We start from the raw sequence: 113,391 nt of genomic DNA, 5'->3' as shown, positions 1-113,391 counted from the left end.
GAATAGCCGCTTGCCGGCCAGCCTCACGCTTAGTTTTACCGGTTTTTCTCAGCGTGGCGGATGCACCGACCACCACTCCGACGGCTGGGGTATCGCTTTTTTCGAAAGCGAAGGTCAAGCACCTGGCCGCGCCGCACGCTTCTTTGTCGACAAGGAAAGCGCCGCCACCTCCCCCATTGCGCAAATGCTGCGCACTTACCCCATTAAAAGTCACAACGTGGTGGCCCATGTACGCAAAGCCACCGTGGGTGCCGTCACATTGGAAAACTGCCACCCGTTCATGCGGGAGCTGTGGGGGCGCTACTGGGTGTTTGCCCACAACGGCGATTTGAAAGAATTTGCCCCCCATTTGCACGGAAGCTTTAAACCCGTCGGCAGCACAGACAGCGAACTCGCATTTTGCTGGCTACTCCAAGAGCTCAACAAATCGCACGCAGCAGCGCCCTCTGAAGAAGAACTCACCAAAACATTGGCCGAGTTGGTGCCCCAAATTGCCAAGCACGGAACCTTCAATTTTTTACTCTCCAACGGGCAAGCGCTATGGGCGCATGCCAGTACCAAGCTGCACTATGTGCAAAGACAGCATCCGTTTGCCGAAGTCCATATGAAGGATGAAGACATCAAGGTCGACTTGTCTGAACTCAATTGCCCCGAAGACCGCTTGATCATTGTGGTCACAGAACCTTTGACCACCAACGAAAACTGGGTGGCCATGGCACCCGGTGAATTGCGGGTGTTCAAAGACGGCTGCCCGTTAGTGCGCGCGGGAGTCGAAGAATTGGCACTGGCCTAGGCAAACGCAGGCCCGTTTTCCGCCTGCACAAAAAGGCTTGCCGACGAGGTTCGGCAAGCCGCAATGACGGGTGCAACTTGTGGCGTTTTTTTGCATTTAGTCCCCGGGCTTATGAAGCACCATCCGTTAGAGTAAAGCAGATAATCGGCCCACAACTTCAGCCTTCAGGGAAACACGCATGACGATCCTCGTTACCGGCGGCGCCGGATTCATTGGCAGCAACTTCGTGCTGGACTGGTTCGAGGGCTCGACGGAGCCCGTGGTCAACCTCGACAAACTCACCTACGCAGGTAACTTACAAAACCTAGCCGCGCTAGAAGGCAACCCAAACCACCATTTTGTGCAAGGTGACTTTGGCGATGCCGCCTTGGTGGCGCAGCTGCTGGCCCAGTACCAGCCGCGTGCCATCGTCAACTTTGCAGCAGAGAGCCATGTAGATCGCTCCATCCACGGCCCAGCGGACTTCATTCACACCAACATCGTTGGCACCTTCAACCTGCTGGAGTGTGTGCGCAGCTACTGGGGTGCGATGGATGCCACAGGCAAGGAAGCCTTCAGGTTCTTGCACGTCTCCACCGACGAGGTCTACGGCTCCTTGGCCAAAGACGACCCCGCCTTTACCGAGCACCACCGCTACGAGCCCAATAGCCCGTATTCCGCCAGCAAAGCGGCCAGCGACCACTTGGTGCGTGCCTACCACCACACCTACGGCCTGCCGGTACTCACCACCAACTGCTCCAACAACTACGGCCCCTTCCATTTCCCAGAAAAACTCATCCCGCTGATGATCGTCAACGCCCAAGCGGGCAAGCCCCTACCAGTGTACGGAGACGGCCAGCAAATCCGCGACTGGCTCTATGTCAAAGACCACTGCAGCGCCATTCGCCGGGTCTTGCAAGCGGGCACCGTAGGCGAGGTCTACAACGTAGGCGGTTGGAATGAAAAACCCAACCTCGAGATCGTGCACACCGTGTGCGCGCTGCTGGACGAACTCAAACCCCGTGCCGACGGCAAGCCCTACCAAGAGCAAATCACCTACGTGACCGACCGCCCAGGCCATGACCGCCGCTATGCGATTGATGCCCGCAAGTTAGAACAAGAGCTGGGCTGGAAGCCCGCAGAGACTTTTGAGACTGGCATCCGTAAAACCGTGCAGTGGTATTTGGACAACCCCGAGTGGGTGCGCAACGTGCAAAGTGGCGGTTACCGTGACTGGATTGGCAAGCAATATGGCGAGCACAGCGGCGAACACAAGGCCCTCGACAAGGTCGCCGTATGAAGATCCTGTTATTCGGCCGTGGCGGCCAAGTGGGCTGGGAGTTGCAGCGCTCGCTAAGCGTGCTGGGCGAGGTGGTGGCCCTGGATTTTGATGCTAGCCACAACCCACAGGGGCTGTGCGGGGACTTCACCGATCTGGAAGGCTTAGCCCGTACAGTCGCCAGCGTGCGCCCCGATGTGATCGTCAACGCCGCCGCACACACGGCAGTGGACAAGGCTCAGAGCGAGCCCGAGCTGGCACGCACGATTAATGCCCTTGCGCCCGCTGCGCTTGCACAAGCAGCTACTGAAATAGGAGCATGGCTGGTGCACTACAGCACCGACTATGTGTTCGACGGCAGCGGCGCCGCCCCGTGGAAAGAAGCCGACCCTACCGACCCCTTGAGCGTGTATGGCCAGACCAAGCTTGAAGGTGAGCAGGCGGTCGCCCTGACCCCTAAGCATTTGATCTTGCGCACCAGCTGGGTGTACGCCACGCGGGGTGGCAACTTTGCCAAAACCATGCTGCGCTTAGCCGGCGAACGGGATGCACTGACCGTGATCAACGACCAGTTTGGCGCGCCCACCTCTGCAGAACTGTTGGCAGACGTCACCGCCCATGCGATCCGCCGTGTGCAAACCCAAGCCGAACTGGCTGGGCTGTACCACTGCATTGCGGCAGGTGAGACCACATGGCATGGCTACGCCCAGTTTGTGCTGGAGCAAGCGGCAGCACTGGGCCTGCCGCTGAAAGCTACAGCAGACAAAGTGGCCCCAACCCCCACCAGCAGCTACCCCACGCCGGCCCAGCGGCCTTTGAACTCACGCCTGGACACCAGCAAGCTGCAAGCCGCCTTTGGACTGCGCTTGCCGCACTGGCAAGACGGGGTCAAGCGCATGTTGATTGAAATATCAGGGAAGTAACTATGAGCAACACCTCCAACAGCCCCAGCGGCAAGCCACGCAAAGGCATCATCTTGGCCGGGGGCTCGGGCACCCGGCTGTACCCCGCCACCCAAGCGGTGAGCAAGCAGCTCTTGCCCGTGTACGACAAGCCCATGATTTACTACCCCTTGAGCGTGCTGCTCTTGGCGGGTATCCGTGAGGTCTTGGTCATCTCCACCCCCCAAGACACGCCGCGCTTTGAGTTGCTGCTGGGCGATGGCAGCCAATGGGGCATGCGCATTGAATACGCGGTGCAGCCGTCCCCTGACGGGCTGGCACAGGCCTTTTTGATTGGCGAGCAGTTCTTGGACGGAGCCCCCAGCGCCTTGGTGCTGGGTGACAACATCTTCTACGGCCATGACTTTGCAGGCTTGCTAGAGAGCGCCACCACGCAAACCCAAGGTGCCACCGTGTTTGCCTACGCCGTCAACGACCCTGAGCGTTACGGCGTGGTGGAGTTCAATGACAAAGGCCATGCCATCAGCTTGGAAGAAAAACCCACGCAGCCCAAGTCACGCTATGCGGTCACCGGCCTGTACTTTTACGACGACAAAGTGGTGGAGTTGGCCAAGCAGGTCAAGCCTTCTGCACGTGGTGAGCTAGAGATTACCGACCTCAACCGCATGTACTTGGACCTCGACCAGTTGGATGTGCAAACCATGGGCCGCGGCTATGCCTGGCTAGATACCGGCACCCATGAATCCATGATGGAGGCCAGCCAATTCATCTACACCATTGAAAACCGCCAGGGCCTCAAAGTGGCCGCACCCGAAGAAATCGTGTGGCGCAATGGCTGGATTGATGACGCGCAGTTGCAGACACTCGCCAAACCATTGGCCAAATCGCAGTACGGCAAGTACCTGCTCAACCTCCTAGAACACAAGGTGTATTGATGAAAGTGACAGCATTGGCCATACCCGATGTGCTCGTGATCGAGCCGCGCGTGTTTGGCGATGAGCGTGGTTTTTTCTACGAGAGCTTTAACCAGCGCGACTTTGCCAAAGCCACGGGCGTGAACTTGCCCTTTGTGCAAGACAACCATTCCAAATCGGCCCACGGGGTGCTGCGCGGCTTGCACTACCAGGTGCAAAACCCCCAAGGCAAGTTGGTGCGCGTGACGGCAGGCGAGGTGTTTGACGTGGCGGTCGACATTCGCCCGCAATCCCCCACGTTTGGCAAATGGGTGGGGCAAATTCTGTCGGCCAGCAACAAGTGCCAGATGTGGGTGCCACCAGGCTTGGCCCATGGCTTTGTGGTGCTGTCTGAGCACGCAGAGTTTTTGTACAAAACCACCGACTACTACGCCCCAGAGCATGAGCGCTGCCTTGCTTGGAACGACCCGACCGTAGGCATCGTGTGGCCGCAGATGACGGGGTCGCCCAAGCTGTCTGCCAAGGATGCGCAAGGGGCGGCGTTTGCGCAGGTGTTTGGGTAGGTGACCGCACGGCAGTCACTATCAATTGAATAGCTGCCCACCCAATATCCATGGGCGGCAAGGCCCTATTGGGCCTTAGAACTGATGCAACGGGTTCGCCCGCCCCACGCTAAAGCGACAAGCGCTCCCTACGCGGCAGTTGCCGCTTCCAAAGCATCCAAGAACATCGCGGCCACGTCAAAGCCGGTTTGGTCGGTGATTTCTTGAAAACAGGTAGGGCTGGTCACATTGATCTCGGTCAGGTGGGTCCCAATGACATCCAGGCCCACCAAGAGCAAGCCGCGTGCAGCCAATATGGGGCCTAGGGCCTCTGCAATCGCGCGGTCGGCAGCAGTGATGGCTTGTGCCACGCCTTTGCCGCCGGCCGCTAGGTTGCCGCGCACCTCACCACCTTGCGGGATGCGGGCCAGGCAATACGGCACAGGCTTGCCGCCGATCACCAGCACCCGCTTGTCCCCTTCGCTGATGGCGGGCAAGAACTTTTGCACCATGAGGGTCTGCGTGCCGTCTTGGTTCAGCGTCTCAATGATCGCGCCCAAATTCAAGCCATCGTCTTTCACGCGGAATATGCCGGTGCCGCCCATGCCGTCCAGCGGTTTGAGAATGATGTCGCGGTGTTCCGCATGGAAAGCCCGCACCGCCTGCGGGTCGCGCGTGACCAAGGTCGGGCCTATGAACTGCGGAAACTCCATGATGGCCAGTTTTTCTGGGTGGTCCCGCAAGGCCCTGGGCTTGTTGAACACCTTGGCACCTTCACGCTCGGCCTGCTCCAGCAGATGGGTGGCGTAGAAAAACTCGCTGTCAAACGGCGGGTCTTTGCGCATGATGACTGCGTCAAAGGTGTGCAGTTCCAGCGTGGGAGTGTCAACTACGTCAAACCAGGCATCCGCCTCGCCGGTCAAACGCAGGCTGCGCACCGTGGCCTGGACCTTGCCACCCCGCGCCCACACGATGTGCGCGGGCTCACACGCCGCCACCGTGTGCCCACGCCGCTGTGCCTCACGCATCATGGCAAAGGTGGTGTCTTTGTAGATCTTGAAGGACTCAAGCGGGTCGGCAACAAACAAGATGTTCATAGGGCGTTTTATTTGGATGGGGGGGTTGAGCGAAACCCGTAGTGTTGCACCAATAGCGCAAGGCTGCCTGCCACCACACCCCAAAAGGCTGCGCCCACCCCAGCAATGACCACACCACTCAAGGTCACCAGAAACGTGATAAGCGCAGCTTCGCGGTGGTCCGGGTTGTGCAGCGCAGAGTGCAAGGCGGAGCCTATGGTGCCCAACAGGGCCAAGCCGGCAATAGCGGCCACCAACTCTTTAGGGAAGGCCGTGAGCACCCCGGTAATGGCAGCACCAAAAATGCCAATCACCACGTAAATCAGCCCGCAGGACACAGCGGCCGTATAACGCCTGCGCGGATCAGCATGGGCTTCAGGCCCCATGCAAATGGCGGCAGTGATGGCACTCAGGTTCAGCGCAAAAGCCCCAAAGGGAGCTAACACCAAGCCCGCCACGCCTGTGATCGTGATCACTTTGGACACAGGAATACCCGCTTCACCGCCTTGGGCGCGCCGGTCTCCAAAACCAGCCGCTTGGATGGCGGCCACGCCGGGCAGATTTTGCGAGGCCATGGTCACAATGAACAAAGGCAGGCTCAGGCTCACAAAGCCAGCCAATGAAAAGCTAGGCGCTACAAACACGGGCATCGCCAAGCCAAATTCAATGCTTGCGCCCGTAAAACCTGCGCGCGCCGCTACGAAAGCAATAGCAACCACCAGCGTGGCAGGCACTGCATAGCGCGGTGCGAAACGTTTGCCCACGAGGTAAGTCACCAGCATCACCACCACCAAGGGCAAGGCCGTCTGGGCGGCAGAAAAGCCAGACAAACCAAAGCGGGCCAACACCCCTGCCAACAGCGCAGACGCCAGAGCCACCGGAATACGGCCCATGGCTCGCTCAAACCAGCCTGTTACGCCTACCAAGGTAATGAGTGCGGAACACAAGATGAAAGCGCCGACCGCATCGTTCAGGGTGTAAGCGCCAGTGGCACCCGCCGTGGCCAGCACCGCAGCCCCGGGGGTACTCCACGCCACCATCACCGGCTTGCGCCACCACAGCGATGGCAGCAAGCTACACAAGCCCATGCCCAGCCCCAAAGCCCACATCCATGAGGCAATGATGGCGGGCGTAGCGCCAAAGGCCTGCGCCGCCTGAAACACAATAGCCACCGAGCTGGTAAACCCCACCAGCACCGCCACGAAACCCGCCGTGGCGCTGGACACGCTCACATCTTTGAAGAACTGCACGGGCGGCTAAATCTCAATTTTGGAGCCCAGTTCCACCACCGAGTTGTTTGGCAAGTTCAAGAAGTCAGCCGCACCGCTGGCGTTGTGGTGCATTTGGGCAAACAGCTTTTCACGCCAAGGTGCCATGCCTGCGCCCAAGGTAGGCACCACGGTGTCGCGCGACAAGAAGTAGCTGGTCGTCATGGCCTCCATCTCACAGCCCCGACCCTTGATTTGCTGCAAGGCCTTGGGCACATCAGGATCGTTTTTGAAACCATAGTTGATGATGACTTGCCAACAGTCATGGCCTAAGGAATCAATCTCAAGTCGTTTGTCTAAGCCAATCCATGGAACTTCATGGTTGCGCACGGTCACGAACAAATTATTCATGTGCAGAACTTTGTTGTGTTTGAGGTTGTGCAACAAGGCATTGGGAACGGTGCCCACCTCAGCAGTCAGGAAAACCGCCGTGCCATCTACCCGCGCAGGTGGGCTGACAAATACGGCGTCTAAGAAACTGGGGAGGTCAATCGCGTCAGAGCGCAACTTGGCATTGAGCAAGCGCCGGCCGTCTTTCCAGGTCAGCATCAAGATGAAAATGGCGATACCCATCGTCAGCGGGAACCACCCACCATCAGCCAGTTTCATCAGGTTGGACGCCCAGAACGCCAAATCCACCACCAAGAAAAACCCGGTTGCGGCAAAGCACAGCCACAGGGGGTACTTCCAGCCATAGCGAATGACGTAAAACGTGAGCACCGTGGTAATCAGCATGTCGGTACAAACCGCAATGCCGTACGCACCTGCCAAAGCACTGGAGGACTTGAACATCACCACCGCAAGCACAATGGCAACAAACAGCCCCCAATTGACAAACGGCATGTAGATTTGGCCGGTGTCTTTCACACTGGTGTGCAGGACCTGCAAGCGCGGCAAGTAACCCAGTTGAATGACTTGCTTGGTGACAGAAAAGGCGCCGGTGATCAACGCTTGGGAGGCAATCACTGTGGCAGCGGTGGCCAACACCACCAGCGGAATTAGGGCCCAGTCTGGCGCCATCATGAAAAACGGGTTCTTCACGGCCTCTGGGTTTTGCAATAACAAAGCCCCTTGGCCGAAGTAGTTCAGGGTCAGACAGGGCATCACCACCGAAAACCACGCCAGCCGAATGGGTCGCTTGCCAAAGTGCCCCATATCGGCATAAAGCGCCTCTGCGCCCGTGACACACAGAACCACAGCACCCAAGATCACAAACGTGGTACCTGGGTTATTCCACATGAAGGTCACGGCATAGTGGGGGCTCATGGCCCACAAAATTTCGGGGTGGTCCACAATTTTTAGAACGCCCAAGACCGCAATCGCCAAGAACCAGATCACGGTGATGGGGCCAAAAAACTTGCCAATACCGGCGGTGCCGCGCTTTTGCACCGCAAACAGGCAAAACAAAATCATCAGCGTAATGGGGATCACGTACTTCTTAAACGCGGGTGAAATCACCACCAAGCCCTCAACCGCTGAAAGCACCGAAATGGCGGGAGTGATGACGCCATCGCCATAGAACAAACAGGTGCCAAAAATACCCACCAGCAAGAGTGCGCGTCGGAGTTCGGGCTTGTCCTTTACGGACTGCGAGGCCAGGGCCAGCATGGCCACCAAACCGCCCTCGCCGTGGTTGTCGGCTCTCAGAACCAGCACCACGTACTTGATGGACACAATGACCGTAAGGGTCCAGAAGAAGATGGAAAGAATGCCGTAGATGTTTTCGACGGTGAATGGCACATGGCCTGAGCCAAATACTTCTTTGACGGCGTACAGAACACTGGTTCCGATATCACCGTACACGACACCGATGGCGCCAAGCGTTAGCGCGGCTAGAGACGATTTTGATGCTGACACAAATACCCCGGTCACCAAGTGGGGGCCGGTTCCGTTCCGTTTGGGAGCGCTATTGTGCCCCCAGCCACGGGGCTTGCAAGGCTTCGCACTGAAATATGGGAAGCGCCAACAAGCATGTTGCAGCGCAGCAACTGCTATTTACAGCACGCCCCGAATGTGCTTAGCCACGCAGAAGCCCGTGTTGGCTGTCAAACACCTCAGCACGAGGCCTCAACCTGCTCTCAGGCGCGTGTTTACGGTTTTTTTACACGGGCAGCACCAATCTGAACCCCGTTTTTACGCCGCCAAAACCACACTTGCGCCATCCGTTTAACAGGGGAACACACATGGAATGGCTATGGATTGCAGCAGGCTTGGGCCTGTGGGGCGCGATGGCGCTGATGGTCTGGGGATTTGAATCACTGCAACCCGCACAAGGAAAAAAATCATGATCAGCATGGAGATGTTGTACGGCTTGGGCGGCATCAGCGCAGTGCTGTTGCTGGCGTATTTGGTGTATGCGCTGATCTGCGCAGAGGAGTTTTGATGAGCGGTTCAGCGTGGGGCCTTTTGGGCCTATTTTTATGGGTATTGCTCGCCGCCAGTTGGCCCTTGGGCATCTGGTTGGCCAAACTGTGCCGTGGCGCGCTGCCTGCCTGGATGGGCAAGGTCGAAGCGCCGCTGTACAAGTTAGCGGGCACCTCGCCCGAGCGCTCTATGGGCTGGGCGCACTACGCCCTGTGCTTGTTGGCGTTCAATGCATTGGGTGTCGTAGCGGTCTACCTGCTGCAGCGCTTTCAGTTCGCCCTGCCTTTGAACCCCATGGGCCTGCCCGCCGTCAGCCCTGACTCGTCGTTCAACACCGCCATCAGCTTTGTTGCCAATACCAACTGGCAAGGCTATAACGGTGAGGCCACCATGAGTTACCTCACCCAAATGCTGGCGCTGGCGGTGCAAAACTTCTTGTCCGCCGCCACCGGCATCGTGGTGGTGTTTGCGCTGATTCGTGGCTTTGCCGCGCGCTCCACCGCCGTGCTGGGCAACTTCTGGGTTGACATCACCCGCGTCACCGCATGGCTGCTGGTGCCCTTGTCCCTGGTATTGGCCATCGTGCTGGTGGGCCAAGGCGTCATCCAAAACTTTGAGGCTTACAAAGAAGTCACCACTCTGGAAATCAACAAGTTCCAAGTAGCCAAGGTCGGCGCTGACGGAGCCCCCGTGCTGGACGACAAAGGTGCCCCTGTGATGGAGGACACCCAGTCCACCACCCAAACACTGGCCATGGGCCCTGTGGCCTCGCAAGAAGCCATCAAGATGTTGGGCACCAACGGCGGTGGTTTCTTCAATGCCAACTCGGCCCATCCGTATGAAAACCCGACCGCGCTGAGCAATTTTTTGCAAATGCTGGCGATTTTCTTGATCCCTGCGGCCCTGTGCTTTGCCTTTGGCCGTGAAGTGGGTGACCTGCGCCAAGGCTGGGCCATCTTGGCCGCTATGACGGTCATGTTTGTGATTGCGGTGGTGGTCATCACACCTGCCGAACAAACTGGCAACCCCTTGTTCACACCTTTGGGCGTAGACCAAGCGGCCAGCAGCTTGCAAAGCGGCGGCAATATGGAAGGCAAGGAAACCCGCTTTGGCATCAACGCCAGCAGCTTGTTTACGGTCATCACGACTGCCGCCTCATGCGGCGCTGTGAACACCATGCACGACTCCTTGACGCCTATTGGTGGCATGGTGCCCATGGTCATGATGCAGCTGGGTGAAGTGGTGTTCGGTGGCACCGGCACCGGGCTGTACGGCATGTTGGTGTTTGCGATTCTGGCGGTGTTCATTGCGGGCCTGATGATTGGCCGCACCCCTGAGTACCTGGGCAAGAAGATCGAAGCGCATGAGATGAAACTCACCTCGATTGCGATTTTGGTCACGCCCATCTTGGTATTAGCAGGTACGGCTTTGGCCGTGGTGACCGATGCGGGCAAGGCCGGCATTTTGAACCCCGGGCCCCACGGCTTCTCTGAAATTTTGTACGCCTTGACCTCAGCCGCCAACAACAACGGCAGCGCGTTTGCAGGCTTGTCCGCCAACACCCCGTTTTACAACCTGCTCTTGGGTGTGGCTATGTGGCTGGGCCGCTTTGGCGTGATTGTTCCCGTGCTGGCCATTGCCGGTGCTTTGGCCTCCAAGCAACGTTTGCCTGCCACGGTCGGCACCATGCCCACCCACGGCCCTTTGTTTGTGACGCTGCTGATTGGCACCGTGCTCTTGGTGGGCTTGCTCAATTACGTGCCTGCCTTGGCACTGGGCCCCATCGTGGAGCACCTGATGCTGTGGCCCGCCCACTAAGCCGCACAACACGTGAGAAATAACATGACGACGAAAAAGAACTTTTTACTGTTTGACCCCGCTTTGCTCAAGCCCGCAGTGGCTGCGGCTTTCACCAAGCTCAGCCCCGCGGTGCAATGGCGCAACCCGGTGATGTTTGTGGTGTACATCGGCAGCATCATCACCACGCTCTTGGGGCTGCAAGCCTTGCAAGGCGTGGGCGATGCGTCGGCCGGCTTTGTCTTGTCTGTGGCGGCATGGTTGTGGTTTACCGTGCTGTTTGCCAACTTTGCCGAAGCCCTGGCCGAAGGCCGCGCCAAGGCGCAAGCCGCTTCTCTGCGCGGCCTGAAGAAAAGCACTTGGGCCAAAAAGCTCAAAGAACCCCGCTACGGCAGCGCCTTTTTGCCTGAGCAAGCCGAGAACCTGCGCAAAGGCGATGTGGTCTTGGTCGAAGCCACCGAGATGATTCCTTTGGATGGCGAAGTCATCCAAGGCGTAGCCACCGTGGACGAAAGCGCCATCACCGGCGAGTCGGCCCCCGTGGTGCGTGAATCGGGCGGCGACTTTGCCTCGGTCACAGGCGGTACCCGCGTGCTGTCGGACTGGTTGGTGGTGCGCATTGGCGTGAACCCTGGCGAGTCCTTCCTGGACCGCATGATCAGCATGGTGGAAGGCGCCAAGCGCCAAAAAACACCGAACGAAATTGCGCTTTCCATCCTGTTGGTGGCGTTAACCATCGTGTTTTTGGTGGTGACCGTAACGCTGCTGCCCTTCTCGCTCTTTAGCGTGGGCGCAGCAGGCGCAGGTACAGCCGTGAGCTTGACCGCCTTGATTGCTTTGCTGGTCTGCCTGATACCCACCACCATTGGCGGCCTGCTGTCTGCCGTGGGCGTGGCCGGTATGAGCCGCATGATGCAAGCCAATGTGATTGCCACCTCAGGCCGCGCGGTTGAAGCGGCTGGCGATGTAGATGTGTTGCTGCTGGACAAAACCGGCACCATCACCCATGGCAACCGCCAGGCCAGCAAGTTCTTGCCCGCACCGGGCGTGGCAGAGAACCAATTGGCCTTGTGCGCATCACAAGCCTCTGTGGCCGACGAAACCCCTGAAGGCCGCAGCATTGTGGTCTTGGCCCAGCGCTTGGGTGCCGTTCAGGCCCTCGTAGGCAAGACGCAAGAAGTCGCCTTTACCGCCCAAACCCGCATGAGCGGGGTGGATGTGTCGCAGGCCGATGGCACCGTGCGCAGCCTGCGCAAAGGCGCGGTGGATGCGGTGCGCAAGTACGTGGAATCCATGGGCGGCAAGGTGCCTGCCGAAGTGATTCGCGCCGCCGATGAAGTGTCCCGCCGCGGCAGCACGCCCTTGGCCGTGGCCGATGGCGCAACCGTGCTGGGCGTTGTGGAACTCAAAGACATTGTCAAAGCGGGCATCAAAGAGCGCTTTGGTGAACTGCGCCGCATGGGCATCAAAACCGTGATGATCACGGGCGACAACAAGCTCACCGCCGCCGCCATTGCCGCCGAAGCAGGCGTGGACGACTTCTTGGCCGAAGCCACACCCGAAGACAAGCTCAAGCTCATCCGCAGCTACCAGGCCGACGGTCGGCTGGTCGCCATGACCGGCGACGGCACCAACGACGCCCCCGCCCTGGCCCAAGCCGACGTAGCCGTGGCCATGAACAGCGGCACGCAAGCCGCCAAAGAGGCCGGCAATATGGTGGACTTGGACTCCAACCCCACCAAACTCTTGGAAATTGTGGAAACCGGCAAAGCCCTGCTCATGACGCGCGGCTCGCTCACCACCTTCTCCATTGCCAATGACGTGGCCAAGTACTTCGCCATCATCCCGGCCATCTTTGTGTCCACCTACCCCCAGCTGGCGGCACTGAACGTGATGCAACTAGGCAGCCCCAACTCGGCCATTTTGTCGGCGGTGATCTTCAATGCGCTCATCATCATTGCGCTGATTCCCTTGGCCCTCAAAGGCGTGAAGTACCGGGCCATGGGCGCTGCTGTTTTGTTGCGCCGCAACCTGCTGATCTACGGCTTGGGCGGCCTGCTCGTGCCCTTTATAGGCATCAAGCTCATTGACATGGTGCTGGTTGCCTTGCACATGGCTTAAGCCCAGCACACCTTAAGGAATCATCATGAACAACATTCTTCGCCCCGTTCTGGTCATCTTCACCGGACTCACCTTGCTCACCGGCGTGGCCTACCCCTTGGTCACCACGGGTGTGGCACACAGCCTATTCCCCAAGCAAGCGCAGGGCAGCCTGGTGCGCCAAGGCAACACAGTGGTGGGCTCTAGCCTCATTGGCCAAGCCTTTAGCGAGCCCAGCAACTTCTGGGGCCGCCCCTCAGCCACCGGCCCTATGGCCAACAATGCGGCAGCGTCCGGTGGTTCGAACCTTGGCCCACTGAACCCCGCACTGACCGACGCCATCAAGGCGCGCGTCACGGCCTTGCGTGAGGCAGACCCCAGCAACACCAGCGCCGTGCCGGTGGACTTGGTCACGGCCTCCGCCAGCGGTTTGGACCCCCACATCAGCCCGGCGGCGGCCTACTACCAAGTCAACCGCGTGGCCACTGCCCGCAAACTGCCTGCAGCGCAGGTGCAGGCCCTGGTGGCCAAGCATGTAGAAACACCGCTTTTGGGCATCTTGGGGGAAGCACGCGTCAACGTCTTGGCCCTTAACAGGGACTTGGCGACCCTGAAGTAAAACCTGCATACTCCCCAGCACCAACACCCCACCGTATGAGCGAAGCGCGCCCCGACCCCGACCAACTGCTAGAGCAATTTCGTGAAGAAGATGCGCGCTCGCGCAAAGGCAAGCTGCGCATTTACTTTGGGGCCAGTGCCGGGGTAGGCAAAACCTACGCCATGCTCAGCGCCGCCCAGCGGGCATGCGCCGCCGGGCAGAACGTGCTGGTGGGCGTGGTGGAAACCCATGGCCGCAAAGAGACTGCGGAGCTGCTCTCCGGCCTGACCGTTCTGCCCTTGCGCCAGTTGCCCTACCGGGGGCAAACACTGGCCGAATTTGACTTAGACGCGGCGCTTGCCGCCCACCCCGATGTGCTGCTGGTGGACGAGCTGGCCCACAGCAATGCCCAAGGCTCACGCCACCCCAAGCGCTGGCAAGATGTGCAAGAGCTGCTGGACGCCGGCATTGATGTCTGGACTGCAGTGAATGTGCAGCACCTAGAAAGCCTCAACGGCACCGTGGGCGCCATCACCGGCATTCGCGTGAATGAAACCGTGCCCGACACCGTGCTGGACCGCGCCGATGAATTGGTGCTGGTGGACGTGACTGCTGACGAATTGCTCACCCGCCTGAAGGCCGGCAAGGTCTATGTGCCGCAACAGGCCGAGCGGGCGACCCAACACTTCTTTCGCAAGGGCAACCTCATTGCCCTGCGCGAAATTGCGCTACGCCGCACCGCCGAGCATGTGGGCGACGATGTGCGCAGCTACCGCAGCAAACACGCCCAAGCCACACTGGCGGCCACCGCCCCCACGTGGAACACCTCGGGCGCACTCTTGGTCTGCGTGGGCCCCTATGCGGGTGCCGAGCACGCGGTGCGCAGCGCCGCCCGTTTGGCCAGCCAGCTTAACGCCGCCTGGCATGCGGTGTATGTGGAAACACCCGCCCTACAGCACCGTAGCGCGCAAGAGCGTGACCGCACCTTGGCCGTACTAAAACTTGCGGACGAGCTAGGTGCCAGCACGGCGGTACTGGCGGGCAACGACATCGCCATTGAACTGCTGCAACATGCGCAGTCACTGAACTGCGCCACCTTGGTGGTGGGGCGCCCGCAAGAGCGGCCCTGGAGCACGCTGTGGCGCGCCGTGCGGCCCACCATTACGCGGCAACTCGCTACCTTGGCCCCTACGTTGGACATTGTGGAAGTGGGCAATACCGAGAGCGTGCGCAAACTCGCCCCCGCCCTGCGGCCAGAGGCGCAAGACGAAGAGCACACCGGCTCGTGGCTAGAAAAATGGGGGCGCTACCTGTGGGCCACGGGGGGCTGCTTGCTCACCACGCTGGTGGCTATGCCCATGCTGCGCTGGTTAGACCTGGCCAACATCGTGATGGTGTTTTTGCTGTGCGTGGTGCTGGTGGCGGTCAAGCTAGGGCGAGGACCGGCCATGCTGGCCGCCGTGCTGTCGGTTGCGTCTTTTGACTACTTCTTTGTGGTTCCGCGCTTCTCGTTTGCAGTGAGCGATGTGCAGTACCTGATCACCTTCGCCGTGATGCTCTTGGTGGGCCTCACGATTGGACAGCTCACGGCGCACCTGCGCTTCTCGGCCAAGGTGTCGGCCAGCCGCGAACGGCGTGCCCAAGCCTTGTTTGAGCTAGCCCGTGACCTGTCGGCCGCGTTGCAAACCGTGCAGGTGGTGGAGCTGGGAGAGGCCGCTGTACAGCGCACCTTTGGCGGCCACGCCCGCGTGCTGCTGACCGACGCGAGCGACCGCTTGGCCATTCCAGACAAGCTGCCCGAAGGCCTGGACCCCAGCATTGCGGACTGGGCCTTTCACAACGGCCAGCGCGCGGGCCTGGCCACCAGCACCCTGCCCTCCAACACCTGGCAGTACGTGCCCTTGCAAGCACCCATGCGCATACGCGGTGTGCTGGCCCTGCAGCCCAGCCATGCGCGCTGGTTGCTCATCCCCGAGCAGGTGCAGCAACTCGAAACCTTGGCGCGCCAAATTGCCATTGCGCTGGAGCGTGTGCACTATGTGGATGTAGCGCAAACCGCCGTGGTGCAAATGGAGTCAGAGCGCTTGCGCAACACCTTGCTGGCCGCCATGTCGCACGATGTGCGCACGCCGCTCACCGCCTTGGTGGGCTTGTCGGAAAGCCTGACCAAAGCCGAGCCACCGCTGCCCCGTGTGCAAGCCGCTACCGCGCGTGCGCTGTTTGCCGAAGCACGCCAACTCAGCGCCTTGGTCACCAACCTGTTGGACATGGCACGCCTGCAAAGCGGGCAGATTCAGCTGCACAAAGACTGGCAATCCACCGAAGAAGTGGTGGGCAGCGCCATTCGCGCCGCACGCCACTCGCTGGGCACGCTCACGGTCACCACCGCCATTCCTGCGGACCTGCCCTTGGCCGAGTTTGACGCCGTGCTCATGGAGCGCGTGCTGGTCAACCTGCTGGAAAACGCCGCCAAATACGGCAGCGACCCCAAGGACACCGTGCCCATAGAGATCAGCGCCAGCACCACGACCGATGCCTTGCGCATCACGGTGCGCGACCACGGCCCGGGTTTGCCCGCTGGCAGCGCGGGCCAAGAGCATGTGCTGTTTGAAAAATTTACCCGGGGCCAAAGCGAGTCCACCACGCGAGGCGTGGGCTTAGGCCTGGCCATTTGCAAAGCCATTGTGCTGGCCCACAAGGGCAGCATCACCGCAAGCCAAGCCCCCGGTGGCGGGGCGCAGTTCACGGTAAGCTTGCCGCTGACCCCCATGCCCGAACTACCGCCCCCCGAATCAAGTCAAAACACGCGCTAGCGCCCATGTCACCTGCACCTGTTGCTATCCTTATTGAAGATGAACCACAGATCCGCCGCTTTGTGCGTGCGGGCTTGGAGGCGGAAGGCTGGCAGGTGTTTGAAGCAGCAACGGCGCACCGCGGCCTCTTGGATGCCGGCACGCGCAAGCCAGACTTGCTCATTGTGGATTTGGGCCTGCCCGACGCTGACGGCCTGGACCTGATTCGTGATGTGCGAGGCTGGTCCAACGTGCCCATTGTGGTGCTGTCTGCCCGGGTGGACGAGTCCGACAAAGTGGCCGCCCTGGATGCAGGGGCCGACGACTACCTGACCAAACCCTTTGGCATGGGCGAGTTGCTGGCCCGGGTGCGTGCCAATTTGCGCCGCCCCCGCAGTGCCACGGGCGAGGCTACGGTGACCACCAGCTCCGAGCTGGAGCGCTTGTTTTGCTTTGGTGAGGTGGAGGTGGACCGCACCGCGCGCTTGGTGCGCCGCCAAGGCGCTGAGGTGCACCTCACGCCGATTGAATACCGCTTGCTCTCGGTGCTTATGGCCAATGTGGGGCGTGTGCTCACGCACCGGCAGTTGCTGCGCGAGGTGTGGGGCCCCTCACACATTGAGCACAACCACTACCTGCGCATTTACATGGGCCACTTGCGCCAAAAGCTAGAGGCTGACCCCACCCAGCCCCGCCATCTGCTCACCGAGACGGCGGTGGGCTACCGCCTGCTTCAGGCGTAAACCTCGGCCTGCGGGTCGGTGGCTTCTAGCTCGTAGCTGGCGGCCAGCATGGCCAAGCGGGCGATCACGCCGTACATATAAAAACGGTTGGGCGCGCTCGCCCCTGGGCGCACACCGGGCTGGGGCAGGTGCATGCTCTCGGCAAAGGCCAAGGGCACATAGCTAGAGCCGGGGGCGCTCAGGCTCTCGTCCACACCGCGCTCGGCATGCATGCGGTAAAACCCGCCCACCACATAGCGGTCCATCAGGTACACCACCGGCTCGGCCACGGCTTCGTTGATGCGCTCATGCGTTTGCACGCCTTCTTGCACCAGCACGTCCAACACCGTGGACTCTGATGCCGCAGCGCCCGCCTTGGATTTGGGACGGCGCAAGGCCTGCAGCTCCTTGGAATCGCGCACGGAAAACACAGCCATGTCGGCGCTGCTGTTGTCCGCTTTGATCACCACAAATGGCTTTTCCTTGATGCCAAACTCTTTGTAGCGTTTTTTGACCTTGGCCAAAGTCGCGTCCACCGTAGCCCGCAGTCCCTCCAAGCCCTCGTCAGAACTGAAATCGACGTTGGTGCAGGTGTCAAAAATAGGATTAATCAGCCACGGGTCCACGCCTATGAGCTTGCCAAAGCGCTTGCAGACTTCCTCGTAGCATTTGAAATGCATGCTTTTGCGCCGCACGGCCCAACTGGCGTGCAAAGGTGGCAACAGATACTGCTCATGCACGTCTTCCAGAATGCCGGGCACGCCAGCGGTCAATTCGTTGTTGAGCAAGATAGTGCAAGGGTCAAAGTCTTTGAGCCCCAAGCGGCCTTTGGTACGTACCACGGGCTCCAACGTAATGCTCTCGCCGCTGGGCAGCTCCAGTGTGGTGGCCTTTTTGAGGTCTGGGCTGATGGAGCCGATACGAACATTGAGCCCCGCCATCTCAAAAATACGGCGCAATTGCACCAAATTACTCAGATAAAAGCTGCTGCGTGTGTTGTTGTCCGGCACGATGAGCAGGTTACGCGCTTCGGGGCAAATCTTCTCAATCGACGCCATGGCCGCCTGCACGGCCAAGGGCAGCATGGCGGGGGTGAGGTTGTTCCACCCCGAGGGGAATACATTGGTGTCTACAGGGGCCAACTTAAAGCCCGCGTTGCGCACATCGACCGAGGTGTAAAACGGCGGCGTATGCTCCATCCACTCTAGGCGGAACCAGCGTTCAATCGCAGGCATGGAGTCCAGCAGGCGTTGCTCTAACTCGTTGATGGGGCCTGTCAGGGCGGTAACCAAATGCGGAACCATACCGGGTGCTTTCTAATGAGGGGACGAACGACATTTTAGAAGTGGGCTGAATCTGGGGGCGAAACTTCAAAAAAACAAGCCACAAAAATGTCCACACGCGCAAAAAACATTCTCCACCGCTCCACACAGGTCAGCTGCTGGGCATAGGCAGGTTGTTGATTGCCGCGCTGACCGCGCAAACCTTGCATTCAAGCGCCTGTGGCCCACGTGCATATGGGGGGTTGTGCGGCGGTGTGTGCGGTGCAAGCGCTAATGGGGCAAGAAAGTGACAGCGCGCGTAACGCGTTTACGCATCTAGTTCTGGGCCTGCCCTTTGCAGCCCCACGGCCTCACGCTGCGCGTGGGTGCGGGCATTTGTGCTTGGTCGCCGAAGGACGCCACGCTGGACAACGCCATGGGATTGGCCGATGCCGCGCGCTATACCGCCGCGTAGGAGTCAAAAACCCCTACCAAGGCGAGATGACATGGTCGGCTAAAACAACTCCGTAGAGCCATAGCGCATGTCCTTGATAAGACCCCGCTCAATCAAATCCGAATAGGACTGCACCTGATTGCGCCCCATATCCTTCGCGACATACAAAGCACGGTCGGCACGCCCAATGTTCTCTGATGGTGACAGTGCAGGGTCAATAATGGTGTAACCCAAGCTCACCGTCACGTTCTCCACTTGGGGAAAGTAATGCGCTGCCACCTTGGCACGGACCCGCTCAAACAGTGTGTGCATGGCCTGCGCCGAGTCTGCCCCGGTCACCACCAAAAACTCTTCGCCTCCATACCGGTACACAGGATCGCTCTTGCGGAAACAACTGGAAATCAAGCGCGAGACCAAGAGCAGGATTTCATCCCCCAAGATGTGTCCAAACTCGTCGTTCACTTTTTTGAAGTGGTCAATGTCGATCACCGCGAGTGCGTACATCTGCACCACACTGCTGCGCCGCGCATCCGCATGCTTGGATTCACGCCCCAAGACAGACCACATCCGGTCAATGTTCAGGTCCATCGCATGCCGGTTGTACAAGCCAGTCAAACGGTCACGTTGGCTTTCATCGAGGAGCGCGTGGTAGTTGGAGTACACCCGCAAAATGCCGTTGATCAGCTCTTGATCTTGCTCGACCATGGGCTGGCTCAGGCGCATGCTGATCAGGCCGCTCAAGCCCTGCGACCCCATCAGGGGAAACATCTGAAGACTACCGTTCTGCGTGCGACGGGCAGCAGGCTTGAGGCTAAGCACCACGGTTTGTGCAAGGCTGCGCACATCCGGCGGGACTTCAATATTCGCGTACACCGTGTCCACCTCCTCGGTGTCCCGCCCCATACTTCCGCCACGGACCTCGATCTGGCGGGAGTAATGCAGTACTTTGGAGACCTCTTGGTGGACGTCGAGCGTCCATAAAGACAGGTCTTCGACATGGACGGTAGCGCCGATAGCCCGCAAGAGACTGTGCTCGATCGCAACAAAGTCACGGGTGGCGGTGATCTTTTCCAGTTTAGAGAGAAGCGAGATGCTCACGTTTTTGACTTTCCGGTTCCAACGGTGCTTGTTCCGCGCATTTTTAATACATGCGTCTTGCTAGTTGCCTAAATTACACCCGAAAAACCACAATTACACCCGAAAAACCACTAAACCAAGGAAATACTTCCCGACTCGGGTTTGTCAGTAGCGGCCCATAGGGCCGCCGCCCAGCGTTTAGCTACGTACCTCGCCCTCGCCCAGAACCACATACTTCAAAGAGGTCAGGCCCTCAATCCCCACTGGGCCGCGTGCGTGGAACTTGTCGGTGCTGATGCCAATTTCTGCACCCAGCCCGTACTCAAAGCCATCGGCAAACCGCGTGCTGGCGTTGACCATGACGCTGGCCGAGTCCACCTCACGCAAGAAGCGCTGGGCGTGCACATGGTGGGTGGTGAGGATGGCGTCGGTGTGGTGGCTGCTGTACTGGTTGATGTGGGCAATGGCCTCGTCCACGCCGTCCACCAGTTTGATGCTGATGATGGGTGCCAGGTACTCTTCAAACCAGTCTTGCTCAGTGGCAGAGACCAGGTTTGCTACACATTGTGTAGCTGCTTTCGCAGACTCCACGGGCGCAGTAGGCAGTTTTTGCTTCAAAATTGCCAGCGCTTCAGGGTCACAACGCATCTCCACGCCTTTGTCGGCGTAGACCTTGCCAATCAAGGGCAGAAACTGCGCTGCCACGCCACGGGCCACCAGCAAACTCTCGGTCGCATTGCACGGGCTGTACTTGTTGGTTTTGGCGTTGTCGGCCACTTTCACGGCCATGGCCAAGTCACAGGGGTCGTCCACATACACATGGCAGTTGCCGTCCAAGTGCTTGATCACGGGCACCTTGGCATCGCGGCTGATGCGCTCGATCAAGCCTTTGCCGCCGCGCGGGATGATCACATCCACAAACTGCGGCATGGCAATGAGCTGACCCACCACCTCGCGGTCGGTGGTTTGCACCAGCTGCACCGCATCCGCAGGCAAGCCGCTTTCTAGCAAGGCCTGCTGCACCAGCTTGGCCAGTGCCTTGTTGGACTCAATCGCTTCCGAGCCGCCACGTAAGATGCAGGCGTTGCCGCTCTTGATCGACAGGCTCGCAGCCTCAATGGTCACATTGGGACGGCTTTCAAAAATCATGCCGAACACTCCAATAGGCACGCGCATCTGGCCCACGCGGATGCCGCTGGGCTGCTGCTTCATGCCAATGACCTCGCCAATCACATCGGCCATGGCCGCCAGCTGCTCGCAGCCTTGGGCGCAGGTCTCTAGCACCTTGGGTGTGAGCTTGAGGCGGTCCACCATGGGGGCGGACAACCCATTGGCAATGGCACGCTCAATGTCTTTGGCGTTGTCGATTTGCAGCGCCTCCGTGTTGTCACGCAGCAGTCGGGCCAGGGTGCGCAATGCTACGTTTTTAGTAGCCGCTTGCGCCCGCGCCATCAGCGCAGAGGCCACTTTTGCCTGCAATCCCAGGGTGTGGGTGTATTCAGAGATGTTGGTCGCGTTCATGGCGGTATTTTGTCAGATTGACAAATACCGACTGGGCCCAAACCCCAAACCCAGGTCAGCCGGCAACCCGCCGCTCTAGAGGGCCATCGGTGGCCCGTCCCACAGACGTGTAACAGCGCACTCCTAGAATTGGCACATTGACAACCGGAGCAAACGCATGCGCACCCTCTTTTTCGCCCTTACGCTGGCTATGACTTTGACCCTGTCAGGGTGCGGTTACAACACCTTTCAAAGCGGCGACGAGCAGGTCAAGGCCAGCTGGTCTGAGGTGCTCAACCAGTACCAGCGCCGAGCCGACTTGGTGCCCAATTTGGTCAGCGTGGTCAAGGCAGAGGCCAAGTTCGAGCAAGACACGCTCACCCAAGTGATTGAGGCGCGCTCCAAGGCCACCTCCATCCAGGCCACACCCGAGCTGATCAACAACCCCGCCGCATTCCAACAGTTTCAGCAAGCCCAGGGGCAGTTGACAGGCGCACTGTCGCGCTTGATGGTCGTCAGCGAAAGCTACCCCACGCTCAAAGCCAACCAAGCATTTCGGGACTTGCAAGCGCAGCTGGAGGGCACTGAAAACCGCATCACCGTGGCGCGCAACCGCTACATCAAGTCGGTCCAAGAGTACAACGTGACGGTTCGCTCATTCCCATCCAACCTCACCGCCATGGTCATGGGCTACACGGCCAAGCCCAACTTCACGGTGGACAACGAGAAAGAAATCTCCAAGCCTCCGGCCGTGAATTTTGACGCGGCACCCGCCAAGCCCGCCGCCAACCCACCGGGTGACGGCAAGTGAGCACGCTGCGGAGTCTGCTCCAAGGGGCCAAAGCGCTCTTAGGGGTGGCCGTCTGTGTGTACGCGAACCTAGCGGCAGCCCAGGTCGCGGTACCGCCCTTGACCGGTCCTGTCGTGGACCAAACGGCAACGCTCAGCGCGGAGCAACTAGCCACCTTAAGCCACACCTTGACCGCGCTAGAGGCCAGAAAAGGCAGCCAGCTCGCGGTGCTCATCGTCCCCAGCACCGCCCCGCAAGCCATTGAGCCCTACGCCCTGAGGGTGGCCGAGGCCTGGAAACTGGGGCGCAAAAAGATAGATGACGGGGCCATCTTGGTCATCGCCAAAGAGGACCGTGCGGTGCGCATTGAAGTCGGCTATGGGCTAGAGGGCGCACTCAACGACGCCACCGCCAAGCGCATCATCAGCGAGACCCTCGTGCCGCGCTTCAAGCAGCAAGACTATTTTGGTGGCATTGAGGCCGGTGTCGACCAGATCATTCGTGTGATGGATGGCGAACCCTTGCCAGCGCCCAGTGCACCCAAGACCCGTGCTGGTGGTGACCTTACAGAACACGCCACAGTGGCCTTCATTTTCGCGCTAGCCATTGGCAGTGTATTTCGCTCCCTGTTTGGCAGACTGCTGGGCGCAGTGGCCACGGGCGGGGTGGTGGCTTTCATCGGTTGGTGGATGCTAGGCACGCTTTTACTCGCGCTGGTGGCGGGGTTCATAGCCATGCTGCTCACCCTGTTCGGAGGCGGCCTACTGCGAGGCGGTGGAGGCGGCTACTACGGCGGCGGGGGGCGCGGAGGTTCAGGCGGCTTCGGTGGCGGGCGAGGTGGCTTTAGCGGTGGCGGCGGTGGTTTCGGCGGCGGTGGCGCGTCAGGAAGGTGGTAAGCATGGATATCCAACGTTTCGTCAAACACCTGATGACCCCTCCGGCTAAGGTGAAGCGGCATTTCCCGCAGTCCGTCTTGCATGCCATCGAGCACGCCATTGCAGCCAGTGAGGCCCAGCACAGTGGGGAGATACGGTTCGTGGTCGAAGGCGCACTGGATGGCGCGCCGCTGTTCAAGGGACAGTCCCCGCGTGACCGTGCGCTGGACCTGTTCTCAGAACTCCGCGTCTGGGACACAGAGTTCAACAATGGCTTGCTGATCTACGTGTTGCTGGCCGACCGTGCGGTAGAAATTGTGGCCGACCGTGGCATCAACGCACAGGTGGCAGCCTCAACCTGGACCCATATCTGCCAGCAAATGGAACAGGCCTTCCAACAGTCAAGCTTCGAGTCAGGCGTGGTCAGCGGCGTACAGGCCATCACGCAGCAGCTGGCACAGCACTTCCCCGCTAACAGCCAGTTGGGCAACGAACTGCCCAACCAAGCGGTGGTGCTGTAGTCAGCTGCAGTGCAAGACACTGCTGAACGGACAGGGGAGACCTTAGCAATTTGCCACGCTGTCACACCTGTGCCACGTAATCGGCATAGAACTCGGGTATGCCTACCTCCAAGTCCTCATCTCTCAAAGCTGCCCAAGCGCCGAGCACACGCGTTGCTGCGCTTCCCGGTCCCGACACCGGCTCACTGCCGCCTAGCCCCTGGGACCGCACGGTATGCGAAGCCCTGATGGCCCAGCTTTGGACCCTGCGCACCACCATGCTGGACAGCGAACAGCGCTTTGCCCCAGCGCTGGCGCTGGTTGCGCCCAGCCACCGCGACAGCGCGCGCAACCTGGTGCACTACCTGGCCCTGCGCGCCACGGATCTGCGCCCCCTGCAAGACAAGTTGGCATGGCTGGGCCTCTCGTCCCTGGGCCGCGCGGAGTCCCATGTGTTGGCCAGTGTGGACAAAGTGCTGGGGCTATTGCATGTGCTGTCGGGGCAAACGTGGCAAGACCGCTCGGCAGAAGAGCCCGCTGGTAGCGTCAGCAGCCGCCAGCGGCTGGAGCACAACACCACCCAGCTCATGGGTGAGGCCACGCACCAACGCCCTGTGCGCATCATGGTGACGCTAGGTACCGAAGCTGCGACCGAGCATGGCCATGTGCGCGCCTTGGTAGACGCGGGGATGGACATTGCCCGCATCAACTGCGCACACGATGGCCCTGAGGTCTGGCGCACCATGGCCCAGCAGGTGCAGCGCGCCGCCAAAGGGGCCAAGCGCAGCGTCAAAATTTTGATGGACCTGGGGGGCCCCAAGATCCGTACCGGCGAGGTGGCGCTACAGCCCCCGGTGCTCAAGCTCAAACCCCAGCGCGACGCGCAAGGCTTCACCCTAGAGCCCGCACGCCAGCGCTTGGTAGCGGTAGGCACCCCATCCGCCACCCACAGCGCCTTGCAGGTCGACGCCACGTGGCTGGCCAAACTGCGCCTGGGTATGCGCATTGAAGTGACCGACGCGCGGGGTGCCAAGCGCAGCCTCTTGGTCGTGGAGCGCGACGACCAAAGCGCCACGGTGGAGGCGCACAAAACGGTGTACCTCACCCCCGACACCATGCTCTGCGCCAAGAGCATGGGTGGCAAAAAAGTGTTTTCCACCTTCCCGCAAAACATGCAAGGCGCACCGGGCGTGTTGAGCTTGGAAGTGGGCGACACGCTGCACCTGCTGCGCAGTGGTGTGGGCTACCCGGCAGAGACCATAGACCACTTGGGCAATGCCTGCGACACGCCTGCGGCCATTGCCTGCACCTTGCCCCAAGTGTTTGAGCAAGTGCAGGTGGGCGAGCGGGTGTGGCTGGACGATGGCCGCATAGGCGGCGTGATCCGCGCCATCTGCGACACCCACCTGGACATTGAAATCACCCAAGCCCGCGCTGGCGGAGAGAAGCTACACGCTGACAAAGGCATCAACCTGCCCGACAGCCAGCTCGACCTCCCTGCCCTGACGGACGTCGATCTGCAAGACCTGCACGCCGTGGCGGAGCTGGCCGACATGGTGGGCATGAGCTTTGTGCAAGAGCCCAGCGACGTGCAAGCGCTGCTATCCGCCTTGCAGCAACACCAGCGCCCTGACATGGGCGTGGTGCTGAAAATCGAAACCGCGCGAGGCTTTGAAAACCTGCCCGAGCTCATGCTGGCAGCCATGGCAGCGCCCGCAGCCGGTGTGATGATTGCGCGCGGCGACTTGGCAGTGGAATGCGGCTTTGAACGCATGGCCGAGGTGCAAGAAGAAATTCTGTGGTGTGCACAGGCCGCGCACATGCCCGTGATTTGGGCCACGCAAGTGCTGGAAGGCTTGGCCAAGACCGGCATGCCCTCGCGCGCTGAGATTTCAGACGCTGGCTTGGGCGTGCGCGCCGAGTGTGTGATGCTCAACAAAGGCCCCTTCATCACCGACGCCATCACGGCCCTAGACGACATTTTGCGCCGCATGGCCGGGCACCAAGACAAGAAACGCCCCCTGCTGCGTGCGCTGCAGGCCTGGCGCGGTTACGCGCCCAGCCCAACCGCTTGACCTGCATCAAGGTTTGCGCGCATAGCCTGCGCAAAGCCACCTAGCATGGTGGAACTGTCATCGCCATGCCATATGGTGTCCACAGACTGCTGCACATCTGACACCTTCTTTCCACGACCCTCACGCTATGTACAACCTCGACGCCCCTGGCCCAAGCCACCACCTGCCCGACGGTAGCCCCGCGCTCAACGGCATCCATGTCAATGGCTCCGCACACCACGCACACGCAACCCATGGCCCCTTGGCGGGCAAAAAAGGACTGGTCGTGGGCCTCGCCAACGCCCACAGCATTGCGTATGGATGTGCTCAACAGGCGCGCGCCCAAGGGGCCGACCTGGTGTTGTCTTGCTTGAACGACAAAGCCCGCAGCTTTGTGCAACCACATGCAGACGCCTTGCAGGCCCCACTACTGAACTGCAATGTGGAGCAGCCCGGTGACTTGCAAACGCTGGTCGAGCAAGCCGTGGCGCACCACGGCCACTTGGACTTTGTGGTGCACTCCATTGCATGGGCACCGCTAGAGGAACTGCACGGCAGTGTGACGGACAGCACGGGCGCAGGCTTTGCGCGGGCCATGCAGGTGTCATGCCATTCGCTGGCAGAACTGGCCCGCTTGTGCGCGCCCCACATGCGTGCGGGTGGCAGCATCATCACCATGAGCTACCAAGGGGCCAGCCAGGCCATTGGCCATTACGGACTTATGGGACCCGTCAAAGCGGCGCTGGAGTCGTTGGTGCGCTACTTGGCGGTGGAGCTGGGGCCCAAGGGCATCCGCGTGCACGCGGTATCGCCAGGCCCCATCCCCACGCGGGCTGCGTCAGGCATTGCAGAGTTTGACAGCTTGATGGAGCAAGCCCAAGCCAAGTCCCCCTTGCAGCGCTTGGTCACGCTGGAAGAGATTGGCGCGCTCACCGCTTTCTTGTGCAGTGCAGGCGCATCCGGCATGACCGGGCAAACCATTTTTGTCGATGCAGGCTGCCATGCGGTCGCCTAAACCCAGGCCCACCCAATGCACCTCGTACAGCCCTCCGACATGGTAGAGAACGCCACCTACGACGAGATCCGGCTAGGCCAAAGCGCCCAGCTGGTGCGCACGCTCACCTTGGACGATATCCGCGCCTTTGCCGCGGTGTCAGGGGACACCAACCCCGCGCACTTGGACCCCGAATACGCAGACGCCAGCCTCTTCCATGGCGTGATTGCGCACGGCATGTGGGGGGGCGCCTTGATCTCGGCGCTGCTCGGCACCGTGTTTCCGGGCCCCGGCACCATTTACTTGGAGCAAGTGCTGCACTTCAGCAAGCCCGTGCGCATTGGCGACACGCTCACCGTGCGGGTGAGTGTGAGCAGCAAAGACGACGAGAAAAAGCGCTTGGAGTTGGACTGCCAAGTGCAAAACCAGCGTGGGGATCGGGTGCTGCATGGCCTGGCCCGCGTGATGGCGCCCACCATCAAGGTGCGACGCCCTGCCGTGCATGCGCCCACCATTCAGCTGTTTGACCCCGAGGCGCGCCTGGCCGCGCTCTTGGCACACGGGCGCGACCTCACCGCCGTGCGCTGCGCCGTGGTGCACCCCTGCGACGCGGCCTCATTGGGCGGCGCACTGGCAGCGGCACAGCACGGTCTGATAGAACCCGTGCTCATAGGGCCTGAACGCCGCATGCGCGAGCTGGCCGAAGAGCTGGGCTTGGACTTCAGCGGTGTGGCAATAGAACCGGTGGCCCACAGCCACGCAGCCGCCGCGCGGGCCGCAGACATGGCTGCTGCCAAACAGGTAGAAAGCATCATGAAGGGCAGCCTGCACACCGACGAATTGATGGCGGCGGTAGTGACCAACGCCGCCTTGCGCACAGGGCGGCGCATGTCGCATGTGTTTCGCTTTGATGTGCCCAGCTACTACAAGCCGCTGTACCTCACCGACGCTGCGCTCAACATCCGGCCCAAGCTGCATGAAAAGGCCGACATCGTGCACAACGCGATTGCGCTGGCTCGCATCATGGGCGTGGCCCAGCCCAAGGTGGCCGTGCTGTCAGCGGTGGAAATGGTCAACCCCAACATCCCGTCCACCATCGATGCTGCGGCCCTGTGCATGATGGCGCAGCGCGGGCAAATTGAAGGCGGCATCTTGGATGGCCCCTTGGCATTTGACAGTGCGATCTCGGCCGAGTCAGCGCGCATCAAGCACATCAGCTCGCCCGTGGCGGGGGATGCCGACATCTTGGTAGTGCCCGACCTGGAGTCCGGCAACATGCTGGGCAAGCAGCTGGAATACCTTGGCGGCGCCATGATGTCGGGCTTGGTCATGGGCGCGCGCGTACCTATCGCATTAACCAGCCGCGCCGATGGCGAATCTGCACGCATTGCGTCGGCGTTGCTGGCCAAAGTGACCGCCCACCACAACCGCTTGGTGCCACCATGACCGTATTGGCGGTCAACACCGGCTCGTCCACGCTCAAGTTTGCGCTCTACCCCGTGCATCTGGGCCAGGTACAAGCCGCTACCTTGACCGGCAGCTTTTCTGGGCTAGAGCCGCAAGGGCAAGCCAGCGTGCAATGGCGCATGCAAGACGGTTTAACGGGTGCAACACGTGAGGGCTCGGAGCCCTTGCAAGGCGGGGCAGACCGGTTTGAAGCTGCGCTGCAACGCTTGCAAGCCTTGCTACGCGAGCTCGGCTTGGCCCCCCAGCTGCACGCTATTGCACACCGCGTGGTGCATGGCGGCACGGCCTACCACCAAGCCATTGTGGTGAACGACGAAGCCCTGCACGGCCTGCACGCCCTGTCGCCCTTGGCACCGCTGCACCAGCCCCACAACCTCATGGGCATTGCGCTGTGCCAGCGCAGCTACCCCGGTGTGCCCCAAGTGGCCTGTTTTGACACCGCCTTTCACACCACACTGCCTGAGGTGGAGACGCGGTTTGCGCTGCCCGAGGCCTTGTATGCCCAAGGCATACGCCGCTATGGATTCCATGGCCTGTCCTACCAATACGTGCACGGGGTTTTGCAAACCGTGTCCGACCGCGCCCACGGCCCGGTGGTCATGGCCCACCTAGGCAACGGCGCCAGCCTGTGTGCCACGCGCGAGGGCCGCAGCCAAGCCACCACCATGGGGTTTTCTGCGGTAGAAGGCCTGATGATGGGCACGCGCAGCGGTGCCCTAGACCCCGGCGTCTTGCTGCATTTGCTGGGTGCGGGCTGGACCGCGCAACGGCTGGAAGACTTGCTGTACCGCCAGTCTGGCTTGCTCGGCGTGTCGGGCGTGTCCGCCGACATGCGCCGCTTGCGTGCGGACCCCAGCCCGCAAGCGCAGAGGGCCATCGCGCTGTTTGAGCACCGCGTGGTGCGCGAGATTGGCGCTATGGCCGCTTGTGTGCAAGGCATGGGCGTGCTGGCCTTTACCGGTGGCATTGGCGAGCACGACGCCCTGCTGCGCACCCATGTGTGTCAGCAATTGGGCTATCTGGGTGTTGCCATGGACGATGCCGCCAACGCACAGGCCGCAGGCGACGCCGTGCGCAGCATCCATGCCCCCCGCAGTGCCGTGGAGGTGTGGGTGGTGCCCACCGATGAAGGCAAGGTTGCGGCGCAGGCCGCTGCAGACGTGCTGCTTGCGACGCAGCCCTAGGCTTGCGCAACGGCCAGACTGGCCTGCCCGGATTGCGCCTCGTACGCCTTGTAGCCGTCTTCCACGGTAGGGATGATCTGCACCACCTCAAAGTAAGGCGCATGGATCAGTGGTGAGTCGCGCAATTGCTCCATGAAAAAGTAGTGGTGCTTGGGGTCTTGGGTTTGCGTCATCATCACGTCGCTGCATTGGGCTGTGAATGCCTCGGCGTCAAAGTAGCGCATAGTGAGTTGCCCTGCGTGCGCTTGCAAGATAGGGCCCAAGTGCTGGTCTGCCAGCGCCCTGCGCTGCTCCCGTGACAGTGCCAACCAAGCGGGTGTAGCGCGCAGCAAAATAAAAAATACGTAGTTCATGGTGAGTGTCCTTGGGCTTACTTTAAGGTTTGGTTGAAAAACTGTACGGTTTGCGTAATCGAGTCTTCACGCGCCTCCACGTTCGGTGCGGAGCCACCCAAACCGCCGCGACCTTGGTAGTGGAACGGGTCCATATAGCTACGGGCTTGGTCCAGATTATTGAAGCCGTGCTCTGCATGGGAATACACCTTCACGCGCACTTGCGCGCGCATAGCAGTAGGCAAGGCCGCTACTTGCTTGTCGCACATGGTGGCATCGTTGTCGTACTTGTCATCCGCACCCGTCAAAATATAAATGGGGGCTCCGGTGAGGTCTTTGAAGGGGTACCCCGGTACACGGTTGTAGCCAAAGCATATAGGGTAGTAAGGCATGTGGGCGGCAAAACGCAGATTGGGCGGCGCCATTTGCCCGGCATAAGTGGTGTCCGCGGTGAGCATGCTCACAACCCCACCCCACGAAAACCCCATGATGCCAATATGCTGCGCATCAATGCGTGGCAAACTGGCCAAATACGCCAGCGCCCCAAACGCATCCGGCAGTGTTTCTTTCACATGCTTAGGCCGACCATCCCAGCCACCCGCCAAGCCGCGCGGTGACCACAGGTCTATTTCCAAGGTGGCAATACCAGCAGCGTTCAGGGCCTGCGCATACATGGGGCCTTTGGCGTCCATGCCGCCCGTTCCATGCACGATGACCACCGCAGGCACCTTGCTACGCATCGCCTTCTCGGTGGCCTCTGGAGTGGACAAATCGGTAGGGATTTGCAGACGCCCAATGCCTTGCAGCGCTTGCGCAGGCGCTGGCAGCGCAAAGGTCACTAGGTTGGTTTTCACATCAGGCACCAGCTCATGGGACCTAGTGGAGGCCGACTGGGCCATTTGTCCAGGCTGTGTGGTAGTTTGCGCTATGACAGGGCCAACGCATAGTTGCGCAACGGCCAAAGCCAATGCAGATAGATAGACAGACTTCACCTTCGTTTTCTCCTTTAAAAAAATGGGTTCAGCCACGCTGCATGATGCGAGCGAGCACACGGGGCGCGAAGCGCTGCAGCAGTGGCACGGCGCGGGCTTTGCCAACCCACACGGTCGCGTGGCCTTTGTGCAGGCCGGCAATCACTTCGCTGGCGGCTTGGGCGGGGGATATTTTTCCGGTGCCACGGCCTTGGGTCATGGCGGTGTCCACCAAAGGCATCACCGCCTCGACCACACGCACCGAGCTCCCCTGCAACTGCACGCGCAGGCCTTCGCTGAACAAATGCAGGCCTGCTTTGGTGGCGCTGTACACCGCCGAAGTGCGCTTGGGCACAAAGCCCAAGCCCGACGTGATGTTGACCACCCACGCCTGCTGTTTGCTTTGCAAATGCGGCAGCAAAGCCTGAGTAAGCACCATGGGTGCGACGAGGTTGATGTCCACCTCGGTGCGCAACTGGTCAGCGTCGTAGCCTGCGTCGTCCATGCGCACGTTGTCTTGCACGCCTGCGTTGTGGATCACGCACGCAAGGTCGGGGTAGCGAGTCACCCACTGCGCTGCCTGCGCAGGCAGCGAGGCCACGTCCGCCAGATCACACACCACGGTGGCGATCAAGGCATGGCTGTCTTGCAGGGCCTGCAGGCGCTGCGCGTTGCGGCCTAGCGCGAGTACGGGCACACCCGCCTGCGCCAACTGCAAAGCCAAGGCCTGCCCAATGCCGGCAGTGGCACCGGTGACCAATGTGCGCGGCAAAGCCGACTGGGGTTTAGCGTCTTGTAGCGCGCTGTGCTGTAATGGTTTGGTGTTCATGAAGCGCACTGTAGAGCCGCCCCACCATGCCGTCATTAACCCAAGTTAATCGCCCACCCACGGCAGACCAAGTCCTCAAAACCCTGCTAGAAACCGCCGCTGGCGGCCCGCTGCCACAGTGGGAGCGCGTACAAAGCGCCATGCAAATACGTCACTTTGAAACCGGCGGCACCGTGTTTTTGCAAGATGTCGCGCACCCCTATGTGTATGGCGTGCGCAGTGGTTTACTCAAGCTCAGCTACCTTGGTGAAGAGGGTGACGAATGGATCAAGTCTTTCGCCCAAGAGGGTCGCTTTTTTGCCAGCATTGCAGCGCTAGAACCACGTGGGCGCACCAGCTTTATGGTGATCGCGCTGGAGCCTTGCACGGTGGAGCAAGTGGACTACCGCTTGCTCTACGAACTGGCCTCTACCCACTTGCCTTGGTCACGCGCTCTGCACGCCCTGACCATGGTGTTTGCCGCACGCAAAGAGCAGCGCGAGCGTGAACTCCTCACTCTGAGCCCCGAGCCGCGCTACATCGCATTCAGAGACGCCCACCCGGAGCTAGAGCAGCGCATTCCACAAAAAGACCTGGCGCGCCACCTGGGCCTTACGCCCGTGGGACTCAACCGCATCGTGGTGCGGGTGCGCCGTGGGCTGGGCGCGTAAGCAACAACCGGCTTAGCCCAAAACGCGCTTGAACAAACCAATGGCCAGTTGGTAGCCCAAGAGCTGCAGCTCAGGGTCGTAGCGCTCGCCCTCGTCACGCATAAAGGCGTGCACACCATTGAACTCGTGCCATGTAAAGTTCACCTTGTGGGCGCTCAAACGCTGGTACACCAGCGCACGGCCTTCTGGCGGAATATGGGGGTCTTGCTTGCCCCACACCATTTGCAATTCACCCCGTATCTCACCGGTGCGCTCCAAGCTCGAGTTGCCTGCCTGTGAGGGCACCATGCCGGAATGGATGTCCGTGGCGTAAAAGCAAGACGTGGCCAGCACCGCCGGGTGCAGCGCCGCGCGATAAGCCAAACCGCCCCCTAAGCAAAAGCCCATGGCCCCGAGCTTGCCAGCGTAGTCTGGCAAGCTGCGCACATAGTCCACCATGGCTTGGGTGTCGCTGTCATGGGCCTCCAAGGTCTTTGCCACTTTGTCGGCATTGCCCTTGTCGCGCCCCGCATCGTCATACGCCAACACCGTGCCTGCTGGGTTGAGCTCATGAAACACCTCTGGCACCAGCACAATAAAGCCATGCCCCGCCATGATTTGCGCACTGCGACGGATAGGCCCCGTTTGCTGAAAAATCTCAGAGTACAAGATCAACGCCGGGTACTGCTTGGGTGCCGTGCCAACGTCTGACTTAGGGCGATAGACATAGCACCGCATAGGCCCGGTGGGGGTGGACAGGTCAACTTCGGTGGCTTGGATTTGCATGGGGGGGTGACGCTAGTTGTAAGGAGAAACTGCGAGCGCAATGGCTGACGCGCACGGCGCGTTGAGTGTATCCATCAAGGGTTTATCGGCGCAGCGGGCCATAGAACTTCGGCTGGAAACCAATCGTATGGATACACGCATGTCCAAAGCAATTGAAACTAATCCACCACACTTGGCGAAACCGACGTTGATAGCAAGCTAACTTTCGAGAAGGGCGCCATCTATGCATCTTGGGCGTCACTTCAGCGCGTGGAATCTGCCCGCTTTCAGCCAATGACAGAAGTCAGGTTTGCCGCGGTAACAGCCATTAACTTTGGATCCGTGTCGTGCAAAGTTGCACAAATTGCGACCGCCAGGCAACGACCGCTTAGGAGTTGATCGATTGGGTGCTCAGCCTAACTGCTGTAAAGAACAGGCTTATGCAAACCGGCCCCGCCGGAAATTGGTTACCCAATTTTCAAAAAAATCACCCGTTTGGGTGATGGTGCGAGTAGTCCCTCCCCCCCTAGAATTTCTCGCGCTGAAAAGGCCCGTCTGTACAGACCATACCGGGGAAGTTCACGTGCGCTCGCCCCAAAGTTCTGGTGCCGGGTGATATGCGTCAACAGATTCAAATCCACCCGCGAACCCTGGCGTTTGGCGGCTCGATTCAGCGAATCGCTCCCACTTTAGTATTGATTTCGGTCCATTCCACATCACCCAAACTGAACCCACTGCAGCAAGGATACGCATGTTAAAGAAGGTTAAATTTCAAGAATCAGCAAAGAATGCCGCTCCCGCTGAGTTGTCTTTAGAAACGTTGGACCAAGTGGTTGGCGGCCTGGGAGGCAAAAAAAATGAATCGGACAACCCTGCCGAAGTGGCTGCAGCCAATGCAATGGCAGAGGAAATAGCGAAGGATTTGACGGCCTCGGGAATGGATAAGTTCAGTGGCGATAAGTTGAAAGGCTTGGGCGATGCAGTGTCCTTACTGCGCGATGAAGCTATTCACAGCATTAGTGCCACCCAGTTAGACAAACTCATTGACAGACAAATCACTGCCTTAGGCGACGGCATTGCGGCACTGGCCCCAGAGGCTTTGGGAAGCATAGATGCCTACCAGGCTAATGGACTCACTGCCCATCAGATAACGCTCTTGGGCGGCAATATTGTGCACCTCGCACCCGAAGCGCTGCGCAGCCTAGATGCAAGGCAGGTGGATGGGCTCACTGCCACCCAGATATCCCTGTTGGGCAATAACATTGCCAACTTGGTTCCGCAAGCGTTAGGCAGTCTAGACGCAGTGCAAATCGATGGTTTGAGCGCCAAGCAAATCACCGCATTGGATGTCCATGTTGCTGCGCTGACACCGGCCGCACTGGGTAGTTTCAACGAAGCGCAGGCAAGCGCTCTAACGCTGGCGCAAGTGGAAGCCCTTGGTAGCAACATTACAGCCCTGCAAGATCCGGCATCACTCCGGGTGCGCGGCATGTCGGGCAGTGACGCGGCCAATAGTGCGGCGAATTGGTCGCCTGCCATGGTGGCCAATATCAGCGCAAGCCAAATTGACAGCTTTACACCGGCGCAGTTAGCCGCACTAGGCGACCGTGTGGGTGCGCTCAGCGCTTCTGCTGTGGGCAGCCTAGATGCTCGGCAAATCGACGGTCTGACGGCCGCCCAGGTCACAGCATTGGGCAGCGACATTGGGGCGCTAACGCGCAGTGCTGTCCGAAGCTTGGACGCGTCTCAAGTAGACGGTCTAACGGCAGCCCAAATCACTGCTTTGGGCGCGAATATCGCGGCTTTGGCCCCAGCTGCTATTGCAAGCCTTGACGCACCCCAGATCGACGGTCTTACTGCAGCCCAAGTCAGTGCTCTTGGCCCTTTAGTCCAAGAACTGGCACCTGCGGCTCTTGCAAGTTTCGACGCTACTCAGGTTGATGGATTAGCCCGTTCTCAGATTGGTTCCTTACGAGAAAACATCAAGTATTTGGCACCAGAAGCCATAGCCAGTTTGGACGCTAAGCAAGTCGATGGCTTGAGTGCCAAGCAAGTTACAGCGCTGGGTACCAATGTTTCAGTCCTGACACCGGAGGCGCTAGGCAGCTTCAACGATGAGCAGGTCCGGGCGCTCACGCTGCCTCAGGTGGTAAGCCTAGGCACCAATATTGGTGCACTCCAAGACTGGGGAACCCTCGAGGTCAGCAAAATGAAGGGCGACGATGTTGCGAGACGTGCCGCCAATTGGCCGCCAGCTTGGGTTGCCAGTATCAGCGCCGCTCAGATCGATGCCTTCAAGCCTGAGCAGTTGGCAGCTTTGGGCGACAAAGTGGGGGCGCTCAGCGCTGCCACTGTGGGCAGCTTGGATGCCAAACAGGTTGACGCCCTTGGTGCTACCCAAATCACTGCGCTCGGCGAAAAGGTGAAATTCTTGGTACCGGATGCCGTTGCGAGTCTGGATGCCGCCCAAGTCGATGGGTTGACGGGTGTGCAAGTAGCCAGCCTGGGTGCGAACATCAGATTCTTAGCCCCCTCTGCCATTGCTAGCCTAGATCATCTGCAAGTTGATGGCTTGACGGCCAAGCAAATCACAGCATTGGGCGACAAAGTGGGGATGCTCAGCGCAGCCGCGGTGGGCAGTCTGGATGCCAAACAAGTGGACGGCCTAAGCGCCAGTCAGGTCTTGGCACTTGGTGAAAGAGTTAAAGCGCTGACACCCGAAGCAATTTTCAGTCTGGACGCCAAGCAAGTCAGTGCACTGAGCGCCCAACAAATCGATAACCTCAGTGAGGCGCAGGTAGCGGCGCTTGGCCAAAATATTCAGTATCTGAGACCCGCAGCGGTTGCAAGCCTTGACGCAGCCCAAGTCAATGGACTGACGGTTGCGCAGATCTCTTTGCTAGGTCATGCCATCAGGGAGCTGACCCCAGATGCACTTGCTAGTCTGGACGCAAGCCAAGTGGACGGCCTGAGGGCCTATCAAGTTTATGATCTAGGCGCAAAAATCCAAGCCCTGACCCCAGAAGCGCTTGCCAGTCTGGATGCAACCCAACTCGATAAATTGAGTGCAACCCAAGTAACCTTTCTGGGTGAAAAAATCAATGCGTTGGCACCGGCGGCACTTGTCAGCCTAGACGCCAGACAAGTTGCCGGTTTAACTGCCGCCCAGGTGACTGCGTTGGGCGCCAAGTTTGCAGAACTCAATCCAAACGTACTTGGCAGCTTGGTTGGAACACAAATTGATGGCCTGACAGCAGCCCAAGTGACTGCCTTGGGCAACAACATCGCCAGCCTCACCCCGGCGGCATTGGCCAGCCTGGACGCAAACCGGGTTGATGCATTGAGCCCAGCCCAAGTGACTGCGTTGGGCAATAACATCGCCAGCCTCAACCCGGCGGCACTGGCCAGCCTGGACGCAAACCAGGTTGATGGATTGAGCCCAGCCCAAGTCATTGCGTTAGGAACCAATGTCGCTGCGCTGCAGCCTGGCGCACTGGGCAGCTTTAATGAAGCGCAGACTCGGGCCCTGACCCTGGCGCAAGTGGAGAGCCTTGGCACCAAAATCGGAGCACTTCAGGATCCGGCGACATTAATGGTGCGTGGCATGTCGGGCAGTGCCGTTGCCCAAAATGCAGTGGATTGGCCACCAGCCTTGCTGGCCAGCATTGGCGCCCATCAGATGTATCTCAAACCGGCGCAATTAACGGCCTTGGGCGATCGAATTGGCGTGCTGAGCGCTTCAGCCTTGAGTGGTATCGATGGCGGTCAGGTCGCCGGTCTGACCGCTGCCCAGATCTCGGTGCTAGGCGGAGACATAAAGGAATTGCCTGATCTGGCAGTTCGATTTCTAACTCCTAATCAACTTGATGAATTGAGCGCACAACAAGTTACGGCTCTGGGGTCAAAAATTGCCCTGCTTTCGCCGAAAGCAATTGCCAGCTTAGATGCCGCACAGGTCGACGGATTGACTGCCGATCAGATTAAGCTTTTTAGTACTGGGCTCTTCCTCGAATTCACGCGAGAAGCTTTGGGAAGTCTGGACTCCACCCAGGCCGCGGGACTCACATTGGGGCAGATCAAGGCGTTGGGCGACAATATTGTCAACCTCTCGCCTAGTGCACTTAGCGGTCTGAATGCAACACAATTCAGCGCATTGGCGCCTACACAGATCTATGTTCTGAGCCCTGAGCAAGTCGACAAACTGAGCCCTGCGCAGGTTTCGTTGCTAGGGAATGCGATCGGTGGAATGGCCGCGGAAGCCCTCGCTACGTTAGATGCCAAACAAGTCAATGCCCTTAGCGTTGCACAGATTAAAGCGCTGGACATAAAACTATTCGACCTAGCACCAGCAGTATTTGCTGGCCTCAGCGCTACCCAAATTGGGTCGCTGGGGCATCGGCAAGTGAATATGTTGGGCAACAACGTGGCTTCGCTGGACCCGGTTGCACTCGCCGGGCTTGATGCATCATGGTTTGACATGCTCAATGGGCAGCAGGTGGCGGCACTGACTGTCCATCAGGTCGATGCCTTGAGTGCTAAGCAAATCGCGGGGATGGGAAATAACTTTAGATTGCTCTCTCCGGCGGCGCTAGCTACCTTGGATGGTGAACAGGTGAATGAGCTGAGCCCCATTCAGTTGACATATATGAACGAAAAGATTGTCAACCTGGCGCCAGTGGCACTTGCCAGTCTGGACGCAAAGCAAGTTGGCGAATTGATTATTCCGCAACTACGGGCGCTGGGCAGTCGAATTGTTGACCTGGATCCGACAGTACTTGCCGGTTTGGTTGCACGAAATGCAGTGAGCGATGCGCAAAAAAGATCAATTCAATCTGCAGGCATCGGGATTTACGATGGCGTCCCTGATGCCAATCAGGTCGTTCTTTTGGGCGCTGCGCAGGTCACAGCTCTGGGAACCAACATTGCCAACCTCACACCAGGGGCACTTGCCAAATTGGATGGCACTCAGGTCGATGGGCTGAACGCTGCGCAAATTGTGGCCCTCGACAATAAAATTGCCGCTCTGAGCGGTACTGCACTTACCAGCCTGGATGCAGGGCAAGTGGCCTGTCTGAGTGCCGCGCAGATCACAGCACTTGGCAATAAAGTTGGAATGCTGGCACCGGATGCCATTGCCAGCTTGGACGTTACACAGGTAAAGTCGCTGAGCGCGGAGCAGATAACAGCATTCGGCAGCAGCATTGTCAACCTTGCGCCTGCGGTGCTTGCAAGTCTCGATGCTAGCCGGTTCATTGGTCTGACGGTGCCTCAGGTCCAGTCAATGAGTCCGTCACAGGTTGATGCTTTGAGCGCTGGACAGATTTCATCGCTGGGAACTAAGATTCAATGGATGGCGCCGGCAGCACTTGCCACTTTGGACGCCGAGCAGGTCAAGGGGTTGAGTGCCACACAGGTTGGCGCACTGGGCGCAAACATCGCGAGCATTGTGCCGGCCGCGCTGGCGAGTCTTGATGCCACGCAAGTCGACGGGCTCACGGGCTCGCAGCTTGCTGCGCTCGGTAACAAAATTGTTAACTTAGTGCCTAGTGCACTGACCAGTTTAAACGGTTCACAGGTGAGCTGGATGAGTGCCGCGCAAGTCTTGGCACTCAGCGACAACATTGCCCATCTGGACTCAGCGGTTCTTGCCGAGTTAGTTGCGACTAGGCCGAACGTACTGGGCGCTGGCCAAGTTGGCGTGATTGGGGTACCTGAAATCGCTGGGTTGAGTGCCCTGCAGGTCACCACACAAGGTAACAACATCGTCGGCCTTGCACCATCAGCCTTGGCCAGCCTGGACGCTAACCAAGTCGATTTCTTGAGCGCCGCTCAAGTTGCGGCTTTAGGCGGCAAAATCGCCAACCTCGCACCGGCTGCGCTCGCCAGCCTAGACGCCAAGCAAGTGGATGGGCTGACACCCTCGCAAGTAACTGCTCTGGGGAGCAAAATTGCTGATCTGACAGGCGCAGCGCTTTCCAGCTTGGATGCCATACAGGTGGACGCCATGAGCGCAGTGCAAATCACCGCGCTGGGTGTCAAGATTGCCAGCCTCTCACCTGGAGCACTTGCTAACCTGAGTGCAACGGATATAGACGCCCTGAGCGCCGCACAGGTGAAAGCCCTGGGCGCCAATATTGGGTTTCTGGCACCGACAGCATTGGCAAGCTTGGATGGCTTGCAGGCCGTTGGCCTCAGTGCCGCCCAGCTCGCCGCGCTGGGTCCCGTTCTCATCAAGAATCTGAGTGATGCTGCCCTTGCAAGTCTGGATGGACAGCAGGTGGATGGGTTGGCTGCAAATCAGTTGAATCAATTGGGGGCACGCATCGTCTCACTGGCGCCAGAAGCCTTGGGCAGCTTGGACGGCGAACAGATAAAAGGGCTAACGCGTCAGCAATGTCGGGAACTTGGTGTGCGCATTGCAAACCTTTCTGCCCAAGGTTTGGGTGGTTTGGGCGATGCGCAGGTTGATTTTCTAACGGTCAACCAGATTGCGGCCTTGGACAGCAAGGTGGCGCATCTCTCGGCTAGCGCTATTGCGAGTCTGGATTTCGCCCAGTTTTCAGCCATCACGCCGCAAGCCGTTGGACTGTTGAATGCGACACAAATGCAGGCCATCACTGCCGAGGTTGTGTCGCACCTGAGCCCCGGCCAGGTGGACCTCTTCAAACCAGCGCAAATCACGGCGATGGGCAAGCACATTCAGGACCTCAATGCGGCTGCGGTGACCAGCCTTAGCGGCGAGCAGATCGCGGCAATGACAGCGCAGCAAGTACAGGCACTGGGCAGCAAGGCTGCTTTCCTAAGCTCTGTCGCAATCATGGGGAGCTACTCGGCAGCGGACGTTAGGACCATGAGCATGGGTGACATTGCCAAACTGGGTAACTTCATCGGCGGTTTGACACCATCAGCGTTGGGGGCACTCAATGCAAATCAAGTCGATGCACTCTCCCCAGAGCAAGTAACTGCCTTAGGTACCAAAATCAGTTGCTTGCGCTACGATGCCATCGGTAGCCTGGACGCAAAGCAGGTAACTGCGCTGAGTCCAGCCCAAGTTGGCAGCTTGTCGGGTGCGCAGCTCAGGACCCTTGGGGATGAAATAACTGCTTTGAGCCCGGCCGCAGTGAAGGCACTGAGCCTATCGCAAATCGATGCTCTAGGGTCGGCCCAAGCGGTCTTGCTCAAAACCTCTCACCTTGCTGCCGCACTGACTCCTGCCCAACTCACGGCGGTCGATGAGTCGACTGAAACCGATATTACGTGGGGCGTTGGCACCGACACGTCAGCCGGTGCGACTCTGGGAGGCATCACCTTTAAAAGCAGCGCGGGCGCAACAGTTGACGCCAATGCATTTGCAGAGGGTTCAATTCAAATCAACGGCAATTCCATCAAAATTACCGGCGCACGAGGTGTCAACTTTCAGGCTGAAGTTCAGGCTGACGGCACTGTCAAGCTGGGCGATTTGAGTCTATACAGTGTGGCAGAGGCCAGAACAATTGCAGAGGTATTCGTCAGCGGTGAGTTTTCATTTGGGCCAAACGGCGCAGCCTTTACCCAAGCGATGCGGATCAAGGCTGCATTGGAGGTGGAAGCTGCTGCCCTCGTTAGCTATGGTTCCTTTGTTACGGGTGCCGGCGGTGGAGTGTGGGTAGGCGCTGAAGCGGGTGGCACGGCAAGCCTTTCAGCCACCAATGAAGGTGCGTCGGCATCGGGTGAGGTCATTCTGCGCGCCGGCGCTGGGGCCGATGCCAACGGCTCTGCTTCAGGGGACCTGACTGTCATCGCGGGCGGCGTTGCTGGCGGTGTTTCCGTAGGAACCCAAGTCGGAGTTGGGGGTGAAGGCCACGCAACATTCAAAGATGGTGTCGTTGGATTTGGACTCTCTGGTGATGCTGCCTTGCTGTTGGGCCTAAAGTTTGACGTAGACGTCGAAATCGATACGGTCAAGGTGAACGCCGCATACCTTTCTGCCAAGGGATTTTTGGGCAGCGATGTTCCTGGATTCTTTAAGAACGATGTCGAAATGGCGCTCGGTACCGCTGCCCAAGGTGCTAAAAATGCAGCGAATACTGTTGGTAATGCTGTCTTGGGAGGTTTAAATACTGGGGTGAAGGCTGTCGGAGGATTGCTCGGAATATAAGCGCATCTATCCAAAACGGAATTTGGTCAATGTAGAACTGGAAGTGGCAAGATTTGAAGCTTTAGCTTCATAGTTTCCTACTTGGCACAGCAAATGGCCCCCCTGCTGTGCCCTACTCAGGTGCTCTTTGTGTGTCGATAAGCAGCATCGAGTCACCTCAGCGCTCGCCGTATCACGAGGACAATTGGCCAAGTGCTAACGCGCTCATGCCATGCTTGGAAACACGCCGACCATTGACTTACACCCCAAATTGACCTCAACACGATGATTGAATCTTCAAAGTCCAGCAACAAGGAGTCGACGCGTCCGCTCAACATCGTCAGCCCCGCGTACCTTGCAACGGCTTGGCTTTTTGTTGGCAGTGTTCTAGCGCTGCTGATTGGCTGCTTCTTGGTGCGGGTGCCGGTGGTGGTCAATGGCCAGGGTGTGCTGATGGCCGATGGTGAGGTGATCAATTACGCGATTTCGCCAGAAACCGACGGACGTTTGGAGGCGTTTCTCGTCAAAGTGGGAAGCCCGGTCAAGAAGGGCCAGACGATCGCGCTCGTGAGTATCCCGCGCCTGGACAACGACTTGCAAACAGCGCGCAGTTCGTTACAAGACCTCATGGCCAAGGCCAAGCGCTTGGACAGCTTTCATGCCGAAAGTATGGAGGTAGCAACGGGTACTTTCAAGCAAGTGCAGATTGAATCCCGTAGCCGGGATGGCGCACTGCGTGAGCGCCTCAGCCGCTTGGAGAAAACCCGGCAAGGCAACGCAGAATTGATAGTTGGCGGTTTTCTTTCCTCACGTGCCTCCGATCCAGTGGTGACAGAGCGTGAGCAGGTGGAAGACCAACTGGCGGTCAACAAGCGCCAATTGCTGGACGCACAGACCAACTACTCTGAACTGGCACAGCGCCAAAAGCGCGAGTCTCTCGAACTCAATCTGCAAATCAGTGCCCAGCAGCGCCAGATTGACGCACTCACTGAACGCGCCAAGGTGGAAAACCGAATTGTTTCGCCGTACGACGGTGTGATCTCGGAACTGCTGGTCGATGTGCACCAACCTGTATCCCGTGAAAGACGGGTGGCGATGGTCACTCCTGCCAACAGCGTCAAAACGAGTAGCAACGTGGTTCGCTCAGCCGTGGTCTTTGTGCCAGCGCAAGAAGGCAAGAAAATCGCTCCTGGCATGCCGGTCAAAATTCTCCCGCTCATCTACGAAGAGCAAGAGTTCGGGCGTATTGAAGGAGTGGTGACACAGGTCAGCGCCGTTGCTGCCGATGAAGACGTTCTGCTGCGAGTATTTAAAAACCAGAAGTTGGTGCGCAAGCTTTTTGAGGCGGATGCGCCTTATAAAGTCACAGTTCAGGTCACCCAAGATGCGCAAACTCCCAGTGGGATGGCGTGGACATCGTCTCGCGGGCCTGCCAGATTGATGGAGCCTGGCACCATTGTCTCGGGTCGTGTCGTTTACAACCAGCCGCGCCTGCTCTACCTCCTTTTGCCGGCTGTGAAGCGCGTGGGCGAAAGTGCCTGGTTCCATGCAAACGCCTTGGCATCGGGGCCAACACCCTTGCCTGAGGGTGCGAAGCCATGATGCTGGGGATGCCTGCGCCACTTGTGCGCTGGTCGAAAAACATGCTCCGGCGAAGGGTGCCGGAGATATTGCAGTTTGAGGCGACCGAATGCGGCACCTGTTGTCTGGGCATGGTTTTGGCCTACTTTGGCCGCTATGAGTCGCTAGACAAGCTGCGCGGTATGTGCGGCGCTACCCGCGACGGCATTTCTGCCGGTTCCCTTGCGCGTGCCGCTAAACAGGCAGGCCTGAACGTCAAAGGCTTCGGCGTGAGCGCTGCCGAGCTGGCCAAGTTGCCCATGCCACAGATCATTTTCTGGAACTTCAATCATTTTGTGGTTCTGGAAAGCCTGCAAGACGGCGTGGCAGCGGTGCTAGACCCTGCAGTGGGGCGCAGACGCTTGTTGCAATCGGATTTGGAGGCGGGCTATTGCGGTGTGACTTTGTGCATGGAGCCCGGCGAAGGGTTTGTGCGCACCGGCAAGCCCGCTTCGGCGCTCTCAGAAGTGTTGATCGCGTCGCGTGGAGCCGGGCGTGCCATTTCAGCGATTGCCTTGGTGGGATTCGGTCTTGCGGTGCTGATGGCCTTGGTGCCCGCTTTGACGTCCATTTTTATCGACTATGTGCTGATCAAAAAGGGCGTGGACAGTTGGAAGTTCTGGTTCATGTTCGGGATTGGTGTTTTTGGCCTGCTGCTGGGCCCAGTGCTCTGGATGCAGCGGGTGGGCGTGCTCAAGTTGCAGACATGGCTGGCCCTGAGCATGGCAACGCGCATTGTTGCCAAGATGTTCAGTGTGCCCATGGAGTATTTTTCAAGGCGCTTCGGGGGAGAGATTGGCGGGCGGGTTATGTTGGCCGATGCCGTTGCAGGCACCGTTTCGGGGGCACTTGTCAGCATGATCGCAGCCTCCATGCAGGTGCTGGTTGTGGGCTTGATGATGGCAAGCTACAGCCCCTATCTCACGGCCGTTTCGTTCCTGCTGCTATCGGCGCATGCAGCCCTCGTGGGTTGGATATCAAGGCAGACCAATGATCTGGACCGCCGACTCGCTTTGGAGAGAGGACGTTACGAGTCACAGGTGCTCACCGCGTTCAATTTGATGGAGCATTCACGGGCGTCCGGGTCATCGGCAGCCATGGGACAAAGGGTGCTGGAGCGACACATTGCTGTGGTCAATGCAGAGCAAAAGCATGCGCCATTTACCGCACTGATGGCCAGCTTGCCAGGTTCTATCACGGGCATTCTGATGGCGGTGATCACAGGCCTGTCGGCGCTAGAGGTTTTGCACGGCGTGTTCACCATCGGGGTGTTTGTGGCCTACACCGCCATGGCCTATTTGCTGATCACTCCGTTCAACCAGATCGTCTCGGGATTCGCCCAGATCAGCGCGTCGAGCGGCAGTTTTGACCGGGTGAATGATTTGCTGCAAGTGGCTTCAGAAGAAGAGTTCGCGGCCACACAGGGGTTGCCTGAATCGTCAGAGTTGCTGGTTAGCAATGTGCATTTTGACTACGGCGCAAGCCCCGTGCTCAAGGGCATTTCGCTCCAAGTGTCGCCGGGTAGCTTTGTGGGCGTTGTCGGCTCTGTGGGAAGCGGCAAGTCCACCTTGTTGGGCGTGATGGCGCGTGTCCTGAAGCCCGTCAGCGGGGAAGTGACCGTGGGCGGCAAGGACATCCGCACCATCGATTCCGCGCACCTGAGTTCGGTGGTCGCGTTTGTGCCGCAGAAGGACCAGATTTTTGAAGGCACGGTGTTGGAAAACCTGAGCATGTGGGATCCGGCCATCACCGAGGAGCAAGCCATGGATGCTTGCAAAGCCTGCATGATCCACGAGGACATCATGCGCCGGGCCGGTGGCTACAAGGCGCGCTTACGCGAAGGTGGCTCCGACTTGAGCGGTGGCCAACGCCAGCGCCTTGCGTTGGCCCGAGCGGTGGTGCGCAAACCCGCCATTCTGATTTTGGACGAGGCCACCTCTGCATTGGATGGTGCCAATGAAGCCGCCGTTCTTGAAAACCTGCGCGCCAAGATCAGCACCATTGTTTTTGCTACCCACCGTATTGGCACGATGCGCCTGGCTGAAAAGATCGTTGTTGTCGACAGGGGTGCTGTCAAGGAGTCTGGTTCCCACGAAGAATTGATGCAGTCAGCCGGCATGTATTCACAGCTGGTGGCTGCCAGCCAGGGGGCGGTATTGTGAAAGCTGTGAACACTGCACTTCCGTCAGTGGAAGAGACGCTGCGCCAGTTTGAAGAGTTGCTGTCCAGTGACGTGCGTCAACCCGTTCGCAAGCACCCCATGGGCGACGTTTTTGCTGCCTGCCAGAGCGCTGCAAAAGCCATGGGACTCACGGGCAACCCAATACGCGGCGGGTTTGGGCCTGATAGCGAAGCGGCGGAAGTGGCCTATGCCTTGGGCCTGAATGCACGCGAGGTCACTCTGGTCGGTTCTTGGTGGGAGTCAGACCACGGTACCCTGATATGCCGTGACACGGCAAGCGGTAATCCGGTGTTGGTGCGTTCGTGTCGTGGTCGCACGGCGATGGAATTTGCCAGCGAAGGCTACACGACGGGTTTCAAGCCCCTGACGCAGGACGCTGCCGCTGGCCTCGAAACCCAGGCCACTGCGCTGTATGCAGGCTTACCTGACTCAAGCCTGGAATTCAAGGACATTCTGAGCCTGGTGCTCAAGCCCTACCATTTTGAGTTGTGGATTTATCTCGCCTTAACGCTGGTGATTGCCTCACTGACCTACGTTGTTCCCGTCGCCAGCGGTCTGGTGATTGACCATGCGGTGCCGCACCGCAATGAGACCTTGCTGTTTGCCGTGGTGGCCGTGGTGGTCGTCTGCAATGTATTGATGCTGTCTTTGCGCTGGACATCCGAGATGATTGTGCAGCGCATTGAAGGAGCCGCGGGGACCGATCTGCAGGCAGCGTTTTTGGACCGGCTTTTTCGCTTGCCGATGAAGTTTTTATCCGGCTACAACAAAGCGGACCTGATGCGACGCTTCACGGCCATGGAAGGTGCAAGGCGATCCACCTTGCGCATGCTGGTGAAAACCTGCATGGACCTGATCACTTTCTTGGTGGGCTTAGGAGCTCTCACGTATTACTACCCGGTGGGTGCATTGGCGGTGTTGGGCGTAGCGGTGCTCAATTTGAGCGTGGCCTTTTTTCTGGGGAGTTTGAGCCGGGCTGCTTACGCTGAAGGCGAGGCGATGACTGCCAATGTGCTGACCATTGTCTATGAGCTGATCGCCAATATGTTGCCCATCCGCATGTTTGCCGCGCAGCGGCGTGCGTTTATGCGCTGGCGTGACAACTTTATTGAAATGCGGCGCAGGCAAGTACGCAGCACGCGTTATGGCGATATGTATGCAGCGTTTCAGCAGTCGCTGAGCCTACTCACTCTGTGCGCGGTGTTTTCCATCGTGACTTACTCCACCACCACAGCGGCACCAGAATCCATAGGCGAATATGTGTCCTTCGTGGCGTCGGTTTCCATTGTTACGGGCAGTGTGGCTGGCATGGCCGCCACCGTATTGGCGTATTTCAATCTGGTCACTTCCGTGGCGATGTCTCTGCCTTTGCGCACAGAGGTTCCAGAATCGGTTTCCGGTCGCAAAAAGCTGCCCGAAATTCGTGGTGAGATTGAATTGCAAGGTGTTGACTTCAAGTACGGCGACGAGCAGCCACTGATCTTGACGAACTTTTCAATGCGGATAGCGCCAGGTGAGTACATTGGAATTGTGGGGCCGTCAGGTTGCGGAAAGTCCACCTTGGTGCGGCTCTTCTTGGGCCTGCTGTCCCCCAACAATGGCAAGGTGTTCATAGACCGCAATGACCTCTCAAACGTCAATGTGGAGGCGGTGCGAAAGACCTTTGGTGTGGTGTTGCAAGATCACCGCATGTTCGCTGGTTCTATTTTGGAGAACATCACAGCGGGTCGGGACCTGGATGTGGACCAGGTGCTCAAAACACTTGAGACCATTGGCATGGCAGGTTTTGTGAAATCCCTGCCCATGGGAATTCATACCGTGATTGGAGAAAACACCAGCCTTTTCTCTGGTGGTCAAAATCAGTTGATGGCGCTGGCGCGCGCACTGGTCGGTGGCCCGCGGCTGCTGATATTTGATGAGGCTACCAGCGCGCTGGACAACGTGAGTGTGGGTAAAGTGGGTGCAGTGCTAGACCAACTGGCGATCACTCGCATTGTTTTCACCCACCGTCTGGGAACCCTCAAAAATTGTGACCGCATCATTGTGATGGATCGCGGCACCATTACCCAAGAGGGCAGCTATGACCAGCTGGCTACTTCGGCAGGGTCATTTAAAAACATGTTGCACGGAAAGGCTTGATCAACGATGCGCTCTTCTCTGATTATTTTTGAGAATCTGGACGAGGACGATGTGGCCTGGATTCACCAAGCCTGTCGCAAAGCCAGCTTCGCGGCGGGTACAACCCTTGTCGAATGCGGCAGAGCCAACCGGAAAATCAGCCTGTTATTGCAAGGACGTTGCCAGGTGTTCGCGGCCGATGGCCGACTGCTGGACACCTTGAGCCCCGGCGACATGATGGGCGAGATCAGCTTTGTGGACCGGCGCAAGACCACTGCGCGCATTTGCGCCGAAACCGATGTGGTGGTGGCCGTGCTGGAAGAAGATGTTTTGCAGGAAAAGCTGCAGTCTGACACCGCATTCGCCGCTCGCTTTTACATGGCTGTGGCCAGCGTGCTGGCGTTTCGTTTGCGGCGCAATCTGCAAGTTGCCATTTCCGCCGACGCGGACGTACTGAACAGCAGCCAGGAATTTGCCGGTGAAATTGACGTGGTCGACCTCGACTCCACGGCCAAAGCAGGGGCTCGGTTGTCTTACCTTCTAGCGCATTTGCTGTAATCGACTGCCTCTGTCACGATGGTGTGCCGGTTTGGACGTCAGTCATCTGCGCGCTTAAGAGTAGCCTCCTTAGCGGCCGACAGTTGCATTCGGACGGCAGCTTTACCGCCGCGAATTTTGGAACTTTGGATGCCGTCACAGGGCAATTTCTAACCTGTAACGCGGACGCTCAGCCAAAGCGCTTAGGTCTCAGCGCAAGCGCAGTCGCACCAACTCCAAGCGCTCGGGGCCTACGCAGTGGCGGTGGATTTCTTTAAAACCGCACCGCGCATAGAGCGCTAACGCTGGCGCATTGGCGGCACCGGTTTGCACTTCAAACACGTAGTTGGGCGCATAGGCCAATGCCGCGCCTAATAAGCCATGCCCAATGCCACTGCGTTGCGCTTGGGGGTGGACGACCAAAGACGCGATGCACACCGTTTGCGCTTGTGCGTCCACTTCTAAACGCATGGCGCCTACGGTTTGGGAGGCTATGCGCGCTACCCAAAACAGCTGGCCCGACTGCGCTAGGTCTTCCACCGTGCTGCGCAGCGGTGGAAAGTCTTGGGCGCCCAGTAGCTGCGCCTCTTGCTGGTAGGCCAGCATTTGCACCGCATGGATGGTCTGCAGGTCGGACGCCTGGGGGCTGCTCAGGCGGTGAATGGTGTGGGGCTCTAGGACACTTAATCCATCCATTGGCCTAGCCCCACATTCCAGACGCCGTCAGCGCCCTTTCCCCACGCTGCTCTGCCCACACATCGGCTACCTGGCCATGCGCATACACAGCGCTGCAGGCGGCGGCGTGGGCGCTTTGGCCCCGGGCGATGGCTGCGCCCACCATGCCAGCCAGCACATCACCCGTGCCTGCGGTGGCCAAGAGGGCATTGCCTGTGGGGTTGATGCGTGGCACAAGGCCTGGTGCGGCAATGATGCTGCCAGACCCTTTGAGCACGACTACGCAGGCAAAGCGCTCAGCCAAGGTTTGCGCGCTGCCCAGGCGCTGCGCTTGCACTGAGGCGGCGCTGGTTCCTAAGAGGCGTGCTGCTTCTAAGGGGTGGGGCGTGAGCACGGTGGCCCAGCCCCGCACGTGGCGCTCGGTCAGCAAAGTTTGTACGGCTGCGTCTTGCGCAATGGCGTTGAGTGCGTCGGCGTCTAGCAACAGGCGCGGGGCTTCTTGCAAGACCTTGGGCAACACACCGGCCACCAGCGTGCCGCCGCCACAGCCGCAGACCACCACGCTGTGGGCCAAGTCCACCGCGGCAATGTTGCGAAACATGAGTTCGGGTTGCAGCAGGTCCACCGACACGGCGGGGCTGCCCAGCAGCGCCACGTACACCCGCCCTGCCCCGGCGTGCAAGGCTGCACGCGCCGCCAAGAGGGCTGCACCTGCCATGTGGCTAGTTGCTGTGGACTCGCCGCCCAGCACGGCAACGTCGCCAAAACTGCCTTTGTGGCTGGCGTGGGCCTGGGTCAACTTGGACACTGTGCCGCCTTGGTCTGCACCCAAAAGCCAAGCGTTGGCACTGCTGCCCACCGCCTCGCCCAAGAGGGCACCTGCGCCCAGGTCGTCAAACCACACCTGGCCTGCATGGTCACGGCCCTGCGCGGTGAACAGGCCGGGCTTGAGCGACAGCAAACTCAAGGTAAAGTGGGCTGTAGCACCCGTGGATACTGCGCAAGCAGCTATTAAATCCGAAGCAACACCCGTATCCGCATCCAGCCCCGTGGGCAGGTCTACCGACAGGCGGGGTGCGCCGCTGGCCTGCATGCGGGCCAGCCAGTCCAACATCAGCGCATTGCCCGCTCGGCTGGCGTCTAGCCGGCCCCCTAGGCCCAAGAGGGCGTCGATGCACAGGTCAAACTGCGCTGGCGGCTCGTTCACCATGGGCACGCCCGCAGCCAAGGCTTTGTCGCGAGCGGCCCGGGCGTCGGGTGGCAGTGCGGCTTGCGTGGGCCCCAAGCCCGTCCAGGTGAGGTGCACCGTTTTGCCCCATTGGTGCAGATGCACGGCAGCCTCAAAACCATCGCCCCCGTTGTTGCCCGGCCCGCAGGCAATCCAGATGGTGCGCGCATGCGGCGCCATAGCCAAGGCCAGGCGTGCCACCGACAGGCCTGCGCGCTGCATGAGGGTGTGCGCGGGCAGCAGCGCTGCGGCTTGTTGCTCCAAATTGCGGCTCGCGGCCACGCCATGCAGGGGCAATGTGTGGGGATTCAAACGCGTGATGTGTTGCATGGTTGGATTGTGCGGCGTGCAGGCGCCTGCGCACAACGCCCGGTGGACAATAGCGCCCCACACTTTGCGCATGCCTTGATGGCGCTCAAACCCACCCTGACTCTGCACCATGGCCTCGTTTCACCTGTCTGCACCCTTGAAAAAAGGATTGCTGTTTACCTTTGCTGGCCCTTTGGTGGGGGCAAGCCCATTTGCCTTGGCCCTAGGCATCATGGGCGTGATGGAGAAGGACAACCCTGCAGTGGCCTTGGTGGCTTGGGTGGCGAACTGACAGCAGCTTGCGTTCATCGGTGAGGGTTTGGCGGGGCGGCGGGGTCTTTAACACCCACTCCCCCAGCCCCTCGCCCCGTCGGCGAGGGGAGCCTTGAACTGCCAATTTGGGCATTGGTCGCCGGATGCGCGTCTACAGGGGTGGCGTTGCCGACGGGTTGCTTGGCCACGGCGCGTGCGAGGCGGTTGTAGTTCCTTCTTGCACTTTGGCTTGCCAACGCTGGCGGCGAAGCGCGCCAGTGGGGGCGTACACACCCATCCGAGGCCCTACAACCGCATGCACTGGCCGTGGTGGATCACCCCTGTTGGCTACGGTGCTTGGGTAGCCCTGTTGCCGGGGAAAAACCATCCAATCGGCAGTTCAAAGACTCCCCTCGCCGACGGGGCGAGGGGTTGGGGGAGTGGGTGTTCAAAAAACGCGCCGTGGCGTCTCAAAAACCCCAGTGGCTAGCGGTTGAACTACTGAGGAGGCGCACTGCCCAGGCGTTTCACCTGGCCCACACCCGAAATGGACTTGGTGACCACCGCATCCCCCCAATAGGCAACGTCACCCGAGCCCACCACACTCACGTTGAGCGCTTGCCGCACCCAGAGCTGGGCCGTGCCTGCACCGGCAATGGCCAGCGCGAACGTCTGGCTGGCCAAGCTCGCCGCTCCAATTTCGCCAGAACCCGAGATATCCGCACGCACCGCGTCGGCACGACCGGCCAGGTTCACAGTGCCATTGCCCGCAATGCGCAGGGTCAGCGTGTCGGCGTCCAAGGCAGGCAGGTTCACACGCGCTGAACCGGCAATACTGAGGGTCAGTGCGGGCGTTTGCAGCCGCTGGATGTCCACCGTGCCAGCACCTGCGATGTTGAGTTGCTCCAAACTGCGCACGTACACCGTGATGTTGAGGCGACTGGGGTTGAGCGTGGTGCTGCGTTTGGCGGGGCGTATGCGCAGCCGTTTGCTCTCCACCACGGTGTCTATGTGCGATGCGATGTTGTCATCCGTCTCCAGGTGCACGCCCTCGCGCGGGCCTTGGACCACCTCCACGTTAGCAGGTAGCTCAAGATCGATGCCACTAAAGCCGCTCACCGCGCGCTGTTGTTTGACCACACGGCCTGAGCCGTCGACGCGGCTGACATCCGCAGCATGCAGCGCCGTGGCGAAGGCACAGGCCAGCACGGCCACGCATAGGGCACGGCGGTTGTGGGTAGGGAGTGTTGGCATCGACATACGCACCTCAGGGCTTAGCGCCGCCCATAGGCGGGGGCCATGGCGGGGCGCGGTGTGGCAGGGCCTGCGCTGGTGGGCGCCGTGTTGGCACACAAGGCCGTCAGCTGCAAGGCCAAGCGGTGCAGGGCTTGCCAGCCGTTGTGGGGCCAGTCGGGTTGCTTCAGACCTTTGACGATACCGTCCACCACATGGGCGCTTTGCAGCAGCTCAGCAATGGCGGCATCACTCAGGCGGGGCAGCACGCGTTCAAACAAGCGCTCTTTGTTGCCCCACACCCGTTGCTCACGCAAGGCCATGGGCAGGGGGCGGCCTTGGGCCATGGCATCTTTCACACGCTTGAGGGCGCGTATGTCTTCGGCCACGGTGTAGTGCACCAGCACCTCGGCCTCGCCTTCGGCCTGCAGGCCGTCGAGCATGCGCTGCACGCGCAGCGACTGCCCTGCCAGTATGGCCTCTGAGAGTTTGAATACGTCGTAACGGGCCACATTGGCCACGGCGCTCTCCACCTGCTCTAGCGTGAGTACGCCGCCCTCAGGGCCCGTGGCGGGGAAGAGCAAGGCCAGCTTTTGCACCTCTTGGTGCGCTGCCAGCAAGTTGCCCTCTACCCGGTCGGCAAAAAACTGCAGCGTGCGCTGGCCATCTTCACCCGCTTGCACGCGCTGGCCTTGGGCGCTTAAGCGCTGGGCAATCCACTGCGGCAGCGCCGCGCGCTCCACCGGGTCTACCTGCAGGGTCACCCCATAGCTCTCTAGCGCGGCAAACCACGCGCCGGTCTTGGTCATTTTGTCCAAGCGGGGCAGCATGACCAGGGTGAGCGTGGAGTCGTTGCCCTGCGCGCTTTGGGCCAGCTGCTGCAAGGCCGCGCTGCCGTCTTTGCCGGGCTTGCCCGAGGGGATGCGGATTTCCAGAATTTGCTTGTCTGCAAACAGGCTCAGCGAGCCACCGGCGGCCAAGACTTCGCTCCAGTCAAAATGCGCGCCCGACACGGTGTGCGAGGTGCGCTCGGTGTAGCCCTGGGTGCGGGCCACTGCGCGTATGGCGTCTAGGGCCTCTTGGGCCAGCAAAGGCTCGTCCCCGTGCACGGTGTACAGGCTCTTGAGCCCCCGCTGCAGGTGGTTGGCGAGTTGGTTGGCGCTGATTTGCATGGGCAGAGTTTAGCCTGCACCATGCGCGCCCACCGCTCGGCAGGCGCTACTTCAGGCTGTTGGACAAAAAGGCCTGCAAGCGCTCGCTCTTGGGGTTTTGCAGCACCTCTTGGGGGTCGCCCTGCTCTTCGATTTGGCCTTTGTGCAGGAAGACCAGCTTGTTGCTGACCTCACGGGCAAAGCCCATTTCGTGGGTCACCACAATCATGGTGCGCCCCTCTTCGGCCACCGAGCGCATCACGCGCAACACCTCGCCTACCAACTCGGGGTCTAGGGCCGAGGTGGGCTCGTCGAACAGCATGACCTTAGGCTCCATGGCCAGGGCCCGGGCAATGGCCACGCGCTGCTGCTCGCCGCCCGACAGGTGGGCCGGAAACGCATCTTTGCGGTGGTACACGCCCACGCGCTGCAGGTAGTTGTGGGCACGCTCCAAGGCCTCGGCTTTGCTGAGCTTGAGGGCGTGGATGGGGGCTTCTGTCACGTTCTCCACCGCCGTCATATGCGCCCACAGGTTGAAGTGCTGAAACACCATAGACACTTGGGCGCGCAGGCGCTGCAGTTGCTTGGCGTCTTGTACCGCCAAAGCACCGGCTTTATCAGGCGCCAATGCGAGCTCGTCGCCGTCCAAGATGATGCGCCCAGCGTTGGGCTGCTCCAGCATATTGAGGCAGCGCAAAAAAGTGCTTTTGCCAGAACCGCTGGAGCCGATCATGGAGATGACGTCACCTTTTTCAGCGGTGACGCTTACGCCTTTGAGCACTTCATTTGCGCCAAAGCGCTTGTGGATGTCTAGGCCTTGCAAAATGGGGGTGTTGGACATGTCTTACATTCTCTCGTTCAATTCAAAATCTACGTAGCGCACGGCGGCTTCTTTGTGCTCGCCACTCCCAATGGAGGCGGAGATTGCTTTGTCAAATGCCTTCTTCAGGCGGGCATCGCCCTTGCGCACAGCAACACCGACACCACCGCCGCTGTTGGCGTTGTTCAGCCACGTGGGCTTGCCAACCACCGCAAAGTTAGCGCCTTCGGGCGTGCCCAAGAATTTGGTTTTGGCCACCAGCATGGAGGTGAATGCCAAGTCCGTGGCACCGGTTTGCAGTGCTTTGTAGGCGTCAGCCTCACTGCTCACCAACACGCGTTGCAGGTCTTTGTAGTTGTCACCTAGCCACTGGTCGCGGGGGGAGCCTTTGAGTACGGCAACCTTCTTGCCACTGAGCCACTCTCCGGGCAGCACCGACTGAAACTGCCCCTTCTTGGCAAGCCACGCGCTGGGCACGTTGTAGTAGCTTTGCGAAAAGTCGACCAGCTTGAGCCGCTTTTCGGTGATGCTCAGCGAGGCCATGACCGCGTCCAGTTTGCCCGCTTGCAGGTCCGGAATCAGCTGATCAAACTCCGTAGGGACCAACTCGCAGCGCGCACGCATCTTGGCGCAGAACATATGGGCCCAGTCGATTTCCAGCCCCGAGATCGTGCCATCCGCCTCTTTCTTGCTGAACGGGGGATAGCCGCCTTCAATGCCGATACGAATGGGATGGATCCAGTAGCGCCACTGCCATGCGGCCAGCGCAATCGCGCCCAGCATCGCTGTCACCATCGCGATGGCGAGCAGGCTCTTCAAGGACCGTGTTTTTGTGGCCATGTTGATCTTCTTTTTGCAGTTAGGTTAAGGGCTCAAGAGCTTGCCGGTGCGTGCCAAGGAAGTGCCCGCAATCTTGGCCAGGCGTTTGCCTGCACTGGCCCAGCGCTGGCCGCAACGGGCGTACAACAGCCCGTCAGACTGGCAGTGCAAGGGCGTGAGCTCGCCCGTGTCTGCGTTGAGCAGGTCGGCAATGAGGTCACCGGCTTTGACACGCTGCCCGGGCTGCCGATGAAAGATGACCACGCCTGCGTGGGGTGCCGTAATGGGCTCGGACCCGGCCAGTGGCGTGGGTTCGCACAGGGCGACGGGCCATGGCGCGGGGGCACTGCCCGTGGGCTGCGGCAGGGCTAGCACCCCGCGCATGGCCAAGTAGGCGCACAGGCCCTGCACATCTTGCGCCGCGAGCGCGTGGCTGGTGTCGGTCTCGCCCCGCAGTTCCACGGTCGCACCAAAGCAGGCCATGGGGATGGGGAACTGCGGCAGCCATTGCTGCAACTGGTACCAGGGGCGGGCGCAGGCTTCGTCAAACGGTGAGTCGCCTGCTTCTATGGCCAGCAGCAAGGCCTGTACGCCCAAGGCCGCGCCCAGTGCCTCTGCGTCTGCGCTTTGCGGTGTCATGGCGTAGAGGTGCAACACCGCGTCGGTGTCGCAATGCAGGTCGAGCACGATGTCCGCATCGATGGCCAAGCGCAGCAAGGTGTTCTTGAGCTCTTGGGTGGTGTTAGCCGCGGTCAGTTGGTCTACGGCATGGACCAAGGCTTGGCGCACCAGCACCGTGTTGCGGGCCACGTCTTGGGTGAGCTGCGGGCGCAGTGGCTCTACCACCTTGGCGGCCAGCTCGGCATAGCCCCGGTTGAAGTTGCCCCCATCGCGCAGGTCAAACCGACCTTGATGGTGGCCCAAGGTGTGCTGGGCCAGGCCAATGGGGTTGGCATAAGGCACCAAGACCACTTCACCCAGTATCGCGCCCTGCGCTTCCAAGGTTTTGAGGTGGCGCGACAAGGCCTGGGTGACCACAATCGCGGGCACTTCATCGGCATGCAATGCCCCTTGGATATAGACCTTGGGTCGCGCGCCCGGCGTGCCAAAGCGCTGGACTTGCAGGCTGTGGCGCGTGCCCGGCGCAAAGGCGGTGAGTTCAATGGTTTCGGTAAGCATACGCAATAGGGACTTAAGTGGCAGTCGCGCTGGACTGGGGACGTAGGTGACGCAAGAAGCGGCGCTCCAGCAACTTAAAGATGCCCACGAGGGTGAAGGTCAGCACAAAGTAAATGAGGGCCGCCACGCCAAAGGACTCGGTGACCAAGAGGTAGTTGGCGTTGACGTCGCGGGCCACACGGGTGATGTCTACCAAGGTCACGGTGCTGGCAATGGCGGTGGCGTGCATCAAGCCCACCACCTCGTTGCTGTACTGCGGCAACGCGCGGCGCAAGGCACCGGGCAAGAGGATGCGGCTGTACAGCTTGAAGCCGCTGAGCCCATAGCTGCGGGCGGCCTCGATCTCCCCAATGGCCGTGGCCTTGAGGGCCCCCGCAAAGATCTCGGTGGTGTAGGCGGTGGAATTCAAGGTGAAGGCCAGCCAGGCGCAAAACCAGGCGTTCTTGAACGCGACCCACAGCACGCTTTCGCGCACCGCTTCAAACTGTGCCAATCCGTGGTACAGAATGAACAACTGCACCAAAAGCGGCGTGCCTCGCAGCACATAGGTGTAAAACCACACCGGCTTGGACAGCCAGCGATTGGGCGACACGCGTGCCACCGCTAAGGGAACCGAAAGCACGAAGGAACTGGCCAAGCTGATGAACAGCAAGACCAAAGTGGTACGGATGCCGTCCACGTAGAGCGGCAGGCTCTCCATAATGATGTGCCATTGCATCTTAGAACTCCACCCGACGGACACCGACGCTGTAGCGCGCTTCGACACGCGACAGGACAAAAATAGAAATGCTGGTCAGCGTGAGGTAGATCAGCGCAACCGCCATGTAGAACGTGAACGGGGCGCGCGTGGTCGCAGCCGCGAGGCCAGCGCGGTGCACCATGTCGTCTAAACCGATGATGGAGACCAGCGCGGACGCCTTGATCATGATGAGCCAGTTGTTCGCAAAGCCAGGAATTGCGTGGCGCACCATTTGCGGCAACACGATGCGCCACATCACCACGCGGGGCGACAGCGCAAAGGCCAAGCCAGCCTCCGCTTGCCCGCGGGGCACCGCCAAAATGGCACCGCGAAAGGTTTCTGTGAGGTAGGCACCAAAGATAAAACCAATGGTCATGACACCGGCGAAGAAGGGAGGGATGTCGATGTACTCCCACCCTTGGGACTCAGCCAGCTTGTTGATTCCGATTTGGCCGCCATAGAAGATCAACAGCATGAGCACCAGCTCAGGCATTCCGCGAATCAGAGTGGTGTACACCTCTGCCGACCAGCGCGCGGCCCGTGAGTGAGACAGCTTGGCGGTGGCCCCCACCAGCCCAAACACGCAGGCAATGGCCAAGGACGAAGCCGAGACCTTGAGCGTGAGCCCTAGCCCCTCTAGGATCGCGGGCAAGTAACCGTACAGCATAGGATCACCTTATTGCTATTTTTTTGATAGCTGCTGGCGCACTATTCAAGTGCGCCAGCAGCCTAATTGCGCCAAATTACTCGCCGCGGATGTTGACGTCGAAGTACTTGTCGTTGATGGTCTTGTAGACGCCGTTAGCCGTAATGGTTTTGAGCGCTGCATTGACTTTGGTGCGCAATGTGTCTTCACCCTTGCGCATGGCTATACCAACGCCGCCGCCCTCTTTGGCGCCACCCAGGGTGATGGGCGTGCCCACTTTGCTATAGCCCTTGCCTTCTGGAGACTTCAAGAAGGCAGCGGTTGCTGCCAAGGAAGAGCCAAAACCGATGTCACCGCGTCCAGCCGCCAGTTCCATGGTGACTTCTGCTTCCTTGGCCACCAACAAGATTTCACTGTCTTTGAAGTTCTCTTGCACGAACTTGGCGCGCGGGGTGTTGCGCGTGACGATGATTTTTTTGCCCTTCAACGCTGCAGCGTTGACGTCTTTGAAGGTACCCGCTTTGGCGACCCATGCGGACGGAATGTCGTAGTACGAGTCACTGAAATCGGCAGACTTCTTGCGTTCTTCGGTGATGGACATGGACGCCACGATCATGTCGAACTTCTTGGCGTTGAGCGCAGGCATCATGCCGTCCCATTCTTGGGAGACCAAGGTGCACTCTGCCTTCATTTCGGCGCAGATGGCATTGGCGATGTCGATGTCAAAGCCCGAGAACTTGCCGTCAGTGGACATCAACGAAAACGGGGGGTAGTTGGCTTCCACACCAATACGGACCTTCGCCCAGTTCGGGGCTTGGGCGTGAACCTGGCTCACGCCAAACAGTGCCAGCAATGCGGCTACGGCAGCAACTTTACGAATCATATGAACTCCTGATGAAAAAGATGGACAGAGACAGCACTTTCATGAGTTGCTGATCTGGAAGTAAATTTTCATCTTATTGAAATATGAAATCATTAGTAGAAACCCTGTGTTATTGACCATCAATTGCCAAATTACGACACCGAGGGTATTTACTGTGCATTTAAATGAAATAATAATTTCTACTTTTGCTGTGATGAAATTTTCACAACCCATTTAACCGAGAACCCTCACTCACCATGCAAAAGACCTTTCTCTTCGCAGCCGTAGCCCTGGCGGTCACCGCTTGTGGCGGCGGCGGTGGCGGCAACACCACCACCACCAGCACCAGTGCCCTTACCGGCCAGTTCATTGATGCGGCCGTCGGCAATGTCGACTACGAGACCAGCTCTGGTCTGCGCGGAACCACCGACGCCAATGGCAACTTCCGCTACAACCCCGGAGACACGGTGACGTTTCGCATTGGGGGGCTGACCTTGGGTAGCGGCCCGGCTAGCGGTACCGTAACGCCGCTGGACATGGTGGCCGGAGCTACCTCGGTCAACGACCCAGAAGTCATCAAACTGTTGCAGGTTTTGCAGACCTTGGATGACGACAACGACCCGTCCAACGGCATCACCATTTCTGCTGCGGTGCGAACTGCCATTGGCACAACGGGACGCAAGCTCCAAGACATCAGCGACCTCAATACTGCCGTAGTGAGCCTGGTACAAACTGCACTGTCGCCGCCCGGGCGTGCCCTGAAGAGCGCAGACGCGGCCAAGGCCCACTTTGCCGACACCCTGGGCAAGCTGGAGGTCAACAACAAGTTGGCGGCCATGGGCACCATCACGAACTTTGTAGTGGGCGGTGGCGGCAAAAACTGCTCCAGCTTCAATGGCGACACCCAAAGCAGCAACTGCTCCGCAGACTGGACCACCATCTTGGCGCAAGACCCTGTGTTCGCAGGATTGACCAAAGCCAACATCAGCTTTGACTCGAACTACGCCACACCCACGTTTACCTACAGCATCACCCAAGCGAACCGTGACAAGCTCAATGCGCTGCCAGCCAGCTTGTTCGACGCGGGCCGCAAGTCCACGGTGGTGGCGGCTATTGATACGCGCTTGGCAGGCGGCGGAGCGAAGAACCAGTTGTCGTTCTCTGACTTCGACGGCAGCAAGCCGCTCTATGCCGACGGTACGGCTTTGTGGGTCAGCGAGTTGTCTGGGGCCGACTTTGACGCCCTGCTCATTGCGATGTGCGGCACAGCAACCCCTAGCAATGGCACCGATTGCACGCTAGCAAACAGCAATATCGCTGCAGTGCAAACGGCTACGTTTGAAAGCAGCACCAACCGGGACAAGGCCGTACTCATCGCGCAGGCTTTGCAAACCAGCTTTGGCACCGGCACGATCAAGTACCGGTACAACAGCGACGGCAGCACTGCCAGCCCCAACTTCCGCGCGGAGTTTCGAGCACGCAAACTGGCCGCAGACGGAAGCGCTGTGGCAGCTGGCTTAACCGCCAGCCTTAACAGCGCAGAGAAGGCTGTTTTGCGCAGCGCGTTTGTGGATCCCAATCCACAAACCAACCGCAAGATCGAGGCGCGCACGGTCAAGTTCTTGTCCAACCCAGCGTCCTTGGACATTTACACCCAGTTTGTGCAGGCCGCCAAGGCCATGGCGGGTGGGAGCAAACCGAAAATTGGGGTCGTGACTGCATCGGCTGACAATGCGTTTTTGGATGCCGACATCAATGTGTGGGCACTGAAGTCTGCAGGGGCTGAGGTGGTGTACCTGCCGTTCAATGGGGGCTTGCGCCGCGCCATGGACGCCAGCCAGTGCGCCCAAGTCGCTTTCCACTATGACGCCTTTGCCAACACCAATGCGGTGGCCGATGCCTTTCACATGGACCAGGTCTACCCTGACCTCGCAGCCGCGCAGTCCAGCGCGTGCAACAACCCAGCGGGCCTGACGGCCACCTTAGAAGGCCTGCATGGCCTGTACTTCAGTGGTGGCGATCAAGCGCGGCATTTGGAGAGCCTGTTCACCAAGAGCGGCTCCACCTTCACCGCCAGCGCAGAACTCACCACCTTGCGTAACCGCTTTGACCAAGGCCGCTTGGTGGTAGCAGGCACCAGCGCGGGCAACCATATCCAAGGGGGCGGCACCTGGAAGGGTCTGGACGTTCCCATGATTGGCGGGGGCGACTCGTATGCGGCCTTGAGCGGTGGGTTTAGCCAAGGCAGTGGTGCCGCCATCGAAAGCGCCGCTGCGGCCAGCCGCTATGCCAAAGGTGGTCACGGCTTCTTCCCATACGGCGTGCTGGACTCCCATTTCTCACAACGCACCCGCGAAGGCCGCCTGGTGCGCGCCACCAAAGAAGGTGGCATGGACTACGGCTTTGGCGTGGATGAAAACACTGCACTGGTGGTAGGCAAACGCCCTGCCAATGGCGGAACCACCATGTCCGTGCTGGGTGCCGGTGGCGTGTTTGTGGTGGATGTGCGCAACGCCACCGCAACCGGTACGGCCACGGGGAACTACACCATCAGTGGAGTCAAAGCCCACTACTTGGTGCAGGGTGACACGCTCACCATTACCAGCAGCGGCGAGCTCAATGTGAACCTGTCTTCGCACGGCGGTCGCCCCCTTTTGCCCTTGGTGCAAAGTGCTGCAGCCGTGACACAGACCAAGATCATGGACTACGGAAGCAGCAACATGCTGAAAATGGCACGCTCCATGGGTCTGACCGGCGCCAGCACAGCCACGGGCACCAACGCGACCAGTTCGGATGGGCGCACCACCCAGTCGCAAGCGTTTACGCTGACGCTGACCCGGGGGGCAGGCACAGCGTTCCGCGGGGTGGGCGACAGTATTTCTTACACCAATGTGAACTTAGCGATCGCGCCTAACTAAACTGCAAGTTCGCAAAAGCCCAAGCCGCCGTGCCTGTGCACGGCGGCTTGGGCCGTATGTGAAAACCTCTTCTATGAATCAGCCATTGACGCCCATTACCAGCATGCTGATTGGCGGCGGCATGCGCAATTGCACCAGCTCCAAGGGTGCTGTGCAGCCGCCCCATGGCCTGGCCGACTGGCATGACATCTTGGCCAAGGACCCCGCGTTTCAAGGCATCCCCTTTGACGGGGCGATGTTTTGCCCTCCTGATCCCGAGCCCGGTCGCGCCTACCGCTACACCATCACTGCGCACACCCTGACTAGGCTTGCGTCGGTGCCCGATGACTTGCTGGCCCGGCCGTTGCGGCAGCTGCTAGGGCAAGCCCTGCGCCCCCATGTGTCGCCCACTGCGAGCCTGCACGCTGACGCACTGCGCGCCCTTGTACATACACACCTTAGGCAAGCGGGCCAACACGCGGATGTGCTCAACGCCGCGCAGTGGGCCGTCGTCCTGCACTGTTTGGTGCAACCCGTGGAAGCACCGCTGCGCAAACGGGAGTTGCGTACGGTGCAATACTTGTCAGACCCGCACTCCAAGGGCATCTACACAAGGCTGGTTCAAGCAGCTCGCGTACTAGGCAATACCCAGGAGCCTCGCATAGGCGTGGTGACTGCGGCCAGTGACAACCCGTTTGAGGAGGCAGATATCAACGTATTTGCCCTGCGTTCGGCCGGTGCCAACGCGATCTACCTCCCACTCAATGGCGGCTTGCTGCGTGCGATGGCGCATGCCACCGCAGACCATGCCGAGCTGTACTACGAGGCTTACGCCAACACAGGCACCGACCAGCCCCATTGGCACAGCTGTCTGCGTTTTCCCGACTATGCCCAACAGCTCTGCGCGATGGCGGCTAACCAAGGCGAGGAACTCCACCGCGTACTAGCCTCACTGGACGGCATCTACTTCAGCGGCGGCGACCAAGCCCGCATTCTGGAGGCGTGGGTGCAGCCCGATTCCGAGGGCGAACTACGTCAGGCCAGCCCTTGGCTCACGCTTTTGCGCGAGCGCTTTGCGCAGGGCCGACTGCTCGTTGCGGGCACCAGCGCTGGCAACCACATTCAGGGCGGCGGTCTATGGCACGGTCGTCCTGTGCCCATGCTCGGCGGTGGTGACTCCTATGCCGCACTGCAGCGCGGCTTTGAGCCAGGCCTTGGTGCAGCGCTAGAAACACCGGCCCGTGCCCGCGTATATGGCCATGGTGGCCTGGCTACGTTTGCCTTTGGCGTGTTGGACTCCCATTTCTCCCAGCGCTGCCGCGAGGGCCGCTTGGCGCGCGCCACGCTGGAATATGGCATGGACTATGGTTTTGGGATCGATGAAAACACAGCCCTCGTGGTGCACCAGGCAGATGCCAACGGCACCACCCACATGGCGGTGCAAGGCGAGTACGGGGTGTGGGTCTTAGACGCACGGCAGGCCCAGAGCGCCACCGATAAGGGCACCTGCTTTCGCGCCCACGGCTTCATTGCGCACCACTTACATGAAGGCGACACACTCACGATGGACGCAAGAGGCGATTTGCAGGTGCAGCTAAGCCCACAGCGCCCCGAACTTCAGCGACATCCAGACGCGCAGACCGTTGCCATGCACCAAGTGCAAGACTACGACAGCCACCAGTTCGCCAAGCTGGCAGCGCACATGGGCCGCACTGGCGCACAAAGCGCACACGGTGACACACGCCACAGTGCGGACGGCCGCACACAGCAAGACAAGCCCATCTTTGCGATCACACTCACTCGGGACACCCAAACCTGCTTCCGTGGCGACGACACGCAGCTTGCTTACAGCGGCTTGCGCATTGCGTTTTTCCCCTTGGAAGTCTGATACGCTTTACGAATGACACAGAACGACACGCACGTATCAACGGCTTTTTCAGCGCCTTCTGTGGATGCCGCTTTTGCCAAGTCCGCTTTGGGCACCAAGCTGCGCGAGGTGCTCGCGGGTGGCAAAGGCAATAACGCCCTGATTGCCGACTATTTGCTGCGTAACCCGGTGCGCGCCACGGCCTGCAGCATCGATGAGCTGGCACAGCATACGCAGACGTCGGCACCAACCTTGAGTCGATTTGCGCGCACCATGGGCTACAGTGGCTTTGCGGCACTGCGCTCGGGCATGGCGGAGTCCTTGCAGACTGCGTTGCAACCGGTGGACAAGCTGCGCGATGTCTTGCAACGCAACGGCGCAGTATCGGCCCCCTACGGCAACCCCATCATTGCCGAAAGTTTGGACAGCAGCTTGCACCACTTGCAAGCCACAGTAGCCGGCTTGAACCCTGCGCTGCTGACAGCCACGGCCCATAAGATTTTGGCGGCCGAAACGGTGTACACCCTGGGCTTTGGCATCAGCGCGCACTTGGCCGCGATTTTGGCGCTGAACTTGCAACCGTTTTGCCGCCAAACCATCAACGTGGTCGAATATGGGGGCACGGAGGTGGCCGCTGGCCGATTGATGAACATCGGCCCCAAAGACCTGCTGGTGTCCATTTCGTTTCCACGCTATGCCAGCGACGCGGTGATGCTGACCCGATTTGCCCGCGGCCAGTGCGCGCACGTGATTGCCCTCACCGACTCCATGGCGTCTCCGCTCACCCAGTGGGCGCACGATGTGTTGATTGCGCCTGCCGCCCACCCGGTGCTGTCTGGCAGCTATGCTCCGGCTTTGCTCCTGATCGAGGCATTGACCACCAGCCTGATGGTCAACGGCAAAGACCAAGTCAAACAAGCCCAAAAACTGACCGAGGCGATCTCTGCCTATTTGTACAGCGACAAGCCCAACGCTACCTAGGGGCTTGGGGATAGAGATTTGACGGACGCTATTCGGCGCAACAACTGCTGCACCACATCGGACTGCATGTCACGCCAGAGCAGCGTTTCTTCAGCCTCTTTGGCAAGGACTGCAGACTCGTTAAAGCTAATGTCGCGCGTCTGGGTAATCACGGTAGGCGCAATCAGTTCCGCGCCTTGGGGCGTGCGCATGCGAAACCGCACGTTCATGCGCAGCTGAAACTCGCGCACCTGGCCCGAGGCACTGGTGCTGACCACGTTTTTGAGCCGCTGCTCTTCCAAAATGTCGATGATCACCTGCGGGGCTTGCTCACCGGCTTTGGGTGCCAAGGGGCGGATCGCGCTGCCCAAGTAGCGCGTCATCTCGGTGGCCACCGCCCCCGAGTTCTCGGGGGTAACCGCTACGGTTTCAAACGCAAAGTTTTGGCTGCTGCGCAGGTGAAAGCCACAGCCCGCGAGCAGCGTTGCTGCCAACAGGCCCCCTAGCATCGTGCGCGCGGTGCGGGCCATGGTTTAGAGCACCACGTTGACCAAGCGGCCCGGCACCACAATGACTTTCTTCGGAGCCGCGCCGGCTGCAAAGTTGACAAAGGTGTCGCAAGCCAAGGCCAAAGCTTCGATCTGCTCTTTGCTTGCGCCCGAGGGCACGGCCACAGAGCCACGCAGCTTGCCGTTGATCTGCAACACCATCTCGATCTCGTCTTGCTCCAAGGCAGACGCGTCCACAGTGGGCCAGGCGGTATCGAGCAGGTCGCCCAATTGCGCGGCATAGCCCAGCTCCGACCACAAGGTATGCGCCAAGTGCGGGGTTGCAGGGTAGAGGCAACGCAGCAAGATGCTGAAGCCTTCGATCAGGGCCACCTGCGCGCCGGGCGTGTCCAAGGCCTTGAAGCCTTCCAGCGCATTGAGCAACTTCATGGCACCAGAGACCACGGTGTTGTATTGCATGCGCTGGTAGTCGTAATCCACCTGCTTGAGCACGGTGTGCACTTCCAAACGCAAGGCTTTGGCAGGCTTGCCAAAGTCAACGTCTTTGAGGCTTCCCGCGCCCGCCACGCTTGCGCCAGCCGCTACCAAATCCATAGTAGACAGCTTGTGGCCAAATGCCCAGACGCGCTTAAGGAAACGGTAGCTGCCTTCTACGGCCGCATCGTTCCACTCCAGCGTCACCTCGGGTGGCGCGGTGAACATGGTGTACAGGCGCGCGGTGTCGGCTCCATAGCGTTCGATCAGGTCTTGCGGATCCACGCCATTGTTTTTGGACTTGGACATGGTGCCCACGCCCTCGTAGTCAATCGCCGTGCCTACGGGCAAGTCGCCCACCGCGTGGATGAGCTTGGCGCCAATGACCTTGCCGCTCTCATCCATCACGTTTTCCACATCATGCGGCCAGAAATACTCTTTGCCGCCCTTCTCTGTGCGACGGCTGTAGATGTGGTTGAGCACCATGCCTTGGGTCAGCAACTTGGTGAAAGGCTCATCTACCTTGACCAGCCCCATGTCGCGCATGACCTTGGTCCAGAAGCGCGCGTACAGCAAGTGCAGAATCGCGTGCTCAATACCACCGATGTACTGGTCCATAGGCATCCAGTAGTCCGCACCACCGGCCACCATGGCCTCGGTGTTGGTGGGGTCGCAATAGCGCATGAAGTACCAGCTGGAGTCCACAAAGGTGTCCATGGTGTCCGTTTCACGGCGGGCCGCTTTGCCGCACACGGGACACACCACCCCTGCGTGGAAGCCCTCGTGCTTGTTCAGCGGATTGCCTGAGCCATCCGGCACGCAGTCCAAGGGCAAGACCACAGGCAGGTCTTTCTCTGGCACGGGTACTGCGCCATGTTCTTCGCAGTGGATGATAGGGATGGGGGTGCCCCAGTAGCGCTGGCGGCTCACGCCCCAGTCGCGCAGGCGCCAAGTGGTCTTTTTCTCGCCCAAGCCTTTGGCGGCTAGGTCCGTGACGACAGCATCCACGGCTGCTTTGAAGGCAAGGCCGTCGTACTTGCCGGAGTTCACGGCGATGCCCGGGCCTTTGGTGCCATACCAGTCGGCCCATGCTTGGTCACTGAAAGCGCTGGGCGCATCTGCCAAGGCAACGACTTGCTTGATCGGCAATGCGTACTTCAGGGCAAACGCAAAGTCACGCTCGTCATGCGCAGGCACGCCCATCACAGCACCATCGCCATAGCTCATGAGCACGTAGTTGCCAACCCACACAGCGACTTGTTCGCCGGTCAGGGGGTGCGTGACAAACAAGCCGGTGGCCATGCCCTTTTTCTCTTGGGTGGCGAGTTCGGCTTCTGTGGTGCCGCCGCTCTTGCATTCGTCCATAAAGGCGCGCAATGCAGGGTTGTTGGTGGCTGCATGCAACGCCAAGGGGTGCTCAGGCGCCACCGCGCAAAAGGTCACTCCCATGATGGTGTCAGCACGGGTGGTGAACACGTACATGCGGCCATCGCCAATCAGTGCGCCAGTGTTGTCCGCAATCGTGTGGGTGAAGGCAAAGCGCACGCCCTCACTCTTGCCGATCCAGTTCTCTTGCATCAAGCGCACTTTGTCGGGCCAGCCGTTGAGCGTGGCCTTGTCATTGCCCAGCTGCACATGGTCCAAGAGCTCAGAAGCGTATTGCGTGATGTTGAGGTAGTAACCCGGGATCTCGCGCTTTTCGACCACCGCGCCGGTGCGCCAGCCTTTGCCGTCCACCACCTGTTCGTTGGCCAACACTGTCATGTCCACCGGGTCCCAGTTAACCACTTGGGTCTTGCGGTAGGCGATGCCTTTTTCCAGCATCTTCAAGAACAGCCACTGGTTCCACTTGTAGTACTCAGGGGTACACGTAGCAATCTCACGGCTCCAGTCGATGGCCAAGCCCATGGACTGCATTTGCTTGCGCATGTAGGCAATGTTGTCAAAGGTCCATTGCGCGGGGGGCACGCCATTTTTCAAGGCCGCGTTCTCGGCAGGCAAGCCAAATGCATCCCAGCCCATGGGCATGAGCACATTGAAGCCCTTCATGCGCAGCTGACGGGCCAACATGTCGTTGATGGTGTAGTTGCGCACATGACCCATGTGCAGCTTGCCACTGGGGTACGGCAGCATGGAACATGCGTAGTACTTGGGCTTGGACCCGTCTTCGGTCACGCGGTACGCATTGCTGCCGTTCCACAAGGGCTGCGCCCAGTGGTCTTGGGCCGCTTTTTCGATGTCGGTGTGCTGGTACTTGTCTTGCATGGGTCAAAGAGGGTCAAAAATAGGACAAAACGCGACAACGGGTCGCAAAAAGAAATATCGAAAGAATTTTAGGCGTCTAGGGCCACCTAGTTCGCAGAAACTGGTGGGGTGGCCTGTGGGTCGGTGACAAAACCGATGCGGTTCAAACCCGCTTTTTGCGCCAAACCCATAACTTCCACCACGCGCCCATAAGGCACCGTGGTGTCGGCCCGGAGCTGCACCTCGGTATCTGCATTGCGTTCAGCAGCCTGCTTTAAGGCGATCGACAGTTCCGATAGCGAGCTGGATTTGTCGCCTACATAAACCTGACCCGCTTGATCGATGGACACCGCAATGGATTTAGGCGCATCTGCTGCCTCGGTGCTCTGCACCTTGGGTAAATCCACCTTCACGGCGCTCACGAGCAAAGGGGCCGTCAAAATGAAAATGACCACCAACACCAACATGACGTCCACCAAGGGCGTCATGTTGATTTCGCTCATGGGCTGCGGGCCCTGGGTGCGTTCTAAGCGGCCAAAAGACATGGTGTTCTAGTGGCTGGCTGGCTTTTGCGCTTGGCTCAGCAGCAGTTCACGTACATCACGCGCAAACCCTTCGAGGTCCGCTTCGATACGGCCAATCACCCGGCCCAAGATGTTGTAGCCCAACACGGCTGGGATCGCGACAGCCAAGCCCGCAGCCGTCATGATCAAAGCCTCACCCACTGGACCAGAAATTTTGTCGATGCTGACTTGGCCTGCTCCGGCGATCCCGATGAGAGCATGGTAGATGCCCCACACCGTACCAAGCAAGCCGACAAAGGGAGCAATCGAACCCACGGTTGCCAGCAATACCTGTCCTGCTTGCAAGCGGTGCAGAACACCATGTAATGCGTCACGCAACACGCGGGTGAGTTGCTGCGAGGCATCGCCCGCCGCAGCCAGCGTGCCGTGTGTCGGGGCTTGTGTGGCCTCGACCAAGGGCAACAGCAGCAGTTCTCGGTCAAAGGCACGCAAAGACACCATGGCTTGCTCCATCGACGGCGCTTGCCAAAACGCAGCGGCACTGCGCGCCACATCGCGGTGGGCACGCTGCAGCATCCACCCTTTCCACAAGATGACGACCCAGCTGCCTATTGACATGAGCAGCAACGCCACAGCTACGCCAACACTGACAGCATCACCTTGTAGCACGAGTTCTAAAGCGCTCATTTCAATCCAAGCACATCAAACATGTCGTAGAGGCCCGATGACTTGCCCTCCAAGAAGCGTACAGCACGCAAACTACCTTGGGCGTAGGTCGTGCGGCTGGACGACTTGTGGGAGATTTCGATGCGCTCACCAATGCCTGCGAACAAGACGGTATGGTCGCCCACGATGTCACCACCGCGGATCGTGGCAAAGCCAATGCTAGACGGGTCACGCTCGCCGGTCACCCCTTCGCGTGCGTAAACCGCGCAGTCCTTCAAATCACGGCCCAAGGCATCGGCAATCACTTCGCCCATTTTGAGGGCAGTGCCAGACGGTGCATCCACCTTGTGGCGGTGATGCGCTTCCACAATTTCAATGTCGTAACCGGTGCTAAGCGCCTTGGCCGCCATCTCTAAGAGCTTGAGTGTGACGTTTACGCCCACGCTCATGTTAGGGGCCATCATGATAGGAATGTGCTTAGCGATATCGGCGATTTCCGCTTTTTGGGCATCCGTAAAACCCGTCGTTCCAATGACGACCGCAACACCCAATTCCCGGCACACCCGCAAGTGGGCCATGGTCCCTTCAGGCCGGGTAAAGTCGATCAGTACTTTGCTGTTCTGCAAGCCTGTGTGCAAATCAGCCGCTATTGGCACCCCAGTAACGCGGCCTGCATAAGCCCCTGCGTCTAGTCCCAGCGCAGGGCTACCTGCAATGTCAAGGGCGCCAGTGAGCGCACAGTCAGGTGCTGTAAGCACCGCCTCAATCAGCATCTGCCCCATACGACCAGACGCACCTGCAATGGCAATTTGAAATGTCATAACGTTAGATGGAAATCGAAACCGCGCGGATTAGCGTGAGGGCTCTAGGGGTGGATAGCGCACGGGTGCCGCCGGCACGGGCAGCTCAGCTGCAGGGCGTTTGGCCGGTGCGGGAAACTTGCTCAGGCTTTCTTCTGACGCGTCCAAGGCAGGTAACTTTTCGGGCTTCACGCTGAGGCCAGAGCGCAAAGTTGTCACAAACTCGGACTCGCTCGGCAAGTCGTCGGCCTCAATGCGATCCAACAGATCATTGACGAAAAAAACCGTCACCTTGCGAGACTGGGCCTCTGCACCCAAGCGTTTCAAAGTGAACACATAGTCCCAACGGTCTGCATGAAACACGCTCGTCAGCAGAGCAGACCCCAACACGTCACGCACTGTGGCGCGAGGCATACCGGGCTTAAGGTAGGCGACCTGCTCTTTAGTGACCACATTGCCTTGAATCACATCCATCTTGTAGGGCGTGGCGGCCGTCGCCAACCGGTCGGTTGCGCTTCCTAGGTTGCTGCACCCCAAGACACTGATACACACAAGCGCGAGGCAATACAAACGGAGGCTCAAACGGGGGATTTCGTGCATGGGTAGTAGCGTGGCGATATGATGACGTCATTGTAGCGGCAGCCCCTCTCAGGGCGACCCTTTGCCTACACTGGAAAGACGCCATGACGAATATTGACGAACTCAAAAGTACCGGCCTCAAAGCCACCATTCCACGACTCAAGATACTGGAAGTGTTCCAGCGAGGGACACAGCGCCACATGACGGCCGAAGATGTGTTCCGGGTCTTGCTGCAAGAGAACTCGGATGTGGGGTTGGCGACGGTCTACCGTGTACTCACGCAGTTTGAACAAGCGGGCATTCTGACACGCAGCAATTTTGAGAGCGGCAAGGCGGTATATGAGCTCGATCAAGGGGAACACCACGACCATTTGGTATGTCTCGATTGCGGCAAAGTCGAGGAGTTTTTTGATGCCGAAATCGAAAAGCGCCAGCACGAACTAGCAACGGCCCGTGGATTTAAGATTTACGACCATGCTTTGAGTCTGTACGCCAACTGCACCAAAGTGCAGTGCCCCAATAAGCCTGTGAACCCGCGCCACCTCAGTTAATTGAGCACCGCGCCATCACCCCATGGCCTTACGGTGGCGCTCAACAAACTCTTGGTAGGTATCAATTCCACGCAACTGCAAAATGGTATTGCGCACCGCGGCCTCTACCAAGACCGCAATATTGCGACCAGCGACTACCTGAATCACAACTTTTCGCACCGGGATGCCCAAGACATCCTGCGTTAGCGGTTCGTAGGGAATGCGTTCGTATTCACGCTCCATGGTCTCCCTGCGCACCAAATGAACAATCAGTTTGAGTCGCATTTTTCGGCGCACAGCCGTTTCACCGAAAATGGCGCGAATATCGAGCAGCCCTATTCCGCGCACTTCCAGCAGGTTTTCCAAAAGTGCAGGGCATCGGCCTTCAATGGTGGTTTGGTTGATGCGAAACAAATCAACCGCATCGTCTGCCACCAACCCGTTGCCGCGCGAAATCAATTCCAAACCCAATTCGCTTTTGCCCAAGCCTGACTCGCCGGTAATGAGCACACCCAAGCCCAAAATATCCATGAACACCCCGTGCATGGAGGTGCGGTCGGCAAAGTGCTTCGATAGGTAAGCCCTGAGCAAATCGATCACGAAGGCGGGAGACTCTTTGGTCGCAAACATGGGGATTTGCGCCCGCTCACACATCGACAGCAAGGCCTCAGGGGCCGCCTGCCCCTCAGCCAACACTAGGACTGGCGGCTCCAAAGTCACAATGCGTGACACCCGCCGCGCACAGTCTTCCGGGCTGGCATTCGCAAGGTACGCGATTTCACGCGCTCCCAGTATTTGAAGGCGATAGGGATGGATGTAATTGAGATAGCCGACTAAATCTGCTCCAGAAGTGGCCGCTTTTACGGCCACTTCATCAAAGCGGCGCTCGGATGCGCCCAAACCAGCGACCCACTCCCAACGTAGACGGGCTCGAAACTCTTCGAAGAGTACATCTGCGCTAACAACGGTAGGTTTCAATCAAAGCCTCCAGCGCAAGGGTGATCTATTGGGTGTTGGCCGATTTCCAGTCAGCGAGGAGCGCAAACAATGCTTCTGACGAAGTACTGGCGGTGAGTTTGGCGCGCAAATTCACATCACTCAGCATCTCGGCTATTTCCGACAGAATTTCGAGATGCTTTTGGGTAGCGGCCTCCGGCACCAGCAAGAAAATCAGAAGCCCTACTGCCTGCTCATCAGGTGCGTCAAAACCAATAGGCTCAGCCAATTGAAAAACAGCCGCCATCGGTGCCTTCAAGCCCTTGATCCGCCCATGGGGAATTGCCACGCCCTGGCCTAAGCCCGTAGAACCTAAGCGCTCACGAGAAAAGAGGCTGTCTGTCACCAACGCTCGACTGAGACCGTGCAAGTTTTCAAACAGCAGGCCGACTTCTTCAAAGGCTCGCTTTTTGCTGGTGACCTCGACTTGCGCAAGTACTTGCGAAGGAGACAGGATAGACGCTAGTCGATTCATAGTGTGTGTGGGATTATGCACAAAAAAAACCGCCCTAATGTGGGCGGTTCTTGTTGGGGATGGAAACGCTGGGCTTACATCAAACGCTTGGGAGCCGCGTGGTGGTGGTTCTGAATGCGGTCTTTGTGACGCACCACTTGCCTGTCCAGTTTATCGACCAATTCGTCCACGGCGGCATACAGGTCTTCATGTGCACTCTCGGCAAACATATCGCTGCCCTTGACATGGATATTGCATTCGGCGCGTTGCCGTCGCTCTTTCTCCTTCTGATTCTCAACGGTCAGTAGCACTTTGACATCAACCACTTGGTCAAAGTGACGCATGATTCGATCAAGCTTTGTCGTCACATAGTTGCGCAAGGCAGGGGTAACTTCGAGATGGTGACCGCTGATCGTCAAGTTCATAAATAGCCTCCAATTGCTATCAGGGAATTAAAAACACACTGTATTTCTACCGAGTGCTTACAGACCAAAAATTACAAGAATGTGGCAAAAGCCGACTTAACTATGCACGCGAACATTTGGAATTGCAATTTCTTTTTTTCTATCGCCCCAAGCAAAAAAGGGGCTACTTTTGAGGCACATTGGGAGGCTTGTGCAGATTAAGGCGACGCGCGACCACGATGCTCAAAATGCTTGCACACCCCCCAAGCACCGCCGCCATCCAATAGTGCTGAACATGGCCTTGTGCATCCCTGCTGATGATGTGGCCACCTGCCAATGCGGCCAAGCCCATAGCCCCCGACTGCACCGCTGAATTGAGCGTCATAAACGTGCCGCGCACCGCCGGATTGGCTGCCGAGGTCAGCATGGCCATGCCGGGAATCATGCGCCCACTCATGCAAACGAAAAACAGAGTGGAACTCATCAAGACCACGACCAAAGGGGCTGGAGAGTAGCGCGACGTTTGGTTTGATCCGGGCAGACGTTTGGTTTGATCCAGCATTTTCTAACTGTTCAGACGCATCTTTGAACCAGCATTTAATTGGCATCAAACCACCTTTGAATTCCAAAAGAAAACCGCCCGAGGGCGGTTTCTTCGTTTGGGGCGTCTACCCATCTATTTATGACGCAGCTGCCAAGGCTCCATCATAGGGTCAGATATCGAAGTTGGCGATCAGCAGCTCGCCCTTGGGCTCCCGACCGCGCCCAGAGGCACCCACGGTGTAGTTGATCGACAACCGCTGCATGGCGAGCCCCTTGAAGGCCAAGCGCATCTGCGGGATATCGTTCACGCTCACCAGCGCCTTGCCGTTCATGGTGCGCAGCAGGTCGGCCATCCTGTCGTACTGCTCCAGCCCAAAGCCCACGCCATAGCCCTCGGTGCCGTAGTAAGGCGGGTCCAGGTAGAACAGCGTGTGCGGGCGGTCGTAGCGCTCCACACAGGCCGCCCAGTCCATGTGCTCAATGGTCACCTGGTGGAGCCGGAGGTGCGCCAGGCTCAAATCCTCCTCCAGGCGCAGCAGGTTGAGCCGCGACTTGGCTGTCGTGGCCACGCCAAAGGTCTGGCCGTCTACCTTGCCTCCAAAGCCCAGTTTTTGCAGGTAAAAGAACCTGGCTGCCCTTTGGATATCGGTCAAAGTGTCGGGCGGCGTGTCTTGGAGCCAACCGTACATTTCCCGGCTGGCTAGCGACCACTTGAACTGGCGGACGAACTCCTCGAGGTGGTTCTGCACAACCCGGTAGAGCCGTACGAGGTCGCCATGCACATCGTTCAGCACCTCCACCTTGGCAGGTTCCTTGAGAAAGAACAGTGCGGCCGCGCCGCAAAAGGCCTCCACGTAGCAGTCATGCTGGGGAAACAGGGGCAGGATGTGCTGGGCCAAGCGGCGCTTGCCGCCCACCCACGGCACCAATGGTGCCGCCTGCGGTGCTGTCGAATTGTTAAGGGGCGTCCTGACGCTTTTGGTCTTGGTCATAGTTGCTTTCAACGTTTGACGCTCCAGGGCGCTCAGGTGTGGGGCGCTCGGCCCTCAGGATGTTCATAGTCCCGCAGCGGGGACATTTGATTTCAAGTCTCAGGTACTGGGCTTCGGCCAACTTTCTTTGGCACCGGCCACAACGAACAATTTCCATGGGATGGCATCTTGGATAATGACCCGGCCTAGCTAGGTGGCAGGGTCTTCGGTCGATGCCGTGGTCATTCACGGCGGAGGCGGGGGCTTGAGGTGTTAGCGCACCGCAGGCCCTCGCCCTGTTTTTATGCGCCGGAGAGAACTTGCTCCAACATCTGCCGGGCTGTGGGGGCATCCAACAGGTTGGTGCCAATGCGACCAGGCTGCCCTGGCGTTCCGTCTGGATGGACGTTTGCAGGCACAGGCCACCGCAGGAACCGGCTCACCATCTCGTCGGTCACCAGTGGTTCTGCCAGGCGGGCCAGCTTAGTGCGCAGCTCGTAGCCCATCAAGGCCCAAATCTTCTGAACTGCGTTCTGGCGAGCAATCTTGCGACCGATCTCTGCGTCGAAGTTTTCAGGACTGGCGCAGGCCGACTCGCCGGTCACGACGAAGCCGTTTTGCAGCACCAAAACACAGAAGGTCAAAAGGTCGAGTGACTTGGCCTGACCTGCAGGCGCAGTACCCATCTCAGAAGCGCCCAAAACACCCTCAGTCGCTGTGAAGTAGAACTCGCTGGCGATATTCGCTTCAATAGCTGAAGGCGTAACACGGGCGGCCGTCAGGCCTTTGGCTTGGATTTCTTGCTCAATGTGGGCATCAGACATAGTTTTCTCCAGGGTTGAAAATTGTTTAAGACTCGCTCACGCAGTGCTTGTCGTGGGGGTCAAAGTAGTCCAGCAGGTTCTGGCAAACCCATACCGCGTGTTCCTTGTGCCAGCAGTCTTCCTGCAGGCCGATGTAGCGGGAAAGTCGATCTGTCACCAGCTCCAGCGGTCGCTTGGGGAACTCCAAGAACCACGCTGTGGCGAGCGTCCAGTTGGCGATCAGGTCCACCAGGTAGCCAACTATCAGGGCGGGTGACGCCAGCACCAAGGCGGGCTTGGTCAGGCGCTTGCTTAGATAGGCTCGATAGAAGCCCATGATCAGGACGTAGAGCAGCCAAAAGCCGTACAGATATGCCAGCACCCACCCCAGGGCAGCCAGCGCGACTAAATGGGCGCTCATTGCGGCCACTCCAGGGCGGGCAGATCGGCTTCGATGTCGGCCAGGTCGTCTGGGAGAGGTCGCTGTCCGGAATTGACCTGTTCCAGGATTGCATATGCTGCTGCCCAGGTGGAATCCCGCAAATTCACGCAGGCCTGCCCCTCTGCTTTGAATTTGGCTACTGCGCTGGCCGCATAAGAACAGGCGCTCAAAATGTTGTCGTAGTGTCTAGAGCGCGCCAACCCATCCAGACGCGATTGAATGGCGGCAGTGAATCGGGCCAGCAGTTGCTCCTGAGTAAGCGGCGCTTCCGCTGGCTCTTGGATAGGTTCTGGAATCTTCTTCACAACCCACGCACCATCACCCCACTCAAGAAACTCTGATTGATCATGGCTTGGTGGTACGACCTCCACACACCCAGCTGGGATCAAGAAAACGCCTGGTTCAAGTGGCGATAGGTCACCTTCGCCCAGTTGCACCTCACCCTGATAGAGGCGCGTAATTGGATTGAATGCATAAACAGTCTTCATATGTCACCTCAAAATTTAATGCAGGCCAGCAAGGCAATATTGCGGGGGCGGTTTTCTGAGGCTACACGTGGCGTGCCATTAGTACCGTCTGTAGTGGGGCTGCCGGTACTGAATGCACCTGGTGGCGAGTTGTTTCCTCCACCCAAACCAATGTTTGGAGAGTTGCTTCCTACAAGGTTTGAAATGCTGTGCAAGTGGCCTTGCATTGCGTCGAGCTGACCTGAACCAAACACTCGGGATACATCAACTCCACGAGCGTCGTCCCAGGCCCGCAAGAACTCGCCGCGCATGTCGGGCAGACCAAAGGTAGTACTGCCATCACCAACCCCGAATGTGGTTCCGATTGCAGCAAATAGAGTGGCATAGGTAGTTCGTGAAACTAATGCGCCATTGGCCTTCAAGAATCCCGAAGGCGCTGTATTTCTAGCAAAGAAGCAAACTTCACCTGCTTGCTGGCCTGAACCAGCGGATATTCCAGTAGCCGGATTCAGCAGCACCCATTTATCCAGTGTCAGGTCGTACTGCAGCTCAATCCAATGACCGGCACCTGCAATATCACCTGCTGCCAAGGCAGCTCCTGCACCCTTGACAATTGCCTTTGCTGCAACAGTCCCCGCTTTAGGCGTGAAGGTTGGCGCGGTGGTCGCATTCGCCAGAGCACCACGTACGTATAAGGCCATGCCATCTCTCAAGACCGTGATGTCCGGCGTAAAGACGGCCGTGATGGCATCGGCCGTACCAGCTGCAGCAGCAGAGAACAGTTTCCCCGACTGGATAGCCTGTGCCACCTGCGTGTAGGTTGCAGGATTGCTTTTATCAAAAGCAGCCGGGGCAATGCCGCCTGCTTTGATAAGAGCCAATAGCTCCCAGATCAAGCCATTTGCGTCCTGTGCACTAACCGCCGTAGTAACGGCGGCTGTGTCCTGGTGTAGACGCTGTCCGGTACCGGCATCCGTCGCATAAGCATCACTGCTGGTGTAGTCCATTTTTCACCTCAAACAAAAATTACGTTGACGCTGTACCTAGCAGGCACAACACGGTTCAGGTAACAAGCCAGCTCGCTGCCATTCAGCGTCCCGCTGAGCAGCCTTTGCCCCACCCTGGATTTGCCAACCCGAAAACGGGTCGATTGAACGGTCACGGTGATCCACAACTTCCCATCCAATCTCCCCAGTCGGCGTCCACAACGCATTCCGCATCGAAACGGTGTGTTGTAGACAACGGTCACCAACGGATATCCCAACCAGGCACAGATTGCGATCAGCGCTCCAGGACTGGCCGGGCTGGAATCCAAGTACTCCAGCACTGGACCCCTCAAACGACCCAATAAAAGCTTGCGTCTGGTTGCATCGTCCTGATTGAGCCCAAAGCAGGCATCCGGCAAGCCAGCTGCTTCCTCCCACTCAGCCAAACGCGTAACGGCCTGGTGTGGCTGCCACCGGTTGGCTGTCAGACGGGCGAACTCGTGGTGCTCGTAGAAGCTGGCGGCAATACCGCGCATCACGCGCATCAAGGTAGACGCAGGGTTGCGCGGCCATGCAAAGCCGTTCGGCAGCAGGGCGACAAGGGCTTGCCAAAACTTATCCATGGCCGTCAGACAAAGGTCACCGTGCCCAGCACTAAAAGGCTGTTGTAGGTGCCAACCGTAAACACGCCACCTTCCGTCAAGGCGGGGGCTGAGATGGTGTGGTTGTACTCACCCGTCACGCCGCTGATCACTTCCTTTAGATGACTGTGAGGAATTGAGCCACCTGGCACAGCTTCCCTAAAGAAAAGGTCTTTGAGCGCCAGTACCACGGCCGCGCGGATCGCTGCAGTGTCCGGTGACACATTCACCGTTACATTGATGGTCACAGGGGTGGGAATGATCACAAACAGCTCATCCGGGGGGCCGCGCTTGGGATCGCGGATGTAGTCACTCACCAGCTGCTGTTGCCCCACAGTGGGCAATCCAGGCGAAATATTGCCATCCGCCATGATGATCACACCCGCCGTAGTGGCCCCTGACGGGTTGCGGACACCCCAGGCACGCGTGATTCCAGCCACCTGCATAGCCCAGCGGGCATAGTCGGCAGGGCTCCCACCCATAGGCTCGTTGGATAGCCGCTGTTGCAGCCTGTAGATGGCCTGCGCTTCCGTTTCCTCGTCAGCGCCGCCCGTGATGCCATTGGGCATGGCAGCAGTGAAGCCAGCGTCAATTCCCACTACCGTGGATACCAAGGTCAATGCAGAGCCGCCGCTCAAGTTGCCTGCAGCGCCCGCCACCAAGGCCGTCACGGTTGCAGTCACTGTGCCACCCGCACCCACAGCAACATCAGCAGCCACCGAGTACTGGCGGCCATCGGTCGTCTGCAAGAGCGTTCCTGCCTGCAACAAGGTTGCCGCCACACCTGTGCCGGTGACATTGCCGCTTGCAGCAGCGGCGGGCTTAAAGGCCATTCCGTAAGTCGCCAGCCATCCAGCCAGGAATTCGCCAGTTGACTTGATTGGGATGGCTTGACGTGCAATGAAGTCCCGCAGGTAACGGTAAGCCGCGTGAAGCGCCATGCCCAGAACAACTGACAGCGCTTTGGAATTGGACCGTGCCAAGTCCAGATCGGCCGGGCTCATGTCGTTCTTCGGCGCTCCGGTTTGCTGCGCCTGTGCAAGCGATTGCTGAATGAGCCGCTCAGAATTGGCCCGCAGCTCATCAATGGAAGGAATGGGCGTACCCAGTGGCGTGGTGCTCATTGGATGAACCTCTTGACGCTGGTGCCCCACAGCACGTCATAGACCGGGGCTACTTGACCAGGCTTGTAGATGGAGGGGCGCACCGCTAAGCGGTCTTGGCGCTCGCCTACCCACTGCGCGATCACACTCACCCGGCTTGCAATGCCATCACGCAACATCCAGTCCAGAGCCTCTGCCGCAGCAAAGCGGGCACGCTCCAGAAGCTCCTGGCTGCTCTTGCCTCCGTAGCAAGTCCAGAGCAGGGAGCCCCAAGGGTCGGGGCGAGAATCAAAGTCGTCTGTCGTGAACTCATCGCCCACCCAGCCACGGCGATCCGTTTCACCTTGGGGTAGCTTGTCATCGATGCCAGCGCGCCGATCTGTAAACAGGGAAAGGATCACTGCCGTCTGCAGCGTGTCCTCCAGCTCCACCGAGTAGGTCGCCAGAACATCGGCGTAGACAACCGGCACCCCATTGGGCTGCACGAAGTCTTTCCAAGGGTAGGTCACCGCAGGGCCAGGCGTCACCAAACGCCAGTCAAACGGCATTCCAAAGACGCTCGCGGCGTCTACGGTATTGGGCTGGGGTCGTGTGGCCACATCAAACATGCGGCCAGTGTCTTAAACCGGCGTCAATCGGTCATGGTGAAACACTTCACCAAAGCATCAGAAGGCGGCAGTGCTTCCAGAGCCTGTTTGAACGCTGCCGTGGCTGTGGCCAAGCACTTCCTTGCCAGCAACCTTCAAGCTTGTAGCGGCGGCGGCAGTTTGCGAGGTAATGCCCTGACTGGCCGTCACCATGGGCGTGTTCAGTGCCACGCCTGTGCTTGCATTCACGATGAACTGATCGCAGTCCACCTGCGCAATGCGCCCGGCCCGCAAGCGGACCATGTGGCCCTCCTTGTGCCACACCGCCACCTCGTAGGCGGGCAACTGGGGACGCTCCGCAATCCGATCAAGCCGGATGATGACGGTATGTCCACCGATTTCCAGCTTCAAGCCTTCTCCGCTGACCGGGTTGGCAGCGAAGCCATAGTCCTGCGGCCGTTGGGCGCCGTCTCGACCCTCGTTGGGCAACCCTTCTTCCCGGCCGCTCTGGAACCTGCCCTCGGTAAGCCCACGCACACGCACCCAGCGCATCAGGTTTGCAAACATCAATACGCCCCCTCTGCGCCGTCCACCTTGCTGCGCGGGTGGTTGGTCGTGTTGCCCTTGTTGCCCCAATTGCGGCGCTTCACCTTGCTTTTGAGCGGGGCAGTGTCGTAGGCCTCCACCGGCCGCACCAGCAACTCGGTCACATCGCCTTCCTTGAGGTCACAGGTCTGCTTCACACCGCAAATCAGCCATTCCGTGCCGTCCAGGCCAGCAACATCGTCATAGATGGGCACACGCTGATTTAGGGGCCACGGCTCGCCCTGAAACGTCCAACCCTCGACCGTGTAGCGGAACCCCATGGAGTGCCCACGGCGAACCCGTGCAGTGTGCTCGGCCAGTGTTTGCAGCTCCGCCTGTGTGGTGTTGCCATCGGCATTGATCACCAAGGGTAGATAGCGCTCAATCTCTGCATCCTTGGCAGTCGCCTTCAAACCCCGAGCCTGGTCAAAGTCTGCCACTGTGCTTGATTGGCCAAAAACGAAGTACTGGCTGTGCCGCTGCTCATCACTGCCCACCGATTCCATGGAAATCACGTTCTGCCCACGTACGATGGCGCCCTTGAAACGGTTTTTGCCAGCCTTTGTAAGCAGCACACGTCCAGCATCGTCGCGCGTGATTAGGACGCCCCGCAACCTTGCTGCTCGCGATACCGCGTCAAGCGCCGTCTCACCATGCCCTAGCTTGAAGTCCTTCACCACGTCGCCCAGCTCGGCCTCCACCACCAGGTCCAGGCCAAAAGGCGTGATGATGTCCTTGATGATCCGGTCCACCTTCACATTGCGCCACTGGCCGCCCTTGTAGATCGCGGAGCAGTTCACCAGGTCGCCAGTCCTGTCGCGGCCCATGATGCGCATACCGCACTCACCACGCCGATAAAACGGCTCGGCTGCCAGGACGAAACCAGTAATCACGGTACGGTCGCCAATACGCACTTCCACTTTGTCCTGGCGCTTGATTTCCGGAGGGTTTCCGGGAATCAAGGTCACCGGAATGGAGAACGTCCCCGCCAACGCTTCCAGATTTCTGTCTACCTCGCTCTGCAGCCAGCCCTCATAGGTCTTGCCGTTCACGATCACCGTGATCTTGGCCTGGTCGCGTGTGTATTGCGCAAACATCAGTCATGCCTCATCAAACGCAGCGCCTTGCCAGGAGGCACGAGAAGCGGGTGGGTAATGTGCGGATTCATATCCAGAATCTCATCCGCATAAGCCACGGTGCCAAACAGCTTGTAGCTCACCAGCCAGACCGGTTCCCATCCATCGGGGGTATAGGTAGTGAGGCGTGCCAGATCACGGCTGCGGTCGCGGATATCGGCCAAGCACGCACTCAGCATCGCCATCATGGCGTCATGCCAGGAAGACGCTGGCAAGCCATCACTGGCCGCTTGAGTGCTGGATCGCAGCATCAGCCGGGTGGCCTGTGCATTCACCGTCGCCCGCAGGGCCAAGGCATCGTCATAGCTGGTCATGTCGGTCGCAGCAATAGCTTGCACCCATCCCGCCAGAGCCATGCTCTCCACCAACTGGTCGCTAGCGTCGTTCAACGCCGCAAGCTGTCTGCGAGCTGGAGTGTCGAGCCCCAAGCCAGTTGAGCTGCCTGTGCCATACATCACCAGTCCGCCACCTACCAGTGGCATTACCGAGGTTTCAAAGTCCCTTCGAGCGACCTTTGAACCCATATCAAACATGCCTTGAAAGCTAGCTGCAAAGTCCCGCGCAGCTGCCGAGCTGAGGTCTGTAGGCAGGGAGAACAGGCTCCCCATGGCGTTACCTAAAAGGCGTGGCTGGCGTACCAGGCTGCTTAGGCCGTCCCGCAACGCCTGGTAGTTTCCAATCGCCGCGTTGCTGAAATCGCCTAGGCCGCTGGTGACCTTGGACATGTTTCCCCACACCACGCTCACTGAGTCGGTCACGCGAGCTACAACGCGATCTGCAGCCCAGCCGGGCTTGTTGGACAAATCAAACCCACTTTCAAACGCATCAACACTGGCTGCCTTTGCGGCTGCAGCCTTGTCGCTGGCTGACTTCTGGGTATTGACCACTCCAGTTGGGTAGCGTCGCACCTCTGCCCGAACAAAGGTCAGGTCAAAGCGAGCGATGCCTCCCTCGGCTGTCGGGTTTTCCTTAATGGTGAACTTGCCCGCCACAAACACGCGCATGGTGCCTGCAGTCGGATGGATAAGAACGCCATCGCCAGTAAGCACTTCACGCAAGCGCTCCCGCTGGGCAAAGTAGTCATCACCGATCACGTAGGCAGAGAGCTTGATTTCCTCCGCCCCTTCACCCATGCGAAAAACGGTTGGCAAGTCTTGAAACGGGTACTCCCGAATTACCACGTTGTCGCCAGCCGTGTGCTCAATGGAGTCAACCTGAAACGGGACGCCTCTGAAACTCGCGGGCTGCAATTGATCAAGCCATGCTGGCATCAGCGCAGCCCTCCTGGATTCGTGGCGCCCGGATTGAGGCGGATCAGCGATGGCTGCTGCAGCACACGTGGCACAGCGGTAACACGCTCATCTGTCACACGCACATCAATGCCAAGTGTCCCTTGGCCTACATCCAGCCTGCCGCTTCCCAAGCCACCACTAACGTCTAAGCCACCTGCAGCTCCACCAGGCGCGGAGATATTGATCGGATTCACACGTGCCAGTGGGCGGCTATTCAGCATCTTGTCCAGCGCATCCTCTGCAGCTAGCGCCCTAGTTGAATCCTCACTGCCAAAAAACGAAGCCACACGATGCATACCCCGCCCCAGCCCATTGCTAAACGAGGTCCCCTCCAAGAGGGTCTTGTTCAAGATCGTCCCGGCACCATAGCCAACGCCTAGGGCGCCAGCGGCAGCGGCTATCGGTATGGCTGCACCCCCTGCCGCCATACGAACACCCGCGCCGCCAGCAACTCTTGCAGCCCCCAGCACCGTACCCATACGGGTTGCTGCGCCACCAAGCCATCCGCCCAACTTGCCTGCAACGCCACCGCCCCCCAGGAGGGCTGCAGCAGTAGATGCTGCCGCCAAGGCCCCCAAAGCCACGGTTGCGGCGTAAGCCGCTGCTGTTGTCTTGGGGAATTCATCGCTTAGGGCCACCGTCTTATCCATTAAGGTATTGAGCGGTCCTGCAATGCCCTCCAGGGCATCGCTCGCGGCAATGTCCTTGCGGTTTGCCAGATCAACTGCACGTGAACCACTTCCCTCACTCAGGAACAGATACCCCAAGGCCACCGACCCTCCAGTCTCACCCTGGACGGCTCCCATCACCTTTGCGCCGTAGTCGCGTGTTTTCGCCAGACCGGAATAGCCGCCAAACTCTTGCAGGTCATTGATGATGGTGGAGATACCAGCACTCTTGTAAATGTCTGCAACGTCCGAGTAGCGTTGAGCTCGCTCTTCAGGCGTAAGGCTTTTGTCGGCAGCTGCCATCGCAGCTCGCGCCTTGCCCTGCGGGTCTTGCTTCGCCATCACGCGGTCAAGCATCGCCATGTACGTGTCCACGGGCGTCTTCCCTGCAGCAGCTCCTTTTACCATCTCAGCTGTCAGGTCGATGCCTTGCTTGGCAAAGTCCTTGCGGGTGGAGTCGGCAGGTATCTTCTGCATGAAGTTCCGCAGGTTGTTGGCGGCTTCATCATTGGTTCCCGCCGTAGAGCGCACCTGCTGCAACATGGTGACCATTGCTTCCACACCAGCCATGCCTTTGTAGCCCTTAAACATGGGTGCTAATGGGCCGATCCACTTCGCCGAGTCTTTGATCTCAAATCCACCCTCCTGTCCAGCACGCATCACTTTGGCAAGGGCAAGATCAATTTGCTCTGGCGCCAGACCAAAGTTCACCTTCATTTTTTCCGCAGCCTGGACAAGGTCATCTGAGCTGGCCCGGCTGGCTACAGAGGTCCGCATGATGGAAGGCAGCAGCTTCTCACTCTCTTCTTTGGAGAATGACCCGGTGCCTACCAGCTTCTCATAGGCCCCCAGCGCATCGTCACGCCGAGCACCGCGCACGTTTCGCACGGTGCCATTGATGAGGGCATTGACCTGGGCATACCCGGCGCGCAGCTCATTGATGTCCTTGGCCCCGGCGTAGGCCGTCGCGGTTGCAGATCGCAAGCGCATGTCGTAGTCCATAGGCTTGTCAAACCCGGCCTTTGCCACCATTCCAGCACCAACCACGCCAGCGCCAAAGCCCGTAACCGCCTGCAACCCCTTGTTGGCCGCGCTCAAGGCGCGCTCATATTTCTCAACCGACTGCTGGGCACGGGCAGCACTCAAGGCGATCTGAGAGAAGTACTTCGCCTGTTTGTCCAGGCTGGAGTTGTGCACGCCGCCAATGCGCATAAGGAAGCGCTCGTAGGTGCCCAGCTTCTTTTCCGTCTCGCCCAAGGCCTTTTGAATCTTGTCTTGCGCCTGCGTCAACGCCTTGGCATCGTCACCCGCCTTCTCCCGGATGTTCGACACCAGGTCAATGAAGTACTTCAGTTTTAGTTCACGCATGGCAGTAACTTAATTGGACTTGGTTGCACGCCTAGTGATGTCAAGCGCCATGGCCTGAAGCTGCGGCGTTGGCACCACCTCCAGTGAAATCGGCGAGCAGTGCAGGGCCAGACTCAGGGAGACCAGCATGCGATCCCACATCTGCAGCCTGGCCCACGGGCTGTGGGGATGAGCTGGTTCCGGCCGGAATGCGGCCAACGGCAAACTGGTCGAAGTCAGCCTGGGTGATAACGCCGTAACGCAACTGGGCGGCCAGCGTCACCAGTACCACTCGCTCCTCAAGCAATTGCAGATCGTGGGGGCTCAGCTTGCCAAAGGTGTCCAGGTCAAGCACGGCCAGGGGGAGCTTGGTTCCATCGCACTCAAAGTATTCGCAATGGCGCATGGTCATTGCGTAGCGGAAGTCAGACTCACTTACCAGCAACTTGGGCACACCGCCCACCGTCATAACTCGCTCCGCCATCCGGGCTGCAATGCGCTCGTCAGCCACGGACGTTTCACGCAGCCGGACCGTGCGGTACTTGATAGTCTTGCCGCCCACATCTGCAGGCAAACCATCAGCCAGGGTCAGTTGGAATATGTCGTCAATGCTGGACGACACGACAGCGGGGGTGCTTTGTGTGTTCATGGCATGCAGTGTCTGACTGCACGCCAGTTTGGTCATGGTGAAACACTTCACCGCACCAAATGAAAGGGCGGAGCACCTTTCGATGCCCCGCCCAGTGCCCTACATGGGCCAGCCTTCACGCGCTACAGTTGTTCAGTTCACAGCCATTGCAGCTCTGAATTCAGGATGAAGGTGATATCCACCGTGCCGCCACCGATATCACCAATGTCGCCAAACGTTGCTTTAGGTGCCATGACCTTGCGGCCGGTAAAGCTGTCGCGCATCGAAATCTGCACATTGCTCATACCCGCATACGTCTTCGGATCAGACGTAGACGCCCACTGCAGCTTGGCCTTGAGCAAGCGAGCCACACGGGCACGCAAGACAAAGTCATCACCACTTGCCGACAGCTTGGGCGAATTGGTGAATCCGGCCGCACCAGAAATGGAAGCGGAGCTGTCTTCAAACGCGATGGGTGCCCCATCCACAATGATCACGTCGACATGAAAGAGTTGGTTTTCACCTGCCATGTGTTTCTCCTGGTAGTTTCAAATAAGGCCCGACTTACACCTGACCCGCAACCACGTTGCTGGTCACCTCGGTCTGGTAGTGCTGGGTCAGGATCACAGGCTCATCCATGATCTTCAATTTGCCGTTAGGGGCATCAATCTCCACCTTCAAGGTCGAGATGTAGTAAGGCATGTTCTGGCACAGGCCTGCATCGCAGAAGATCTTGTACAGCCCAATCATGATTTCTTCGGCCAAATCAACCGTCATGATCTTTTGACCCGGAATCGGCTGTTCCACGTACTGCCCCAGCTTGTAGCCTGCGTTGTTGTACTTGTTTTGGAACTCGGTCACCCGATACCAACGGTAGAAGCTCATCGTCTTGAGCCAGCACATTTCGGCCATGCTGCGGTCAGGCGCGCCACCAGGGCTCAGCTTGTAGTTAGTCACCATGCGCAGCAGGCTGCCGGTGTAATCCACAGCAATGTTCAGTGGTGAGCCGCCTTTTGCCAGCAGGTTATTCATGCTGTCAACTACAAAACCCGCACCCTGCACAGGCCCTCTGTAGCCCAACAACTTGGCAGTCGGCCCCACAGCCGGGTCAATGGCAGCGCTGCTTTCAATCGCAGCACCTGCCATGGCTGCAGTCTCCCAAGGGGAAGTGCAGTCATTGGTCACAGCAATGGTGTGCACATGCGGGCTGTTGCGGGTATTCAACCAGGTGGTGATGGCGGCCTCAGTGCCACGTACGCAGGTCACTACCATGGCGTCTTGCATGTTGTTCTGCAGCCAGCGGGCAGCCAGCTCGTTTTCAAACAACACCATGTTGGGGCTATCGGTGAATGGGTTGACGATTTCCGTCGCACGGTAGAGATTCATCGCCGTGATCACGGGAGTCACATCTGGCAACACTGCACCACCTGCCATAGCTGGCGTTGTCAGCGTCACACCAGTCGCCAGCGCATCGTCTGGGTAGTAGGTAGTGCGTACGTTGATGTCGTTGCCTGTCGGGCCACCCCACCGAGCAGTGATGGTCACCGTACTGGCAGCCACCGCCGCAGTGACAGGCAGCTTAGCCATCGCATTGATGGCGGCGTTCAACTTGGTTGCAATCGTGGCCGAGGTGTCGGCGGTCGTTACCCCCACGCTTACCCGCTCACCGCCGATGTACAGCATCACCTCACCACCTACGGTAGGTGCGCCGCCAACTACCAAAGCACTGGTCGCCTTGACGGCCGATCCGCCTTCATTAATGGCAATCACATCAATGGGCAGGCCCAAGTCAGCATTGGCCTTGGCATCACGCCACATTGCCAGCAGCATGGAGCCTTCGCCCAGCTTGGTGATGGCATCTGCCTCCGTAGTGATGGTGGACAGCGTATTGACGGCCAGCGTGCCGCCCACCAGCTTGTGGCCCACCAGGAGCAGGCGACGTGGCATACCGCGCATGCCGCGAATCGCGCGGCTGAAATCAATCTTGCTGGCAACGTAGGGCACCAGAAAGTTCAAGCTCATCAAATTGGAAATAGACATTTAGGTGCCCTCCGTTCAGTTGGTTTCAAAAATGGTTGGAATGCAGGTTTGGTGGCGTTTACACGCGCACCAAGTCTCCGTCTTGCAAGCGCCGCAGGGTGGTCACCGTCACGGTCTGCAGCGTGGGCACACCAGCCTCAAAGTCCTTGCCGGTTTCGTTGTTGATCAGCTCCAGGCCATCGGCCACCTGGACATGAATCAGTTCACCCAGGCGAGGTGTCTCTTGTGCGGTTGCCACGCCTTGTGTCTCTTCAGGCATGGTCTTGTTATCTGCTTTGGGCATAGTGGCTCCGTCAGTTGGTAGGGAAAATAATTTTTTCGGTCACTGTCAGCGGTGCGCCAGTGGGCGGCGCTGCAGCGGGCTCAGTAATGCGAGCGGTGTCTTCAATAGCAACGCTCAGCCAGTCATACAGTGCAGGCTTGCCGTCAGCTCCAGCAATCGGCTTCACCGCCTGGTGCCAGTCCACTAGCCAAACGGACTGGCCCAACTTGTCCACCGCACGGCTGTAAAGGTTCTCAGCTGATGCGTCGTCTTCGAGTGGCCCCACATTAATTAATGTGGAGGCAGAGCTGTCTGGCATCCACTGGCGCATCACCAGGCACAGCTTTTCAGCCAAGGCCATACCCTGACGCATACGCACTTCGCGCTTCGCGTTCTTCGCCACCACAAAGGCAGCCACACGCACCTGGCGCGCATACTTCCCGCTCAAGCGATGGCCGGCGTGCAGTGGTTGCCAACCCAGCACGGTTACAAAGATGGCCGGGCAGGTGTAGCTCACCTTGTCCATCTCCCCCGTATTGAATTCACCACCATAGGGTTGCACAGTCACCACTTCAGTCTTAGCGAAAGAAGCGCGTATATAGGTTTCCACCTGGTCAAGCAGTGCAGTGCTCATTGCAGCGCCCTCAGCTCAGCAATCAACAGGTCACCGACTCGCCGCTCTTGGCGCTCGCCCATGCCCATCACTGGGCGGGCGGGCAGAGTGAAGCGGTGCCCCTTGCGACCTGTTTCACCTCCAAAGTGGTGAATGGCGGCATAGACCGAGTTGCTACCGATAGCCAGGCCAGCGCCTTCTAACTGAAAGGTGTAGCTGTCATACAGGTGGTGCTTGTCGATCAGCGTCTTACCGGCGCGGCCGATAGCAGCCTCGCTTTGCTCCATGGGCTTGCCATCAAACAGCTTTTGCCCGTCCAGGTTGTCCTGGATGTCGCCCTTGAAGTACTCACCGATATCCCGGCGAACCTCTGCAAACTGGTTTGCGCTCAGCACTGCCAGGCGCGCGAGATGCATGCTGATAGGGCTTGCATCAAAGCCATAGCGAATGGATGTGCCTGCCATCAATAGCTCCTGGGCGGAAAGCTGCCCCAGTTGAAATTGGATGCAGCCTGCCCAGTACGCACACGCCCACGGCTTGCCACTTCTTCCCCGGCCACGGTGATCAAAGACACCCGGCCAGACTGCACATCCTTCAGCCATGCGCGCCAGCGGTCGGCAATCTGCACCATTCGCTCCGTGGCGTTGTCAGAGTCATCAGACACGCCCTCGCGGGCCAAGGCAATGCAGCACTCTTCAAGGGTGCCCGCATTAGCGTCAGAGGTCGACAGCGGCAATGTGACGGCACCACGCAGGTAGCCATCCATGAAGTTACTCACGGTCGCCAGCTTGCGGGTGATGCGGTCTTTGGCGGCGTTGGCCGCAGCTTGCTCGGCGGCGCTTGGCGTGCCGGTCCATGACCCAGTCAGCGCACCACTCAGCAACTGGCTGGTGAGCAGCTGCTGCTCATCGGCCAAGAGCTGGGTGGTCTCATCCAGGCCATATTCCTGGACGAAGCGCTGGGGGGTCGCGTAAGCCATGGCGCTTTACTTCTTCTTCGCGGCCGCAGCGGCTTGCGCAGCGTCAAAGGTAGCCTGGTCAGCGTCCAGCTTGGTTCGGGCAGCAGCCAATGCAGCGGTTTCAGCATCTAGTTTGATCCGCGCATCCGCTAGGGTAGCTTGATAAGCTTCCAACCCATCGCGGTCTTGCACAAGGCGCGCACCCTCAGCTTCTAATCGTGCCCGCCACGCTTTGAGAAACTCTTTTTCCTGATCCAAGGAAGGCCCCAACACCACGGCAGTGCCCGGTGCCTTATCAGCCTTGCTGACCTCGACAGCACCCACTTCCAACAAGGGCTTAGCCAGCAACTCATTGGTTTCGAAGTCTGTCCCCGCCGGTTGACCAGGACCGTAAAGCACACCGTTGTGCTCTACCGCCACTAAGGCCGTGAGAACAACTGACAACAAAGCATTCGACATAAGTCTCTCCAGAGAGGGTTTTTGAATTTAAAAGAAGGCGGTACATACCTCGCCTCATGCCATCCAGTTGGACCTTAGGCCACCGCGTTCTGGAAGTAGTAGCCCAGCGCTGTAGCACTCACTACTTCTTTCACAGACTCCGCCACACGCACGCGCTGGGAGCCACGGATACCCATATTGGGTTCGGGCCTCTCTCCGGCCACCTTGTCACCCCACTGGGCAGTGAAGCCCCAGCAAGGCTGCTGCGCCATAGCGGCTTCCTTGTCCACGTAGAGGAACGCGGCATGCTTGCCCCAGACGCGCTGGTTATTCACTGCCTGACCCTTGCGAGCGGTGTTCACAAAACCAGCGCCAACAACTACCCTCTGGATTTCCAGCACTTGGGCGAGCTGGTCGCGGGTTACTACGCCACCGGTTTGCGCAGTGCCGAATACAGCTTGCACAATGCGCGGGTGCTGACGCAGTTTGGTAAACGTGGCCTGACCAAACACCGCGACGTTGGGGCGGTATACCGGTACGTCCAAGGCAGCCAAGATGGCGTCCAGTGGGTTGCTGTTGGCAAAGTCAGACCACTGGCTGGTGCCGGACAGCGTTGCTTGGTTACCGGCCGCGAAGTTGGCGGTGTTGAACACTCGGCCCGCCACACGCACCTCACGGTCCAGCTGAATCAGCTTGGTAGTCAGCATCGTGCTCACATCCAAGGGGTTCGGCGGGCCACCGCGCGCTGGTTTCACCATGCTGTTGAAGGCTTCCACTTCATCATTCGGAACAATGTCGTCCAAGCCGTAATCCAACACTTCGTCGTTGACCAGGCTTCCGGTGAAGTCCACTTCAGTTGGCACACTCTTGCGGCCCACCAGCGTCTGCGGCACAGTGAAGCCCTGCGCCACGTCATAGTTTGACCAGGCGAACTTCTTTGCGGTTCCGATGCGCGGCATCACTTCATCAGCGATGAGTGCAGTGGCCGGGTTTGAATACACCATCGCAATGGCGGTCAACGTCGGGTTGATAGGAAAGGCAGTTGTAGCCATGTTTTCTCCTGAAAATTGAAAGGTGAACTCAAGCCGATCCCAAAGGACTGGCGCCGACTTTTAGCCCTGCACAGAGCCCGGTTCGATGGTGAAGCGAATCACGTCACCAGCAGCACTGGCAGACTCATCTGCGACGCCGATGATTCGGTTGTTCACGCCAACACCAGGCGCTGCAGTCACAGCACGGCCTACGCCGTCCGAGGTGATCAGGGCGCCGCGAGTAATAGCCGCACCAGCTTCGACCCAAGCAATGCCGACACGAACCACGTCAACACGCTCGCCAGTGGCGATGCCTGGAGGCATTTCGTTCACCACACCGATGATGGAATCTGTGGCTGCGGTAGCTAACGCCACATTGCGGTCGCCGGTGCCGGGCCTTACTAGGCGGTTGTTAGGAATGGCAGCGTCAGCAACATAGTTCACTGCCAGTAAAGGATTAGCCATGTATTTCTCCGAGAGTTAATGGGTGGGTTGGAGTCAGACGGCGCGGGACACATAGGCCACCGCTTCCGGCAAGGACACCGACAAGCCCTTGCCTTCCTGTTCTTTCATGTACTCGCGAGCACGGTCGGCAATCTGGTTCGCATCAGTGCGGTCAATGGCGTTTTGATCGCCGCCAAGATCAGATTGGTTGCCCAGCTTGACCACAGCCTTGCGCGCTGCCATGAAATCCGCGAAGAACTGAGCAGCCGTCTTTTTTACTTCCTTGCTGTCTGCAGCACTGAAGCTGAATTCACCATCGGCCGACTCCAGGGAAGTCATGAATTCAGCCAGACCATGCACCTCGGCAGGTGTGACCAGACCCTTTGCAGTCCAGTCATTGATCTGCACACCAATGCGCTCGGCTTGGCGTTCTCCCTGCAGACGTACCAGTTCTGCCTGGCTGGCTGCAAAGGTTGCAGCAGCGGCTTCTTCCGCTTCTTTGCGGGCCTTGGCAACAGCAGCATCTAGCTGCTCTTGGGAAATCGACATAGCACCTCCTGGTGTGTTGGTTTGAGAAAAAGAACCTGCTGTGCTTGGTGCCACTTCAGCGCGAGCCGCCGCCTTCACACGCTCTGCGGCATCCGCTACAGACTGGATGCGCCAGTTGGGCAAGGCCGCATCCGCAGCATCAATGCCCTTGTCCGCAATGAGCTGCTCACGCAGGCCGCGCAGCAGCTCCGCCGTGTCGCCCAGGGCGTAGCCGATGTCCCAGTCCTCTGCATCAAACTCATAGGCATCCACCTCAGCGCTGTAGTCCAGCGGGGTCAAGCCATCAATGGCCGGGGCAGCAGCACCCAGCCAGCCCACATGACGCATCCGCCAGCCAGCATCCTTGTCCTGGAACACCGACACCGAGCGATTGCGGTAAGCACCGCTGTTCACACCAGCTTCAAAGGCCGGGTTGATGTCTTCAAACTTCACAAACAGGGAATTGCCCTCGCGCTTGGCACCATCGGGCTTCACCCAGGCAAAGGCCGGGTCGTTGTGCTTGGGGTGCCCCAGCACAGCAGGCGCGGCGCCAAGCGCCAGGTTGCTGACCATCTGATCCAGGTCAGCTTCAGTGAAGGTGCAGCTGCGGCCTTTGCTGTCGGTATGTGCTCCAGCGCGGAACACCTCAATCCAGTCGGACAGGCCTTTGAATTCGTGAGAAGGTTGGAGTGCTTGTGTCATGCCCTGCACTGTGCCGAGCAGGGTCAATTACGTCATGGTGAAACGCTTCACCAAATAGAGTAAGAAGTGGTTTTGCAAATGAGGCCCGTGGCGGGCTTTGAAGCGTTGCAGGCTCCCGATGTACCGGGCTAGACGCTGCAAGCGGTTTTAAACGGGTTTGTGCCGTTTTTAAACAGGGTTTGCCTGTTGGGCAGCACCTGAAGCCATGTTCAATGCAGCACCCCTGACTTTGTTCACATGCGCTTCTAAGTCTGAGTTAAGCACCATGATCAACTTGGCCAAGTCGCCACGCTGTAATTGTGGCAGACCTTCACCGCCATTGCGATCACTATCGGCAAGTTGCGCCACTGCACGGAACGCACCCAGCTGGTCGCTTAAAGCATCAACGGCGTCCACCACATCAAACGCGGGGTGTTGTTGATTTTGGTTGATATAGATGGCCGACACCTTGGTCGGCCCAGACAGATGGTCAGGCAGGCTCACATTAACTCCCATTTGAATAAAGCGCCTGACCGCCGATATGGCGGCGGCTCGAACGGGTTGACGGACCGGGAGACGCGGGGGCGTACCGGCAGGAGTTCGCACTCCTCCCATCCGAGCCGCCAAAACTGGAGCTGGATGAAGGAGCCGCAAACACTGCGGTTGGCGGCTCGCGCCGCGTCTCTGAGAGGCCGTCAAACCCCACTGCGCTTTTTATGCGCAGCGGTGAAATTATCGCAGCAACGTGCTGCCGCCTAGACCAAATGGGTCATTTGCAGCGCCAGGTGTGCTGCGGAGGGACGGAGCCTCTTCTGCAAAGAGGTCCATAGTGAAGTGATCGGTACTGTCGCCATGGCCGCTCAAGATGTTGAGCACATGGCGGCGGCTATAGCCGGTAGCCTCTGCTGTCTCATCTACTGTTAGGCCTTGCTCCCTGCATTGGCGCACCTGGTCGTGGCGCAGTTCACGCAGGTATGAGTCGCCCTTGGGCAAGTCAAAAGCCTCGCCACCGTATTCCTGCACTAAGAGGGCAAAGGCCTCTTCGCTGAGCGCCATGCGCAGCGGGTGCTCTGCCTTGGGTGTCTTGGGCACTGTGACCCGTGCGCCCCCATGCATGCCGATCAGGCGCAGGGTGTCAGCCTCACCAATCACACGCACCAGCTCGCGCAGGCTCTCGGGCAGAGCCTCACGCTTGATGGTCAGCACAGGGGCGGTGCGGCTCATGCTTGCTCACATTCCTGTAGAAACTGGAACATCGGCCAGTAATAGTCAAATAGTGCCGTGTGGCCCTCGGCCTGGGCACGCCGCAGGCTGTTAACCATGTTCAGCACATCCTCACGCTGGCCCGCTGTAAGTGCATTCAAGTCCATTGCCTGAATACGAGGCTTCACATAGTCCGGCAGATGGCGCATGGCCCAGCCCTTAAGGCCCTCAATCACTGCAAAGTGGTTTGCCCACTGCAGCGCATCCACCTTTGCCATACGCTTGGTGTATGCAGCCAATGCCACCTCGCTCGGATCGCGCACCTGGCCCAGCACATGCAGCATCAACCAGATCGCCCGCACTTTTCTGCTCTGAGCGTCTTGTGCCAGCGTGCGAGTCTGCTTAGCTTTGCCGGTGGGTTTTACCTGGAAGCCCTTGGCTTTGAAGTGCTTAATCACACGCTCACGCTCAACCGCATTCAGGTCTGCCGAGCTTTCCTTGCCAGTCAGCTCGCGCAGTACATACACATAGTCGTCACGTGTCATAGAGAAGTGAGACCGCGCCATGTGGATCAGGGCCAGCTCCGACTTACGGCGAGGGTCTTTCGTCATGTTCATGGGTTTCATTCCTTTTTCAAGCCCCCATCAATAGAGGTTTGAAAAAAGCCCCCGGCCGAGGCCGAGGGTTAAAAATCAATGGCAGCCCGCGCTGCTCGATTGATCAGGGAGAATTTCGATTCAGTGGATGGCAGCGAACTCGGCCCACAGTTGCTTTGCAACGGCAACCCAGCCAGCCTTCCATTCCGGCTCAAGCTGTGCCCAGTTGGGTTTCGGATGCAGCTGGTCAAACGCGCCGTTGTTCGCCATCTCTTTCACATGCGCTTCAAAGGCGGCTTGTGCAAGCTGGTCAAAGGTTTTCAAGCTGCCACCTCTGTATCCACTTCAAATGGGACAATCACAAAGTCCTCCACACCGGTGACGATGGACACGCCAGGCACGCCCTTGGCCTTTTCGGGCTCATTGAGCATGGCTTCTTTGTTGATCTCTTCCTTGGATCGAATGAAGGCATTCATGCCCATGTTCTTGAGCCAGGCGATCACGGCATCCACGCCAGTGACCTTCACGCTTGGAGGGCGCTGACGCCACTGCACCTCGCCGGTGACCAGGTTGGCCGTCTTGCCTTTGCCGCATAGTTCTTCGCGGTTGGCTTCGCAGTAGATTTGCACGCCTTTTTGCAGGCCAGCAATCTGCTCCTGCAGGTCTTTCAGCGTAGGGGCAGCATCGTCGGTGAGCTTGGCCACCTTGTCGTTGAGGTCAGCGCTCACACGGCCGTGCTCACGCGAGAGGTCGCCAATCTTGCGAATATCGCTTTGCACCTGCGCCATGGTTTGGGGTGCGTCGGCGGCTTTGGTTTTGATACGGGTTGCCATTTCAGTTTCCTTCTTCGGTTGGTAAATCTTTGGTTGGGATGGGTACACGCTTGCGGATGGCCGCAATCTGCTCACGGATCGCGGCGGGCATCGGTGCAGCCCGCTTGTTGTCCCTATCCAGCTTGGCCAGTTCCGGGTCTTGGGTGGGGAACACCTTGCCCAGCGCATCGCCAATAGCCATTGGCTGGCCCTTGACGGTCACCGTGGCATTGGTGGAGCCATGCTTGCGGCCCGCTTCAGATTCACGCTCTTGTGCGGCTTCAGTACGGTCAGCCATACGCATCAGCGTGGCGTACAGGTAGCCATTGCCATCCAGTGGCAAAGACAGCGTGCCTTTCTCCTGGGCTTCAAACACGGCCTGCAGCGCTGCCTTCCATGCGTCTGGCCCCACCGCCCAGGTGCGGCCGTTGCGCTCAATTGCGGTGCGCTGAATGTCTGGAACCAGTTCACCCAGCAGCTTGGCCAGCTTGTCCATGCGCAGCTTCTGTTTTGGCGGCTTGTGGAGGCGCAGGTAGCGCACCACTAGACCGCCGAGCGAGAAGGACTGAACCAGCAGTGAACCGATCAAGCGACGCACCTGGTCGTCATCCACCATGCGCGCAATGAGGTTGTCCAGGCTTTCTTCTGCCCCACACACCTGGCAGGTAGTAGTCAATAAGCTAGCGCTCATGGGTTTGGCCCCATCAACCAGGCCACGACAGCGGCTAAGGCTGCACCAGTCTTTTGCACAAAAGTGCGCGCTGAAGTTTGACGGCGGTAAGGGCCATCAATCACGCCTGGAGCAAACGGCTTGGGTTGCACCTCATAGTCATCGCAATCCGCACAACAGGGCTTACGGTTTTGGCATACCCCCAGCTCTAGGCATGGGCGTGGCGGGCGTGCAGGTGTCCGGTTACAGGTCGCCTGGTTCATGTTGTAGCCCTCCGTCCACGGGCTGCGGTCACACACACCACAACCGCTTCGGGGAACAGCTCCAGTGCGCGCTCCAGTGCATCGCAGGCGTTTGGGTACAGGCCTTCATGCTCACCACGTGACCCGTCAGGCATCTTGATGACAACACGGCAATGCACTAGCAGCAGCGGGCCGAATACCGGGGCCCGCACGGTTTCAACGGCGGCCAGCATTACTTGTCCCCTTCGTAACGGGGTTTGCTCATGAACAGCACCTTGGCTGCAATGGCTTCAATCAGGGCGCGAGACAAGGGCAGCTTGCCCATGCCATAGTCCTTGATCGCTGGGATCAGGTTTTCATTGAGCACTCGGGCGCTGCCATCGGCATAGGCCCAAAGGGTCTCCAGCACTTCATTGGACAGGTCACCGGCATCTGCCAAGGCAATGCGCGCCATGTCGTCGGCATCGTCGCGGCTGATGCGTTCAATCGTCTTGGGCCACATGCCCACCCGGCTGCGAATCTGGTCAAACTGGCCGTGCTGCGGCTTGATCAGGTTGGTCAGTTTTTCCGTGCCCACCAACACCACGCCTACCTGCGCCATGTCGCGCAGACGACGCAGGTGCTCTAAGGCGGCGCTGCTCATTTTCTCAGCCTCATCGGCAATCACCACATAGTTTGTGCCCCTCAGCACGCGCACCAGCTCTTGAAACTTGAGGTTCAGTCCCGCAGGCACCGCATTATTCAATTGCCCAAGCAGCTCAGTCATCAGCACGCCGGGCGTCATGTTCGGGCTCACCTCAACTAGCAAGGTCATAGGGTGCGTCTCACGGTATTCCCGGCAGCAGCGGCTCTTGCCTATGCCCACATAGCCAGTCACCACACCAAAGTTTTGGTGCTTGCGCGTGCGGTCCATCACCAGGCACATCAGGTCGTGCACGCTGCCTTTGATGTAGCCTGGCGTGCCATCACGCATGCGGTCGCCCTCTACCTCCAACACAGCCAGCATCTGGTTGAGCTGTCGGGTGGGGCTGCTCACGTACTTGCCGCTCAAAATCTGGCTCAGCGTGCCACCAGGGATGTTTGATTTCTTACTCAGCCACGCGCGGCTTTTGCCCGCGTCGTTGAGCCACTTCAGGACTTCTTTCACCTTGGTCCGGTCTTGCTCGGAGTAGGCACCTGCAGCAGGCATGCCTGGCAGTGCGGTTTGATTGATTGCGGGGGTGCTCACTTGTCATTCCTCCAATTGAGTAAATCGATTTCAATAACTTCAGGGGCCTTGTCCGGCGCTGGCAGCGCAGGGCGCAGGGATTCGATGGCGGCAAACTGGCCGCTGGCTTCGATGGGGTCGTCGCGTCGGCCTTTGGCCTCTGCCACCTTGCGTTCCAGGCGCTTGAGCTGGCCCTGCAGTCGGCGGTCTCGGCCTTCTTCCAGTCGGCTGGTGGGAAGTACGCCGATCTTGTTGACCAGCTTGGCCTCCACCACCAAGCGACCCTTGGTGTCGTAAATCCAGACGCAGCGGTCGTTGTGCAGGTCGTATTCCACGTCCACCTTCTGCGCGTCGAACAATGCCAAGGCCTCGGCAAAGTAAAAGCGGTTGTGCAGGCGCACTGTCTGGCGCAGCACCGTGCAGGTCTCGCGGGGGCGGGCAAGGGCGTCCATGCTCAACTCCACTGGCACCGGCTGCAGGTCGTTCCACACCTGCGCGGGCGTGCGGCCGTGTAGCTTGTCCTGCGGCTGGTTGTGGTAGTGATCCAACCAAGCGGTAAAGCTTTCTACATAGCTCTGCAGGCTGGGCAACGTGCGGCGGCCCATGCTCAAGTCAGCGCTCAGTCGGCGGTTGGTTTCCGGAGCCATGTCGTCGCCGCAGTACACCTGGCCGTTTGCAAAGAACTTGTCGTGTTTGTCGCGCACGGTGCGGAAGAACCGTTCAATCCAGCCCTTGCCGTGCGGGTTGCCCGGCAGCGCACCGATCACACCAATGTCCATGCGTGCATAGAAGCCGGTGCTTTCATCGGACAGCAGGCGGGCACGGTAGCCGGGGCCTCGGTCCACGTACACCCATGCGGGAACATGGTCGAAAGTGCGCATGGCGTGGCTCAGCGCAAACATGGTCGAGACCGTGCTTTCGCTTTCCGACAACCACCAGCCCACGATGTAGCTGCTCTTGATGTCGATGAACACCGTCAGCTCGGGGCGGTATGGCTTGCCAGTGTTGGGGTGCGCCACGTAGCAGTCGGCCGTGTGGCCGTCGCCTGCGTAAATTTCACCCACCAACACTTCGTCCAGGCTGCGGCGCTGGAACTTCTGGCGCGTCAGCCTGTGCAGGTGCTGGCCGATCCGTGCAGGGCTGAACTTGCCCAGGGTCGCTGGCAGCGCCTTCAGGTAGCGTTTCACCCGGCTTTCAGTGACCTCTTCAAAACCCTCTTGAATGAGCTTTGATGTCACATCGGCAAACCCTGGCTTGCCGGGCAAGTTGTAGAGGGCCACGGCGCGCTCTTCCCAGCCGTAGGCCTGTCGGACGCGGCCGGTGTGCTTGGGCAGCAAGGCGTTCTTGCCGTCCGTGATGTAGCTGCTCAGCCAGCGCTTGATGGTGGGCTCGCTAATCACGTCAACTACCGCGTCACCGGCCAGCATGGCAACTAGGTGCTTGGTCCGCAGGTCTGCCGTGCCCGCTGCGAGCTGCGACTTCAACAGTGCTGCTGCATGGTTGATGCTTGCGCCGCCATTCACCAGGTCGGCAAGCGGCTGCAGCAGCGACTCACGCAGGCCCGCCACCCGGCGCGCTTCGTCACTGGCGCTGGCCCAAGGGTCCGGGTTCAGAGCCGCAGGAAGATCACTCATCTGGCGGATGTCTTTTGTTAATTTAAGGAGTGCGCCCATAGGTCACCTAAAGGGGGTGGGGTGTCCGATGTGTGCTTAGGCCTTGCCCTTGCGGGCGTTGGCTGCGAGTGATGCGGCTTGCATTGCCCGCTCAGCGCGCCCTTTGTCTTGGGGGCACCATGGACTCACGATGACGACCGACACGCCTTGCCTTGCGTACTCGGCAAGTGCTTTAGATGTGAGCACCTCACGACCCCGGTCAACGTAGACAGTCTTGGTTTCGGTTGCTGTGCTCATTTCTTGCTCCCAGTGGTTGCTGGGGCTTCTGGTGCCTTGGTCGGACGGCCCTTGCCCTTCGGGCGGGCCTGTGCGCGCTCATGCTCACGCAGGGCGGCTTCGTGCTGGTGCACGGCTGTCAGGCGCGCCCAGTCTTCGGCCACGCCCTTAATCTCCGATGCATCCAGGAAGGCCAGTACATCTGGCTGCCCTGAGACCCGATCAACGTCCTCGCCCATCGCTTCGACAAAGCTCTTGATAGAGCCGTCTACCAACTCGCGCAACGCTAGCAGGCCGGAGAGGCCGAGTCGAAGGGATGGCTTCACCCATTCGGCCGCTTCGTTGTGGGCAACCAAGCCGACGATTTCAACGCCCACCGGATGGAGCGACGTGATAGCCAGCTCGGCTTTCTTGATCAGTGCAGCCAGCTCAGCGCGGGCATCCGCCACCACCAAGGGCACAACCTGATCTTCGGCGTCACGCTCGGCGCGGCGCTGCTTCTTCTCCAGGGCCTTCAGGTCTGCATCGGCCTTGTCGCGCTGCACAGCGAGGTCGGTGCTGGTGGCCTCCAGCTCACGGATGCGCTGACGCAATCCGCGCACGCTCAAGTCGTCGAGATCGCTGTGCTCATCCGTCAGCAAGTCCTCAATAACAGCGTCATCGGCCGCGGCAAGCATCAGGACCTTTGACTTGGGCATTGCGAGCAGCCGCTCTCTTTCGTCTTCTGTGCGAGCCAGCAGGAACTTGGTGTAACTAATGGCACGGTAGGCAGCATCCTTACCGAAACCTCGTTCTTCTATGAGGTTGAGGAATTCGCCGTGCTCACATTCGGCTTGCAGACTGGAAAGGTCCAGGCCAGCAGCAACCATGCAGTGCATAGAGCGATTCATGTTTTGCGCTGCTCGTTCCACACGAATTTCTCTTGGGTCATCCAGGTTCAAGCCAAAACGGGATGCCAGCGCTACTGCCGCCTCTGAGACTTCAAATTTCGCAACGTTGCGAACTTCTGTCGCCGTCAGTTCTTTTGTTTGGTTCTTTGCCATGTTGGTCTTCTTCTCTGGTTGATTTACTTGATGCCCAAAGCGACAGCCACACGGTGACCCTCGCCATACAAACCTTTGTTCACACCGCGCACCACCTCGCTGACGGTGCGGTACTTGAACCCCTTCCTTTGGGACCACTCGGTCAAAGTCACCCCCTCTGCGCGAAGCGCTTCTTTGGCTTCGTTTGCAGTTTTTTTAGTTCCGTTAGTTGAATTCATTTTGCTCATGCGTTCATTCCTCATGACTGTTAAATGCCGTTTATTTAACTGTTATCGATCATAAGTCCTGTTTTTAAAACTTGCAAGCAAAAAGTTTCACTTTCGGAACTATTGGTGCTGCAGAAAAAACAAAGTCCCGTTTTTTAGACTCAATTAGGGCTATGCGTACCGCTTTGTTTGACGGATACTCCTCGTCCCAGTTAACAGTGAATACACCGTTAACCAAATCAGCAGCGGGAGTACAAAAACGTGGATGCAGAAACGGGACTACGGCTAAAAGCCGAACGGCAGAGGCTTGGTAAATCGCCAAATGAATGGGCGGCTATCTGCCATGTAAGTCGAACCAGTCAATTTGCATATGAAGGCGGCGACCGGGCTCCTGATGCCGACTATCTAAAGTTGGCGCACGCCTCCGGGATGGATACGCACTACGTGGTCACTGGTGAAAGGATCAACGGTGACTCAAGCTATGTGGTCGTGCCTCAAATCGACGTGGCAGCGAGTGCGGGCCCTGGCGCAATCAATGGCGATGAAGAATGCAATGGCGGCTTGAGCTTCAGTCGTCAGTGGCTGCACAAGCGCGGACTTCAGCCTAACAACTTGAAGGTCATCAGGGTATCGGGGGAGTCCATGCGTCCTGTTATGAATGACGGCGACAAAGTGCTGGTAGACATCGGCGACACACTACCCAAAAGCGGTCGCGCTTACGTATTGCTGCAAGGTGATGAGTTGCTAGTTAAGTACTGCCAACTCCTGCCTGACGGCTTGCTGCGGGTAAGCAGCGCCAACCCCAATTACCCCACCTATGACATAGACCTGGCAAAGACACCAGGGGTCTCCATAGTTGGCCGAGTGCGTGCATCAACCCACGAGTGGTGAGCCGATGAAAACAGTTGCATCCTTCTTCATGCTGGTCTTTTGCCTGACCCAAGCTCTTGCCACCAACACACCATGCTCTGGAAAGAAGGGCGGTATATCGCACTGCATGGGCCAGCACTTTGTCTGTAATGATGGAACGACCAGTCAGTCCAAGAAAATATGCAGTGCTGAAGCCCCTACGCCACCAGTCAAGGTCAACAAGAAAGAAGGGAAATCAAAATGATTATCAGCAAGCTGACTCCGCTACTTTTACTGCTCGCAAGCGGTGCCATCGCGCAAAATCAACCAAATATGCAGGAGGTGGGCAACTGCGCCTTCATCAAGGGTATGCCGGTCACCCGTGCCGAATGCGAAACACTTCGCAAGAATCATGAAGAAATTGAAGCCAAAACGCAGCGGCAGGAGGAGTTTGCGGCAAAGGCCCATGCAGACTTTGAAGCCCAACGGGCTGCTGAGCGGGAAAAGCTAGCACGTGATCAAGCCAAGTGGGCTGCAGAGCGAGCAGAGCAGCAAGCTAAAGACGCCGAGCGCGAAGCGGAGTACAAGCGGCAAAGTGCTGCTGACGATAAAGCTTATGCGTTGGCTGAAAAGAAGGCTGCAGCCGCAGAGGAATTGCGCAAGTTCAAGTGCGGAGCCGACTACAAAAAGCCAAGTATCGGCATGACCATGGCTCGTGTGCGCGAGTGTGTTTCGACTTCATTTAAAGAAGCCGGTCAAACCAATACTGCCCAAGGTGTTGTCACGACCTACCGCGCTCCAGGCGGCTACCTCCATGTGATTGAAGGTAAGGTTGTTCAGTGGGGAAAGTTCTAGCTGAAAAGGAATTGAAATAGACGGCGCAGCCAAGATGTTGGTTTCGCTGAACGAGTCTTTCCTGCGGATTTAACCGCCCAGCCCTCCGGCGCGGTAAACGCAGACCAATCTGCGGGCAAACGAGTCGCTGGCGTTTTATTCAGGCCAAGGGCATCGAAGCGCGCTCGGAACTCATCAAGCGTTTCGCCATTGCGTAACGCCTCTTCCAAACACTGTCGTACTTTTTGAAGCCACTCGATATCGGGTTGTTTTGGCATGGGGTATTCCTCAGTTGAGTAATTCATTGCGCGCATTGAATCACCCGACAAAAACACTCTCACGGTGAAACACTTCACCATGACCAAACCCCGCTGACTCTAGAGACTGTGGGCTTACTTGTCATAAGCCTATCAACCTCTAGGAGTCAGCCGTGAATAGTCAATTTCCCCGCATGCTCAGTTGGGCACTACTCACCGTAGTGCTCATCATCGTCGCCCTGTTTTTTCATGGGGCATATCCCGGCACACTGCTGGCCGTGACCCTGTACAAGGCCCACCTCATGGCCTTGGGCGGCTGGGGTGGCTACTGGTTAGACCGGGCTCTCTTCCCCTACGACCGGCCGCACCAATACCTTGAGTGCGACATATCGCCAAAAGAGGTTGCGCAAGGTGTTGCCACGGTAGAGCTAGTCGCGTCCGCGTCCTTTGGGCAAACGATGCTGCGCCGTGCCATCGTAGTGGCAGCCTGCCTAATCTGCGTGGGCTTGGGAGCCTGAGATGCGAGTCAGCAACCTGAGCCGATGGACGCAGGGGTACTTCCGTCGTCGCAACGCGCGGCGCATGGAGCGCTTCCAGTCGGCTACGCACCGCCCTCTGCAGCGCGCAGCTCAAGCCATTTTGTGGCTGCATGCCGCGTTCGTCGCACTCATCGTTGCATCCTGCACTTATGGCAACACCGCCCATGCACAGCCCATCCCTCGCGAAGCCCAGCGCTACCAGCTCACACTGAAGCGCGAAGCCCAGCTCGCCTGGGGTCTGCAGGCACCGGTTGCCACATTTGCCGCCCAGGTGCACCAAGAGAGCCGCTGGCGTCTGGACGCTCGCTCACCTGTGGGTGCAGAAGGCCTGGCGCAATTCATGCCCGCCACGACCAACTGGATCGGCGGCTTGTACACCAGCCTGGCAGACCGCGCCCCTACTAATCCCACCTGGGCGCTGCGCGCCCTGGTCACCTATGACAAGTGGCTGGCAGACCGCATCAAAGCAGATGACGAATGCCAGGACATGGCCTTTGCGCTGAGTGCTTACAACGGTGGCCTTGGTTGGGTCTACAAGCGCCAGAAGCTCAGCACCACGCCGGGCCAGTGCCTGGGTGCCACCTGCACCATCAACCCCGGCATCACTGCTGCTGCCCAGAAGGAAAACCAGCATTACCCCGAGCTGATACTGCGCCGCTACAAGCCCCTCTACGCCTCATGGGGCAATGGAGCCTGCTCATGATTCTGAGCGCCATCACCAAATCACTGATGCCGTCTTCCTGGTTCGCCATTGCGGTGTTCTGTATTGGACTAGGCACCGGAGTTGGCGTCACAACATGGGGCCTCACTGCCCGCCATGACGCCAACCTCTCCGCTATCGAGCTAGACCAGGAGCGCAAGGTCTCCGCCGCCCGAGCAAACGACATCGAAACCCTGAAGCTGGCAAAGCGACATGGCGACGCCTTGACGCTGCAGCTCCAAGTCACCGAGTCCACGTTAACCAAGAATCAGAGGGAGCTGCACGATGCAATCCGCACTCAAACCAATGGCCGTGCTTGCCTGTCTGGCAGCGTTGTCAGGCTGCTCAACAACTCCGGCTCCACGGATGGAGCCGCCCATCTGCCCGCGCCCGCCTCAGGCGCTGCTACAGCGGATGGGGCCGCTGCCTCCGATACCGATGTCGCTGACTGGGCAGCCAACGCCCGCACTCAGTACGACATCTGCCGCGCCCGGCTCAACGCCCTGATCGACTGGTAGCCATGGACGAAAAGTTTCACGAACAAGCCAGCCAGCTGGAACTGGATCGCCGCTCAGATGCCTTGGCAGCTGTGCGCCTTACCTTGAACCGTGTGGGCCAGCCTGAATGCGACGAATGTGGGGAAACGATTCCTGCAGCCCGCCGCAAAGCGAGTCCCAACGCCATCCGGTGCATTACCTGCCAACAAGTTTTCGAGAGGACTTACAAAAAATGAGCGATCCAAACAACAACACCACGGTGCTGGTGGAACTGGGCCAAGTCAAAGGCCAGCTATCGGCACTGACCGATCTCATCCGCCAAAACCATACCGCAACGCAAACCCGCATTGAAGACCTTTCAAAGTCGGTTGGTGTACGCTTTGATGGCATTGAAAAGCGCCTTGCTACGCTGGAGCAAAACGAACGCGGAACCGCAATGCGTGCGGCCGGTACCGGCGCTCTGTCGGGCGCTATCGTTGCGGCTGGTATCGCAGCCATGAAGTACCTGGGCCACTGATCAATGGCCTACGACCGCTCCACCCGCAACAAACTGCGCGCCAGGTATGTGCAGGGCTTGCCGCTGGCCACGGCGGCCGAGGCGTGCAAGGTTCCGTACAACACCGCCCGCAACTGGAAGCGCCAGGACGCGGAAGAAGGCAACGACTGGGATATCCAGCGCAATGCCCGCCGCATGACCAAAAGCGGCGTTGAAGAGATGGCCAACGAAGTGCTGGGCGAGCTGGCCGAGCAGTTCCTCGCCACGCTGGAAGCCGTCAAGAAAGACCCCAAGATGGCCGCCGCCCAGCGTGCAGACATCATGGTCCGCTTAATGGACGGCTACAACAAAGCCATCGGTGCCGCCAGCCGCGCCATGCCCAACGCTAACCGCCTGGCCGTGGCAATGGATGTGCTCAAGTTCCTGAACATCTTCATCGCGGGGCGCTTTCCCAAGATGCGTGAGCAGTTCTTGGAAGTGACTGAGGCCGCTGGAGATGACCTGGTGCGCGAGTTCAGTGGGAGCGGTGCCTGATGGCAAAGCAAAAGCGCCTCAAAGACAAAGAGTTCCTAGACGAGCTGCGCGCGTTCGCGGACGAGCAGCGCCGTCTGATTGAGGCCGAGTGCGATGGTTTCTCTACGGACCACGCAGCCCGCGACAAGCGAGCCAGCCGCGCACAGAACGACTTTGAGTTTTTCGGCAAGACCTACTTCCCGCACTACATCAAGGGCGATCCCTCCGCCTTTCACCGTTGGTTCTACGACAACGTGCCCCCCATGCTCGACATGAAGGTGGGCCAGCTCATTGAGGTATCCGCACCGCGTGGCGAGGCAAAGTCTACCCTTGGCACCCAGTTGATAAACCTCTGGCTAATGGTTACTGAGCGCCAGTGGTTTCTTCCCATCGTCATGGACAGCTTTGACCAGGCGGCCACCATGCTGGAAGCCATCAAGGCGGAGTTGGAGAGCAACCCACGCTTGGCGATGGACTTCCCCAACGCCTGCGGCCGGGGCCGTGTGTGGAATGCCGGTGTGATCGTGACAGCCAACGGCCGCAAGGTGCAGGCCTTCGGCTCCGGCAAAAAGATGCGCGGCCTGCGCCATGGCCCGCACCGTCCTGGCTTTGTCACGCTGGACGATATTGAGAACGACGATAACGTCCGCTCCAAAGAGCAGCGCGACAAGACCGAGGCATGGGTGAAGAAGGTTGTGATGCCCCTGGGACCACCAGACGGCTCCATGCACATCCTGTACCTCAACACGATCCTGCATTACGACTCGGTCGCCAACCGCTTCCACCGCAACCCGCTGTGGAAACGTGTCAAGTTCAAAGCCATCGCTCGCTGGCCTGACCGCATGGACCTGTGGCAGGCCTGGGAAGAGATGTTCATCAATGAAGGCGAAGAAGTTGCCGACGCCTACTACGCCGCAAACAAAGCCGCGATGGACCTAGGTGCCGAGGTGAGCTGGCCCACAGTGCGTCCGCTGCTGCGTTTGATGAAGATTCGCGCCAGCGACCACCACGCCTTCGACTGTGAGTATCAGAACGATCCCACCAACGACGAGAACGGCTTCTTCCAGAACATGCAGTACTGGGTGCAGCCGGTGCGTGAATGGGTGTTCTACGGCGCACATGACCCCAGCCTGGGCAAGAACAACAAGAGCCGCGACCCCAGCGCCTGCCTGGTTGGCGGCTTTGACCGTGCGAGCGGCAAGCTGAGCGTGGTGGAGGCGGTAGTCGCCCGCATGATTCCCGACCGTCAAATTAGCCAGATCATTGAGTTTCAGAAGGTCTATCGCTGCCTGGTGTGGGGCGTGGAATCCATCCAGTTCCAGGAGTTCTTTCGCCAAGAGCTGATCAAACGCTCTGCAGCAGCCGGTGTGCCGGTGCCAGCCGTCGCGCTCACACCTCACAGCGACAAAGACCTGCGCATTGAGTCGCTTAGCCCGCACGTCAACAACGGCCTGATCCTATTTAACCAGGCACACACCGTGCTCAACACCCAAGTCCGACACTGGCCCGAGGCCGACCACGACGATGGCCCGGACGCCCTTCACATGCTCTGGATGCTTGCGCAGTCACGGGCCGGTGGCATTCCCAAAATCCGCACAGGTAAAACACGATGACCCCCATCAAAGGCATGATCCGCAACCTCACGAGCTGGCTCGGCAAGCCCGTCGCCACGCCTGAGACAGACCCACAGCGCTTCTTCGGCAATCTGCAAGCACTGCCCAACCCCGACCCCATCTTGCGCGAGATGGGCCGGGCGGATCAGGCCTACCACTCCATCATGATGGACGCGCACGTGATCGGTGAGATCCGCTCCATCCGTGGCTCATTCCGTTCGCACGAGTACCGCCTGGAGATAGGGCGGGACGGCGATAGCAAGTCAGCCGCAGCCATGGCGCTGTGCGCCTCTTGGATGGAGACGAACAGCCCGAACGATATTTCCGATTGGCTGGAGGTGATGTGGCAAATGTGCGCCTGCATCTTCACGGGCTACCGTGCGCACGAGCTGGTGTGGGAACTCGTGGACGGCAAGTACCTACCCACCAGCGTGATTGACCGCCCTGGCCGTCGCTTCCGGTTTGACGTGAAAGGCGCACCCTTGCTGGTCTCAAACGCGGCTTGGCAGGGCGCACCGGTAGAACCTTATCAGTTCGTGATTTCAAGGCATATGCCCACCCATGACAACCCCTACGGTATGCCATTGCTGTCGAGCTGCTTTTGGCCCTGGACATTCAAGACCGGCGGCTGGCGCTACTTTGTGAAGTACTGCGAGCGCCACGGCCTCCCATGGCCTATCGGGCGCTATCCCTCTGGCACCAGCGAAAGCGAGCAAGACGACTTGGCCGCAGCCTTGGCCGGAATGATGGAGGCTGGCTATGTCGTGATGCAAGAAGGCAATGGAGTCGAGCTGCTCGTACCCAACAGCAGCGGCTCTGGCAACTTGCCCCAGCAGAACCTCATCAGCCTTTGCAACCGTGAGATGTCCAAGGCGCTGACCAGCCAGGCGATGGTGGGCGAGCAGCTTGATGTAGGTGCGCGTGCAGCAGCTGATACAGCGAAGGCTCGGCAAAGCGAGGTACACGACTCCGACCGCGATATCGCAGCGGCAAGCATGGCGCAGATTTTCAAATGGATCACGCTGTTTAACTTCGGAGATGGTGTAGCCCCACCCACACTGGCGTTCTTCAAACAGGAAGCCGCTGGCAAAGACCGCGCATCCACCTACCAGATCGCAGCCAACATGGGTGCTCGCCCATCTCGCAAGGCCATGCTGGAAGAGCTGGACATTCCCGAGGCAGAAGACGATGCCGACGCCTTGTTGCCTATGTCCAAAGGCCCAGTGGCACCAAAGGCATCTGGCACAGGTGAATCACTTCCAGCCGTGGACTTCTCCGCTGTGGCCGGTTTCACTTTCGCCAAAGCGGCTGGCATGACTGAGGATGAAGCCATGCAGCTTGCTGCCGAAGCGGCCGACCAGGCTATCGAAGACCACATGATCGCGCCGGTTGCCCAGATGCTGGCCCAGTACGAGTCCGAGGGCAAAACGCTGGCCGAGTTCCAGGCCGACTTCACCAAGCTGGTGGGAGACATGGACGACGACGCCCTGCGTGAAGTACTGGACCGTGCCATTACCTATTCCATGCTGCGCGGTGCTGCCACGCAAGCCAGTTAACCCAACCAGGAGCCCGCAATGCCAGACTACTTCAACGGCCCCACAGCACCAGCACAAGGCGGCTTTGCCGTGTTGCCAGACGCCAACTTCACCCAACCTTCACGTGCGCTAGTGGTGTGCACAGGCGGCTCCCTGTCGGTGTTGATGATCGACGGAACCACCGTCGTTTTCAGCGCCATTGCATCTGGCACCCAACTGCCCCTGCGTGCCACAAAGGTGATCGCGGCCGGAACCACAGCAACCAACATCGTCGCCCTGTACTAACATGCACATCGGCTACGCACTATCCCCGGTGGCGATGGCCTCACAAGGCCTGCTAGCCCCATCCCTGCAGCTCGACTTCCTGAGCGGAACTCTCGACCCCCGCATCACTTTCACGCGCGCTGGCGGCGCGGACGCGACAGTGTTTGGCTCCAATGGCTTACTTCAAACGCCTCCACCCAATACACCAAGATTCGACTACGACCCGGTGACACTACAACCCCGTGGGCTGCTAATCGAAGAAGCTCGGACGAACCTGCTCCTGCACTCACGCGACATGACGCAGGCAGCTTGGAGCAAGACTGACGTAACACCTACGCGCAATCAGGTGGGTATTGACGGGGTTGCGAATACGGCTTGCTTGATGACTGAGGGTGTGGCGGGGAGTTCTATCGCCCTACAGAACGGTGCCGCTGTTACTGCTGGCTCAACTATCACTAGCTCGTGGGTTCTTAAACGTGGAAACACGGATTGGATGGCTTGCCACACTGGTGACGCTACTGATGGTGCGCGTGGGTGGTTCAACCTGAATTCGGGCGCAAAAGGTTCTGTTGTCGCAAGGGGCGCGGGAACAAACAACAGCAGCACGATCACGCCGCTGGGCGGTGGATGGTATCGGTGTACTGTCACAACGACACCAAACGGAACCTACACGATACCAATTGCGGCATCGTTTGCCGCGCCAGCAGACAACTCCATAGCTCGCGTCAACAACGCCACCTACATCACAGACTGCGCCCAACTAGAAGTAGGTGCTTCTGCAAGCTCAATCATCCCTACAACAACTGCGGCTGTAACACGGGCTGCGGATAACGTTGTGATGACTGGGACTAACTTTAGTAGTTGGTACAACAGTGCTGCGGGGAGTTTTGTTGTGGAAGGCGATACGACAACTACGTCCAACCCTGCAACGCTGACTGACGTAAACGACAATTCATTTAACCAGCGTATGCAAGTGCGGTTTTCGACTAGCACTTTGGCGCAGGCAATCATAACTTCGGGTGGAGTTGTGCAAACTACGCCTCTATCGACAAGTGTGGTGGCTGGTGCTGTGGTAAAGATGGGCCTATCGTATGCCTCAGCAGGAACTAGCTGGGTCACTAATGGCAGCACGGTACAAGCGGGATCGGCTTTGACACTTCCGGCACCCACCCAACTACGACTAGGTTCCGCCGCAGGAGGCGGAAGCGAGGTACTAAACGGCCATATCCGCTCCATCCGCTACTACAACACCCGCCTGCCTGACCAGATGTTGCGGGCTTTGACAACTTAAGCGGGCCAAAAATATGAAGCGCGTTTACATCGCTGGGCCTATGACAGGCTTGCCACACTTCAACTACCCCGCGTTCAATGCGGCAGCAGAACGCCTGCGTGCCCTTGGCTTTGACGTAGAAAACCCAGCTGAAAACCCGGTGCCCAATTGCGGCACCTGGTTGGGTTACATGAGGATGGCCATCCGCCAATTGGTGACTTGCGACGGTGTCGCACTGCTGCCTGGTTGGAAGGGTTCACGCGGAGCGCGCATTGAGCGCTGGCTCGCAGGCATGTTGGGCCTAGCCGTCGTTACTGAGAGCACTATTCAGCAAGGGCCGGAGGCTTTAGATGCCTGATGTGCAGCCATTCGGCGTCCAGTTCGGCCAAGCCATCGACTACTTGAAGGGTAAGCTGCCCGAAAGCACCCTCAAGTGGGACGATCTGGCCAGGCCAGTGCATGGCAAGGTGTTCGCTGTGGCAGGCGCAGCCAGCACCGATCTGGTCGCCGATATCCAGCAGTCTCTGGTGGATGCACTTAAAAACGGCACCACCATCACCCAGTTTCGTAAAGACTTCGACGCGGCCGTACAAAAGCATGGCTGGTCATACAGTGGCAAGCGCGGCTGGCGCACCAGCGTCATCTTCGACACCAACATGCGCACCGCGCACATGGCAGGCCGCTGGCAGCAGCTGCAGGCGGGCAAGGCCAAGCGTCCATTCCTGCAATACCGCACAGCTGGTGACGCCCGCGTGCGCCCTCAGCACCGCATGTGGAACGGTCTGATCTTCCCGATTGATGAGGCTTTTTGGCAGACACACTACCCGCCAAACGGCTGGGGATGCCGCTGCACCGTCCGCGCCTATAGTCAGGCCGACTTGGATGACAACCAGTTGCAGGTCTCCAAGCCATATCAGGTCAAGACACGAAATGTAGTCACCCGCGATGGTGAAGTGACCGACCAAGTGCCGCTGGGCATTGATCCTGGCTGGGATCACAACGTGGGCCAGAGCTGGCTGTCTCCCGAGGTCGCCTTGGGCAATAAATTGGCCCGCCTGCCTATGGAATTGCGCGGACCTATGACCGATAAAGCGATTTCACCGGCCTATCAAAAGGTGCTCAACGACAATTTCAAGGCGTTTAAAACGTCCATTAAAAAGCCAACAGGTGCTTCGCAGATCGTCGGATTTATGGATAGCGGAATGCTTGATGCTGTCAGCCAAGCGCTTCCTGACCTTGAGCTTGAATCGACCGCGCTGATGGTTCAGGACAACAAGACGAACCATCTAGCCGGTCTGCACAAAGGCAGCTCTAAGCAGGCATGGCCATCGGATTGGATTGATAGCCTGCCTGAGCATTTGCGTAACTATCGTGCGATCTATTTGGACAAAAAAAGCAACTCATTGCTGGTTATTCCCCAAGGTGAGTTCAATGCCACCATCCCCAAGATCGCCATTCGACTGAACCAGCGCACTAAGTCTGGCATCGTCAACTCAGTTGTCTCGCTAGGTTCAACTGATGCCCTCAGTCTCCAAGAAGAAGCTGTCTACCAGCTGCTGCTCGGCAAGGTACGGCCGTAAATAAGCCCACCGAGGTGGGCTTAAGCCAGGAAGGGCGCTGTTCTTCATAATGACATGCACCTTGCGGTGCAAACTGGCTGGTGCATTTCCAGTCCACTGGCTTGGTTGCAGTGTAGGTCCCAGAGCCTCACTTTGCAATTATTTGGTGCCTTCTTCGCCACTGTCCGATCAATTTACTGGCATTTAATTGGCAAATGCCCCCCGATTTATGGGCAGCTACTGGATCAAAATAAACGTTTCCTGCCAAAACCACGAAAAAGCGCTAACTCATTGATCTACCGGCCTTTTTTTGATCTTCTCGACCGTTTATGTGTGGATCAATTCAAACATCTCCCCCCTTGGAGGCATGAGCGTGGTGAGCATCATGGGAACAATGACCGCTATAGCCAATACCCTGAAGGTTTCAAACTTACCAAAGCTGTCGGTGAGTCGGCCAAAAAGTCGGGCCGTCAACAGCGTCGTAATACCACCGCACAAATAGATGTAGGGCACTTGCTCCGCCTTGATCCCTACATTGGTTTGCATGTAAATGGTGATGTACGGAATGACGGTAAAACCTGCAAACATCAGCAAGCCAGAGAAGATGAATGCGCGCTGATGATTCGCGTCGGCTAGGGTTTCAATGATGCGGCTGTACGCGGTTGCACCTTGTTGTTGCGCCAAATGGGCGTTCATGGCTGGCAGCGAAATGGCGGCGAAACACGTCAGCAAGCCGCACATCGTGGCGATTCCGATAAACGGGGCATTCCAACCCAAATGTGCAGCCAAAAACAAGCCCAAGGGCACACCCGCCACAGTGGCCACCGAGAACGAGGTCATCACGATACCCATGGCTCGACCTCTGCGCTCAAAAGGGATGATGTCCCCCACAATCGTTTGTGACAAAGCCGACAGCACCCCTCCAAAGACTCCGGCAGCAATCCGCGCCACCATCAAAGTGCCGTAGGTGGACGCCAACCCACACGCTAGGGTGGCGACCGTGAACAGGGTATACAGAACTAGCATCAGCCGTTTGCGGTCGAAGCGATCAATATAGGTGGATGCCAAAAGACCGGACAAGCCCGCGGCTATGGTGTAGGCCGACACCAACAGCCCAAACTGGGCGTCCGTAATAGAAAACAGCTGCGTGAACTGAGGCCCCAAGGGCATCATGATCATGAAGTCTAGGATGTTCGTGAACTGAATACCTGCCAAGGTGATCAGCAGCCAAAGCTCCCGTTTGGGGGAAAGTACGTTGTTCATGAGTTAGGAAACGGTCAATAGGTGCGCACAAAATGGCGAGCGGCCACTCTAACAGGCTTGCTGCAGTGCGATAATTTGTGGGTCATTACTTCGGAGAGACATCCTTGGAAAACTACCCTAGTCGGTAGCTTTCAACGCCCTTTGCTGCATTGGGGTTGAAAGCCGCAACCATCAACCCACCCCCCATGCAACCATTACAGGGAGCGCGACATGCTGAATATTTTCACGCTTGCGAATGGACGTCTGTTTCAAGAAGAAATCGAGTCCTTGGAAGAACTGGCCAAGTTCCAGCCCATCTGGGTGGACTTGGAGTCGCCCACCGTCGAAGAGAAGCGCTGGATAAAGCAGTACTACGGGCTGTCGATTCCAGAAGATGCGATGGACGAAGACATCGAAGAGTCCGCTCGCTTCTACGAAGAAGACAATGGCGACCTGCACATTCGCAGTGACTTTTTGGTCCCCGATGACGACGAACCCCACACCGTGCGGGTCGCGTTTATTCTGAACTTGGTCAACAACGACCTGAGAAGCAAGGGTGTCCTCTTCTCAATCCATGACGAAGACGTCCCTGTTTTTCGCTTACTTCGCATGCGCGCGCGTCGAGCGCCCGGCTTGATTGACGATGCCAAACAGGTGCTGCTCAAACTTTTTGATGCGGATGCCGAATACTCCGCCGATACACTGGAAGGCATTTACGACGAGCTAGACAAAGTCAGCAAAAAAGTCCTGTCTGGCAACGTAACGGACGCGATTGCAGGCGAAGCTTTGGGGGCCATTGCGCGACACGAAGACTTGAGTGGGCGCATCCGCCGCAACGTAATGGACACCCGCCGTGCGGTCAGCTTCATGATGCGTAGCAAAATTCTGAGCAGCGAGCAGTTCGACGAAGCCCGGCAAATTTTGCGCGACATTGACTCACTGGATGCGCACACTGCGTTTCTCTTCGACAAGATCAACTTCTTGATGGACGCCACGGTCGGCTTTATCAACATCAACCAGAACAAGATCATCAAGATCTTCTCTGTGGCCAGTGTGGCGCTGTTGCCGCCCACCTTGATCGCGAGCCTGTATGGCATGAACTTCAAGTTCATGCCTGAGTTGGAGTGGTCTCTAGGCTACCCCTACGCACTGGGGCTGATGGTGGCAAGTGCCGTGGTGCCTATGATGTATTTCAGGAAACGTGGCTGGTTGAAGTAAAAATGGCCTTTGCGCCCATAGATATTGCGCAAGCAGCTATATTATTTATAGCGTTTTGAAAAACTGCGCCACAATTCGTTGGGCGTAAACGCTGGCCACCTCGGTGACGAACTGGGTAAAGTCCACGTGCGCAGTGGCGTCAGCCCGGTCCGAGATGGTGCGCACAGCCGCAAAGGGAATACCGTAGTCTGCGCAGACCTGAGCAACTGCCGCGCCCTCCATCTCGACCGCCAAAGGCATGTGACCCAGCGCTTGCAGACCTGCGACGATGTTTTCTGAGTGCACAAGGCCATTGACAAACTGGTCTCCACTGGCAATCAGGCCATGGTGCACGGCGGGCGACCAACCTGCCACGGGGTGTGCTGCCACCGCTGTGGCGGCTTGCAGCAAATGCGCTGTGAGTGCCTCATCTCCAGGGAACACGGTGCGTCCATACAGCGGAATCTCGTAGCGTGGAAACAGAGGGGATGCGTCCATGTCATGCTGCACATACCCGCTGCCGACCACCACATCACCCACGCGAACGCCCGGCCCTACCCCACCGGCCACGCCTGTAAAGAGCAGCTGCGTCGCACCTAGCCCTTCAATCAACGCGGTGGTCGTCGTGGCCGCGGCGACCTTACCGATGCGAGACAAGCCCAGCACGACGGCGTGGCCTTGGAGCCTGCCGCGCCAGAACTGACGCCCTGCACGCTGCACCACGTCCACTTGCTCTAGTTGGGCAATCAAACCTGCTTGCTCCTCAGGCAATGCACTCAAGATGGCGGTAGTCCTTGCAGCAATCATGGTGGCGATGTCTTTCATTTCGTGGAATGTTGACCGCAAGCGCTGGGCGAGCGGCATAAAAAAACGGCCACGCGGGCCGTTTTTTGCTAGCAGTCTGCGGCTACTTGTCGCGCAGTTCGCGACGCAAAATTTTACCCACCGGCGTCTTGGGCAATTCGACGCGGAATTCCACCACCTTGGGCTGTTTGTAGCCAGTGAGGTTTTCTTTGCAAAACGCGCGTACATCCGCTTCGCTCAAATTGGGGTCTTTCTTGACGATCACCAGCTTCACTGCCTCACCGGTTTTGGCATCTGGCATACCCACGCAAGCACACTCCATCACCCCAGGCATTTGGGCGAGCACGTCTTCCAACTCGGTGGGGAAGACATTGAAGCCACTCACCAAAATCATGTCCTTTTTGCGGTCCACAATCTTGAAGAAGCCACGCTCGTCCACTACACCAATATCGCCCGACTTGAAGTAGCCATCGGGCGTCATCACTTTGGCTGTCTCATCAGGACGCTGCCAATAGCCGGCCATGACTTGCGGGCCCTTGATGGCAATTTCGCCGGACTGACCTAATGCGACTTCGTTGCCGTCATCGTCCAGCAACTTCAGGTAGGTGCTAGGCAGTGGCACGCCGATGGTGCCGGTGTATTCGGTAGACGTCACAGGGTTGCATGAGGCGGAAGGCGAGGTTTCACTCAAACCATAGCCTTCGCAAATGGGGCAACCTGTCTTCTCAAACCACAACTTAGCCACAGAGCTTTGCACGGCGGTCCCGCCACCTACTGACACCTTAAGGTGACTCCAATCCACCGTGTTGAAATCTGGGTGATTGGCCAAGCCATTGAATAAGGTATTCACGGCCGGGAAGCTGTGGATGGTGTGTTTAGACAGTTCTTTAAGCACGCCCGGAATGTCACGCGGGTTGGGGATCAAGATCAGCTTGCCGCCGGTGCGCATGGACAGCATCAT

114 protein-coding genes and 1 pseudogene (2 of these 115 running past the window's edge) are annotated in these 113,391 nt (G+C 58.9%); 45 read left to right on the top strand and 70 right to left on the bottom strand.

The annotated features are described in order from the left end of the window. The 5 genes from EXZ61_RS02920 to rfbC all read left to right on the top strand — a co-directional run. Positions 1–793, top strand: the 3' portion of a protein-coding gene (locus EXZ61_RS02920; protein ID WP_142808857.1) for a class II glutamine amidotransferase. It extends 20 nt beyond the left edge of the window; the window shows 793 of its 813 coding nt (coding positions 21–813); the start codon falls outside the window, past its left edge; it ends in the stop codon at positions 791–793. 178 nt (positions 794–971) lie between these two features. Beyond that, the gene (gene rfbB, locus EXZ61_RS02915; RefSeq protein WP_142808855.1) at positions 972–2,072 is read left to right on the top strand and encodes a dTDP-glucose 4,6-dehydratase; all 1,101 of its coding nucleotides are present in this window, start codon (positions 972–974) and stop codon (positions 2,070–2,072) included. Continuing rightward, complete coding sequence (gene rfbD, locus EXZ61_RS02910; protein WP_142808853.1) at positions 2,069–2,974, top strand: dTDP-4-dehydrorhamnose reductase; 906 nt, start codon at positions 2,069–2,071, stop codon at positions 2,972–2,974. Before rfbB ends, rfbD begins: the two co-directional genes overlap by 4 nt. A 2-nt stretch (positions 2,975–2,976) precedes the next feature. Continuing rightward, on the top strand, positions 2,977–3,888 hold the full coding sequence (rfbA, locus tag EXZ61_RS02905; RefSeq protein ID WP_142808851.1) for a glucose-1-phosphate thymidylyltransferase RfbA: 912 nt from the start codon (positions 2,977–2,979) through the stop codon (positions 3,886–3,888). Beyond that, the gene (rfbC, locus tag EXZ61_RS02900) at positions 3,888–4,430 is read left to right on the top strand and encodes a dTDP-4-dehydrorhamnose 3,5-epimerase (RefSeq protein ID WP_142808849.1); all 543 of its coding nucleotides are present in this window, start codon (positions 3,888–3,890) and stop codon (positions 4,428–4,430) included. Before rfbA ends, rfbC begins: the two co-directional genes overlap by 1 nt. 128 nt (positions 4,431–4,558) lie before the next feature. On the opposite strand, the gene gshB is transcribed toward rfbC, so the two are convergent. From gshB to EXZ61_RS02885, 3 genes are read right to left on the bottom strand one after another with little or no spacing between them, the layout of a single operon-like run. Next, entirely contained in the window at positions 4,559–5,506 is a 948-nt protein-coding gene (gshB, locus tag EXZ61_RS02895) for a glutathione synthase (RefSeq protein WP_142808846.1), read from the bottom strand. Between the two features lie 8 nt (positions 5,507–5,514). Next, a complete protein-coding gene (locus EXZ61_RS02890; protein WP_142808844.1) occupies positions 5,515–6,735 on the bottom strand; it encodes a benzoate/H(+) symporter BenE family transporter in 1,221 nt (406 codons plus the stop codon). Positions 6,736–6,741: 6 nt separating this feature from the next. Then, positions 6,742–8,610 carry a potassium transporter Kup gene (locus tag EXZ61_RS02885; RefSeq protein ID WP_142808842.1) on the bottom strand — a complete coding sequence of 623 codons (1,869 nt, stop codon included), beginning with the start codon at positions 8,608–8,610 and terminating at the stop codon, positions 6,742–6,744. A gap of 427 nt (positions 8,611–9,037) precedes the next feature. On the opposite strand from EXZ61_RS02885, the gene EXZ61_RS02880 reads away from it, so the two are divergent. Genes EXZ61_RS02880 through kdpE form a run of 6 tightly spaced genes read left to right on the top strand, consistent with a single transcriptional unit; the run spans position 9,038 to position 17,147 of the window. Next, complete coding sequence (locus EXZ61_RS02880; protein ID WP_142808840.1) at positions 9,038–9,136, top strand: potassium-transporting ATPase subunit F; 99 nt, start codon at positions 9,038–9,040, stop codon at positions 9,134–9,136. Then, positions 9,136–10,935, top strand: a complete 1,800-nt coding sequence (gene kdpA / locus EXZ61_RS02875) for a potassium-transporting ATPase subunit KdpA (RefSeq protein WP_142808838.1) — start codon at positions 9,136–9,138, stop codon at positions 10,933–10,935. Before EXZ61_RS02880 ends, kdpA begins: the two co-directional genes overlap by 1 nt. A gap of 24 nt (positions 10,936–10,959) precedes the next feature. Next, positions 10,960–13,035, top strand: a complete 2,076-nt coding sequence (gene kdpB, locus EXZ61_RS02870) for a potassium-transporting ATPase subunit KdpB (RefSeq protein ID WP_142808836.1) — start codon at positions 10,960–10,962, stop codon at positions 13,033–13,035. 25 nt (positions 13,036–13,060) lie between these two features. After that, on the top strand, positions 13,061–13,633 hold the full coding sequence (kdpC, locus tag EXZ61_RS02865; RefSeq protein WP_142808834.1) for a potassium-transporting ATPase subunit KdpC: 573 nt from the start codon (positions 13,061–13,063) through the stop codon (positions 13,631–13,633). A 35-nt stretch (positions 13,634–13,668) separates the two neighbouring features. Beyond that, positions 13,669–16,425: a DUF4118 domain-containing protein gene (locus EXZ61_RS02860; RefSeq protein WP_142808832.1), complete on the top strand. Its 2,757-nt coding sequence runs from the start codon at positions 13,669–13,671 to the stop codon at positions 16,423–16,425. A 5-nt stretch (positions 16,426–16,430) separates the two neighbouring features. Continuing rightward, positions 16,431–17,147: a two-component system response regulator KdpE gene (kdpE, locus tag EXZ61_RS02855; RefSeq protein WP_142808831.1), complete on the top strand. Its 717-nt coding sequence runs from the start codon at positions 16,431–16,433 to the stop codon at positions 17,145–17,147. Here the strand turns inward: kdpE and gshA are convergent. The 3 genes from gshA to EXZ61_RS02840 all read right to left on the bottom strand — a co-directional run bounded on the left by gshA (position 17,138) and on the right by EXZ61_RS02840 (position 21,440). Then, a complete protein-coding gene (gene gshA, locus EXZ61_RS02850) occupies positions 17,138–18,430 on the bottom strand; it encodes a glutamate--cysteine ligase (protein ID WP_142808829.1) in 1,293 nt (430 codons plus the stop codon). The two genes, kdpE and gshA, sit on opposite strands and share 10 nt — an antisense overlap. Positions 18,431–18,902: 472 nt before the next feature. Further along, a complete protein-coding gene (locus tag EXZ61_RS02845) occupies positions 18,903–19,940 on the bottom strand; it encodes a GGDEF domain-containing protein (RefSeq protein ID WP_142808827.1) in 1,038 nt (345 codons plus the stop codon). Positions 19,941–20,117: 177 nt separating this feature from the next. Then, positions 20,118–21,440, bottom strand: a complete 1,323-nt coding sequence (locus EXZ61_RS02840; protein ID WP_142808825.1) for a glutamate-5-semialdehyde dehydrogenase — start codon at positions 21,438–21,440, stop codon at positions 20,118–20,120. 157 nt (positions 21,441–21,597) lie between these two features. Between EXZ61_RS02840 and EXZ61_RS02835 the strand changes: the two genes are divergently transcribed. From EXZ61_RS02835 to EXZ61_RS02805, 7 genes are all read left to right on the top strand, one after another. Next, positions 21,598–22,230, top strand: a complete 633-nt coding sequence (locus EXZ61_RS02835; RefSeq protein ID WP_142808824.1) for a LemA family protein — start codon at positions 21,598–21,600, stop codon at positions 22,228–22,230. After that, complete coding sequence (locus EXZ61_RS02830; protein WP_425353604.1) at positions 22,227–23,105, top strand: TPM domain-containing protein; 879 nt, start codon at positions 22,227–22,229, stop codon at positions 23,103–23,105. Before EXZ61_RS02835 ends, EXZ61_RS02830 begins: the two co-directional genes overlap by 4 nt. A gap of 2 nt (positions 23,106–23,107) precedes the next feature. Next, a complete protein-coding gene (locus EXZ61_RS02825; protein ID WP_142808822.1) occupies positions 23,108–23,605 on the top strand; it encodes a TPM domain-containing protein in 498 nt (165 codons plus the stop codon). A 98-nt stretch (positions 23,606–23,703) separates the two neighbouring features. Then, on the top strand, positions 23,704–25,659 hold the full coding sequence (locus EXZ61_RS02820; protein WP_142808820.1) for a pyruvate kinase: 1,956 nt from the start codon (positions 23,704–23,706) through the stop codon (positions 25,657–25,659). 127 nt (positions 25,660–25,786) lie between these two features. Further along, complete coding sequence (fabI, locus tag EXZ61_RS02815; protein WP_142808819.1) at positions 25,787–26,653, top strand: enoyl-ACP reductase FabI; 867 nt, start codon at positions 25,787–25,789, stop codon at positions 26,651–26,653. A 15-nt stretch (positions 26,654–26,668) separates the two neighbouring features. Further along, on the top strand, positions 26,669–28,078 hold the full coding sequence (locus EXZ61_RS02810) for a bifunctional enoyl-CoA hydratase/phosphate acetyltransferase (protein ID WP_142808816.1): 1,410 nt from the start codon (positions 26,669–26,671) through the stop codon (positions 28,076–28,078). After that, on the top strand, positions 28,075–29,283 hold the full coding sequence (locus EXZ61_RS02805) for an acetate/propionate family kinase (RefSeq protein ID WP_142808814.1): 1,209 nt from the start codon (positions 28,075–28,077) through the stop codon (positions 29,281–29,283). Before EXZ61_RS02810 ends, EXZ61_RS02805 begins: the two co-directional genes overlap by 4 nt. On the opposite strand, the gene EXZ61_RS02800 is transcribed toward EXZ61_RS02805, so the two are convergent. The 3 genes from EXZ61_RS02800 to EXZ61_RS02790 are packed head-to-tail and all read right to left on the bottom strand — an operon-like array spanning position 29,280 to position 31,415. Beyond that, positions 29,280–29,636 carry a darcynin family protein gene (locus EXZ61_RS02800; RefSeq protein WP_142808812.1) on the bottom strand — a complete coding sequence of 119 codons (357 nt, stop codon included), beginning with the start codon at positions 29,634–29,636 and terminating at the stop codon, positions 29,280–29,282. The genes EXZ61_RS02805 and EXZ61_RS02800 overlap by 4 nt on opposite strands. 17 nt (positions 29,637–29,653) lie before the next feature. Continuing rightward, positions 29,654–30,607: a dienelactone hydrolase family protein gene (locus tag EXZ61_RS02795; RefSeq protein ID WP_142808810.1), complete on the bottom strand. Its 954-nt coding sequence runs from the start codon at positions 30,605–30,607 to the stop codon at positions 29,654–29,656. 28 nt (positions 30,608–30,635) lie between these two features. After that, a complete protein-coding gene (locus EXZ61_RS02790; protein ID WP_168224682.1) occupies positions 30,636–31,415 on the bottom strand; it encodes an SDR family oxidoreductase in 780 nt (259 codons plus the stop codon). Positions 31,416–31,441: 26 nt separating this feature from the next. Between EXZ61_RS02790 and EXZ61_RS02785 the strand changes: the two genes are divergently transcribed. After that, complete coding sequence (locus EXZ61_RS02785; protein ID WP_142808806.1) at positions 31,442–32,065, top strand: Crp/Fnr family transcriptional regulator; 624 nt, start codon at positions 31,442–31,444, stop codon at positions 32,063–32,065. 12 nt (positions 32,066–32,077) lie between these two features. Here the strand turns inward: EXZ61_RS02785 and EXZ61_RS02780 are convergent, their stop codons facing one another. Further along, a complete protein-coding gene (locus EXZ61_RS02780) occupies positions 32,078–32,830 on the bottom strand; it encodes a dienelactone hydrolase family protein (protein ID WP_142808804.1) in 753 nt (250 codons plus the stop codon). A gap of 730 nt (positions 32,831–33,560) precedes the next feature. Here EXZ61_RS02780 and EXZ61_RS02775 point away from each other — a divergent pair. The 5 genes from EXZ61_RS02775 to EXZ61_RS02755 all read left to right on the top strand — a co-directional run bounded on the left by EXZ61_RS02775 (position 33,561) and on the right by EXZ61_RS02755 (position 47,403). Beyond that, complete coding sequence (locus tag EXZ61_RS02775) at positions 33,561–40,946, top strand: hypothetical protein (RefSeq protein ID WP_142808802.1); 7,386 nt, start codon at positions 33,561–33,563, stop codon at positions 40,944–40,946. Between the two features lie 264 nt (positions 40,947–41,210). After that, entirely contained in the window at positions 41,211–42,527 is a 1,317-nt protein-coding gene (locus EXZ61_RS02770) for an NHLP bacteriocin system secretion protein (RefSeq protein ID WP_142808800.1), read from the top strand. 41 nt (positions 42,528–42,568) lie between these two features. Beyond that, entirely contained in the window at positions 42,569–44,707 is a 2,139-nt protein-coding gene (locus tag EXZ61_RS02765) for an ATP-binding cassette domain-containing protein (RefSeq protein ID WP_168224681.1), read from the top strand. Positions 44,708–44,712: 5 nt separating this feature from the next. Then, the gene (locus tag EXZ61_RS02760; RefSeq protein ID WP_142808796.1) at positions 44,713–46,866 is read left to right on the top strand and encodes an ATP-binding cassette domain-containing protein; all 2,154 of its coding nucleotides are present in this window, start codon (positions 44,713–44,715) and stop codon (positions 46,864–46,866) included. A gap of 6 nt (positions 46,867–46,872) precedes the next feature. Then, on the top strand, positions 46,873–47,403 hold the full coding sequence (locus EXZ61_RS02755) for a cyclic nucleotide-binding domain-containing protein (RefSeq protein ID WP_142808795.1): 531 nt from the start codon (positions 46,873–46,875) through the stop codon (positions 47,401–47,403). 189 nt (positions 47,404–47,592) lie between these two features. On the opposite strand, the gene EXZ61_RS02750 is transcribed toward EXZ61_RS02755, so the two are convergent. Both EXZ61_RS02750 and EXZ61_RS02745 read right to left on the bottom strand, forming a co-directional pair. Then, entirely contained in the window at positions 47,593–48,078 is a 486-nt protein-coding gene (locus EXZ61_RS02750; RefSeq protein ID WP_142808793.1) for a GNAT family N-acetyltransferase, read from the bottom strand. Between the two features lie 4 nt (positions 48,079–48,082). Beyond that, entirely contained in the window at positions 48,083–49,615 is a 1,533-nt protein-coding gene (locus EXZ61_RS02745) for an NAD(P)H-hydrate dehydratase (protein ID WP_142808791.1), read from the bottom strand. Between the two features lie 109 nt (positions 49,616–49,724). Between EXZ61_RS02745 and EXZ61_RS21860 the strand changes: the two genes are divergently transcribed. Then, a complete protein-coding gene (locus EXZ61_RS21860) occupies positions 49,725–49,886 on the top strand; it encodes a hypothetical protein (protein WP_168224680.1) in 162 nt (53 codons plus the stop codon). A 458-nt stretch (positions 49,887–50,344) separates the two neighbouring features. Here the strand turns inward: EXZ61_RS21860 and EXZ61_RS02740 are convergent, their stop codons facing one another. The 8 genes from EXZ61_RS02740 to EXZ61_RS02705 all read right to left on the bottom strand — a co-directional run bounded on the left by EXZ61_RS02740 (position 50,345) and on the right by EXZ61_RS02705 (position 57,316). Beyond that, complete coding sequence (locus EXZ61_RS02740) at positions 50,345–51,100, bottom strand: head GIN domain-containing protein (RefSeq protein WP_168224679.1); 756 nt, start codon at positions 51,098–51,100, stop codon at positions 50,345–50,347. A 20-nt stretch (positions 51,101–51,120) separates the two neighbouring features. After that, the gene (holA, locus tag EXZ61_RS02735; RefSeq protein ID WP_142808787.1) at positions 51,121–52,251 is read right to left on the bottom strand and encodes a DNA polymerase III subunit delta; all 1,131 of its coding nucleotides are present in this window, start codon (positions 52,249–52,251) and stop codon (positions 51,121–51,123) included. A gap of 46 nt (positions 52,252–52,297) precedes the next feature. Further along, positions 52,298–53,071: an ABC transporter ATP-binding protein gene (locus EXZ61_RS02730; protein WP_142808785.1), complete on the bottom strand. Its 774-nt coding sequence runs from the start codon at positions 53,069–53,071 to the stop codon at positions 52,298–52,300. Between the two features lie 3 nt (positions 53,072–53,074). Further along, positions 53,075–53,890 (bottom strand): transporter substrate-binding domain-containing protein, encoded by an 816-nt coding sequence (locus EXZ61_RS02725; RefSeq protein WP_142808783.1) that lies wholly within the window; start codon positions 53,888–53,890, stop codon positions 53,075–53,077. Between the two features lie 24 nt (positions 53,891–53,914). Then, positions 53,915–55,048: a succinylglutamate desuccinylase/aspartoacylase family protein gene (locus EXZ61_RS02720; protein WP_142808781.1), complete on the bottom strand. Its 1,134-nt coding sequence runs from the start codon at positions 55,046–55,048 to the stop codon at positions 53,915–53,917. A gap of 13 nt (positions 55,049–55,061) precedes the next feature. Next, entirely contained in the window at positions 55,062–55,766 is a 705-nt protein-coding gene (locus tag EXZ61_RS02715) for an ABC transporter permease (RefSeq protein ID WP_142808779.1), read from the bottom strand. 1 nt (position 55,767) lies between these two features. Continuing rightward, positions 55,768–56,454, bottom strand: coding sequence for an ABC transporter permease (locus EXZ61_RS02710; RefSeq protein ID WP_142808777.1), 687 nt, complete (start codon positions 56,452–56,454; stop codon positions 55,768–55,770). Positions 56,455–56,530: 76 nt separating this feature from the next. After that, on the bottom strand, positions 56,531–57,316 hold the full coding sequence (locus tag EXZ61_RS02705; protein ID WP_142808775.1) for a transporter substrate-binding domain-containing protein: 786 nt from the start codon (positions 57,314–57,316) through the stop codon (positions 56,531–56,533). Between the two features lie 236 nt (positions 57,317–57,552). Between EXZ61_RS02705 and EXZ61_RS02700 the strand changes: the two genes are divergently transcribed. The 3 genes from EXZ61_RS02700 (at position 57,553) to EXZ61_RS02690 (ending at position 63,040) form a co-directional block, all read left to right on the top strand. Then, positions 57,553–60,213: a cyanophycinase gene (locus tag EXZ61_RS02700; RefSeq protein WP_142808773.1), complete on the top strand. Its 2,661-nt coding sequence runs from the start codon at positions 57,553–57,555 to the stop codon at positions 60,211–60,213. 73 nt (positions 60,214–60,286) lie between these two features. Continuing rightward, positions 60,287–62,080, top strand: coding sequence for a hypothetical protein (locus EXZ61_RS02695; RefSeq protein ID WP_142808771.1), 1,794 nt, complete (start codon positions 60,287–60,289; stop codon positions 62,078–62,080). Positions 62,081–62,092: 12 nt separating this feature from the next. Next, complete coding sequence (locus tag EXZ61_RS02690; protein WP_142808769.1) at positions 62,093–63,040, top strand: MurR/RpiR family transcriptional regulator; 948 nt, start codon at positions 62,093–62,095, stop codon at positions 63,038–63,040. Here the strand turns inward: EXZ61_RS02690 and EXZ61_RS02685 are convergent. The 6 genes from EXZ61_RS02685 to EXZ61_RS02660 form a co-directional block, all read right to left on the bottom strand. Then, complete coding sequence (locus tag EXZ61_RS02685) at positions 63,037–63,549, bottom strand: LPS-assembly lipoprotein LptE (protein ID WP_142808767.1); 513 nt, start codon at positions 63,547–63,549, stop codon at positions 63,037–63,039. The two genes, EXZ61_RS02690 and EXZ61_RS02685, sit on opposite strands and share 4 nt — an antisense overlap. A 3-nt stretch (positions 63,550–63,552) precedes the next feature. Beyond that, the gene (gene leuS, locus EXZ61_RS02680; protein ID WP_142808765.1) at positions 63,553–66,267 is read right to left on the bottom strand and encodes a leucine--tRNA ligase; all 2,715 of its coding nucleotides are present in this window, start codon (positions 66,265–66,267) and stop codon (positions 63,553–63,555) included. 86 nt (positions 66,268–66,353) lie between these two features. After that, positions 66,354–66,791: an ExbD/TolR family protein gene (locus EXZ61_RS02675; protein ID WP_142808763.1), complete on the bottom strand. Its 438-nt coding sequence runs from the start codon at positions 66,789–66,791 to the stop codon at positions 66,354–66,356. Between the two features lie 6 nt (positions 66,792–66,797). Next, a complete protein-coding gene (locus tag EXZ61_RS02670) occupies positions 66,798–67,457 on the bottom strand; it encodes a MotA/TolQ/ExbB proton channel family protein (protein ID WP_142808761.1) in 660 nt (219 codons plus the stop codon). Further along, a complete protein-coding gene (dapB, locus tag EXZ61_RS02665) occupies positions 67,454–68,257 on the bottom strand; it encodes a 4-hydroxy-tetrahydrodipicolinate reductase (protein ID WP_142808759.1) in 804 nt (267 codons plus the stop codon). Before dapB ends, EXZ61_RS02670 begins: the two co-directional genes overlap by 4 nt. A gap of 30 nt (positions 68,258–68,287) precedes the next feature. Continuing rightward, entirely contained in the window at positions 68,288–68,836 is a 549-nt protein-coding gene (locus EXZ61_RS02660) for an outer membrane protein assembly factor BamE (RefSeq protein ID WP_142808757.1), read from the bottom strand. Between the two features lie 83 nt (positions 68,837–68,919). Between EXZ61_RS02660 and fur the strand changes: the two genes are divergently transcribed. Then, the gene (gene fur, locus EXZ61_RS02655; RefSeq protein WP_142808755.1) at positions 68,920–69,366 is read left to right on the top strand and encodes a ferric iron uptake transcriptional regulator; all 447 of its coding nucleotides are present in this window, start codon (positions 68,920–68,922) and stop codon (positions 69,364–69,366) included. A 15-nt stretch (positions 69,367–69,381) separates the two neighbouring features. On the opposite strand, the gene hprK is transcribed toward fur, so the two are convergent. The 40 genes from hprK to EXZ61_RS02455 all read right to left on the bottom strand — a co-directional run bounded on the left by hprK (position 69,382) and on the right by EXZ61_RS02455 (position 98,282). Continuing rightward, positions 69,382–70,323 (bottom strand): HPr(Ser) kinase/phosphatase, encoded by a 942-nt coding sequence (hprK, locus tag EXZ61_RS02650; RefSeq protein WP_142808753.1) that lies wholly within the window; start codon positions 70,321–70,323, stop codon positions 69,382–69,384. A 25-nt stretch (positions 70,324–70,348) separates the two neighbouring features. After that, on the bottom strand, positions 70,349–70,816 hold the full coding sequence (ptsN, locus tag EXZ61_RS02645) for a PTS IIA-like nitrogen regulatory protein PtsN (RefSeq protein WP_142808751.1): 468 nt from the start codon (positions 70,814–70,816) through the stop codon (positions 70,349–70,351). Between the two features lie 74 nt (positions 70,817–70,890). Next, positions 70,891–71,220, bottom strand: a complete 330-nt coding sequence (gene hpf, locus EXZ61_RS02640) for a ribosome hibernation-promoting factor, HPF/YfiA family (protein WP_142808749.1) — start codon at positions 71,218–71,220, stop codon at positions 70,891–70,893. A gap of 163 nt (positions 71,221–71,383) precedes the next feature. After that, on the bottom strand, positions 71,384–71,683 hold the full coding sequence (locus tag EXZ61_RS02635) for a hypothetical protein (protein ID WP_178084832.1): 300 nt from the start codon (positions 71,681–71,683) through the stop codon (positions 71,384–71,386). Between the two features lie 229 nt (positions 71,684–71,912). After that, positions 71,913–72,734, bottom strand: coding sequence for a DNA adenine methylase (locus EXZ61_RS02630; protein WP_142808747.1), 822 nt, complete (start codon positions 72,732–72,734; stop codon positions 71,913–71,915). Then, complete coding sequence (locus tag EXZ61_RS02625; RefSeq protein ID WP_087493896.1) at positions 72,700–72,891, bottom strand: Com family DNA-binding transcriptional regulator; 192 nt, start codon at positions 72,889–72,891, stop codon at positions 72,700–72,702. Before EXZ61_RS02625 ends, EXZ61_RS02630 begins: the two co-directional genes overlap by 35 nt. Before the next feature lie 124 nt (positions 72,892–73,015). After that, positions 73,016–73,537, bottom strand: coding sequence for a Gp49 family protein (locus EXZ61_RS02620; RefSeq protein ID WP_142808745.1), 522 nt, complete (start codon positions 73,535–73,537; stop codon positions 73,016–73,018). Positions 73,538–73,562: 25 nt separating this feature from the next. Then, a complete protein-coding gene (locus tag EXZ61_RS02615; RefSeq protein WP_142808743.1) occupies positions 73,563–73,937 on the bottom strand; it encodes a hypothetical protein in 375 nt (124 codons plus the stop codon). Continuing rightward, entirely contained in the window at positions 73,934–74,446 is a 513-nt protein-coding gene (locus tag EXZ61_RS02610; RefSeq protein WP_142808741.1) for a hypothetical protein, read from the bottom strand. Before EXZ61_RS02610 ends, EXZ61_RS02615 begins: the two co-directional genes overlap by 4 nt. A gap of 8 nt (positions 74,447–74,454) precedes the next feature. Then, a complete protein-coding gene (locus tag EXZ61_RS02605; protein WP_142808739.1) occupies positions 74,455–75,432 on the bottom strand; it encodes a tail fiber protein in 978 nt (325 codons plus the stop codon). 8 nt (positions 75,433–75,440) lie between these two features. Continuing rightward, positions 75,441–76,034, bottom strand: coding sequence for a putative phage tail protein (locus EXZ61_RS02600; RefSeq protein WP_142808737.1), 594 nt, complete (start codon positions 76,032–76,034; stop codon positions 75,441–75,443). Positions 76,035–76,039: 5 nt separating this feature from the next. After that, on the bottom strand, positions 76,040–77,176 hold the full coding sequence (locus EXZ61_RS02595) for a baseplate J/gp47 family protein (RefSeq protein ID WP_142808735.1): 1,137 nt from the start codon (positions 77,174–77,176) through the stop codon (positions 76,040–76,042). Beyond that, positions 77,173–77,763, bottom strand: coding sequence for a phage GP46 family protein (locus tag EXZ61_RS02590; protein ID WP_168224678.1), 591 nt, complete (start codon positions 77,761–77,763; stop codon positions 77,173–77,175). Before EXZ61_RS02590 ends, EXZ61_RS02595 begins: the two co-directional genes overlap by 4 nt. Before the next feature lie 57 nt (positions 77,764–77,820). Next, entirely contained in the window at positions 77,821–78,309 is a 489-nt protein-coding gene (locus EXZ61_RS02585) for a phage baseplate assembly protein domain-containing protein (RefSeq protein WP_142808733.1), read from the bottom strand. Next, a complete protein-coding gene (locus tag EXZ61_RS02580; protein ID WP_178084831.1) occupies positions 78,309–79,424 on the bottom strand; it encodes a phage baseplate assembly protein in 1,116 nt (371 codons plus the stop codon). Before EXZ61_RS02580 ends, EXZ61_RS02585 begins: the two co-directional genes overlap by 1 nt. Then, positions 79,424–80,734: a DNA circularization protein gene (locus EXZ61_RS02575; RefSeq protein WP_142808730.1), complete on the bottom strand. Its 1,311-nt coding sequence runs from the start codon at positions 80,732–80,734 to the stop codon at positions 79,424–79,426. The genes EXZ61_RS02580 and EXZ61_RS02575 overlap by 1 nt, the downstream gene beginning before the upstream one ends. Further along, the gene (locus EXZ61_RS02570; RefSeq protein ID WP_142808728.1) at positions 80,734–82,791 is read right to left on the bottom strand and encodes a phage tail tape measure protein; all 2,058 of its coding nucleotides are present in this window, start codon (positions 82,789–82,791) and stop codon (positions 80,734–80,736) included. Before EXZ61_RS02570 ends, EXZ61_RS02575 begins: the two co-directional genes overlap by 1 nt. Positions 82,792–82,831: 40 nt before the next feature. Next, complete coding sequence (locus EXZ61_RS02565; protein WP_142808726.1) at positions 82,832–83,419, bottom strand: phage tail assembly protein; 588 nt, start codon at positions 83,417–83,419, stop codon at positions 82,832–82,834. A gap of 137 nt (positions 83,420–83,556) precedes the next feature. Beyond that, complete coding sequence (locus tag EXZ61_RS02560) at positions 83,557–83,928, bottom strand: hypothetical protein (protein ID WP_087493885.1); 372 nt, start codon at positions 83,926–83,928, stop codon at positions 83,557–83,559. A gap of 34 nt (positions 83,929–83,962) precedes the next feature. Continuing rightward, entirely contained in the window at positions 83,963–85,438 is a 1,476-nt protein-coding gene (locus EXZ61_RS02555; RefSeq protein WP_142808724.1) for a phage tail protein, read from the bottom strand. Positions 85,439–85,496: 58 nt separating this feature from the next. Next, a complete protein-coding gene (locus tag EXZ61_RS02550; RefSeq protein WP_142808722.1) occupies positions 85,497–85,721 on the bottom strand; it encodes a hypothetical protein in 225 nt (74 codons plus the stop codon). Between the two features lie 10 nt (positions 85,722–85,731). Then, positions 85,732–86,334, bottom strand: a complete 603-nt coding sequence (locus EXZ61_RS02545; RefSeq protein ID WP_142808720.1) for a hypothetical protein — start codon at positions 86,332–86,334, stop codon at positions 85,732–85,734. Continuing rightward, a complete protein-coding gene (locus EXZ61_RS02540) occupies positions 86,331–86,777 on the bottom strand; it encodes a phage virion morphogenesis family protein (RefSeq protein ID WP_168224677.1) in 447 nt (148 codons plus the stop codon). Before EXZ61_RS02540 ends, EXZ61_RS02545 begins: the two co-directional genes overlap by 4 nt. After that, positions 86,777–87,292 carry a phage protein Gp36 family protein gene (locus EXZ61_RS02535; protein WP_142808716.1) on the bottom strand — a complete coding sequence of 172 codons (516 nt, stop codon included), beginning with the start codon at positions 87,290–87,292 and terminating at the stop codon, positions 86,777–86,779. Before EXZ61_RS02535 ends, EXZ61_RS02540 begins: the two co-directional genes overlap by 1 nt. Positions 87,293–87,298: 6 nt before the next feature. After that, entirely contained in the window at positions 87,299–87,730 is a 432-nt protein-coding gene (locus EXZ61_RS02530) for a hypothetical protein (protein WP_142808714.1), read from the bottom strand. A gap of 74 nt (positions 87,731–87,804) precedes the next feature. Continuing rightward, positions 87,805–88,761 (bottom strand): major capsid protein, encoded by a 957-nt coding sequence (locus EXZ61_RS02525; protein ID WP_142808712.1) that lies wholly within the window; start codon positions 88,759–88,761, stop codon positions 87,805–87,807. A gap of 60 nt (positions 88,762–88,821) precedes the next feature. After that, a complete protein-coding gene (locus tag EXZ61_RS02520; protein WP_142808710.1) occupies positions 88,822–89,205 on the bottom strand; it encodes a capsid cement protein in 384 nt (127 codons plus the stop codon). 33 nt (positions 89,206–89,238) lie between these two features. After that, positions 89,239–90,414: a hypothetical protein gene (locus EXZ61_RS02515; RefSeq protein ID WP_142808708.1), complete on the bottom strand. Its 1,176-nt coding sequence runs from the start codon at positions 90,412–90,414 to the stop codon at positions 89,239–89,241. Between the two features lie 168 nt (positions 90,415–90,582). Next, positions 90,583–90,897: a hypothetical protein gene (locus EXZ61_RS02510; RefSeq protein WP_142808706.1), complete on the bottom strand. Its 315-nt coding sequence runs from the start codon at positions 90,895–90,897 to the stop codon at positions 90,583–90,585. Between the two features lie 228 nt (positions 90,898–91,125). After that, a complete protein-coding gene (locus EXZ61_RS02505; RefSeq protein WP_142808704.1) occupies positions 91,126–91,617 on the bottom strand; it encodes a hypothetical protein in 492 nt (163 codons plus the stop codon). After that, complete coding sequence (locus EXZ61_RS02500) at positions 91,614–92,213, bottom strand: gp16 family protein (RefSeq protein WP_168224676.1); 600 nt, start codon at positions 92,211–92,213, stop codon at positions 91,614–91,616. The genes EXZ61_RS02505 and EXZ61_RS02500 overlap by 4 nt, the downstream gene beginning before the upstream one ends. 120 nt (positions 92,214–92,333) lie before the next feature. Next, positions 92,334–92,516, bottom strand: coding sequence for a hypothetical protein (locus tag EXZ61_RS02495; protein WP_142808700.1), 183 nt, complete (start codon positions 92,514–92,516; stop codon positions 92,334–92,336). Next, complete coding sequence (locus EXZ61_RS02490; RefSeq protein ID WP_142808698.1) at positions 92,513–93,025, bottom strand: host-nuclease inhibitor Gam family protein; 513 nt, start codon at positions 93,023–93,025, stop codon at positions 92,513–92,515. The genes EXZ61_RS02495 and EXZ61_RS02490 overlap by 4 nt, the downstream gene beginning before the upstream one ends. Position 93,026: 1 nt before the next feature. Further along, on the bottom strand, positions 93,027–93,695 hold the full coding sequence (locus tag EXZ61_RS02485) for a hypothetical protein (protein ID WP_142808696.1): 669 nt from the start codon (positions 93,693–93,695) through the stop codon (positions 93,027–93,029). 238 nt (positions 93,696–93,933) lie between these two features. Next, positions 93,934–94,149, bottom strand: a complete 216-nt coding sequence (locus EXZ61_RS02480) for a hypothetical protein (RefSeq protein WP_142808694.1) — start codon at positions 94,147–94,149, stop codon at positions 93,934–93,936. Continuing rightward, complete coding sequence (locus tag EXZ61_RS02475; RefSeq protein WP_142808692.1) at positions 94,149–95,144, bottom strand: AAA family ATPase; 996 nt, start codon at positions 95,142–95,144, stop codon at positions 94,149–94,151. The genes EXZ61_RS02480 and EXZ61_RS02475 overlap by 1 nt, the downstream gene beginning before the upstream one ends. After that, positions 95,141–96,757, bottom strand: coding sequence for a Mu transposase C-terminal domain-containing protein (locus EXZ61_RS02470; RefSeq protein ID WP_237219067.1), 1,617 nt, complete (start codon positions 96,755–96,757; stop codon positions 95,141–95,143). Before EXZ61_RS02470 ends, EXZ61_RS02475 begins: the two co-directional genes overlap by 4 nt. A 75-nt stretch (positions 96,758–96,832) precedes the next feature. Further along, positions 96,833–97,033, bottom strand: coding sequence for a hypothetical protein (locus EXZ61_RS02465; protein ID WP_087493865.1), 201 nt, complete (start codon positions 97,031–97,033; stop codon positions 96,833–96,835). Continuing rightward, positions 97,030–98,055, bottom strand: coding sequence for a hypothetical protein (locus EXZ61_RS02460; protein WP_142808687.1), 1,026 nt, complete (start codon positions 98,053–98,055; stop codon positions 97,030–97,032). Before EXZ61_RS02460 ends, EXZ61_RS02465 begins: the two co-directional genes overlap by 4 nt. Before the next feature lie 23 nt (positions 98,056–98,078). After that, positions 98,079–98,282: a helix-turn-helix domain-containing protein gene (locus EXZ61_RS02455; RefSeq protein ID WP_342590565.1), complete on the bottom strand. Its 204-nt coding sequence runs from the start codon at positions 98,280–98,282 to the stop codon at positions 98,079–98,081. A gap of 408 nt (positions 98,283–98,690) precedes the next feature. Here EXZ61_RS02455 and EXZ61_RS02450 point away from each other — a divergent pair, with 408 nt between their 5' ends. Genes EXZ61_RS02450 through EXZ61_RS02440 form a run of 3 tightly spaced genes read left to right on the top strand, consistent with a single transcriptional unit; the run spans position 98,691 to position 99,965 of the window. After that, positions 98,691–99,152, top strand: coding sequence for a S24 family peptidase (locus EXZ61_RS02450; protein WP_142808685.1), 462 nt, complete (start codon positions 98,691–98,693; stop codon positions 99,150–99,152). Positions 99,153–99,156: 4 nt separating this feature from the next. Further along, complete coding sequence (locus tag EXZ61_RS02445) at positions 99,157–99,375, top strand: YdcA family protein (RefSeq protein WP_142808683.1); 219 nt, start codon at positions 99,157–99,159, stop codon at positions 99,373–99,375. Continuing rightward, positions 99,372–99,965: a hypothetical protein gene (locus tag EXZ61_RS02440; protein WP_142808681.1), complete on the top strand. Its 594-nt coding sequence runs from the start codon at positions 99,372–99,374 to the stop codon at positions 99,963–99,965. The genes EXZ61_RS02445 and EXZ61_RS02440 overlap by 4 nt, the downstream gene beginning before the upstream one ends. Here the strand turns inward: EXZ61_RS02440 and EXZ61_RS02435 are convergent. Further along, complete coding sequence (locus EXZ61_RS02435) at positions 99,962–100,222, bottom strand: hypothetical protein (protein ID WP_142808679.1); 261 nt, start codon at positions 100,220–100,222, stop codon at positions 99,962–99,964. The two genes, EXZ61_RS02440 and EXZ61_RS02435, sit on opposite strands and share 4 nt — an antisense overlap. 152 nt (positions 100,223–100,374) lie before the next feature. Here EXZ61_RS02435 and EXZ61_RS02430 point away from each other — a divergent pair, with 152 nt between their 5' ends. From EXZ61_RS02430 to EXZ61_RS02380, 12 genes are all read left to right on the top strand, one after another. Beyond that, entirely contained in the window at positions 100,375–100,719 is a 345-nt protein-coding gene (locus tag EXZ61_RS02430; RefSeq protein WP_237219066.1) for a putative holin, read from the top strand. 64 nt (positions 100,720–100,783) lie between these two features. After that, positions 100,784–101,443, top strand: coding sequence for a transglycosylase SLT domain-containing protein (locus EXZ61_RS02425; RefSeq protein ID WP_142814069.1), 660 nt, complete (start codon positions 100,784–100,786; stop codon positions 101,441–101,443). Continuing rightward, positions 101,440–101,958, top strand: coding sequence for a hypothetical protein (locus tag EXZ61_RS02420; RefSeq protein ID WP_142808677.1), 519 nt, complete (start codon positions 101,440–101,442; stop codon positions 101,956–101,958). The genes EXZ61_RS02425 and EXZ61_RS02420 overlap by 4 nt, the downstream gene beginning before the upstream one ends. A 2-nt stretch (positions 101,959–101,960) precedes the next feature. Then, entirely contained in the window at positions 101,961–102,173 is a 213-nt protein-coding gene (locus EXZ61_RS02415; RefSeq protein WP_142808675.1) for a TraR/DksA C4-type zinc finger protein, read from the top strand. Further along, a complete protein-coding gene (locus EXZ61_RS02410) occupies positions 102,170–102,454 on the top strand; it encodes a hypothetical protein (RefSeq protein WP_142808673.1) in 285 nt (94 codons plus the stop codon). The genes EXZ61_RS02415 and EXZ61_RS02410 overlap by 4 nt, the downstream gene beginning before the upstream one ends. Positions 102,455–102,457: 3 nt before the next feature. Further along, the gene (locus tag EXZ61_RS02405; RefSeq protein ID WP_142808671.1) at positions 102,458–102,967 is read left to right on the top strand and encodes a DUF1804 family protein; all 510 of its coding nucleotides are present in this window, start codon (positions 102,458–102,460) and stop codon (positions 102,965–102,967) included. Further along, on the top strand, positions 102,967–104,559 hold the full coding sequence (gene terL / locus EXZ61_RS02400) for a phage terminase large subunit (protein WP_142808669.1): 1,593 nt from the start codon (positions 102,967–102,969) through the stop codon (positions 104,557–104,559). Before EXZ61_RS02405 ends, terL begins: the two co-directional genes overlap by 1 nt. Further along, positions 104,556–106,115 carry a phage portal protein family protein gene (locus EXZ61_RS02395; protein ID WP_142808667.1) on the top strand — a complete coding sequence of 520 codons (1,560 nt, stop codon included), beginning with the start codon at positions 104,556–104,558 and terminating at the stop codon, positions 106,113–106,115. Before terL ends, EXZ61_RS02395 begins: the two co-directional genes overlap by 4 nt. 18 nt (positions 106,116–106,133) lie before the next feature. After that, positions 106,134–106,379, top strand: a complete 246-nt coding sequence (locus tag EXZ61_RS02390) for a spike base protein, RCAP_Rcc01079 family (RefSeq protein ID WP_142808665.1) — start codon at positions 106,134–106,136, stop codon at positions 106,377–106,379. Between the two features lies 1 nt (position 106,380). Continuing rightward, entirely contained in the window at positions 106,381–107,649 is a 1,269-nt protein-coding gene (locus EXZ61_RS22550; protein WP_425353603.1) for a phage head spike fiber domain-containing protein, read from the top strand. Positions 107,650–107,662: 13 nt separating this feature from the next. After that, on the top strand, positions 107,663–107,986 hold the full coding sequence (locus tag EXZ61_RS02385) for a DUF4406 domain-containing protein (protein ID WP_142808663.1): 324 nt from the start codon (positions 107,663–107,665) through the stop codon (positions 107,984–107,986). Then, complete coding sequence (locus tag EXZ61_RS02380; protein ID WP_142808661.1) at positions 107,979–109,208, top strand: phage head morphogenesis protein; 1,230 nt, start codon at positions 107,979–107,981, stop codon at positions 109,206–109,208. The genes EXZ61_RS02385 and EXZ61_RS02380 overlap by 8 nt, the downstream gene beginning before the upstream one ends. 345 nt (positions 109,209–109,553) lie before the next feature. Here the strand turns inward: EXZ61_RS02380 and EXZ61_RS02375 are convergent. Beyond that, positions 109,554–110,450, bottom strand: a pseudogene (locus EXZ61_RS02375) (MFS transporter); the annotation flags it as partial. Between the two features lie 210 nt (positions 110,451–110,660). Here EXZ61_RS02375 and corA point away from each other — a divergent pair. After that, complete coding sequence (corA, locus tag EXZ61_RS02370; RefSeq protein WP_142808657.1) at positions 110,661–111,647, top strand: magnesium/cobalt transporter CorA; 987 nt, start codon at positions 110,661–110,663, stop codon at positions 111,645–111,647. A 45-nt stretch (positions 111,648–111,692) separates the two neighbouring features. Here the strand turns inward: corA and EXZ61_RS02365 are convergent, their stop codons facing one another. Then, positions 111,693–112,451, bottom strand: coding sequence for a 5'-methylthioadenosine/adenosylhomocysteine nucleosidase (locus EXZ61_RS02365; protein WP_237219064.1), 759 nt, complete (start codon positions 112,449–112,451; stop codon positions 111,693–111,695). Between the two features lie 82 nt (positions 112,452–112,533). Beyond that, positions 112,534–113,391, bottom strand: partial view of a long-chain-fatty-acid--CoA ligase gene (locus EXZ61_RS02360; RefSeq protein ID WP_142808655.1) — the 3' portion only. It continues 816 nt past the right edge of the window; 858 of the gene's 1,674 nt are visible here — the last part of the coding sequence; its start codon lies beyond the right edge, outside the window — the gene reads right to left on this strand; the stop codon is at positions 112,534–112,536.

This window comes from Rhodoferax aquaticus (assembly GCF_006974105.1).
Taxonomy (GTDB): Bacteria; Pseudomonadota; Gammaproteobacteria; order Burkholderiales; family Burkholderiaceae_C; genus Allorhodoferax; species Allorhodoferax aquaticus_A.
Note: the sequence above shows the minus strand (reverse complement) of the source record. Positions and strands in the feature narration are given on the sequence as shown.

Excerpts from the sequence above, each read along its gene's own strand:
- EXZ61_RS02685 (WP_142808767.1), bottom strand. The coding sequence starts at position 63,549 with ATGGCCCGCACCGCGCGCACGATGCTAGGGGGCCTGTTGGCAGCAACG.
- EXZ61_RS02505 (WP_142808704.1), bottom strand. The coding sequence starts at position 91,617 with ATGAGCCGCACCGCCCCTGTGCTGACCATCAAGCGTGAGGCTCTGCCC.
- EXZ61_RS02840 (WP_142808825.1), bottom strand. The coding sequence starts at position 21,440 with ATGAACGCGACCAACATCTCTGAATACACCCACACCCTGGGATTGCAG.
- dapB (WP_142808759.1), bottom strand. The coding sequence starts at position 68,257 with ATGACATTTCAAATTGCCATTGCAGGTGCGTCTGGTCGTATGGGGCAG.
- EXZ61_RS22550 (WP_425353603.1), top strand. The coding sequence starts at position 106,381 with ATGCACATCGGCTACGCACTATCCCCGGTGGCGATGGCCTCACAAGGC.
- EXZ61_RS02820 (WP_142808820.1), top strand. The coding sequence starts at position 23,704 with ATGCCTACCTCCAAGTCCTCATCTCTCAAAGCTGCCCAAGCGCCGAGC.
- kdpB (WP_142808836.1), top strand. The coding sequence starts at position 10,960 with ATGACGACGAAAAAGAACTTTTTACTGTTTGACCCCGCTTTGCTCAAG.
- EXZ61_RS02670 (WP_142808761.1), bottom strand. The coding sequence starts at position 67,457 with ATGAGCGCTTTAGAACTCGTGCTACAAGGTGATGCTGTCAGTGTTGGC.
- EXZ61_RS02790 (WP_168224682.1), bottom strand. The coding sequence starts at position 31,415 with ATGAACACCAAACCATTACAGCACAGCGCGCTACAAGACGCTAAACCC.
- EXZ61_RS02700 (WP_142808773.1), top strand. The coding sequence starts at position 57,553 with ATGCAAAAGACCTTTCTCTTCGCAGCCGTAGCCCTGGCGGTCACCGCT.
- EXZ61_RS02455 (WP_342590565.1), bottom strand. The coding sequence starts at position 98,282 with ATGAGCAAAATGAATTCAACTAACGGAACTAAAAAAACTGCAAACGAA.
- terL (WP_142808669.1), top strand. The coding sequence starts at position 102,967 with ATGGCAAAGCAAAAGCGCCTCAAAGACAAAGAGTTCCTAGACGAGCTG.
- EXZ61_RS02805 (WP_142808814.1), top strand. The coding sequence starts at position 28,075 with ATGACCGTATTGGCGGTCAACACCGGCTCGTCCACGCTCAAGTTTGCG.
- EXZ61_RS02785 (WP_142808806.1), top strand. The coding sequence starts at position 31,442 with ATGCCGTCATTAACCCAAGTTAATCGCCCACCCACGGCAGACCAAGTC.
- EXZ61_RS02780 (WP_142808804.1), bottom strand. The coding sequence starts at position 32,830 with ATGCAAATCCAAGCCACCGAAGTTGACCTGTCCACCCCCACCGGGCCT.
- EXZ61_RS02705 (WP_142808775.1), bottom strand. The coding sequence starts at position 57,316 with ATGATTCGTAAAGTTGCTGCCGTAGCCGCATTGCTGGCACTGTTTGGC.
- EXZ61_RS02615 (WP_142808743.1), bottom strand. The coding sequence starts at position 73,937 with ATGAGCGCCCATTTAGTCGCGCTGGCTGCCCTGGGGTGGGTGCTGGCA.
- EXZ61_RS02690 (WP_142808769.1), top strand. The coding sequence starts at position 62,093 with ATGACACAGAACGACACGCACGTATCAACGGCTTTTTCAGCGCCTTCT.
- EXZ61_RS02560 (WP_087493885.1), bottom strand. The coding sequence starts at position 83,928 with ATGGCAGGTGAAAACCAACTCTTTCATGTCGACGTGATCATTGTGGAT.
- EXZ61_RS02620 (WP_142808745.1), bottom strand. The coding sequence starts at position 73,537 with ATGTCTGATGCCCACATTGAGCAAGAAATCCAAGCCAAAGGCCTGACG.
- EXZ61_RS02605 (WP_142808739.1), bottom strand. The coding sequence starts at position 75,432 with ATGGACTACACCAGCAGTGATGCTTATGCGACGGATGCCGGTACCGGA.
- EXZ61_RS02800 (WP_142808812.1), bottom strand. The coding sequence starts at position 29,636 with ATGAACTACGTATTTTTTATTTTGCTGCGCGCTACACCCGCTTGGTTG.
- fur (WP_142808755.1), top strand. The coding sequence starts at position 68,920 with ATGACGAATATTGACGAACTCAAAAGTACCGGCCTCAAAGCCACCATT.
- gshA (WP_142808829.1), bottom strand. The coding sequence starts at position 18,430 with ATGGTTCCGCATTTGGTTACCGCCCTGACAGGCCCCATCAACGAGTTA.
- EXZ61_RS02500 (WP_168224676.1), bottom strand. The coding sequence starts at position 92,213 with ATGAACATGACGAAAGACCCTCGCCGTAAGTCGGAGCTGGCCCTGATC.
- EXZ61_RS02710 (WP_142808777.1), bottom strand. The coding sequence starts at position 56,454 with ATGCTGTACGGTTACTTGCCCGCGATCCTAGAGGGGCTAGGGCTCACG.
- EXZ61_RS02835 (WP_142808824.1), top strand. The coding sequence starts at position 21,598 with ATGCGCACCCTCTTTTTCGCCCTTACGCTGGCTATGACTTTGACCCTG.
- ptsN (WP_142808751.1), bottom strand. The coding sequence starts at position 70,816 with ATGAATCGACTAGCGTCTATCCTGTCTCCTTCGCAAGTACTTGCGCAA.
- EXZ61_RS02550 (WP_142808722.1), bottom strand. The coding sequence starts at position 85,721 with ATGCCCAAAGCAGATAACAAGACCATGCCTGAAGAGACACAAGGCGTG.
- EXZ61_RS02515 (WP_142808708.1), bottom strand. The coding sequence starts at position 90,414 with ATGACACAAGCACTCCAACCTTCTCACGAATTCAAAGGCCTGTCCGAC.
- EXZ61_RS02555 (WP_142808724.1), bottom strand. The coding sequence starts at position 85,438 with ATGTCTATTTCCAATTTGATGAGCTTGAACTTTCTGGTGCCCTACGTT.
- EXZ61_RS02525 (WP_142808712.1), bottom strand. The coding sequence starts at position 88,761 with ATGGCTACAACTGCCTTTCCTATCAACCCGACGTTGACCGCCATTGCG.
- EXZ61_RS02460 (WP_142808687.1), bottom strand. The coding sequence starts at position 98,055 with ATGGCAAAGAACCAAACAAAAGAACTGACGGCGACAGAAGTTCGCAAC.
- EXZ61_RS02540 (WP_168224677.1), bottom strand. The coding sequence starts at position 86,777 with ATGGCAGGCACATCCATTCGCTATGGCTTTGATGCAAGCCCTATCAGC.
- hpf (WP_142808749.1), bottom strand. The coding sequence starts at position 71,220 with ATGAACTTGACGATCAGCGGTCACCATCTCGAAGTTACCCCTGCCTTG.
- EXZ61_RS21860 (WP_168224680.1), top strand. The coding sequence starts at position 49,725 with ATGGCCTCGTTTCACCTGTCTGCACCCTTGAAAAAAGGATTGCTGTTT.
- EXZ61_RS02395 (WP_142808667.1), top strand. The coding sequence starts at position 104,556 with ATGACCCCCATCAAAGGCATGATCCGCAACCTCACGAGCTGGCTCGGC.
- EXZ61_RS02410 (WP_142808673.1), top strand. The coding sequence starts at position 102,170 with ATGAGCGATCCAAACAACAACACCACGGTGCTGGTGGAACTGGGCCAA.
- EXZ61_RS02365 (WP_237219064.1), bottom strand. The coding sequence starts at position 112,451 with ATGAAAGACATCGCCACCATGATTGCTGCAAGGACTACCGCCATCTTG.
- EXZ61_RS02465 (WP_087493865.1), bottom strand. The coding sequence starts at position 97,033 with ATGAGCACAGCAACCGAAACCAAGACTGTCTACGTTGACCGGGGTCGT.
- EXZ61_RS02485 (WP_142808696.1), bottom strand. The coding sequence starts at position 93,695 with ATGAGCGCTAGCTTATTGACTACTACCTGCCAGGTGTGTGGGGCAGAA.
- EXZ61_RS02405 (WP_142808671.1), top strand. The coding sequence starts at position 102,458 with ATGGCCTACGACCGCTCCACCCGCAACAAACTGCGCGCCAGGTATGTG.
- EXZ61_RS02480 (WP_142808694.1), bottom strand. The coding sequence starts at position 94,149 with ATGCTGGCCGCCGTTGAAACCGTGCGGGCCCCGGTATTCGGCCCGCTG.
- EXZ61_RS02570 (WP_142808728.1), bottom strand. The coding sequence starts at position 82,791 with ATGCGTGAACTAAAACTGAAGTACTTCATTGACCTGGTGTCGAACATC.
- EXZ61_RS02630 (WP_142808747.1), bottom strand. The coding sequence starts at position 72,734 with ATGACCAAGACCAAAAGCGTCAGGACGCCCCTTAACAATTCGACAGCA.
- EXZ61_RS02730 (WP_142808785.1), bottom strand. The coding sequence starts at position 53,071 with ATGTCCAACACCCCCATTTTGCAAGGCCTAGACATCCACAAGCGCTTT.
- EXZ61_RS02880 (WP_142808840.1), top strand. The coding sequence starts at position 9,038 with ATGATCAGCATGGAGATGTTGTACGGCTTGGGCGGCATCAGCGCAGTG.
- EXZ61_RS02740 (WP_168224679.1), bottom strand. The coding sequence starts at position 51,100 with ATGCCAACACTCCCTACCCACAACCGCCGTGCCCTATGCGTGGCCGTG.
- EXZ61_RS02595 (WP_142808735.1), bottom strand. The coding sequence starts at position 77,176 with ATGAGCACCACGCCACTGGGTACGCCCATTCCTTCCATTGATGAGCTG.
- EXZ61_RS02765 (WP_168224681.1), top strand. The coding sequence starts at position 42,569 with ATGCTCCGGCGAAGGGTGCCGGAGATATTGCAGTTTGAGGCGACCGAA.
- EXZ61_RS02390 (WP_142808665.1), top strand. The coding sequence starts at position 106,134 with ATGCCAGACTACTTCAACGGCCCCACAGCACCAGCACAAGGCGGCTTT.
- corA (WP_142808657.1), top strand. The coding sequence starts at position 110,661 with ATGCTGAATATTTTCACGCTTGCGAATGGACGTCTGTTTCAAGAAGAA.
- EXZ61_RS02445 (WP_142808683.1), top strand. The coding sequence starts at position 99,157 with ATGAAAACAGTTGCATCCTTCTTCATGCTGGTCTTTTGCCTGACCCAA.
- rfbC (WP_142808849.1), top strand. The coding sequence starts at position 3,888 with ATGAAAGTGACAGCATTGGCCATACCCGATGTGCTCGTGATCGAGCCG.
- EXZ61_RS02745 (WP_142808791.1), bottom strand. The coding sequence starts at position 49,615 with ATGCAACACATCACGCGTTTGAATCCCCACACATTGCCCCTGCATGGC.
- EXZ61_RS02530 (WP_142808714.1), bottom strand. The coding sequence starts at position 87,730 with ATGTCGAATGCTTTGTTGTCAGTTGTTCTCACGGCCTTAGTGGCGGTA.
- kdpA (WP_142808838.1), top strand. The coding sequence starts at position 9,136 with ATGAGCGGTTCAGCGTGGGGCCTTTTGGGCCTATTTTTATGGGTATTG.
- EXZ61_RS02770 (WP_142808800.1), top strand. The coding sequence starts at position 41,211 with ATGATTGAATCTTCAAAGTCCAGCAACAAGGAGTCGACGCGTCCGCTC.
- EXZ61_RS02825 (WP_142808822.1), top strand. The coding sequence starts at position 23,108 with ATGGATATCCAACGTTTCGTCAAACACCTGATGACCCCTCCGGCTAAG.
- EXZ61_RS02660 (WP_142808757.1), bottom strand. The coding sequence starts at position 68,836 with ATGCACGAAATCCCCCGTTTGAGCCTCCGTTTGTATTGCCTCGCGCTT.
- EXZ61_RS02610 (WP_142808741.1), bottom strand. The coding sequence starts at position 74,446 with ATGAAGACTGTTTATGCATTCAATCCAATTACGCGCCTCTATCAGGGT.
- EXZ61_RS02600 (WP_142808737.1), bottom strand. The coding sequence starts at position 76,034 with ATGGATAAGTTTTGGCAAGCCCTTGTCGCCCTGCTGCCGAACGGCTTT.
- EXZ61_RS02755 (WP_142808795.1), top strand. The coding sequence starts at position 46,873 with ATGCGCTCTTCTCTGATTATTTTTGAGAATCTGGACGAGGACGATGTG.
- EXZ61_RS02520 (WP_142808710.1), bottom strand. The coding sequence starts at position 89,205 with ATGGCTAATCCTTTACTGGCAGTGAACTATGTTGCTGACGCTGCCATT.
- EXZ61_RS02565 (WP_142808726.1), bottom strand. The coding sequence starts at position 83,419 with ATGAACACACAAAGCACCCCCGCTGTCGTGTCGTCCAGCATTGACGAC.
- EXZ61_RS02420 (WP_142808677.1), top strand. The coding sequence starts at position 101,440 with ATGATTCTGAGCGCCATCACCAAATCACTGATGCCGTCTTCCTGGTTC.
- EXZ61_RS02635 (WP_178084832.1), bottom strand. The coding sequence starts at position 71,683 with ATGAGTTCCACTCTGTTTTTCGTTTGCATGAGTGGGCGCATGATTCCC.
- EXZ61_RS02425 (WP_142814069.1), top strand. The coding sequence starts at position 100,784 with ATGGAGCGCTTCCAGTCGGCTACGCACCGCCCTCTGCAGCGCGCAGCT.
- EXZ61_RS02435 (WP_142808679.1), bottom strand. The coding sequence starts at position 100,222 with ATGCCAAAACAACCCGATATCGAGTGGCTTCAAAAAGTACGACAGTGT.
- fabI (WP_142808819.1), top strand. The coding sequence starts at position 25,787 with ATGTACAACCTCGACGCCCCTGGCCCAAGCCACCACCTGCCCGACGGT.
- EXZ61_RS02470 (WP_237219067.1), bottom strand. The coding sequence starts at position 96,757 with ATGAGTGATCTTCCTGCGGCTCTGAACCCGGACCCTTGGGCCAGCGCC.
- EXZ61_RS02545 (WP_142808720.1), bottom strand. The coding sequence starts at position 86,334 with ATGAGCACTGCACTGCTTGACCAGGTGGAAACCTATATACGCGCTTCT.
- EXZ61_RS02535 (WP_142808716.1), bottom strand. The coding sequence starts at position 87,292 with ATGGCTTACGCGACCCCCCAGCGCTTCGTCCAGGAATATGGCCTGGAT.
- rfbA (WP_142808851.1), top strand. The coding sequence starts at position 2,977 with ATGAGCAACACCTCCAACAGCCCCAGCGGCAAGCCACGCAAAGGCATC.
- EXZ61_RS02750 (WP_142808793.1), bottom strand. The coding sequence starts at position 48,078 with ATGGATGGATTAAGTGTCCTAGAGCCCCACACCATTCACCGCCTGAGC.
- gshB (WP_142808846.1), bottom strand. The coding sequence starts at position 5,506 with ATGAACATCTTGTTTGTTGCCGACCCGCTTGAGTCCTTCAAGATCTAC.
- rfbB (WP_142808855.1), top strand. The coding sequence starts at position 972 with ATGACGATCCTCGTTACCGGCGGCGCCGGATTCATTGGCAGCAACTTC.
- EXZ61_RS02720 (WP_142808781.1), bottom strand. The coding sequence starts at position 55,048 with ATGCTTACCGAAACCATTGAACTCACCGCCTTTGCGCCGGGCACGCGC.
- EXZ61_RS02575 (WP_142808730.1), bottom strand. The coding sequence starts at position 80,734 with ATGCCAGCATGGCTTGATCAATTGCAGCCCGCGAGTTTCAGAGGCGTC.
- holA (WP_142808787.1), bottom strand. The coding sequence starts at position 52,251 with ATGCAAATCAGCGCCAACCAACTCGCCAACCACCTGCAGCGGGGGCTC.
- kdpE (WP_142808831.1), top strand. The coding sequence starts at position 16,431 with ATGTCACCTGCACCTGTTGCTATCCTTATTGAAGATGAACCACAGATC.
- EXZ61_RS02625 (WP_087493896.1), bottom strand. The coding sequence starts at position 72,891 with ATGGAAATTGTTCGTTGTGGCCGGTGCCAAAGAAAGTTGGCCGAAGCC.
- EXZ61_RS02695 (WP_142808771.1), top strand. The coding sequence starts at position 60,287 with ATGAATCAGCCATTGACGCCCATTACCAGCATGCTGATTGGCGGCGGC.
- EXZ61_RS02775 (WP_142808802.1), top strand. The coding sequence starts at position 33,561 with ATGTTAAAGAAGGTTAAATTTCAAGAATCAGCAAAGAATGCCGCTCCC.
- EXZ61_RS02380 (WP_142808661.1), top strand. The coding sequence starts at position 107,979 with ATGCCTGATGTGCAGCCATTCGGCGTCCAGTTCGGCCAAGCCATCGAC.
- EXZ61_RS02415 (WP_142808675.1), top strand. The coding sequence starts at position 101,961 with ATGGACGAAAAGTTTCACGAACAAGCCAGCCAGCTGGAACTGGATCGC.
- EXZ61_RS02450 (WP_142808685.1), top strand. The coding sequence starts at position 98,691 with ATGGATACGCACTACGTGGTCACTGGTGAAAGGATCAACGGTGACTCA.
- EXZ61_RS02490 (WP_142808698.1), bottom strand. The coding sequence starts at position 93,025 with ATGGCAACCCGTATCAAAACCAAAGCCGCCGACGCACCCCAAACCATG.
- EXZ61_RS02440 (WP_142808681.1), top strand. The coding sequence starts at position 99,372 with ATGATTATCAGCAAGCTGACTCCGCTACTTTTACTGCTCGCAAGCGGT.
- rfbD (WP_142808853.1), top strand. The coding sequence starts at position 2,069 with ATGAAGATCCTGTTATTCGGCCGTGGCGGCCAAGTGGGCTGGGAGTTG.
- EXZ61_RS02580 (WP_178084831.1), bottom strand. The coding sequence starts at position 79,424 with ATGTTTGCGCAATACACACGCGACCAGGCCAAGATCACGGTGATCGTG.
- EXZ61_RS02860 (WP_142808832.1), top strand. The coding sequence starts at position 13,669 with ATGAGCGAAGCGCGCCCCGACCCCGACCAACTGCTAGAGCAATTTCGT.
- EXZ61_RS02385 (WP_142808663.1), top strand. The coding sequence starts at position 107,663 with ATGAAGCGCGTTTACATCGCTGGGCCTATGACAGGCTTGCCACACTTC.
- kdpC (WP_142808834.1), top strand. The coding sequence starts at position 13,061 with ATGAACAACATTCTTCGCCCCGTTCTGGTCATCTTCACCGGACTCACC.
- EXZ61_RS02585 (WP_142808733.1), bottom strand. The coding sequence starts at position 78,309 with ATGTTTGCAAACCTGATGCGCTGGGTGCGTGTGCGTGGGCTTACCGAG.
- EXZ61_RS02715 (WP_142808779.1), bottom strand. The coding sequence starts at position 55,766 with ATGCAATGGCACATCATTATGGAGAGCCTGCCGCTCTACGTGGACGGC.
- EXZ61_RS02725 (WP_142808783.1), bottom strand. The coding sequence starts at position 53,890 with ATGGCCACAAAAACACGGTCCTTGAAGAGCCTGCTCGCCATCGCGATG.
- EXZ61_RS02590 (WP_168224678.1), bottom strand. The coding sequence starts at position 77,763 with ATGTTTGATGTGGCCACACGACCCCAGCCCAATACCGTAGACGCCGCG.
- leuS (WP_142808765.1), bottom strand. The coding sequence starts at position 66,267 with ATGCAAGACAAGTACCAGCACACCGACATCGAAAAAGCGGCCCAAGAC.
- EXZ61_RS02675 (WP_142808763.1), bottom strand. The coding sequence starts at position 66,791 with ATGTCTTTTGGCCGCTTAGAACGCACCCAGGGCCCGCAGCCCATGAGC.
- EXZ61_RS02810 (WP_142808816.1), top strand. The coding sequence starts at position 26,669 with ATGCACCTCGTACAGCCCTCCGACATGGTAGAGAACGCCACCTACGAC.